The 115,343-nt window shown below is 54.3% G+C and carries 100 protein-coding genes and 1 riboswitch (1 of these 101 running past the window's edge); of the genes, 63 read left to right on the forward strand and 37 right to left on the reverse strand.

What is annotated here, in order from left to right; translation table 11 throughout:
- Positions 1 to 374: 374 nt before the first annotated feature.
- On the reverse strand, positions 375 to 1,130 hold the full coding sequence (gene moeB / locus KXR87_RS05290; protein WP_437431217.1) for a molybdopterin-synthase adenylyltransferase MoeB: 756 nt from the start codon (positions 1,128 to 1,130) through the stop codon (positions 375 to 377).
- Positions 1,127 to 2,359, reverse strand: a complete 1,233-nt coding sequence (moeA, locus tag KXR87_RS05295) for a molybdopterin molybdotransferase MoeA (RefSeq protein ID WP_437431218.1) — start codon at positions 2,357 to 2,359, stop codon at positions 1,127 to 1,129. Before moeA ends, moeB begins: the two co-directional genes overlap by 4 nt.
- Positions 2,360 to 2,561: 202 nt before the next feature.
- Between moeA and iaaA the strand changes: the two genes are divergently transcribed.
- The 5 genes from iaaA to gsiD are packed head-to-tail and all read left to right on the forward strand — an operon-like array spanning position 2,562 to position 8,840.
- Entirely contained in the window at positions 2,562 to 3,503 is a 942-nt protein-coding gene (iaaA, locus tag KXR87_RS05300; RefSeq protein WP_437431219.1) for a beta-aspartyl-peptidase, read from the forward strand.
- Between the two features lie 10 nt (positions 3,504 to 3,513).
- The gene (gene gsiA / locus KXR87_RS05305) at positions 3,514 to 5,385 is read left to right on the forward strand and encodes a glutathione ABC transporter ATP-binding protein GsiA (RefSeq protein ID WP_437431220.1); all 1,872 of its coding nucleotides are present in this window, start codon (positions 3,514 to 3,516) and stop codon (positions 5,383 to 5,385) included.
- Positions 5,386 to 5,417: 32 nt separating this feature from the next.
- Entirely contained in the window at positions 5,418 to 6,956 is a 1,539-nt protein-coding gene (gsiB, locus tag KXR87_RS05310) for a glutathione ABC transporter substrate-binding protein GsiB (protein WP_437431221.1), read from the forward strand.
- A 49-nt stretch (positions 6,957 to 7,005) separates the two neighbouring features.
- Positions 7,006 to 7,926, forward strand: a complete 921-nt coding sequence (gsiC, locus tag KXR87_RS05315; RefSeq protein ID WP_437431222.1) for a glutathione ABC transporter permease GsiC — start codon at positions 7,006 to 7,008, stop codon at positions 7,924 to 7,926.
- Between the two features lie 2 nt (positions 7,927 to 7,928).
- Positions 7,929 to 8,840 carry a glutathione ABC transporter permease GsiD gene (gene gsiD / locus KXR87_RS05320; protein WP_437431223.1) on the forward strand — a complete coding sequence of 304 codons (912 nt, stop codon included), beginning with the start codon at positions 7,929 to 7,931 and terminating at the stop codon, positions 8,838 to 8,840.
- Here the strand turns inward: gsiD and KXR87_RS05325 are convergent.
- Positions 8,830 to 9,717: a LysR family transcriptional regulator gene (locus KXR87_RS05325; protein ID WP_437431224.1), complete on the reverse strand. Its 888-nt coding sequence runs from the start codon at positions 9,715 to 9,717 to the stop codon at positions 8,830 to 8,832. The genes gsiD and KXR87_RS05325 overlap by 11 nt on opposite strands.
- A gap of 96 nt (positions 9,718 to 9,813) precedes the next feature.
- Here KXR87_RS05325 and KXR87_RS05330 point away from each other — a divergent pair, with 96 nt between their 5' ends.
- Positions 9,814 to 10,767 (forward strand): 2-hydroxyacid dehydrogenase, encoded by a 954-nt coding sequence (locus tag KXR87_RS05330; RefSeq protein WP_437431225.1) that lies wholly within the window; start codon positions 9,814 to 9,816, stop codon positions 10,765 to 10,767.
- 53 nt (positions 10,768 to 10,820) lie between these two features.
- On the forward strand, positions 10,821 to 12,155 hold the full coding sequence (locus KXR87_RS05335) for an MFS transporter (protein ID WP_437431226.1): 1,335 nt from the start codon (positions 10,821 to 10,823) through the stop codon (positions 12,153 to 12,155).
- 35 nt (positions 12,156 to 12,190) lie between these two features.
- Here KXR87_RS05335 and rimO read toward each other — a convergent pair whose 3' ends face one another.
- From rimO to KXR87_RS05350, 3 genes are all read right to left on the reverse strand, one after another.
- The gene (rimO, locus tag KXR87_RS05340) at positions 12,191 to 13,516 is read right to left on the reverse strand and encodes a 30S ribosomal protein S12 methylthiotransferase RimO (RefSeq protein WP_437431227.1); all 1,326 of its coding nucleotides are present in this window, start codon (positions 13,514 to 13,516) and stop codon (positions 12,191 to 12,193) included.
- A 156-nt stretch (positions 13,517 to 13,672) separates the two neighbouring features.
- Positions 13,673 to 14,032 carry a hypothetical protein gene (locus KXR87_RS05345; protein WP_437431228.1) on the reverse strand — a complete coding sequence of 120 codons (360 nt, stop codon included), beginning with the start codon at positions 14,030 to 14,032 and terminating at the stop codon, positions 13,673 to 13,675.
- A gap of 454 nt (positions 14,033 to 14,486) precedes the next feature.
- Entirely contained in the window at positions 14,487 to 15,110 is a 624-nt protein-coding gene (locus tag KXR87_RS05350) for a glutathione S-transferase family protein (RefSeq protein ID WP_437431229.1), read from the reverse strand.
- Positions 15,111 to 15,337: 227 nt separating this feature from the next.
- Positions 15,338 to 15,436, forward strand: a riboswitch (guanidine-I (ykkC/yxkD leader).
- Positions 15,437 to 15,491: 55 nt separating this feature from the next.
- On the opposite strand from KXR87_RS05350, the gene KXR87_RS05355 reads away from it, so the two are divergent.
- The 9 genes from KXR87_RS05355 to KXR87_RS05395 all read left to right on the forward strand — a co-directional run bounded on the left by KXR87_RS05355 (position 15,492) and on the right by KXR87_RS05395 (position 27,189).
- Positions 15,492 to 16,550 (forward strand): putative urea ABC transporter substrate-binding protein, encoded by a 1,059-nt coding sequence (locus KXR87_RS05355; RefSeq protein WP_437431373.1) that lies wholly within the window; start codon positions 15,492 to 15,494, stop codon positions 16,548 to 16,550.
- A 26-nt stretch (positions 16,551 to 16,576) separates the two neighbouring features.
- Positions 16,577 to 17,392, forward strand: a complete 816-nt coding sequence (locus tag KXR87_RS05360; RefSeq protein ID WP_437431230.1) for an ABC transporter permease — start codon at positions 16,577 to 16,579, stop codon at positions 17,390 to 17,392.
- The gene (locus tag KXR87_RS05365; protein WP_437431231.1) at positions 17,389 to 18,165 is read left to right on the forward strand and encodes an ABC transporter ATP-binding protein; all 777 of its coding nucleotides are present in this window, start codon (positions 17,389 to 17,391) and stop codon (positions 18,163 to 18,165) included. Before KXR87_RS05360 ends, KXR87_RS05365 begins: the two co-directional genes overlap by 4 nt.
- A 4-nt stretch (positions 18,166 to 18,169) precedes the next feature.
- Entirely contained in the window at positions 18,170 to 18,898 is a 729-nt protein-coding gene (locus KXR87_RS05370) for an urea amidolyase associated protein UAAP1 (RefSeq protein WP_437431232.1), read from the forward strand.
- Between the two features lie 11 nt (positions 18,899 to 18,909).
- A complete protein-coding gene (locus tag KXR87_RS05375) occupies positions 18,910 to 19,542 on the forward strand; it encodes an urea amidolyase associated protein UAAP2 (RefSeq protein WP_437431233.1) in 633 nt (210 codons plus the stop codon).
- 171 nt (positions 19,543 to 19,713) lie between these two features.
- Positions 19,714 to 23,316, forward strand: a complete 3,603-nt coding sequence (gene uca, locus KXR87_RS05380; protein WP_437431234.1) for an urea carboxylase — start codon at positions 19,714 to 19,716, stop codon at positions 23,314 to 23,316.
- Positions 23,313 to 25,112: an allophanate hydrolase gene (atzF, locus tag KXR87_RS05385; RefSeq protein WP_437431235.1), complete on the forward strand. Its 1,800-nt coding sequence runs from the start codon at positions 23,313 to 23,315 to the stop codon at positions 25,110 to 25,112. Before uca ends, atzF begins: the two co-directional genes overlap by 4 nt.
- A gap of 125 nt (positions 25,113 to 25,237) precedes the next feature.
- A complete protein-coding gene (locus KXR87_RS05390) occupies positions 25,238 to 25,621 on the forward strand; it encodes a biofilm formation regulator BssR (protein WP_437431236.1) in 384 nt (127 codons plus the stop codon).
- Positions 25,622 to 26,073: 452 nt separating this feature from the next.
- A complete protein-coding gene (locus KXR87_RS05395; RefSeq protein ID WP_437431237.1) occupies positions 26,074 to 27,189 on the forward strand; it encodes a PQQ-dependent sugar dehydrogenase in 1,116 nt (371 codons plus the stop codon).
- Between the two features lie 18 nt (positions 27,190 to 27,207).
- On the opposite strand, the gene KXR87_RS05400 is transcribed toward KXR87_RS05395, so the two are convergent.
- On the reverse strand, positions 27,208 to 27,834 hold the full coding sequence (locus KXR87_RS05400; RefSeq protein WP_437431238.1) for a glutathione S-transferase family protein: 627 nt from the start codon (positions 27,832 to 27,834) through the stop codon (positions 27,208 to 27,210).
- Between the two features lie 228 nt (positions 27,835 to 28,062).
- Here KXR87_RS05400 and dacC point away from each other — a divergent pair, with 228 nt between their 5' ends.
- Positions 28,063 to 29,265 carry a serine-type D-Ala-D-Ala carboxypeptidase gene (dacC, locus tag KXR87_RS05405; protein ID WP_437431239.1) on the forward strand — a complete coding sequence of 401 codons (1,203 nt, stop codon included), beginning with the start codon at positions 28,063 to 28,065 and terminating at the stop codon, positions 29,263 to 29,265.
- Positions 29,266 to 29,301: 36 nt separating this feature from the next.
- Here dacC and deoR read toward each other — a convergent pair whose 3' ends face one another.
- Positions 29,302 to 30,060, reverse strand: coding sequence for a DNA-binding transcriptional repressor DeoR (deoR, locus tag KXR87_RS05410; protein ID WP_437431240.1), 759 nt, complete (start codon positions 30,058 to 30,060; stop codon positions 29,302 to 29,304).
- Positions 30,061 to 30,126: 66 nt separating this feature from the next.
- Positions 30,127 to 30,735 carry an undecaprenyl-diphosphate phosphatase gene (gene ybjG / locus KXR87_RS05415; protein ID WP_437431241.1) on the reverse strand — a complete coding sequence of 203 codons (609 nt, stop codon included), beginning with the start codon at positions 30,733 to 30,735 and terminating at the stop codon, positions 30,127 to 30,129.
- Between the two features lie 272 nt (positions 30,736 to 31,007).
- Here ybjG and KXR87_RS05420 point away from each other — a divergent pair, with 272 nt between their 5' ends.
- Positions 31,008 to 32,240 carry an MFS transporter gene (locus KXR87_RS05420; RefSeq protein WP_437431242.1) on the forward strand — a complete coding sequence of 411 codons (1,233 nt, stop codon included), beginning with the start codon at positions 31,008 to 31,010 and terminating at the stop codon, positions 32,238 to 32,240.
- Between the two features lie 36 nt (positions 32,241 to 32,276).
- On the opposite strand, the gene KXR87_RS05425 is transcribed toward KXR87_RS05420, so the two are convergent.
- Together KXR87_RS05425 and KXR87_RS05430 are read right to left on the reverse strand one after the other, a co-directional pair.
- On the reverse strand, positions 32,277 to 32,537 hold the full coding sequence (locus KXR87_RS05425; RefSeq protein WP_437431243.1) for a hypothetical protein: 261 nt from the start codon (positions 32,535 to 32,537) through the stop codon (positions 32,277 to 32,279).
- A 123-nt stretch (positions 32,538 to 32,660) separates the two neighbouring features.
- Positions 32,661 to 33,863: an MFS transporter gene (locus KXR87_RS05430; protein ID WP_437431244.1), complete on the reverse strand. Its 1,203-nt coding sequence runs from the start codon at positions 33,861 to 33,863 to the stop codon at positions 32,661 to 32,663.
- A gap of 80 nt (positions 33,864 to 33,943) precedes the next feature.
- Here KXR87_RS05430 and KXR87_RS05435 point away from each other — a divergent pair, with 80 nt between their 5' ends.
- Positions 33,944 to 34,489 (forward strand): TetR/AcrR family transcriptional regulator, encoded by a 546-nt coding sequence (locus tag KXR87_RS05435; protein WP_437431245.1) that lies wholly within the window; start codon positions 33,944 to 33,946, stop codon positions 34,487 to 34,489.
- A gap of 156 nt (positions 34,490 to 34,645) precedes the next feature.
- Here KXR87_RS05435 and KXR87_RS05440 read toward each other — a convergent pair whose 3' ends face one another.
- Complete coding sequence (locus KXR87_RS05440) at positions 34,646 to 36,331, reverse strand: aspartate:alanine antiporter (RefSeq protein ID WP_437431246.1); 1,686 nt, start codon at positions 36,329 to 36,331, stop codon at positions 34,646 to 34,648.
- Positions 36,332 to 36,610: 279 nt separating this feature from the next.
- On the opposite strand from KXR87_RS05440, the gene KXR87_RS05445 reads away from it, so the two are divergent.
- Positions 36,611 to 36,991: an inner membrane protein YbjM gene (locus tag KXR87_RS05445; protein ID WP_437431247.1), complete on the forward strand. Its 381-nt coding sequence runs from the start codon at positions 36,611 to 36,613 to the stop codon at positions 36,989 to 36,991.
- Between the two features lie 33 nt (positions 36,992 to 37,024).
- Here the strand turns inward: KXR87_RS05445 and KXR87_RS05450 are convergent, their stop codons facing one another.
- Positions 37,025 to 37,288 (reverse strand): GrxA family glutaredoxin, encoded by a 264-nt coding sequence (locus KXR87_RS05450; RefSeq protein WP_437431248.1) that lies wholly within the window; start codon positions 37,286 to 37,288, stop codon positions 37,025 to 37,027.
- A 176-nt stretch (positions 37,289 to 37,464) separates the two neighbouring features.
- Between KXR87_RS05450 and nfsA the strand changes: the two genes are divergently transcribed.
- The 11 genes from nfsA to KXR87_RS05505 all read left to right on the forward strand — a co-directional run bounded on the left by nfsA (position 37,465) and on the right by KXR87_RS05505 (position 48,264).
- Positions 37,465 to 38,187, forward strand: a complete 723-nt coding sequence (gene nfsA, locus KXR87_RS05455; RefSeq protein ID WP_437431249.1) for a nitroreductase NfsA — start codon at positions 37,465 to 37,467, stop codon at positions 38,185 to 38,187.
- A gap of 72 nt (positions 38,188 to 38,259) precedes the next feature.
- On the forward strand, positions 38,260 to 39,162 hold the full coding sequence (rimK, locus tag KXR87_RS05460) for a 30S ribosomal protein S6--L-glutamate ligase (RefSeq protein WP_437431250.1): 903 nt from the start codon (positions 38,260 to 38,262) through the stop codon (positions 39,160 to 39,162).
- Positions 39,163 to 39,247: 85 nt separating this feature from the next.
- Positions 39,248 to 39,727, forward strand: a complete 480-nt coding sequence (locus KXR87_RS05465; protein WP_437431251.1) for a YbjN domain-containing protein — start codon at positions 39,248 to 39,250, stop codon at positions 39,725 to 39,727.
- A gap of 347 nt (positions 39,728 to 40,074) precedes the next feature.
- Complete coding sequence (potF, locus tag KXR87_RS05470; RefSeq protein ID WP_437431252.1) at positions 40,075 to 41,184, forward strand: spermidine/putrescine ABC transporter substrate-binding protein PotF; 1,110 nt, start codon at positions 40,075 to 40,077, stop codon at positions 41,182 to 41,184.
- Between the two features lie 137 nt (positions 41,185 to 41,321).
- Positions 41,322 to 42,455 carry a putrescine ABC transporter ATP-binding subunit PotG gene (potG, locus tag KXR87_RS05475; protein ID WP_437431253.1) on the forward strand — a complete coding sequence of 378 codons (1,134 nt, stop codon included), beginning with the start codon at positions 41,322 to 41,324 and terminating at the stop codon, positions 42,453 to 42,455.
- Positions 42,456 to 42,464: 9 nt separating this feature from the next.
- On the forward strand, positions 42,465 to 43,418 hold the full coding sequence (potH, locus tag KXR87_RS05480) for a putrescine ABC transporter permease PotH (RefSeq protein ID WP_437431254.1): 954 nt from the start codon (positions 42,465 to 42,467) through the stop codon (positions 43,416 to 43,418).
- Positions 43,415 to 44,260, forward strand: coding sequence for a putrescine ABC transporter permease PotI (potI, locus tag KXR87_RS05485; RefSeq protein ID WP_437431255.1), 846 nt, complete (start codon positions 43,415 to 43,417; stop codon positions 44,258 to 44,260). Before potH ends, potI begins: the two co-directional genes overlap by 4 nt.
- A 75-nt stretch (positions 44,261 to 44,335) precedes the next feature.
- A complete protein-coding gene (locus tag KXR87_RS05490; RefSeq protein ID WP_437431256.1) occupies positions 44,336 to 44,809 on the forward strand; it encodes a YbjO family protein in 474 nt (157 codons plus the stop codon).
- 42 nt (positions 44,810 to 44,851) lie between these two features.
- The gene (gene rlmC, locus KXR87_RS05495) at positions 44,852 to 45,979 is read left to right on the forward strand and encodes a 23S rRNA (uracil(747)-C(5))-methyltransferase RlmC (protein ID WP_437431257.1); all 1,128 of its coding nucleotides are present in this window, start codon (positions 44,852 to 44,854) and stop codon (positions 45,977 to 45,979) included.
- 90 nt (positions 45,980 to 46,069) lie between these two features.
- On the forward strand, positions 46,070 to 46,798 hold the full coding sequence (locus tag KXR87_RS05500) for a response regulator (protein WP_437431258.1): 729 nt from the start codon (positions 46,070 to 46,072) through the stop codon (positions 46,796 to 46,798).
- Positions 46,786 to 48,264 carry an ATP-binding protein gene (locus KXR87_RS05505; protein WP_437431259.1) on the forward strand — a complete coding sequence of 493 codons (1,479 nt, stop codon included), beginning with the start codon at positions 46,786 to 46,788 and terminating at the stop codon, positions 48,262 to 48,264. Before KXR87_RS05500 ends, KXR87_RS05505 begins: the two co-directional genes overlap by 13 nt.
- 48 nt (positions 48,265 to 48,312) lie before the next feature.
- Here KXR87_RS05505 and artJ read toward each other — a convergent pair whose 3' ends face one another.
- The 6 genes from artJ to KXR87_RS05535 form a co-directional block, all read right to left on the reverse strand.
- Positions 48,313 to 49,044 (reverse strand): arginine ABC transporter substrate-binding protein ArtJ, encoded by a 732-nt coding sequence (gene artJ / locus KXR87_RS05510; protein WP_437431260.1) that lies wholly within the window; start codon positions 49,042 to 49,044, stop codon positions 48,313 to 48,315.
- Positions 49,045 to 49,214: 170 nt separating this feature from the next.
- A complete protein-coding gene (artM, locus tag KXR87_RS05515; protein WP_437431261.1) occupies positions 49,215 to 49,883 on the reverse strand; it encodes an arginine ABC transporter permease ArtM in 669 nt (222 codons plus the stop codon).
- Positions 49,883 to 50,599 (reverse strand): arginine ABC transporter permease ArtQ, encoded by a 717-nt coding sequence (gene artQ / locus KXR87_RS05520; RefSeq protein WP_437431262.1) that lies wholly within the window; start codon positions 50,597 to 50,599, stop codon positions 49,883 to 49,885. The genes artM and artQ overlap by 1 nt, the downstream gene beginning before the upstream one ends.
- A 5-nt stretch (positions 50,600 to 50,604) precedes the next feature.
- Complete coding sequence (artI, locus tag KXR87_RS05525; protein ID WP_437431263.1) at positions 50,605 to 51,336, reverse strand: arginine ABC transporter substrate-binding protein ArtI; 732 nt, start codon at positions 51,334 to 51,336, stop codon at positions 50,605 to 50,607.
- 19 nt (positions 51,337 to 51,355) lie between these two features.
- A complete protein-coding gene (gene artP / locus KXR87_RS05530; protein WP_437431264.1) occupies positions 51,356 to 52,084 on the reverse strand; it encodes an arginine ABC transporter ATP-binding protein ArtP in 729 nt (242 codons plus the stop codon).
- A 221-nt stretch (positions 52,085 to 52,305) separates the two neighbouring features.
- Positions 52,306 to 52,821, reverse strand: a complete 516-nt coding sequence (locus KXR87_RS05535; protein WP_437431265.1) for a lipoprotein — start codon at positions 52,819 to 52,821, stop codon at positions 52,306 to 52,308.
- A gap of 104 nt (positions 52,822 to 52,925) precedes the next feature.
- Here KXR87_RS05535 and KXR87_RS05540 point away from each other — a divergent pair, with 104 nt between their 5' ends.
- The gene (locus KXR87_RS05540) at positions 52,926 to 53,246 is read left to right on the forward strand and encodes a heavy metal-binding domain-containing protein (protein WP_437431266.1); all 321 of its coding nucleotides are present in this window, start codon (positions 52,926 to 52,928) and stop codon (positions 53,244 to 53,246) included.
- Complete coding sequence (locus KXR87_RS05545; RefSeq protein ID WP_437431267.1) at positions 53,246 to 54,076, forward strand: N-acetylmuramoyl-L-alanine amidase; 831 nt, start codon at positions 53,246 to 53,248, stop codon at positions 54,074 to 54,076. The genes KXR87_RS05540 and KXR87_RS05545 overlap by 1 nt, the downstream gene beginning before the upstream one ends.
- 3 nt (positions 54,077 to 54,079) lie before the next feature.
- On the opposite strand, the gene KXR87_RS05550 is transcribed toward KXR87_RS05545, so the two are convergent.
- The 4 genes from KXR87_RS05550 to poxB form a co-directional block, all read right to left on the reverse strand.
- Positions 54,080 to 55,087 carry an NAD-dependent epimerase/dehydratase family protein gene (locus KXR87_RS05550; RefSeq protein ID WP_437431268.1) on the reverse strand — a complete coding sequence of 336 codons (1,008 nt, stop codon included), beginning with the start codon at positions 55,085 to 55,087 and terminating at the stop codon, positions 54,080 to 54,082.
- Between the two features lie 96 nt (positions 55,088 to 55,183).
- Positions 55,184 to 56,620, reverse strand: a complete 1,437-nt coding sequence (locus KXR87_RS05555) for a DUF2867 domain-containing protein (protein WP_437431269.1) — start codon at positions 56,618 to 56,620, stop codon at positions 55,184 to 55,186.
- Between the two features lie 10 nt (positions 56,621 to 56,630).
- Positions 56,631 to 57,632 (reverse strand): low-specificity L-threonine aldolase, encoded by a 1,002-nt coding sequence (gene ltaE / locus KXR87_RS05560; protein ID WP_437431270.1) that lies wholly within the window; start codon positions 57,630 to 57,632, stop codon positions 56,631 to 56,633.
- Positions 57,633 to 57,785: 153 nt separating this feature from the next.
- Positions 57,786 to 59,504 carry a ubiquinone-dependent pyruvate dehydrogenase gene (gene poxB / locus KXR87_RS05565; RefSeq protein WP_437431271.1) on the reverse strand — a complete coding sequence of 573 codons (1,719 nt, stop codon included), beginning with the start codon at positions 59,502 to 59,504 and terminating at the stop codon, positions 57,786 to 57,788.
- 151 nt (positions 59,505 to 59,655) lie between these two features.
- Between poxB and KXR87_RS05570 the strand changes: the two genes are divergently transcribed.
- A complete protein-coding gene (locus KXR87_RS05570) occupies positions 59,656 to 60,084 on the forward strand; it encodes a DoxX family protein (protein ID WP_437431272.1) in 429 nt (142 codons plus the stop codon).
- 46 nt (positions 60,085 to 60,130) lie between these two features.
- Here the strand turns inward: KXR87_RS05570 and hcr are convergent, their stop codons facing one another.
- Together hcr and hcp are read right to left on the reverse strand one after the other, a co-directional pair.
- Positions 60,131 to 61,099, reverse strand: a complete 969-nt coding sequence (gene hcr, locus KXR87_RS05575) for an NADH oxidoreductase (protein WP_437431273.1) — start codon at positions 61,097 to 61,099, stop codon at positions 60,131 to 60,133.
- A 10-nt stretch (positions 61,100 to 61,109) separates the two neighbouring features.
- Complete coding sequence (gene hcp, locus KXR87_RS05580) at positions 61,110 to 62,762, reverse strand: hydroxylamine reductase (protein ID WP_437431274.1); 1,653 nt, start codon at positions 62,760 to 62,762, stop codon at positions 61,110 to 61,112.
- A 235-nt stretch (positions 62,763 to 62,997) separates the two neighbouring features.
- Between hcp and KXR87_RS05585 the strand changes: the two genes are divergently transcribed.
- Positions 62,998 to 64,656: an ATP-dependent endonuclease gene (locus KXR87_RS05585; protein ID WP_437431275.1), complete on the forward strand. Its 1,659-nt coding sequence runs from the start codon at positions 62,998 to 63,000 to the stop codon at positions 64,654 to 64,656.
- On the opposite strand, the gene KXR87_RS05590 is transcribed toward KXR87_RS05585, so the two are convergent.
- Entirely contained in the window at positions 64,653 to 65,609 is a 957-nt protein-coding gene (locus KXR87_RS05590) for a VirK/YbjX family protein (RefSeq protein ID WP_437431276.1), read from the reverse strand. The genes KXR87_RS05585 and KXR87_RS05590 overlap by 4 nt on opposite strands.
- A 159-nt stretch (positions 65,610 to 65,768) precedes the next feature.
- On the opposite strand from KXR87_RS05590, the gene macA reads away from it, so the two are divergent.
- Both macA and macB read left to right on the forward strand, forming a co-directional pair.
- Complete coding sequence (macA, locus tag KXR87_RS05595) at positions 65,769 to 66,884, forward strand: macrolide transporter subunit MacA (protein ID WP_437431277.1); 1,116 nt, start codon at positions 65,769 to 65,771, stop codon at positions 66,882 to 66,884.
- Positions 66,881 to 68,824, forward strand: coding sequence for a macrolide ABC transporter ATP-binding protein/permease MacB (macB, locus tag KXR87_RS05600; RefSeq protein ID WP_437431278.1), 1,944 nt, complete (start codon positions 66,881 to 66,883; stop codon positions 68,822 to 68,824). Before macA ends, macB begins: the two co-directional genes overlap by 4 nt.
- A gap of 76 nt (positions 68,825 to 68,900) precedes the next feature.
- Here the strand turns inward: macB and cspD are convergent, their stop codons facing one another.
- A complete protein-coding gene (gene cspD / locus KXR87_RS05605) occupies positions 68,901 to 69,122 on the reverse strand; it encodes a cold shock-like protein CspD (protein WP_437431279.1) in 222 nt (73 codons plus the stop codon).
- A gap of 327 nt (positions 69,123 to 69,449) precedes the next feature.
- Here cspD and clpS point away from each other — a divergent pair, with 327 nt between their 5' ends.
- Both clpS and clpA read left to right on the forward strand, forming a co-directional pair.
- On the forward strand, positions 69,450 to 69,770 hold the full coding sequence (gene clpS, locus KXR87_RS05610; RefSeq protein ID WP_437431280.1) for an ATP-dependent Clp protease adapter ClpS: 321 nt from the start codon (positions 69,450 to 69,452) through the stop codon (positions 69,768 to 69,770).
- A gap of 29 nt (positions 69,771 to 69,799) precedes the next feature.
- Positions 69,800 to 72,082, forward strand: coding sequence for an ATP-dependent Clp protease ATP-binding subunit ClpA (clpA, locus tag KXR87_RS05615; protein WP_437431281.1), 2,283 nt, complete (start codon positions 69,800 to 69,802; stop codon positions 72,080 to 72,082).
- Positions 72,083 to 72,226: 144 nt separating this feature from the next.
- On the opposite strand, the gene infA is transcribed toward clpA, so the two are convergent.
- From infA to trxB, 5 genes are all read right to left on the reverse strand, one after another.
- Positions 72,227 to 72,445 carry a translation initiation factor IF-1 gene (gene infA, locus KXR87_RS05620; protein ID WP_002211347.1) on the reverse strand — a complete coding sequence of 73 codons (219 nt, stop codon included), beginning with the start codon at positions 72,443 to 72,445 and terminating at the stop codon, positions 72,227 to 72,229.
- 282 nt (positions 72,446 to 72,727) lie between these two features.
- Positions 72,728 to 73,429 carry a leucyl/phenylalanyl-tRNA--protein transferase gene (gene aat / locus KXR87_RS05625; RefSeq protein ID WP_437431282.1) on the reverse strand — a complete coding sequence of 234 codons (702 nt, stop codon included), beginning with the start codon at positions 73,427 to 73,429 and terminating at the stop codon, positions 72,728 to 72,730.
- Positions 73,430 to 73,541: 112 nt separating this feature from the next.
- On the reverse strand, positions 73,542 to 75,263 hold the full coding sequence (cydC, locus tag KXR87_RS05630; protein ID WP_437431283.1) for a heme ABC transporter ATP-binding protein/permease CydC: 1,722 nt from the start codon (positions 75,261 to 75,263) through the stop codon (positions 73,542 to 73,544).
- Entirely contained in the window at positions 75,264 to 77,030 is a 1,767-nt protein-coding gene (gene cydD / locus KXR87_RS05635) for a heme ABC transporter permease/ATP-binding protein CydD (protein WP_437431284.1), read from the reverse strand. It abuts the gene before it with no gap.
- 114 nt (positions 77,031 to 77,144) lie between these two features.
- Positions 77,145 to 78,113 carry a thioredoxin-disulfide reductase gene (gene trxB, locus KXR87_RS05640; protein ID WP_437431285.1) on the reverse strand — a complete coding sequence of 323 codons (969 nt, stop codon included), beginning with the start codon at positions 78,111 to 78,113 and terminating at the stop codon, positions 77,145 to 77,147.
- Positions 78,114 to 78,666: 553 nt separating this feature from the next.
- Here trxB and lrp point away from each other — a divergent pair.
- The 6 genes from lrp (at position 78,667) to KXR87_RS05670 (ending at position 87,869) form a co-directional block, all read left to right on the forward strand.
- On the forward strand, positions 78,667 to 79,161 hold the full coding sequence (lrp, locus tag KXR87_RS05645; RefSeq protein WP_002439523.1) for a leucine-responsive transcriptional regulator Lrp: 495 nt from the start codon (positions 78,667 to 78,669) through the stop codon (positions 79,159 to 79,161).
- Between the two features lie 110 nt (positions 79,162 to 79,271).
- The gene (locus KXR87_RS05650; protein WP_437431286.1) at positions 79,272 to 82,901 is read left to right on the forward strand and encodes a DNA translocase FtsK 4TM domain-containing protein; all 3,630 of its coding nucleotides are present in this window, start codon (positions 79,272 to 79,274) and stop codon (positions 82,899 to 82,901) included.
- 119 nt (positions 82,902 to 83,020) lie between these two features.
- Positions 83,021 to 83,632, forward strand: coding sequence for an outer membrane lipoprotein chaperone LolA (gene lolA, locus KXR87_RS05655; protein ID WP_437431287.1), 612 nt, complete (start codon positions 83,021 to 83,023; stop codon positions 83,630 to 83,632).
- Positions 83,633 to 83,641: 9 nt separating this feature from the next.
- Positions 83,642 to 84,985 (forward strand): replication-associated recombination protein RarA, encoded by a 1,344-nt coding sequence (rarA, locus tag KXR87_RS05660; protein WP_437431288.1) that lies wholly within the window; start codon positions 83,642 to 83,644, stop codon positions 84,983 to 84,985.
- 93 nt (positions 84,986 to 85,078) lie between these two features.
- Complete coding sequence (gene serS / locus KXR87_RS05665; protein WP_437431289.1) at positions 85,079 to 86,371, forward strand: serine--tRNA ligase; 1,293 nt, start codon at positions 85,079 to 85,081, stop codon at positions 86,369 to 86,371.
- A 349-nt stretch (positions 86,372 to 86,720) separates the two neighbouring features.
- A complete protein-coding gene (locus KXR87_RS05670) occupies positions 86,721 to 87,869 on the forward strand; it encodes an MFS transporter (RefSeq protein WP_437431290.1) in 1,149 nt (382 codons plus the stop codon).
- Between the two features lie 55 nt (positions 87,870 to 87,924).
- Here the strand turns inward: KXR87_RS05670 and pflA are convergent, their stop codons facing one another.
- The 4 genes from pflA to ycaO all read right to left on the reverse strand — a co-directional run bounded on the left by pflA (position 87,925) and on the right by ycaO (position 94,347).
- Positions 87,925 to 88,665, reverse strand: a complete 741-nt coding sequence (gene pflA / locus KXR87_RS05675) for a pyruvate formate lyase 1-activating protein (protein WP_437431291.1) — start codon at positions 88,663 to 88,665, stop codon at positions 87,925 to 87,927.
- A gap of 322 nt (positions 88,666 to 88,987) precedes the next feature.
- Positions 88,988 to 91,270: a formate C-acetyltransferase gene (pflB, locus tag KXR87_RS05680; RefSeq protein ID WP_437431292.1), complete on the reverse strand. Its 2,283-nt coding sequence runs from the start codon at positions 91,268 to 91,270 to the stop codon at positions 88,988 to 88,990.
- Between the two features lie 51 nt (positions 91,271 to 91,321).
- Positions 91,322 to 92,179: a formate transporter FocA gene (gene focA, locus KXR87_RS05685; RefSeq protein WP_437431293.1), complete on the reverse strand. Its 858-nt coding sequence runs from the start codon at positions 92,177 to 92,179 to the stop codon at positions 91,322 to 91,324.
- A gap of 407 nt (positions 92,180 to 92,586) precedes the next feature.
- Positions 92,587 to 94,347, reverse strand: coding sequence for a 30S ribosomal protein S12 methylthiotransferase accessory factor YcaO (gene ycaO / locus KXR87_RS05690; RefSeq protein ID WP_437431294.1), 1,761 nt, complete (start codon positions 94,345 to 94,347; stop codon positions 92,587 to 92,589).
- 139 nt (positions 94,348 to 94,486) lie between these two features.
- Here ycaO and KXR87_RS05695 point away from each other — a divergent pair, with 139 nt between their 5' ends.
- The 14 genes from KXR87_RS05695 (at position 94,487) to KXR87_RS05760 (ending at position 110,345) form a co-directional block, all read left to right on the forward strand.
- On the forward strand, positions 94,487 to 95,179 hold the full coding sequence (locus KXR87_RS05695) for a DUF421 domain-containing protein (protein ID WP_437431295.1): 693 nt from the start codon (positions 94,487 to 94,489) through the stop codon (positions 95,177 to 95,179).
- A 162-nt stretch (positions 95,180 to 95,341) separates the two neighbouring features.
- On the forward strand, positions 95,342 to 96,430 hold the full coding sequence (serC, locus tag KXR87_RS05700) for a 3-phosphoserine/phosphohydroxythreonine transaminase (protein WP_437431296.1): 1,089 nt from the start codon (positions 95,342 to 95,344) through the stop codon (positions 96,428 to 96,430).
- A gap of 72 nt (positions 96,431 to 96,502) precedes the next feature.
- A complete protein-coding gene (gene aroA / locus KXR87_RS05705) occupies positions 96,503 to 97,786 on the forward strand; it encodes a 3-phosphoshikimate 1-carboxyvinyltransferase (RefSeq protein ID WP_437431297.1) in 1,284 nt (427 codons plus the stop codon).
- Between the two features lie 136 nt (positions 97,787 to 97,922).
- Positions 97,923 to 98,687, forward strand: a complete 765-nt coding sequence (locus tag KXR87_RS05710; RefSeq protein WP_437431298.1) for a M48 family metallopeptidase — start codon at positions 97,923 to 97,925, stop codon at positions 98,685 to 98,687.
- Positions 98,688 to 98,858: 171 nt separating this feature from the next.
- Complete coding sequence (cmk, locus tag KXR87_RS05715) at positions 98,859 to 99,542, forward strand: (d)CMP kinase (protein ID WP_437431299.1); 684 nt, start codon at positions 98,859 to 98,861, stop codon at positions 99,540 to 99,542.
- A gap of 112 nt (positions 99,543 to 99,654) precedes the next feature.
- Entirely contained in the window at positions 99,655 to 101,328 is a 1,674-nt protein-coding gene (gene rpsA / locus KXR87_RS05720; protein ID WP_437431300.1) for a 30S ribosomal protein S1, read from the forward strand.
- A 215-nt stretch (positions 101,329 to 101,543) separates the two neighbouring features.
- The gene (gene ihfB, locus KXR87_RS05725) at positions 101,544 to 101,828 is read left to right on the forward strand and encodes an integration host factor subunit beta (RefSeq protein ID WP_437431301.1); all 285 of its coding nucleotides are present in this window, start codon (positions 101,544 to 101,546) and stop codon (positions 101,826 to 101,828) included.
- A 214-nt stretch (positions 101,829 to 102,042) separates the two neighbouring features.
- The gene (locus KXR87_RS05730) at positions 102,043 to 104,307 is read left to right on the forward strand and encodes a ComEC family protein (protein ID WP_437431302.1); all 2,265 of its coding nucleotides are present in this window, start codon (positions 102,043 to 102,045) and stop codon (positions 104,305 to 104,307) included.
- Between the two features lie 36 nt (positions 104,308 to 104,343).
- Complete coding sequence (msbA, locus tag KXR87_RS05735) at positions 104,344 to 106,092, forward strand: lipid A ABC transporter ATP-binding protein/permease MsbA (protein WP_437431303.1); 1,749 nt, start codon at positions 104,344 to 104,346, stop codon at positions 106,090 to 106,092.
- Positions 106,089 to 107,066: a tetraacyldisaccharide 4'-kinase gene (gene lpxK / locus KXR87_RS05740; protein ID WP_437431304.1), complete on the forward strand. Its 978-nt coding sequence runs from the start codon at positions 106,089 to 106,091 to the stop codon at positions 107,064 to 107,066. Before msbA ends, lpxK begins: the two co-directional genes overlap by 4 nt.
- 36 nt (positions 107,067 to 107,102) lie before the next feature.
- Complete coding sequence (locus KXR87_RS05745) at positions 107,103 to 108,332, forward strand: winged helix-turn-helix domain-containing protein (RefSeq protein ID WP_437431305.1); 1,230 nt, start codon at positions 107,103 to 107,105, stop codon at positions 108,330 to 108,332.
- Between the two features lie 54 nt (positions 108,333 to 108,386).
- Positions 108,387 to 108,569 carry a protein YcaR gene (gene ycaR / locus KXR87_RS05750; RefSeq protein WP_437431306.1) on the forward strand — a complete coding sequence of 61 codons (183 nt, stop codon included), beginning with the start codon at positions 108,387 to 108,389 and terminating at the stop codon, positions 108,567 to 108,569.
- Positions 108,566 to 109,312, forward strand: coding sequence for a 3-deoxy-manno-octulosonate cytidylyltransferase (gene kdsB, locus KXR87_RS05755; RefSeq protein WP_437431307.1), 747 nt, complete (start codon positions 108,566 to 108,568; stop codon positions 109,310 to 109,312). The genes ycaR and kdsB overlap by 4 nt, the downstream gene beginning before the upstream one ends.
- 139 nt (positions 109,313 to 109,451) lie before the next feature.
- Positions 109,452 to 110,345 (forward strand): YcbJ family phosphotransferase, encoded by an 894-nt coding sequence (locus KXR87_RS05760; protein ID WP_437431308.1) that lies wholly within the window; start codon positions 109,452 to 109,454, stop codon positions 110,343 to 110,345.
- On the opposite strand, the gene elyC is transcribed toward KXR87_RS05760, so the two are convergent.
- The gene (gene elyC, locus KXR87_RS05765; RefSeq protein ID WP_437431309.1) at positions 110,322 to 111,101 is read right to left on the reverse strand and encodes an envelope biogenesis factor ElyC; all 780 of its coding nucleotides are present in this window, start codon (positions 111,099 to 111,101) and stop codon (positions 110,322 to 110,324) included. The two genes, KXR87_RS05760 and elyC, sit on opposite strands and share 24 nt — an antisense overlap.
- A 118-nt stretch (positions 111,102 to 111,219) precedes the next feature.
- Between elyC and cmoM the strand changes: the two genes are divergently transcribed.
- The 4 genes in view from cmoM to mukB are tightly spaced (each overlapping or abutting the next) and all read left to right on the forward strand, a layout consistent with a single transcriptional unit that may run on beyond the window.
- A complete protein-coding gene (gene cmoM / locus KXR87_RS05770; protein WP_437431310.1) occupies positions 111,220 to 112,014 on the forward strand; it encodes a tRNA uridine 5-oxyacetic acid(34) methyltransferase CmoM in 795 nt (264 codons plus the stop codon).
- A complete protein-coding gene (gene mukF, locus KXR87_RS05775) occupies positions 112,007 to 113,329 on the forward strand; it encodes a chromosome partition protein MukF (protein WP_437431311.1) in 1,323 nt (440 codons plus the stop codon). The genes cmoM and mukF overlap by 8 nt, the downstream gene beginning before the upstream one ends.
- The gene (gene mukE, locus KXR87_RS05780) at positions 113,310 to 114,014 is read left to right on the forward strand and encodes a chromosome partition protein MukE (protein WP_437431312.1); all 705 of its coding nucleotides are present in this window, start codon (positions 113,310 to 113,312) and stop codon (positions 114,012 to 114,014) included. Before mukF ends, mukE begins: the two co-directional genes overlap by 20 nt.
- On the forward strand, positions 114,014 to 115,343 hold the 5' portion of the coding sequence (gene mukB, locus KXR87_RS05785) for a chromosome partition protein MukB (RefSeq protein WP_437431313.1). Its footprint extends 3,119 nt past the window's final position; 1,330 of the gene's 4,449 nt are visible here — the first part of the coding sequence; its start codon is at positions 114,014 to 114,016; the stop codon falls past the right edge of the window. The genes mukE and mukB overlap by 1 nt, the downstream gene beginning before the upstream one ends.

Raw genomic sequence — 115,343 nt, forward strand, 5'->3', positions numbered from 1 at the left:
ATCGCCGCTGGCGCGGTCCATGATGCTTATGTCGTCTGACTATCGGGTCGGGGACCAGCCTGCCTCCCTGCAGGCTATCCCCTCCGCCCGCGTCCCTGCGGGCGGCCCCGGTCAGCCGTCAACGCCTCATCGATTTTCAGCCGGACCCACTCATCGCGGTGACTGTTTTATTCTCATTTCGCCGTGGTATCGCTGTAAAACGGCATATTACTGGGGATCCCTCTCCCACGGGGAGAGGGAGAAAGGCAGCCCGTTGCCGTTGCTTCCCCCTCAAGGGAGAGAGAGGATGGCGGCTCGATTTAGTCCCCTCTCCTTTGAGGGAGAGGGTCAGGGTGAGGGGGAAATGTGCGCGCTTACCTTCATCCCCGGTCCTGTTAACCTCCACATACCTCGCAGTTGGAGTGGCGCATCAGCTTCATCTCCCGGAACTGGCAGGTCATCGCATCGTACATCACGATTTTGCCCGAGGCGGGGGTGCCGTAATGCGTCAGCACTTTAATAGCCTCCATCGCCTGAAGAGAGCCGATGATGGCCACCAGCGGTGCCATCACCCCCGCTTCCACGCAGGTCAGGGCATTCTCGCCAAACAGACGACTCAGGCAGCGGTAGCAGGGTTCATCCTCGCCCCAGGTGAAGACGCTGATCTGCCCCTCCATGCGAATAGCCGCCCCGGAAACCAGCGGGACAGTGTGCGCGAAGCAACCGGCGTTGAGCTGGTTGCGGATGGCCACGTTGTCGGTACAGTCCAGCACCAGGTCGTGGGCGGCAATCTGCGCTGACAGGGCCGCGTCGTCCAGCTGCGCGTTGAGGGTATCAAGCTGAACATAAGGGTTAAGCCGGGCAAGTGTCGCCTGGGCGGAGATCACTTTCGGCTGCCCGATTGTGGCATCGCTATGCAAGGTCTGGCGCTGCAGATTGGAGAGCGCGACGGTGTCAAAATCGAGCAGCGTCATCTGACCCACGCCCGCGGCCGCCAGATATTGCGCCGCAGCACAGCCGAGGCCGCCCAATCCCACGACCAGTACCCGAGAAGCTTTCAGCCGCTCCTGCCCGTCAAAATCAAATCCACGCAGAATGATTTGCCGGTTATAACGCAACATCTCTGCATCGCTCAGCGCTTCCACGTTCATCCTCCGAACAGATGGTTAAAGGTCTCAACCTCGACCCACTCGCCCGGCTCAACGTTGCCGCGCTCGCGCTCCAGCACCACAAAGCAGTTACCCTGACTGAATGAACTGAAAATATGCGAGCCCTGCGGCCCGGTGGAGCTCACACTCAGTTCGCCGTTTTCATCGCGGCTGAGAATGCCACGCTGGAAATCCAGACGCCCCGGTGATTTTCTGAGCCGCGTAGCGGCACGGGCGCGCAGACGCATCGGCAGAGGGTTATTTGTTGCGCCGCTCAGTTTCGCCAGTAACGGTTGCACAAGCTGATAAAAGGTGAGGGCCGCTGATACCGGGTTGCCCGGCAGCCCGCAGAACCAGCTGTGTTGCAGACGACCAAAGGCAAAAGGTTTGCCCGGCTTAATGGCCAGTTTCCAGAAGGTGATTTCACCTAACTCATCAAGCATCGCTTTGGTGTAATCCGCTTCGCCGACCGAGACGCCGCCTGAGCTGAGAACCACGTCAGCCTGCTGGTCTGCGGTGATAAAGGTTTCGCGCAGCAGGGCCGGATCGTCACGGATAATGCCAAGGTTAATGACCTCGCACCCCAGTTGCTCAAGCATCAGATGCACCGCAAGACGGTTAGTATCATAGATCTGCCCGTCGCCCAGGGGGTGTCCCGGCAACTGCAACTCATCGCCGGTGGAGAAAAGGGCGACGCGGATTTTGCGCACCACGTTGACGTCTGCAATACCCAGCGAGGCGAGCACCGGCACTTCAGCAGCGGTCAGTCGGGTTCCGGGCGTGAACACGACGGACCCGGCACGAATATCTTCGCCAAGACGACGAACGTTTTGCCCGGCGCGAACGGCCGCGGTAAAGCGTACTCCCGCGTCCGTCACTTCGGTCTCTTCCTGCATGACCACCGCTTCACAACCGGCGGGCACCGGGGCGCCGGTCATGATGCGTACGCAACTGCCGGCTGGCCATTCGCCATGAAAAGGCTGCCCGGCAAAAGCTTTACCGGCAACCCTTAGCGGAATGCCCTGCTCAAGATCGGACATCCGCACGGCGTAGCCATCCATTGCGGCATTATCAAAACCCGGCACATTTATCGGAGAGATAACATCCTGCGCGACAACGCGACCAAAACAGGCCAGAAGTGGCAAGGTTTCACTTTGCTCCAGTGGGGTAATGGCCGACAGCATTTGCGCCAGGGCAGCATCGAGGGGAATAAGGCCCGCAGTATGTTCCATGAGTGGCTCCAGTAAAACGGATCAAAGGAGGCATTATGGCAGAAAAGTGCCCCCCGCTGCATGTACTCCTCCGTGGGCAGAGTGCGAAGCCTGCTTTACATAGTTGTAACGACTTTCTATATTCAAAAATCGTCTGAAGTTGTGACGACGATAATGATATTTATAGTAAAAGCAGCAGAGTACCTGACCGGGCGATGAAAAAATGACCAAAGCAGTGATTGCGATACACGGCGGCGCAGGGGCAATTGCCCGCGCCCGGCTAAGCCCGGAGAACGAGCGGCACTATATTGAAGCCCTGTCGTCCATTGTTGAACAGGGTCAGCGCATGCTGGAGGCGGGCGAAAGCGCGCTGGATGTGGTGACCGAAGCGGTACGCCTTCTGGAAGAGTGCCCGCTATTTAATGCTGGTGTTGGTGCGGTCTTTACCCGCGATGAAACCCATGAACTTGACGCCTGCGTTATGGACGGTGAAACGCTGCTGGCCGGTGCGGTGGCCGGCGTCAGCCGTCTGCGCAACCCCATCCTTGCCGCACGGCTCGTTATGGAACGCAGCCCCCATGTCCTGCTCGTCGGGGAAGGGGCAGAAAAATTTGCTTTTGCTGAAGGCATGGAGCCGGTTGCGCCTGAGATTTTCTCCACCCGGGAACGTTATCAGCAACTGACAGAGGCCAGGGCGGACAATACCCTGCGTCTCGATCACGGCAATGCTCCGCTGGATGAGCGCCAGAAATTTGGCACCGTTGGCGCGGTGGCGCTCGATAAACAGGGCAATCTGGCGGCAGCCACCTCTACCGGCGGGATGACCAACAAGTTGCCCGGGCGCGTCGGTGACTCCCCTTTACCGGGGGCAGGGTGTTACGCGAATAATGCCAGTGTCGCGGTCTCCTGTACTGGCACGGGCGAAGTCTTTATTCGTACCCTGGCCGCTTATGACATCGCCGCACTGATGGATTACGGTGGGCTCAGTCTGCATGAGGCCTGTGAGGCGGTGGTGATGGAAAAACTCCCCGCACTTGGCGGCAGCGGTGGCCTGATTGCGGTCGACAGGGAAGGCAATGTGGCCCTGCCCTTTAACAGTGAAGGCATGTACCGCGCCTGGGGCTATGCGGGTGATGCACCGAGCGTGGGAATTTATCGTGAATAAGGAGAGCGACATGTCGCAACGACCCGCAGAGGATGTACAGAATGTGCTCGATGTCAGCAATCTGAACGTGACCTTTAGCCATGAACAGCAACGCACCGAGGCAGTGCGCGGCCTCTCCTTTACCTTAAAACGTGGTGAAACGCTGGCGATAGTGGGGGAGTCCGGCTCAGGGAAGTCGGTTACGGCGATGTCTCTGCTGCGCCTGCTGGAGCAGTCCGGCGCTGAGGTTAACTGCAACCATATGTTGTTAACCCGCCGCAACGGTAAACGTGTCGATCTCGCTACCCTTAGCCGCTCGGGTCTGCACGGGGTGCGTGGTGCGGATATTGCGATGATATTCCAGGAGCCGATGACCTCGCTGAACCCGGTGTTTCCGGTCGGTGAGCAGATTGCTGAGTCTATTCGTCTGCATCAGGGGGTGAATAAAGAGGCGGCGCTGGTTGAAGCCAGACGCATGCTGGACCTGGTGCGTATCCCCGAATCTCAGGCGATTTTATCGCGTTTTCCTCATCAGCTTTCTGGCGGCATGCGCCAGCGGGTGATGATTGCGATGGCGCTCTCGTGTCGCCCGGCGGTATTGATTGCCGATGAACCCACTACCGCGCTGGACGTCACCATTCAGGCGCAAATTCTGCAGCTCATCAGTGTGCTGCAAAAAGAGATGGCAATGGGGGTGATTTTCATCACCCACGATATGGGCGTGGTGGCGGATATCGCCGATCGGGTTCTGGTCATGTATCAGGGTGAGGCGGTGGAGACCGGCACGGTTTCGCAGATATTCAGCGCGCCTCAGCATCCTTATACCCGTTCCTTGCTGGCGGCCGTCCCACGGCTGGGGGCGATGAACGGTAGCGATCTGCCGCGACGTTTTCGGTTAATGTCATCTCAGCCTGCACACCGTCCTGAAGAGGAGACGGAGCAGGACACGGTGGTGCCAGGTGAACCCATTTTACAGGTACGGGATTTAGTGGCGCGTTTCCCGATTCGCAGCGGCATCCTTAACCGCGTCACCCGCGAAGTTCATGCGGTGGAAGGGGTGAGTTTTGACCTCTGGCCTGGCGAAACCCTGTCGCTGGTGGGGGAGTCCGGCAGCGGAAAATCTACTACCGGCCGAGCGCTGCTGCGTCTGGTGGAGAGCCAGAGCGGAGAAATCACCTTCAACGGTGAGCGCATTGATACCTTACCGTCAAACAAGTTGCAGCCGCTGCGCCGGGATATTCAGTTTATTTTTCAGGATCCCTATGCCTCTCTCGATCCGCGCCAGACCGTGGGCTATTCGATCATGGAACCGCTGCGGGTGCATGGGATCATGAGCGAAGATGAGGCCCAGCGACGCGTCCTGTGGCTGCTGGAGCGGGTGGGGTTAAAACCCGAGCACGCCTGGCGCTATCCACATGAATTTTCCGGTGGACAACGTCAGCGTATCTGCATTGCCAGGGCGCTGGCGCTGAATCCACGGGTGGTGGTAGCCGACGAATCCGTCTCCGCGCTTGACGTGTCGATCAGGGCGCAAATCATCAATCTTTTGTTAGATCTTCAGCGGGAAATGGGCATTGCATTTTTGTTTATTTCCCACGATATGGCGGTGGTGGAGCGGATTAGCCATCGCGTGGCGGTTATGTACCTTGGACAGATTGTCGAAATTGGCCCCCGCCGGGCGGTATTTGAGGATCCGCAACACCCCTATACGCGAAAACTGATGGCCGCCGTGCCGGTCGCGGACCCGACACACCACCGGGCGCAACGGGTGCTGCTGTCGGATGAACTACCCAGCAATATTCATAAGCGCGGCGATGTTATCGAACGCGTGCAGTTACATCACGTCGGCGCGGGGCATTATGTCGCACGCACGACACCAGGCAATACGCAATCCCGTTTTTGACAGATTCAGGCAGGGACACTCAGGAGAACAACATGACACAATTCGTCGCACGAAAATGGCAGCTGGGGGTTGCGATTGCCGCCACCCTGGCCGCCGCGCCGGCACTGGCTGCCAAAGATGTCGTGGTCGCAGTGGCCTCGAACTTCACCACCCTTGATCCCTATGATGCGAACGACACATTATCGCAGGCGGTGGCAAAATCCTTCTATCAGGGGCTGTTTGGGCTTGATAAGGACATGAAATTGCAGAACGTGCTGGCGGAAAGCTACACCGTTTCTGACGATGGCTTGGTCTACACCATTAAGCTTCGTCAGGGGGTAAAGTTCCAGGATGGCACCGATTTTAACGCCGAAGCGGTGAAAGCCAACCTCGATCGCGCCAGCAATGCTGACAATAAACTCAAGCGCTACAACCTCTACAAAAACATCGCCAGCACCGAGGCTGTTGATGCCTCGACGGTAAAGATCACGCTTAAAGAACCCTTCTCGGCGTTTATCAATATTCTTGCCCATCCGGCCACGGCAATGATCTCCCCTAAAGCGCTGGCGCAATATGGCAAAGAGATTGGGTTCCATCCGGTGGGGACCGGCCCGTACACCCTGGAAACCTGGAACCAGACCGACTTTGTTAAAGTGAAAAAGAACCCGGACTACTGGCAGAAAGGGTTGCCGAAACTTGACACCATCACCTGGCGACCGGTGGTCGATAACAATACCCGCGCCGCCATGCTGCAAACGGGTGAAGCACAGTTTGCCTTCCCGATCCCTTACGAGCAGGCCGCTGTACTGCAAAAAAACAGCAAGCTGGAGCTGGTGGCGAGTCCGTCTATCATGCAGCGCTATATCAGCATGAACGTGACGCAAAAACCGTTCGATAACCCGAAAGTGCGCGAAGCCATTAACTATGCCATTAACCGCCAGGCGCTGGTAAAAGTGGCCTTTGCCGGTTACGCCACCCCGGCAGCTGGCGTGGTGCCGCCCTCTCTGGCTTATGCCGCGACCTATCCGCAATGGAAATATGACCCGGCAAAAGCGCGTCAGTTACTCAAAGAAGCGGGCTTCCCCAACGGCTTTAGCACTACGCTTTGGTCTTCGCATAACCACAGTACCGCACAAAAAGTGCTGCAGTTTACCCAGCAGCAGCTGGCGCAGGTGGGTATAAAAGCCCAGCTCACGGCGATGGATGCCGGTCAGCGTGCGGCTGAAGTGGAAGCGAAAGGGCAGAAAGAGAGCGGAGTCAGGATGTTCTATACGGGCTGGTCGGCGTCAACCGGGGAGGCTGACTGGGCGCTGTCACCGCTGTTTGCTACCCAGAACTGGCCGCCTGCGCTCTTTAACACCGCCTTTTACAGTAATCCGAAGGTGGATAAGGATCTGACGGATGCTCTGAAAACCACTAACGACGAAGAAAAAGCCCGTCTGTATAAAGATGCTCAGGATACTATCTGGAAAGAGGCACCCTGGGTGCCGTTGGTTGTCGAAAAACTGGTTTCTGCCCATAACAAGAATCTGACCGGCTTCTACATTATGCCCGATACCGGTTTTAGCTTTGACAACGCCGACCTGAAATAAAAAACTCATGCCCACCGCCCGCGTGGCGGTGGGGTGAGGGAAAACAGACATGCTTAATTATGTTTTAAAACGCCTGCTGGGCCTGATTCCAACGCTACTGATTGTGGCGGTGCTGGTGTTTTTATTTGTCCATCTCTTACCCGGCGATCCGGCGCGGCTGATTGCCGGGCCGGAGGCAGACCAGCAGGTCGTTAACCTGGTGCGTCAACAGCTGGGCCTGGATCAACCGTTATACGTCCAGTTCTGGCACTACATTACCAATGTGGTGCAGGGCGATTTTGGTATCTCGATGGCATCGCGCCGCCCGGTGGTGGATGAAATCGCCAGTCGCTTTTTCCCCACGTTCTGGCTGACTATCGCCAGCATGACCTGGGCGATGCTTTTTGGCCTTGTCGCCGGTATTGCCGCCGCGGTATGGCGCAATCGCTGGCCGGACAGGCTGGGTATGGCGCTGGCCGTTACCGGCATCTCCTTCCCGGCCTTTGCGCTCGGTATGCTGTTAATGCAGATCTTCTCGGTTGAGCTTGGCTGGTTGCCCACCGTCGGTGCAGACAGCTGGCAGCACTATATTTTGCCATCCATGACGCTCGGGGCCGCCGTCGCCGCAGTGATGGCGCGCTTTACCCGTGCCTCGTTTGTGGATGTGCTGAATGAAGATTATATGCGTACCGCCCGTGCCAAAGGGGTGCGAGAACGCTGGGTTATCCTTAAACACGGTCTGCGCAACGCGCTTATCCCGGTGATAACGATGATGGGGCTGCAGTTTGGCTTCTTGCTTGGCGGGTCGATCGTGGTCGAAAAGGTATTCAACTGGCCAGGGCTTGGCCGTTTGCTGGTGGATTCCGTAGAAATGCGCGACTACCCGGTCATCCAGGCGGAAGTGCTGCTCTTCTCTCTTGAATTTATTCTCATCAACTTAGTGGTGGATGTGCTCTACGCTGCCATTAACCCTGCAATCAGGTACAAGTAAGGATGCGACTGTTTAACTGGCGTCGTCAGGCGATTTTAAATGCCCTGCCCGGAGTAAAGCCGGGACAGGTAAGAACCCCGTGGCATGAATTCTGGCGGCGCTTTCGCCGTCAGCCGGTGGCAATGACCGCCGGACTTTTCGTGCTGATTCTGATTGCGCTCGCGGTGATTGCCCCCTGGATTGCCCCTTTTGATGCGGAAAACTATTTTGATTACGACCGCCTGAATGAGGGACCCTCTCTTATTCACTGGTTCGGCGTCGACTCCCTGGGGCGGGACATACTGAGCCGCGTGCTGCTGGGGGCCAGAATTTCGCTGGCCGCCGGCGTGTTTGCCGTACTGATTGGGGCGGCAATCGGCACACTGTTTGGCCTGTTGGCCGGGTATTATGAAGGGTGGTGGGATCGCATCATCATGCGTATCTGCGACGTGTTGTTTGCCTTTCCTGGCATTCTGCTGGCCATCGCGGTGGTCGCGGTCATGGGCAGCGGAATGACCAACGTTATCATCGCGGTGGCGGTTTTCTCAGTCCCTGCCTTTGCACGTCTGGTACGAGGCAATACGCTGGTGCTAAAGCAGCAAACATTTGTCGAGTCGGCTCGCAGTATCGGTGCCAGCGACATGACCATTCTCTTCAGCCACATTTTGCCCGGCACGGTCTCGTCGATCGTGGTCTACTTTACAATGCGGATCGGGACTTCAATCATCTCCGCGGCCAGCCTGTCGTTTCTGGGGCTTGGTGCGCAACCGCCGACGCCCGAATGGGGAGCAATGCTTAATGAAGCGCGGGCCGATATGGTCATTGCGCCGCACGTGGCGCTCTTCCCCTCACTGGCCATTTTTCTCACCGTGCTGGCGTTTAATTTATTGGGTGATGGCTTACGTGATGCCCTTGATCCAAAAATCAAAGGGTAATCAGGGCCTCGCTCATGCTCCTGAGGAAAACGGGCAGCACCGGGTTGGGGTTGGCTTTTGAGTAGACAAGAAAATTGTGCGCCTGAATATTTACGCCTTCAATATTCATGAACGTCACGTTGGGCATCCCCAGCGTGCGTGATGAGGCGGGAACGATGGCGCACCCCAACCCGGCATTCACCAGACCCAGAATAGTGTGGGTCTGGGCGAGCTGGTATTTATAGTCCGGCGTAATGTCATTAAACACAAACAGGTCGGTTATCCGATCGTAAAAATGGCGGGCTTCATCCGGGCTGTAAAGAAAGAAGGGCTCATTGTTAAATGCGCTGAGGGGAATTTTCCGTTTACGTGCCAGCGGATGCTCTGAGTGAAATGCCCCCACAAAGGTTTCACCCTGAAGCGGCTGGTACGCCAGCAGCGGATTTGGTGGGACATGGCGCACAAAACCAATATCAAGACTGTTGTTTTCAATCGCGCTTATTTGTTTATGCGACACCAGTTCCTGTAGCTGAAAGGTGACTCCAGGCAATTTTATGGCGAGTTCTTTTAGTAACTGGGGAATAAAATTCCATGAAAATACCGCAGTAAATCCCAGCGAAAGTGTTCCCGTCTCGCCGGAGGCGCAAAGCTGAACGGAGGATTCCAGCCGGTCCGCTAATTTAAGAATTAATCGGGCTTCGGTCAGTAAATGGTGACCCATATGAGTAAGCTGAACGTGCCGGTTATTCCTGTCAAACAGGGCGCCGCCAAGGCTTTTTTCCAGCAGTTGAATCTGGCGACTCAATGGCGGTTGCGTCATGCTCAGGCGGGCGGCGGCGCGACCAAAGTTTAACTCTTCGGCAACCGCAATAAAGCAGCGAAGCTGATGTAAATCCATAATTCAATTCTTATATTAATGAATACCGGATTTATATTAGACATGAATTATTGCGCTGTCCATCATCGTCTTATTCCCACTTAATGGACAGACGCAATGCTAAATAAAACAGACCAACAAAAAACTCACATTTTATTAACTCAAGCGGTGCCCGGCCCGATTGATGAAATATTACGGCGTGATTATTACGTGCATCGTCTATACGAGGCCCGCGAGCCAGCTCAGATGCTGGCGGAAACGGGGACGAGTATTCAGGGCGTGGTTACCGGGGGAGCAAAGGGACTATCCCGCGACATCATGGAACGCCTGCCTGCACTGAAAATTGTTGCCATCAGCGGTATCGGAACGGATGCGGTGGATTTGGCCTATGCCGCGGAACGCGGGATATTTGTCACCACCACGCCCGGCGTGCTAACGGATGATGTGGCAGACATGGCGCTGGGGCTGATGATCTCAACGCTACGCCAGATGAGTGAGGGGGAGCAGGTGGTGCGCGCCGGACGCTGGCCGCAGACCACCCTGCCACTGGCGCGTAAAGTCAGCGGCACCACCGTTGGGATTATCGGCATGGGACGGGTGGGGCAGGCCATTGCCCGGCGAGTTGCGGCGTTTAATACCACGATCCTTTATACCGATCTCGGGCCGGTTAGCGGACTTGATTACACCTTCGTTGCAGACATCCACACCCTGGCGCATGAGGTTGACGTACTGATCCTGGCCGCTTCTGCCGACGCAGGGCAGCTCATCATCACTGAATCGGTGCTCGACGCGCTGGGGGCTGAGGGGTACTTCATCAATGTCGCGCGCGGCAAGCTGGTGGATGAGCTCGCGCTGCTGTCTGCGCTCAGCGAGAAACGCATTGCCGGCGCAGGGCTGGATGTGTTTGCCAATGAACCGCACGTGCCGGAGGGGTTTTACACCCTTAATAACGTGACGCTTCAGCCTCATCGTGCCAGTGCCACTCTCCAGACCCGTCTGGCGATGGGGGAAATGGTGCTGGAAAATCTGGCGGCCTGCTTTAACGGACAGTTACCGCCACATCGCGTGTAACTCCGCTAACAACGCGACCTCTGTCTTCCCTTTAAAAATACAGCGAGAACATCATGAGCAAACAAATGGAAGTCTCTCTGGAACAGGTCAAACGCGTCGGGCATCACCGTTACTGGGTGCTGGGCCTGATATTTATTATTACCGTCATTAACTACGCTGACCGTGCCACCATGTCCATCGCCGGGACATCGGTGGTGAAAGAGCTGGGCCTCGACCCGATGATGCTGGGGATGATCTTCTCCGCCTTCGCCTGGGCATATGCGCTGGGGCAAATCCCCGGAGGCTGGCTGCTTGACCGTTTTGGTGCCAAAAAAGTCTATGGTATGAGTCTGGTGCTGTGGTCGGTATTCACCATGCTGCAGGGCACCGTCGGCTGGATTGGGCTAACCGGTAGCCTGGCCGCGATGACGCTGTTCCTGATGCGCTTCATGCTGGGCCTTGTGGAGTCGCCCGCGTTTCCGGCGAACTCACGTATCGTCTCCAGCTGGTTCCCGACCCGCGAGCGTGGATTAGCTTCCGCACTGTTTAACTCCGGGCAGTACATGGCGGTGGTGATTTTTACCCCGATGATGGCCTGGCTTACCCACGCCTGGGGCTGGGAACACGTCTTTATCTGGATGGGGGGATTAGGGCTTGTGCTGGCGGCGGTGTGGTTTGGCTGGTACAAAGAGCCGCATAAAGATCCGCGCCTGACGGAAGATGAAAAAAAATTGATGCGCGAGGGCGGGGCGCTGGTGGATCTGGACAGTGGAGTGAAACAGGGTAAAAAAATCGCCTTACGCGACACCAAATGCCTGTTTACTAACCGCAATTTGTGGGCTATCTACCTCGGGCAGTACTGTATTACCGCGTTAACGTACTTCTTCATTACCTGGTTCCCTATCTATCTGATTCAGGGACGTGGCATGACGATCATGCAGGCGGGTTGGGTTGCCGCTTTACCTGCAGTATGCGGTTTTACCGGCGGTCTGCTCGGCGGTTACCTCTCTGATTTACTTATTAGCCGTGGTGTTCACCCTTCCCGCGCCCGTAAAACGCCATTTGTGCTCGGCATGGGACTCTCCACTATGCTGGTCTTTGCAAACGTGGTGGACAGCAATGCCGCGGTAATTTTCCTGATGGCGCTGGCTTTCTTCGGTAAAGGTTTTGCGGCAGTGGGCTGGGCTGTTCTGTCGGACGTGGCACCGAAAACCATGATTGGCCTGTGTGGGGGTGTGTTTAACGGCATCGGTAATATCGCAGGGATCATTACGCCGCTGGTGATTGGCTATGTGGTCACGGTGACCGGTTCGTTTAACAACGCATTATGGTTTGTGGCGGCGCACGGTGTACTGGCAGTGGTGAGCTACGTACTGATCGCAACGCGGTTTGAGCGCGTGGGTGAGTAAATAAAAACGCCGCCTGATAGCAGGCGGCGACAGAGTTAAACGCGGGTGCCCCACAGGTCGTATTCATCCGCGTTTTCCACTTTCACGCGCACGATATCCCCTGGTTTGACCCCGTTTTCACCGTTCAGATAGACCGCACCGTCGATCTCAGGTGCATCCGCCATACTGCGGCCAATAGCGCCTTCTTCATCCACTTCATCAATGATGACCAGAATTTCGCGGCCCACTTTTTCCTGCAGACGCTCAGCAGAAATTTTCTGTTGCAGCTGCATGAAGCGGTTCCAGCGCTCTTCTTTAACCGCTTCCGGCACCTGATCTGCCAGTTCGTTAGCGGTTGCGCCATCAACCGGGCTGTACTTGAAGCAGCCTACGCGATCCAGGCGGGCCTCGGTCAGGAAGTCGAGCAGCATCTGGAAATCTTCTTCGGTTTCACCTGGGAAGCCAACAATAAAGGTAGAGCGCAGGGTCAGTTCCGGGCAGATTTCACGCCACTGCTTAATGCGTGCCAGCTGACGGTCAACCGAGCCGGGGCGTTTCATCAGTTTCAGGATACGCGGGCTGGCGTGCTGCAGCGGGATGTCCAGATAGGGCAGGATTTTACCCTCGGCCATCAACGGGATGACATCATCAACGTGTGGGTAAGGGTAGACGTAGTGCAGACGCGTCCAGATACCAAGCTTCGCCAGTTGTTCGCAGAGACCAACCATACTGGTTTTTACCGGCTCACCGTCATGGAAGCCCATACGGTGCTTCACATCAACGCCGTAGGCAGAGGTGTCCTGCGAGATGACCAGGATCTCTTTTACGCCAGCATCCTTCAGACGTTTTGCTTCGCCCAGCACGTCACCAATCGGGCGGCTGACCAGATCGCCGCGCATGGATGGGATGATGCAGAAGGTGCAGCGGTGGTTACAGCCTTCAGAAATTTTCAGGTAGGCGTAGTGGCGCGGTGTCAGCTTAACGCCTTGCTCTGGGACCAGACTCAGGAACGGGTTGTGCTTCGGCTTTGGTACATAGTGGTGCACATGCTCCAGAACCTGCTCGTAACTATGAGGCCCGGTAATTTCCAGTACCTTCGGGTGGACTTCGCGGATCTGATCGACTTTCGCACCCAGACAGCCGGTTACGATCACTTTGCCGTTTTCATTCAGCGCTTCGCCAATGGCCTCCAGTGACTCCTGAACCGCGCTGTCAATAAAGCCGCAGGTGTTGACGATAACCATATCGGCGTCGTTATAGCTCGGCACAACGTCATAGCCTTCAGTGCGCAGTTCCGTCAGGATGCGCTCAGAGTCGACGAGGTTTTTCGGGCAACCGAGGGAGACAAAGCCGATTTTCGGCTGGTGCGTAACATTGCTCATAGTTCAAAAATTAATCAGTTAAGGGATGCTCAGGGCACGGATTGTACAGTTATCGGCGGGAGATTTATAGCGGATTGTCGGCAGGCAGGATCAAAAATCCGCTGGCCTGGGTGGAGCCTCTGCTACCTGTTTTTGCCAGTAAACGACCCCGGGTCGTCAGAATTCATCCACCGTGTCCCGGTCGTTATTAATCACGTCGAACACTAACTCGCCATCATTAACCGTAAAGGTAATAGAAGTGGCGTAGCTATCCTCAATATTCATATCCTGGCACAGGTTAAAGATGAAATAATGTATTTGATAATAAAGAACATAGGTAGTGTCACGCAGATGTTCAACCCGGTTAATATCAAACGCATTGGTAGAGCGCGCATGGGGGCTGATAAAACCTAAATCCATGTTAAGCGCAGGAATAAGTGCGGGGGAGTGTCGATTGTGCTGCAGGTAGTGCTGAAGCTCACGGGCAGAATCAGCGTGGTTATCGGCAAGGGTAAGGTTCAGCGGAAAAATATGCATAACGCGCCTGATCAAAGTGTCTGTGGCGATAACATACCACGGCGGTTCAGCTTCCTCATAAAACGTTCGCGGGGTATTTCGGGGTATAACATGAGCGTGCTAACCATACCTCTAAAGGATACTTTTGCCGTTGAGTTTGCAGGAATAATCCGGGGCGTGAATATAAGCGAGGTAAAAAAAAGCCGCTCGGACGAACGGCAGATATACAACACAGGGAATTCTTCAGAAACATAATGATTTACGGCAGAAATAATAGCCTGCTAATGAATGGCTGTCACCCGTTATGTAAGAGAAAAGTGTTTTCAATGTTAAATTGTGATGAAGATCGTCTTTGACGAAAAAATGAACCCAGAGGTTCTAATCCGGATGCGCAGGAAAGAGAACAAGGCGTTTGTCCCCTGCGCTTGCCCGGCCCCATCAGTCGATAATGATAGGGCCTTACCAAAGCAGCCGTTCACGGCACGCCATTATTTCCATACTGTAAAAATGCCGGGCGTGAATTTAACCGCGTAAACCAGGCCTCAAGAGCCGGGAACGTCGGATGGTCAAACGGCGTCATCTTCCAGCGATTTACCGACAGTCCCAGTACAATATCGGCGAGAGTAAAATCTTCCCCGGCCACCCAGGCTTGGGTTTTTTCCAGTTGCTGATCCACGATGCCGATACAGTGGTTCCACGCTTTAATACCGGCGTCAATCGCCTTCTGATCGCTGTAGGCGGGATTTTTACGCACCAGCGCAGGGAAGACATAGCGCCAGGCATTGTTGAATTCGGATGCCTGCCAGTCCATCCACTGCTCCACCCTGGCGCAGGCTTGCGCATCATCCGGGAGAAGATCGCGACGCTCAGCTTTACGGGCCAGATAGCGGCAGATGGCGTTCGATTCCCAGAGTACAAAATCGTCGTCAATCAGCACCGGCACCATTTCATTGGGGTTCATGGCCCGAAAGGCGTCCGTTTGCGTGGAGGCAAACCCACTGCCGTAGTCCTCCTGCTGATAGTCAAAGCCTGCTTCCTCGCAGGTCCACAACACTTTTCGCACATTGATTGACGAGGTTTTCCCGAGAATGCTTAACATGATGGCAGGCCGCTCCCTACGGATGTGATGGATTATAGACAATACATCAACGGCATTACCTCCTGCTACAACCCGGCGGGCACCAGCATGGTGCACTGCCTGATCCTGACTCACCAAAACGGGGAGCCATAGTACCCGCTCATAGTTAATAAACTGATAAATAAGTAATTAATTTTCTGGCACACCGCTTGCAATGCATTAAATGCAGTGCAACACAACACAATTTGCAAATAGCTGGCTAGGGTTCCGGTTCGCGTGTGCGGATGACTGGTCCAAGAGCTGGCGACCTCTGAGAGGTTACACGGCGGGACAAAAACCCGGGAGACAGCAGCACCAGTGGGTGTCGCGCTGCCCTTTTTTTGTACCAACCAGAGGTCCATGATGAAGAAAACGCCATTACTCCGCTCCCTCGTGCTGTCGCTGGTCATGCTGACCACTCTCCCCACCTTTGCTGCGGTAAAAAAAGAATTTAACGTCTGCTGGACTATCTACGCGGGCTGGATGCCCTGGGGCTCCATCAGCAATCACAAAATCATCGATAAGTGGGCCGATAAATACGGCATCAAAATTAATGTCGTGCAGCTTAACGATTACATCGAATCCATCAACCAGTACACCGCCGGTCAGTTTGATGGCTGCACCATGACCAATATGGATGCACTGACTATCCCGGCGGCGGGCGGTGTGGATACCACCGCGCTCATTCTCGGCAGCTACTCCGAAGGCAATGATGGGGTAGTAATGAAAGGCAAGGGCAAAACGCTTAAGGATCTGAAAGGGCAGCAGATTTACCTGCCTGAACTCTCTGTTTCCCACTACCTGCTGGTACGTGGCCTGGAGAAAGCCGGGCTGGCGGAAAAAGATGTCACCGTGGTGAACACCTCTGATGCAGACATTGTCTCCGCCTTCGCCACGCCGGACGTCAAGGCCGCCGTGGCATGGAATCCGCAGCTGTCGGTCATCAAAGGCACGCCAGACACCACTGAAGTGTTCAGCTCCTCACAGGTGCCTGGTGAACTCATCGACATGATGGTGGTAAATACCCAGACCCTGAAAGACAACCCGGCGTTGGGAAAAGCCCTGACCGGCGCCTGGTACGAAATGATGGCGCAAATGAAGGCGCAGGATAAAGCCATGCTGAGTGAAATGGCAGCGGCTTCCGGGACCGATCTGACGGGCTATCAGGCGCAGCTGAAAACGACCCACCTTTTTTACACTCCGGCTGACAATCTGGCCTTTGTCACCTCTCCTGATTTGCCTAAAACCATGCAGCGCGTGGCGCAGTTCTCCTTTGATAAAGGGCTGCTTGGCGACGGTGCGCAGAGTGCCGATTTCATTGGCATGGCCTTCCCCGGCAGCGCCACGTCCGGTGATGCCAGTAACCTCAAACTGCGTTTTGACGACAGCTTTGTGAAACTGGCCGCCGACGGCAAGCTTTGATTTATCGAATGACGGGAAACGACGCCATGCGACATATTAATCGCCATCCGACCCGGGGCATGCGCTATACGCTTGTCCTGCTGCCCTTCGTTATTCTGCTGGCAGCCTACTTTCTGGGGTCAGCAGTCCGCCTTGAGGCCAACCCCCAGGACAAACTCCTGCCCGGCTTGCAGAACATGCTGGATGCGGTATCGCGCATGGCCTTCAGCCCGGATAAACGCAGCGGCGATTATCTCTTCTGGATGGACACCCTGGTTAGTCTGGCGCGCCTGCTGACCGGTCTGGCTATCGCCTCGCTGGCAGGGCTTTGCATCGGTATCACTGCCGGGGTCTTCCCGATGTGGCGCGCCTCGCTGTCGCCGCTGATGACGGTGCTGTCAATGATTCCGCCGCTGGCGATTCTGCCGGTGCTGTTTATTGTCTTCGGGCTTGATGAACTCTCAAAGGTGATGCTGATAGTGATTGGCATTACCCCTATGCTGGCCCGTGATCTTGAACACCGCGCCAGGGAAATCCCGCCGGAACTCCTGATTAAAGCCCAGACGCTCGGCGCCTCGAGCTGGACGCTGGTCCTGCGCGTAGTGTTACCGCAGTTGCTGTCGCGCCTGTTGACCTCACTGCGGCTGATGCTCGGCTCGGCGTGGCTGTTTCTTATTTCCGCCGAGGCTATCTCGTCAACGGCAGGCCTCGGCTATCGCATCTTCCTGGTGCGCCGCTACATGGCAATGGACGTCATCATTCCTTATGTGGTGTGGATTACATTACTGGCCTGGCTGATGGATTTGGGTCTGCGTCAGCTTCATAAAACCTGTTTTCCCTGGGCGGAAGGAGGGAAGGCATGAGCTTTATTGAGATCAACAATGTCTGGCAGGAGTACGGGCCGCACGTGGTGCTGGAGCGTCTTAATCTGCAGGTCAATGCCGGGGAGTTTTGCTCGATGGTAGGGGCTTCGGGCTGTGGGAAGTCCACCTTCCTGCGTTTGCTGTTAGGCCAGGAGGCACCAAGTCGCGGCACGCTGTCGCTGGATGGCAAAGCCCTGTCGGCCGAGCCGGACCGCAGCCGTGGCGTGGTGTTTCAGCGCTATTCGGTCTTTCCCCACCTGAGCGTGCTGGGCAACGTGACCCTGGGTCTTGAGTTTCCGCAGGCCCCGGTTCTGGGGCGTCTTTTTGGCGCACGAAAGCGCGAGGCGCGCGAGCGGGCGGTGTGGATGCTGGAAAAAGTGGGGCTGGGGCACGCGCTGGACAAATACCCGGCGCAGCTCTCCGGCGGCATGCAGCAGCGCCTTGCCATTGCGCAGGCTTTCATTATGCAGCCACGCGTGCTGCTGCTGGATGAACCCTTCGGTGCGCTGGACCCCGGCATTCGCAAAGACATGCATGCGCTACTGCTCCAGCTCTGGGGGGAAACCCGCATGACGGTCTTTATGGTCACGCACGACCTCTCAGAAGGGTTCAACCTCGGCACCCGACTGCTGGTGTTCGACAAAGTCCGTATCGACCCGCACGAACCCAATGCTTACGGCGCACGCATCACTTACGACATACCGCTCAACGAAGCGCGGCTGGCCGAAATGACCGGCAGCACGCCTCAAAACGTCTATGCATTAAGGAGTTAACCTGATGACTTCACTGGAAAATATGACACCCGTTCTGCGAGAGGAAACCCTGCCCGGTGGCGGCACGCTCTCCTTTATTCTTAAGCGTGGACAGATCCTGCGCATGACGGACATCGACGGCGGGGACAATGTCAGCCTGATGATGCTCAATCCCCATGAAAAGAGCGAACGTCTGAACCTGCCAGACACCCTAAAAGGCCAGCATACGGCGCGCCTGACCACCGGTCACTGCTTCTACTCCGATATGGGACGCGTACTGGCCGGAATTGTGGCCGACACCTGCGGCTGGCACGACCCTTTTGGCGGCGTGCTTAATGCCGCCGAAGTGAAGGAGAAATATGGTGAGGGTCGCTACCAGCGCCTGCGCAACGGTTTTTACCGTAACGGCACCGATAACCTGCTGGTAGAGATGGGTAAATGGGATTTAAGCCTTGAAGACCTGCTGATGGTGGTGAATTTCTTCAGCAAGGTGACGGTAGCAGAGGACGGCACCTTCGCCTTCCACCCGGGTGCGTCACAACCGGGCCGCTATGTAGAGCTGTTTGCGCCGATGGACGTGCTGCTGGTGATGACGGCACTGCAACACCCGATGGACCCGACAACGGAGTACGCGCCGCGCCCGGTGCAACTGAGCTGGCGTCAGGCTGACGATGAAAATGCCGCTATCGGGACGCTACAGAGCCGCCCGGAAAACGAACGCGCATTTGCTAACACCCGTTTATTTGCCCTCTAAGGAGCCACCAGATGCATGTCACCAGTCAGAAACACCCCGACGACGCACTCTTTCGCCATGTGATCCCGGCGGGCGAACCCTACCTCTTTGAAGTGAAAAAAGGCCAGACCGTACGGTTGCTGGATCTGGAAGGCAACCAGGCCGTGGATACGCTGTTTTACAATGCTGACCAGCCACGGGAGCGCTACGATCCGCAGCGCACATTGCGCCGTCAGGGTAACGCCTATCTCACCACCGGCAGCGTACTCTATTCCAGTCTCGGTAACCCCTTGCTGACCATTGTGGCCGATACCTGTGGCCGTCACGACACCCTCGGCGGGGCCTGCGCGCAGGAGAGTAACACCGTGCGCTATGCGCTGGACAAACGTCAGATGCACAGCTGTCGTGACAACTTTCTCTGCGCCTGCCTGCATGATGGTCGTATGCACAAACGGGATATCGGGGCCAACATCAACTTCTTTATGAACGTACCTGTCACGCCAGAAGGTGGGTTGACCTTTGAAGACGGTATTTCTGCCCCCGGTAAATATGTGGAGCTGCGTGCCGAATGCAACGTGATTGTGCTCATCTCCAACTGCCCGCAACTGAACAACCCCTGTAATGGCTGGAACCCGACACCGGCGGAGGTGCTGATATGGAATTGATCCGCCAGGTGCGCAGCCTGCTTTATCACCTGTTTGCCGTTCGTGCCGCCCGCCTGCCTTTACCTCAGGACAGGCCCACGACACCGCGTCCATAGAGACATCGCCCCTTATGGACGACCATAAGGTGAGCCGATTTTCGGCGGGACGACCCGCCAGCACTGAGTTCTGACTATGTTTACGAAACTCCTTATTGCCAACCGTGGCGCGATTGCCTGCCGGATCCTGCGTACCCTGCGCAGCATGAACGTAAGTGGGGTGGCCGTCTGGTCTGAGGCCGACGCCAGCAGCTTACACATCCGGGATGCTGACGAAGCCATCAGCCTCGGTGATGGCCCGGCGGCACACACCTACCTCGTCACGGAAAAAATTATCGATGCCGCCCGTAAAAGCGGTGCCCAGGCGATTCATCCCGGTTACGGTTTTCTCTCTGAAAACGCCGCTTTCGCCGAGGCCTGCGAAGCCGCGGGGATTGCCTTTGTCGGCCCGACGCCGGAGCAATTACGCGTGTTCGGCTTAAAACATACGGCGCGTGCGCTGGCGAAAAACCACGGTGTCCCGATGCTTGAAGGCACCGGGCTGCTGGCGAACCTTGACGAGGCGCAGCAGGCGGGCGCGCAGGTCGGTTTTCCGGTGATGCTGAAAAGTACTGCCGGCGGCGGTGGCATCGGAATGCGCGTCTGTTATAACGCCAGCGAGCTGGCGGAAGCCTTTGACGCCGTGGTACGGCTGGGTAAAAACAACTTCAGCGACGCCGGCGTGTTTATCGAAAAGTACATCGAGCGCGCACGCCATCTGGAAGTCCAGATTTTTGGTGATGGGAAAGGCGACGTGATTTCCCTGGGGGTTCGCGACTGCTCGGTCCAGCGCCGTAACCAGAAGGTGCTGGAAGAGACCCCGGCCCCGAATCTGCCGGACGGAATAGAAACCGCATTGTGTGAAGCCGCCATTACGCTCGGCAAAGCCATCAACTACCGCAGCGCGGGCACGGTGGAGTTTGTCTATGACAGCCTGGCTCGCCAGTTTTACTTCCTTGAGGTTAACACCCGACTGCAGGTGGAGCATGGCGTCACTGAGCAGGTGTGGGGCGTGGACCTGGTGCGCTGGATGATTGAACTGGCGGCAGGCGAGCTGCCGCCGCTGTCAGCGCTGGCGGCAGGGCTCACGCCACAGGGACATGCGGTGCAGGCGCGTCTGTATGCCGAAGATCCCGGCCGCCAGTTTCAGCCCTCGCCAGGCCTGCTGACCGAGGTCGTTTTCCCACCTGAGGATCGCAGTAAGCTTCGTGTCGACACCTGGGTGGAGGCCGGTTGTGATGTGCCGCCGTTCTTCGATCCGATGCTGGCCAAGATCATCAGTTGGCAGCCGACCCGTGCGCAGGCGATTACTGAGCTTAATGCGGCACTGGATGCCACCCGCCTGTACGGTGTGGAGACCAACCGTCACTACCTGCAACAGATCCTCGCCTTTGCACCTTTTGCTGAAGGTGATCCCTGGACGCGCTGCCTGGAGGGGCTGACCTACCGGGCCACCACCATTGAAGTGCTGAGCGCAGGCACCCAGACCACGGTGCAGGATTATCCCGGTCGGCAGGGCTACTGGGCGGTGGGGGTACCGCCGTCGGGACCAATGGATAGCCGTGCGCTCCGTCTGGGTAACGCGCTGCTGGGTAATGCCGCAACCGATGCTGCGCTGGAGCTTACCCTTAGCGGGCCGACGCTGAAATTTAATACCGATGCCGTTGCGGTGGTGACCGGGGCGGCAATGAGCATTACGCGCGATGGCGAAGAGATCGCCATGAATACTCTCTTTACTCTCCAGGCAGGCAGTACGCTACGTCTGGGAGAGGTGAGCGGGGCGGGCGTGCGCAGCTACCTGTGTCTGCAGGGCGGTATCAATGTACCGGACTATCTGGGCAGTAAAAGTACCTTTACCCTCGGGCAGTTTGGCGGGCATGCCGGGCGCGCGTTACGCACAGGTGACGTCCTGCACATTAATGCGCTGAACGCCGCACCGCGTAGCGTCGCCTTACCCGCGAGCCTGCAGACGACGTTCCCTGGCGTGCGCGAACTGCGGGTTATCTACGGGCCGCACGGCGCGCCGGAATATTTCACCCAACAGTATATCAACACCTTTCTTGCCACCGACTGGGAGGTGCACTTCAACTCCAGCCGTACCGGTATTCGTCTGATTGGGCCAAAGCCTGAGTGGGTGCGTGACAGCGGCGGCGAAGCCGGGCTGCATCCGTCCAACATACATGACAACCCGTATGCCATCGGCGCGGTGGATTTTACCGGTGATATGCCCGTCATCCTTGGGCCGGATGGCCCGAGCCTTGGTGGTTTCGTCTGCCCGGTGACGGTTATCGAAGCGGATCTCTGGCAGCTTGGGCAACTAAAGGCGGGCGATAAGGTGCGCTTTGTGCCGGTAGAGATGGCGACCGCGCGCTTACTGGCGCAGGCGTGTAATCAGGAAGTAGAGACCCTGCAACCCGTCGCCGTGAACTGGCAGCCAGCGGCGCGGGTATCGCCCGTGGTGCTTGATATCGGCGAGACGGACAAACGTCTGGTGGCACGGCTTTCCGGTGATACCCATTTGTTACTGGAAATTGGCGCGCCGGAGCTGGATCTGGTGCTGCGTTTTCGCGCTCACGCGCTGATGCAGGCGCTGGAAGCCCGTGCGCTGGCGGGGGTGATTGATCTGACACCGGGCATTCGTTCTCTACAGGTTCACTATCAGCCGGAGACGCTGCCGCCCGACGCCTTGCTTGAGGCGATCGCAGAACTCTGGCACGAGGTCTGTCAGCGTTCGGATCTTGATGTGCCGTCACGTGTGGTCTGGTTGCCGCTCTCCTGGGACGATCCGGCCTGTCAGAAAGCTATTGAAAAATACATGACCACTGTGCGCCGCGATGCGCCCTGGTGTCCGAGTAATCTTGAGTTTATTCGCCGTATTAACGATCTCGCCAATATCGATGAGGTCTACAAAACCGTCTTTGATGCCCACTATCTGGTGATGGGGCTGGGGGATGTCTATCTCGGCGCACCAGTCGCTACGCCGCTTGACCCCCGTCATCGCCTGGTGACCACCAAATACAATCCGGCCCGCACCTGGACGGCTGAAAACTCGGTAGGCATTGGCGGCGCCTATCTTTGCGTGTACGGCATGGAAGGGCCGGGGGGCTACCAGTTTGTCGGCCGCACGCTGCAGATGTGGAACCGCTATCGCGATGTGGCTGATTTCGGCGGCAAGCCCTGGCTGCTGCGCTTCTTCGACCAGATCCGCTTTTACCCGGTCTCTGCTGAAGAGCTGCTGACTATTCGCCGCGATTTCCCGCTCGGGCGCTATCCGCTGCGTATTGAGCAGACCACCCTGCGGCTGGCGGAGTACCAGCAGTTTCTTGCTGAAGAGGCGGACAGCATCACGGCGAACCGCGCGCATCAGCAGCAGGCCTTTGCTGCCGAGCGCGATCGCTGGATTGCCAGCGGCCAGGCCCATTTCGACAGCACCCTGGTGGTGAGCGACGAAGGGGAAGATGCGCCGCTGATGTCGGGTGAAAGCGGGGTCGACAGCCCGGTCTCCGGCAACCTCTGGCAGGTAAACGTTAAAGAGGGCGATACCGTCAGTGAGGGCCAGACGCTGGTCATCCTTGAATCCATGAAGATGGAAATTCCGTTGACCGCGCCCCATGCCGGTGTGGTCAGTCAGGTTCGGGTGCAGCCGGGCAGTGCCGTGCGCGCCGGGCAATGCGTAGTGGTGATGGAGAAAAGACAATGACAGAGGCTTTTGATTTACGACTTGATACGCTCTCAGCGCACTACAAAAGCGGCACGCTGACGCCGCGCACGCTCATCCGGCAGCTACGTGAACGTGCCATTGCGCTTAACCCGGCATTCTCTCTCTTCATTTATATCCTGAGTGAAGAGGAGCTGGAGCCCTATCTGGCGGCGCTTGATGCACGTAAGCCTGATGAACTGCCGCTCTACGGCGTGCCGTTTGCTATCAAAGACAATATCGATCTGGCGGGGATTGCTACCACCGCAGCCTGCCCGGCCTTTGCCCGCACGGCTAAGCAGGACGCGACAATTGTGCGTCAGCTGATTGCGCTGGGAGCGGTGCCGCTGGGTAAAACCAACCTCGACCAGTTCGCCACCGGGCTGAACGGCACGCGCTCACCTTACGGTGCCTGTCGCAACAGTGTGCATCCGGACTATCCGTCGGGCGGCTCAAGCGCAGGTTCTGCGCTTTCAGTAGCACTGGGCGTTGCCAGTTTTGCGCTGGGCACGGATACCGCGGGCAGCGGGCGTGTGCCGGCCGCGCTTAATAATCTGGTCGGACTTAAAGCGACAAAAGGGCTGGTGTCCACGGCGGGTGTCCTGCCCGCCTGCCGCACGCTGGATTGCGTGACCTTCTTTACGGCGACCGCTGCCGAAGCCAGCCGTTTACTCGCGCTCACTGCAAGGCTGGATCCTGCTGACGATTACAGCCGCCAGAACCCGGCGTGGAACGGGGCACAGGCCTTTGGGAGACCCCGAAAAGGTTTTCGTTTTGGCGTGCCCGATACGCTGGAGTTTCTTGGCTGCAAGGAGAGTGAAGCACTGTTCAACACCGCAAAAGCACAGCTGGTGGCGCTGGGTGGCGTGCCGGTCAGTATCGATTTCACTCCCTTTATGACGGCGGCAAAGTTGCTTTACGACGGGCCGTGGGTCGCGGAGCGATATCATGTAGTGGGGCCCTTAATTGAAGCACAGCCCGATGCCGTGCTGCCGGTTATTCGCGACGTATTGCAAAAAGCGCCCGGCACCGATGCGGTCAGCACCTTTGACGGGCTGTATACCTTGCAGCACCTCAAGGCTCGATGTGATGCCACCCTCGCTGACCTGGAGTGCGTACTGACGCCGACCTACCCGCGTCCGGTAACGCTGGCTGAGCTTCATGATGAGCCGGTAAAACGCAACTCAGATTTGGGTTACTACACCAACTTTATGAATCTGCTGGACTATGCCGCCGTGGCGGTGCCGGTCGGTTTTATGGCAGATGGGTTGCCCTCGGGAGTTACGCTCTTTGGTCGCGCTTTTACGGATCAGTATTTACTCGGGGTGGCGGATGCGCTACAGCGTGCCCGTCCCCTGACCTTACCGGGCGGAGCCATGCTTAATACACCAGCAGTAAGCGGGGAAGGAAGCAACGATCGCGTGCAACTGGTGGTGTGCGGTGCCCATCTTGATGGACTGGCCCTTAATCACCAGTTACGCGAGCGTCAGGGGCGCCTGATTGAGGCTACGCAAAGTGCAGCGGCCTACCGCCTGTATGCGCTGGCGGACGGTAAACGACCGGGGATGGTCCGGGATGTTGAACAGGGTCAGTCTGTAGCGGTGGAGGTGTGGGAGATCCCATCCAGTGAGATGGGTTCCTTCCTGTCGGGGATCCCGGCGCCGCTTGGCCTTGGCAAAGTCGAGCTCATGGACGGACGGTGGTTAACTGGATTCATTTGCGAAAATTATGGTTTACAGGGCGCGACGGAGATCACCGAACGAGGCGGCTGGCGCGCATGGCTTGCGGGGCGGGCATAAAATTAAGCCGCGCTAAAGTGTAAAGATGTGTGTTCGGTGGTCAATAATTGATTGCTTTCATGCTTTTGTTCGAAAGTTGTTCATACTATGAAATGACACAATGGCTGACAAAGGAGGGGAAAGGTATGAACGTTGATGAACTCACACGCTGCCTGCTGGACAAACTGCTCAATGCCCGTGTTGAGCTTGAGACCTATACCCATATGCGTAAAGCAAAAGGCTATATGTCGGTCAGCGAAACCAATCAGTTAAAGGACCATTTTTTTGATCTCGCGAAGGAGATTCGCGACAGGGGTGAGCAACTGAATCAGTTGCTGGATCACGATAGTCGCGGTGCAGTGTATCGCGCTGAAGAAGCGTTATCGTCGGCTGCCATCAGCCTGATGACCGGGCGTCATGACTGTCCGTCCTATATTGCCGTAAATGTTGATAAACTCGAGCGTTCTTTGAACATCCTGCATTTCAGCATCGACTATCTGAGTGAACATTCACGACTTGAAGAGGCGTGAGGCAGGGGGAGGAGACTCCCCCTTTTTACTGTGGTTTTGCCTGAAGGTTGAGTGATCCCAGTAATATTTCGTTTTACTGCGATACCAGCGCGCAATGAGCACACAATAGTTAAAGCGATGGCTGGGGGTAGGGGTCGCCAGGGCGGTGGCGGTGAACCCTTCTGGCACGTTCACGGGTTCTGGAGCGACAGAAAAGCAAGGAATAAAGGTAAACGGAATGCCCATCATAGCCGTATGTTCCCCTCGCCCTAACCCTCTCCCCAAAGAGGAGAGGGGACTTTCCGTGCCCCTGTTATTTTGTGGGGATCCCTCAGCCCAAAGAGAAAGGAAAAGAGCGAACTGATAGCAGGACGCATCGTATTAACCCTCCCTGTTTCAATTTTTGTAAAAGTCACCTCCCGCTTGCGCAGGCTGTCTACCCTTTAGGCTAACAACCGCTCAAGGAGTGTGCCATGCGCCGCCACGCTATTTATTTGATACCTACTTTGCTCCTCTCTGCTTCCGTACTGGCGGCCCCTGCGCCGGTGAAGGTTGAGGTGCTGCAAACCAGACTCGATCACCCCTGGTCACTGGCTTTTTTGCCCGAGAATAAGGGGATGTTGATCACCCTGCGGGGCGGTCAGCTTCGCCACTGGCAGGCCGGTAAAGGTCTTTCCGATCCCATTGTTGGTGTGCCGCGCGTGTGGGCAAACGGACAGGGCGGCCTGCTGGATGTGGTGCTGGCACCGGATTTTGCTCAGTCGCGTCGTGTCTGGCTCAGCTATGCCGAAGCGGGCAGCGACGGCAAAGCTGGCACGGCGGTGGGTTACGGGCGGTTGACGGAGGATCTTTCGCGTCTTGAAGCCTTCCAGGTGGTGTTCCGCCAGCAGCCTAAACTCTCTACCGGCAACCACTTTGGCGGCCGCCTTGTCTTTGATGGCAAAGGCTATCTGTGGATTGCGCTCGGCGAGAACAATCAGCGCCCGACCGCCCAGGACCTGGATAAGCTGCAGGGCAAGCTGGTGCGTCTGACCGATGAAGGAAAAGTGCCGCCCGATAATCCCTTCGCCGGACAGTCGGGTAAGCGGCCTGAAATCTGGGCTTACGGCATACGCAATCCGCAGGGCATGGCGATGAACCCCTGGAGCAATGCGCTATGGCTTAACGAGCATGGTCCGCGCGGTGGCGATGAGATAAATATCCCGGAGAAAGGCAAAAACTACGGCTGGCCGCTGGCGACATGGGGCATTAACTACAGCGGATTCGCCATTCCCGAAGCCAAAGGCGAGAAGGTGGAAGGGACTGAGCAACCCATCTTTTACTGGAAGAAATCTCCTGCGGTGAGCGGTATGGCGTTCTACAACGCCACGACGTTCCCGCAGTGGAAAAACAAACTCTTTATTGGTGCCCTTAAGGAGAAGGATGTGATCGTCATGAGCGTGAACGGCAATACGGTGACGGAAGACGGACGGATACTCGGCGATCGTAAACAGCGTATCCGTGATGTGCGCGTCGGGCCGGATGGCTTCCTCTATGTGCTGACGGACGAATCAGACGGTGAACTGCTGAAAGTCAGCCCGGCGGCGTAACTCGCGCCGGGCGCTGCGTCAGGTGACGGGGATCATGACGACGTCACGGAACGGTGGGCGCTGGGTGAGGCGGTGATACCAGCTTTCCAGATGCGGACGCGGTGTCCAGCTCAGGCCCATATTGTAAAGGTTGTAGATGAAGGGGGCGACGGCGATATCACCGGGGCCAAATGCCTCACCTGACAACCACGGCTGCGTTGCCAGCGCATCGTCCAGCAGCGCGAAGAGTTCTTCGCAGGCATTGATCCCGGCCTCGATAGCGGCAGTATCACGTTTTTCCGCCGGGGTACGCACGAGACCGACCAGCAACACGCCATGTTTTGGCGCCAGCGTGCTGAGCGCCCAGTCCATCCACTTCTCGCCTTTTGCGCGTTCAGCGGGCGACTCTGGCCACAGGCGCGCCTGCCCGTATTGGGCACTGAGATAACGCACGATGGTATTGGACTCCCAGAGCACCACGTCGGTTTCGTCATCACGCAATAACGGAACCAGCCCGTTCGGGTTCATCGCCAGATATTCCGCATCACGGTTCAGGCCAAAGGCGCCCCCCGCCAGAATGTGTTCATAGGGTAACTCCAGCTCTTCCAGCGTCCAGCGTACCTTCTTCACGTTAGAAGAATTATTTCTGCCCCACAGTGTGATCATATGACCCCCTTTATGTTCAGCCTCTTCAGATGATAACCATGGTGGGATAAAGTTAACGTTCTGGCAACGATTTACAAAAAAAGTGGCCTGCGTAAGCGCAACATTATGTTATTGCATAAACTTTACTTTTTGGCGCTTTCATTCATCTACGTTATGCGCTATTACTCTCGGCTTGTTGCGGCACGGTGGTGCGACGTTTATTTCAGAATGGATACCTGGGTGGCCTATATGACGCATTTATCTCTCTTTCCACGCGGCCTTGCGGCGGGAGCCGCGCTGATCGTTCTCTTTTCTTCCTCTCTGCACGCGGCTGAGCAAGCCCCTGCTGCGCCGGCAATCGATGCCCGCGCCTGGATCCTGATGGATTACAACAGCGGAAAAGTGCTCACCGAAGGCCATGCAGATGAGAAACTCGACCCGGCGAGCCTGACCAAACTGATGACCAGTTATGTTGTCGGTCAGGCACTTAAGGCCGGAAAAATTCAGTTAACTGACACCGTTACCGTTGGCAAAGACGCCTGGGCCACAGGAAACCCGGCTCTGCGCGGCTCCTCACTGATGTTCCTCAAGCCTGGCGATCAGGTCTCGGTGGCGGATCTCAACAAAGGGGTCATCATTCAGTCGGGTAACGATGCCAGTATTGCCATTGCCGATCATGTGGCCGGTAGCCAGGACGCCTTTGTCAGCCTGATGAACGGCTACGCGACCAAACTTGGCCTGACTAACACCACCTTTAAGACGGTGCATGGTCTGGACGCGCCAGGGCAGTTCAGTACCGCCCGGGATATGGCGCTGCTCGGCAAAGCGCTTATCCATGACGTCCCGGATGAGTACGCCATCCACAAAGAGAAAGAGTTCACCTTTAACAAGATCCGTCAGCCGAACCGCAACCGCCTGTTGTGGAGCACCAGCATGAACGTCGACGGGATGAAAACCGGCACCACAGAGGGGGCCGGTTACAACCTCGTGGCGTCGGCAACCCAGGGCGACATGCGTTTGATTTCGGTAGTGCTGGGGTCGAAAACCGACCGTATCCGCTTTAACGAATCTGAAAAACTGCTCACCTGGGGTTTCCGTTTCTATGAGACCGTCACACCCATTAAACCGGACGCGACCTTCGTCAGCCAGCGCGTCTGGTTCGGCGATCAGAGTGAGGTGAAGCTGGGTGCCGGAGAGGCAGGGTCGGTGACCATTCCGCGTGGTCAACTGAAAAACCTGAAAGCCAGCTACACCCTCACGGAACCAGAACTGAAAGCGCCGCTGAAAAAGGGGCAGGTGGTGGGCACCATAGACTTCCAGCTCAACGGTAAATCCATTGAACAGCGTCCACTGATAGTGATGGAAGCAGTGGAAGAGGGCGGATTCTTTGGCCGGATGTGGGATATGGTGCTGATGAAGTTCCACCAGTGGTTTGGCGGCTGGTTCTCCTGACAATTACAGACCGTGCCGTGACAGGCACGGTCTGCTTCAGTACATCAGTTTGATCTGCTGCGCGTGGGCAAATTCCGCTAAGGCATCGTCAGGGCGGGCGTCACTGACGATGGCGTCGAAGTGGCCCAGCGCACCCATGCAGGCCGGGCGCACTTTGCCGAACTTGCTGTTGTCCACGACCAGCACGTGATATTGCGCACTGGACATGGCCCACTGCTTAAGCGGCAATTCTTCAAGATTGAAACAGGTTACCCCCTGCTCCTGGTGCACTCCCGCCGCCGAATAGAAGGCGATGTCGGGTCGTAAGCAGTTCAGCGTCTCGTTGAAATTGAGCGGCTGAAAAATGGCGTTACTGGCATGGAATTCACCGCCGCTCAGAATGGCCCGGCAGAGGGGCTTTTCCTGCAGCGCGAGAAACGTATTCAGAGAGTAGCAGACGCCGATGAACGGCACCTCGTCCGGAATGGCTTCAATGATCCAGGGCGTGGTGGTACCACAATCGAAAAACACCATCTGATGAGGCAGCACCAGTTTTGCAGCAAGCGCTGCGGCACGTCGCTTCTCGTCGACCAGGCGCGTTTTTTGATCGCTGAGAAGGTAGTGGCTGGCGGTTCGGGGCTCAAGTACGATATAGCCTCCGAGCAGTACAACAGGCGCGCTGTTGGTACTGAGATCGCGGCGAATGGTCATCTCGGACACCCCCAGCAGGGCGGCGGCTTCTTTCAGATGCAGCTTATCACTGCGTTTAAGCGCGGAGAGTAACTGACCGATACGTTCGTCACGTCTTGTTTCCATAGAACCCCTGAGTATAAAGAAAGCCCTGCGCAGAGCAGGGCGTTCATATTACCTTTGCCGTCGGGCTTAGTCACGTACCCAGCCCCGGCGAATGGGGATCGCAAAACAGAGGCGGTAAAGCTGCTGGGTGAGGCGAAGCAGGGTGTGACCGGGGCCATGCCACAACATCTGCGCGGTCAGGCAGCCGCAGAGCGCCACCATCAGCCCGCCGAGCATATCCAGCGGCCAGTGCACGCCAACGTAGACACGGGACCAGGCAATCGCCAGCGCAATTACCATCAGCACCGCGCCGGACCAGATCCTGTGCCAGGCGATAAAGGCGACGGCGAAGGTGAAAATCACCGTGCCGTGATCGCTTGGGAAGGAGTAGTCGGGCGAATGGTGCAGAAAGTTGTAGCCGATATGGTCGACGAACGGACGATTATGGGGAAAAAGATGGCCCAGCAGCCAGGAGAGGGTCATGCTGACCGCCATTGCCATAGCGACTTTGATCACCAGTTGCCGCTGGGCGCGCACCTGATGCCGTGGCCCCCAGAGCCACAGACACACTGCCAGCACCGGCACGATGCCAATGACATCATTAGCAATCGCCCTGGCGGCGCTGATAAGCCAGGCGGGGGAATCGGGAGTGGCATTAATCCACTCGAACAGCGAGGTGTTGAGAGTTTCTAACATACCGTTGACGACGCTTAGCACACGGGCAGTAATGGGAAAACGTTAACCATAAAAGCATGATTACGCAGGGTAAAGTGCTTTTACTTTTCTGAACGCAGAGTTAGAGAATTCTGACGCCAGAAGGTTCATTATTCTGCAACATTAGGTCATGACGCTTAAGCGAACCTTAAGTGGTAAAAAAGTGCTCCCGGCGAACTCAACGGCACAATTCACTATCCCCGTGCAGAGGCTTTGATTACACTCTGCGCGATTTTTTACGTTAAAGAGAAGACATGCAAAAACACTCCCTTTCCGGTCAACGCCTGGGTCGCCAGGCGCTGTTATTTCCGTTGTGTCTGGTTCTGTACGAATTCTCCACCTATATCGCCAACGATATGATTCAGCCCGGTATGTTGACCGTGGTTGAACAATATCAGGCGGGTATCGAGTGGGTGCCAACCTCCATGACCGCCTATCTGGCTGGCGGTATGTTTTTACAGTGGCTGCTGGGGCCGCTGTCGGATCGTGTGGGTCGCCGCCCGGTGATGCTGGCAGGGGTGGTGTGGTTCATTGTGACCTGCCTTGCCACCCTGCTGGCGCAGAACATTGAACAGTTCACCCTGTTACGGTTTTTACAGGGCATCAGCCTCTGTTTTATCGGCGCTGTGGGTTACGCCGCGATTCAGGAATCTTTCGAAGAGGCGGTGTGTATTAAAATCACCGCCCTGATGGCGAATGTGGCCCTGATTGCGCCACTGCTTGGCCCGCTGGTCGGGGCTGCCTGGGTGCATGTCGCTCCCTGGGAGGGCATGTTTGTGCTCTTTGCCGTGCTGGCGGCCGTCGCCTTTGTCGGCTTACAGCGTGCCATGCCGGAGACGGCCACGCGTCTCGGTGAGTCGCTGTCGATGAAAGCACTCTGGCACGATTATGCGCTGGTGATGAAAAATGTGCGCTTTGTGGCGGGGGCGCTGGCGACCGGGTTTGTCAGCCTGCCGTTACTGGCGTGGATTGCCCAGTCACCCATTATCATCATCAATGGTGAGCAGCTGAGTAGTTATGAATATGGGTTGTTACAGGTGCCCATTTTTGGCGCACTGATTGCGGGTAACCTGGTGCTGGCAAAACTGACCTCACGCCGGACGGTCCGTGCGCTGATTATTCTCGGCGGCTGGCCGATTATCGCCGGGTTGATTGTCGCTGCGGTCGCGACAGTGGCCTCATCGCACGCTTATTTGTGGATGACGGCAGGCTTAAGCCTGTACGCCTTCGGTATCGGGCTCGCCAACGCCGGGCTGGTTCGCCTGACGCTTTTCGCCAGCGAGGTGAGCAAAGGGGCTGTGTCGGCAGCAATGGGCATGCTGCAAATGTTTATTTTCACCGTCGGCATAGAGATCAGTAAACATGCCTGGCTGGTGGGTGGTAATGCGCTGTTCAGCCTCTTTAATTTACTCAATGGTCTCTTCTGGCTCGGACTGATGGTGATTTTTCTGCGGGATAAGCGTGTGGGCAATTCACTGGAGGGTTAAGGCTGTTTACATCGCGATGTGAAACAGCCTTAACCGTTAGTGGTGATGGTCATCAATCTGGTGTTCGATAATCATCCCTTCACCCACGCTTGCCAGATGGCGGGCGCGAGGCGCAACGCGCATCACCGGGGCCGGGGTAACGATCTGCGGAGCGACATAGGCTGTCTGTGGTGCGGGAGTGTTCAGGGGTACCAGTTCAATTTTGTAGCCATCAGGCACGTTTACCGTGATGTTTTGCGCCATCGCGCCGCTGGCGAGTGTGGCAAAAAGTGCAAGTGTGAGCAGGGAGCGTTTCATGTTCGCCTCGACAGAGTGAGGTGGCTGACCGGGTGCCAGCCACAAAACCGGACGAAGTATGGGGAATCGCCAGAAGGAAAGTGTTGCCACGCGTGCGGTACTTGAACCTCACGCGCGGTATTCTCATCGCGGTGCTGACGCCATCGGGGTTGCAGGTTTGGCAACCGCTTTAGCAACCAGTGCGGCGACCATGACAAGGCCCAGCACCACCATCATCGCGCTACGTAAACCGTAGTGCTCCCCCAAAAAGCCCAGCAGCGGCGGCCCTACCAGAAAAGCGAGATAACCTGTTGTGGCGACCACGCTGACGCGCGTTGGCGCATCGGGGCCGGTATCGCTCGCCGCAGAGATGGTCAACGGGAAGCCCAGCGACGCCCCCAGCCCCCAGAAAATAACCGACGCTCCGGCAACCCAGGCGTTATCAACGAAGATGATAAGCCCGATACCAAGAGCACCTATCAGTGCGCTGGCGCGAACGACGGTGACGCGGCTGTAGCGATCGATAAACCAGCCGCCAGTAAAGCGCCCGACGGTCATCCCCAGCGTGAAACCCGCATAAATCAGTGAGCCGGAGGTGGGATCAAAGCCATGTCCGTCAACCATCAACAACGGCAACCAGTCGTTCGCTGAGCCTTCTGCAAAGGCCATTGCCAGGACCACCATGCCAATCAGCAGTAGCTGGCTATCGCGCCAGAAGGGCACACCCTGTTTACTGCGTTGTTTATCTTGCGGCGTGTCTTTGCCGGTGCCCTCGGGAATAGCAGAGATAGCCATGACGATGGGCGTAATGGCCACCCCTGCCGCCAACAGGATGTGCAGCGTAGCCGGGGTTCCAAATGCGGTGAGTGTCATCCCAATGCCCGCACCCGCCAGTGTGCCCAGACTGTAGAACCCATGCATCATCGGCAGCACGGTTTTGTTCATCTCACGTTCAACAGCGGCACCTTCGATGTTAATGGCCACTTCGCCTGCGCCCAGGCTGCCGCCAAAGAACGCCAGCCCGATGGCAAACAGGAGCGGCGATGCCAGCCACAGCGCCAGACTCAGAATTGCCATGCCAGCAACGGCCACCGTCATACTGGCGCGAATCACCTTACGTGTCCCAAAGCGTTTAACCAGCCAGCCGGAGGAGAGGATGCCGCTCATTGAGCCCACGGACAGTCCAAACAGCACGGCACCCATTTGTGCTGTCGACACTGACAAAATATCGCGGATCGCCGGGGTTCGCGTGGCCCATGACGCCATCAATAAACCTGGTATGAAGAAGAAGGTAAACAGCGCCCAGAGGCGATGTTTCAGGGCATTACGAGGAGAGATGACAGCCATTACGTCGCATCCTGCAGGGAAAAGTGAGGACAACACTAGCAAGGGTGTGTACATTTGTACATAACTGATTGAGAGGGTGTATGAACAGACGACCGAACGACCCGCATCGACGTGAAAAAATCATCGAAGCGACGCTGGAAGCCATTGCTGAGCATGGGATTCAGGCCGTAACCCACCGTAAAATCGCCAGCCACGCGGACGTGCCCCTCGGCTCCATGACCTACTATTTCACAGGCATCGACGCGCTGCTTGACGAAGCTTTTACCCGATTCACTCAGCAGATGTCGGAACAGTACCAGGCCTTTTTCGACAAGGTAACAAACCAGGCTGAGGCCTGCGATGCCATCACCCGTCTCATCTACAGCGCACAGGTGACCACCCCGCACAATATGGAACTGATGTATCAGCTCTATGCCTTCATGAGCAAAAAGCCGACCTTTAAAAGCGTAATGCAAAACTGGATGCGCACCAGTCAGACCACCCTCGAACAGTGGTTTGACCCAGTCACCGCGCGTGCGCTGGATGCGTTTATTGAAGGGATGACGCTGCACTTTGTGGTGGACAGGGAACCGCTTAAGCGTGAAGACCTGAGGATAATGATTGGGCGGATTGCGGGGGAAAGATGAGTGGCAGAAAACAAAAAACCCATCAACCTTGAACCGAAGTGGCGGGGTTGATGGGCTCCACAAATTGGGGACATCAAAGAAAAGCAGTGGCACTAGTTATGACTGACGCTCTGATAAAAAGTTCTCTGTCTGTCAAAAATAAATGCTACTTCAGAGTTATCCGAGGACAGGCCAGATGATGATGATGAGTGTCCCTGCCAGCGTCAGCAATACGTTGGCGATGGCGTAGGTGCCAGCATAGCCCAGCGCCGGGATGTTACTGCGCGCGGTGTCGCTGATGATCTCCATCGCTGGCGCGCAGGTACGCGCCCCCATCATGGCGCCGAACAGCAGGGCACGGTTCATCTTCAGGACATAGGCGCCGAAGAGGAAACAGATCATCACCGGCACCAGGCTTACTATCAGCCCGGCAATCAGCATCTGCCCGCCAACTTCGCCCAGACCGTTCCCGATGCCGCTGCCTGCGCTAAGCCCCACGCCTGCCATAAACACCATCAGACCAAACTCTTTCACCATGTTCAACGCGCCCTGGGGGATATAGCCGAAAGTAGGGTGGTTGGCACGCAGGAAGCCAAGCATGATACCCGCGAACAACAGGCCTGCGGCATTACCGATGCCAAAGCTGAACGAGCTGAACTGGAAGGTGATCATGCCAATCATCAGGCCGACGATAAAGAAGGCGCAGAAGGCGAGGAGATCTGTCACCTGGCTGTGGATAGAAATAAAGCCGATACGATCGGCAATGGTCTTCACCCGTTTTGCTTCGCCACTCACCTGGAGCACATCGCCTTTATTGAGCACGATATTGTCGTCTATCGGCATCTCAATCTGGCTGCGGATGACGCGGTTGAGGAAACAGCCGTGATCGGTCAGTTTCAGTTGGGCCAGGCGGCGATTAACCACGTTGTGGTTTTTGACCACCACCTCTTCGGTGACAATACGCATATCCAGCAGATCGCGGTCGAACACCTCTTTACCATTACGAAAGCTTGGATCGAGACGGGCGTGCGCGTCCGGATAGCCCACCAGAGAAATTTCATCACCCACCTGCAGTACCGCATCGCCGTCGGGGTTGGCCAGAATGCCGTTGCGGCGAATGCGTTCGATATAACAGCCCGTCTGACGATAGATACCCAGTTCGCGCAGGTTTTTACCATCCGCCCAGGCCACCAGTTCAGGGCCAACGCGATAGGCGCGGATAACCGGCAAATAGACTTTGCGGTTAGTGTCGGTATCGAGGCCACGCTCGCGGGCAATTTGCTGGGCGCTGGTTTGCAGATCCTGATGTTGCAGTTTGGGCATGTAGCGTGACGCCACAATTAAACTCACCAGCCCGATAAGATAGGTCAGGGCGTAACCGAGACTCAAATGATCGAGGGCGCTGGTAAGCTGACTGTTCTCCATTCCCAGATGACGCAGGGTATCGCCTGCGCCAACCAGAACTGGCGTGGAGGTCATAGAGCCTGCAAGCATCCCCGCCGTTAGCCCAATATCCCAACCGAACAGCTTACCCAGGCCAAGCGCGATCAGCAGAGCACTGCCAACTAATACCAGCGCGAGCATGAGATAATTCTTACCATCACGGAAAAAAATTGAAAAAAAGTTTGGTCCGGCTTCCACGCCAACACAAAAAATAAACAGCATAAAACCCAGGTTAAGGGCGTCGGTGTTAATGCTGAAATGCTGCTGACCTAATAATAAGGAAACCACTAAAACGCCAATGGAATTACCGAGTTGTACCGATCCCAGGCGTAATTTTCCCAAACAAAGTCCGAGCGCCAGAACCACAAATAATAACAGTATGTAATTCCCGTTTAACAAATCTGCGACGTTTATATTCACGGAGTCTAACTTCTTGTTTACTTGTAAGCTATTGAAAGAAATGGTTATTTGGGCTAATGTTTTGAGCTGCGGCGGGTGCTGAAAAAATGCGTGCTTCGCCCCGATTTTTACCTCAAAACAATAACTGGTCGCTAGTTTAATCGTAAAGAATTCCAACGGCTAGTAAGAATCAACTATTCCCCTTTGGGCCATTTAGCAGGGATTGCCTTCACGCTTTATCTGACAGGACGTTCTTTTGAACGAATGCGTGTTTGATAGAGAAAAAATCAGGAGGATGGTTTGAAATATAAACAGAGTTTAGCGGGCATCTTCTGCTGCTTTATACTTTTTATCGTCGTTTGTCTGTCGCTGGTAATGAATGTAGACGGTGCGTTTCGGGCATCCGGACATGCGGAGCTGGGGCTACTTTTCTTTATTATTCCGGGCGTAGTGGCTGGTGTTTTTACCCGTCGGCGCAATGTCATGGTGTCGCTCGTCGGCGCTATTCTCGCCGCGCCACTCTGTTTCGTGCTGATGCGACTCTGCTTCACACCGGTCCGCTCCTTCTGGCAGGAGCTGGCATGGCTGTTCAGTGGGCTGTTCTGGTGCTCGCTGGGGGCCTTATGCTACCTGTTTTTAAGTGGGCTCTTCAGCCGGTTATCTTCCCCGCGGGCGCGTTAAGGAGCCTTTGCCCTGCCATCGTCGGTGGCACAGTCAGGCAAACCAGCCGAAATGTTGGCGAATGTATTTGTTGAACTCGCTGGTGCTACCAATGTGCTGTTTATCAATAAAAATTTGCGGTACGGTGTCGATAGATTTGCCCGCCGCCTCTTCCAGCGCTCTGCGGCTGACCCCCTCGGTATGAATGTCGACATAGCGCCACTCGAACCCTTTTTGCTTTTTAGCGATCCGCTCGGCCACTTCTTTTACGCGAGCGCATTGCGGGCAACCCGCACGACCAAATATCACGGCATACATTTTTTCTCTCCATTATCCAGAGGGTAACTGAGGGCATCATGCGTCTTTTCGCGGCGCAGTGAAAACAGGTTATGCCTGTTGTGTTGATGCCCGGAACCTTTCAGAGCAAGTTACGGATAATTCCCGCGACGCGGTTCATTTATAATGGTCGTTTTGCAACTTTTTCAGGGAAACGCATGACACCCACTATCGACCTCCTTTGTCACCACCGTTCGATTCGCCATTTCACCGACCAGCCGGTTACCGATGCACAGCGCGCAGCGATTATTGCGGCGGCCCAGGGCACCTCCAGCTCCAGCTTTTTTCAATGCAGCTCCATTATTCGCATCACGGACACCGCCCTTCGCGAACAGCTGGTGACCCTCACCGGCGGTCAACAGCATGTGGCACAGGCAGCGGAATTCTGGGTGTTTTGCGCCGATTTTAACCGCCATTTGCAGATTTGCCCGGAGGCACAGTTGGGGCTGGCCGAGCAGTTGCTGCTCGGCGTGGTCGATACGGCGATGATGGCCCAGAACGCCCTGACGGCAGCGGAGTCTTTGGGGCTTGGCGGGGTTTATATCGGTGGACTGCGGAACAATATTGAGGCGGTGACCACGCAGCTTAAGCTGCCAGAACATGTGCTGCCGCTGTTTGGTCTCTGCCTCGGCTGGCCTTCGGATAACCCGGACGTGAAACCGCGTTTACCGGCCTCCCTGGTGGTGCATGAAAATAGCTACCAGCCGGTGGACACGCAGACGCTCGCGCAGTACGACGAGGAACTGGCGGCCTATTATCTCTCGCGTGGTAGTAATAATCGTAAGGATACCTGGAGCGACCATATCCGGCGTACCCTTATCAAAGAGAACCGTCCTTTCATTCTCGATTATTTGCACAAACAGGGATGGGCGGTGCGTTAATTCCTATGCATCCGGCACCTTGCTACGTGTATGATACGCGTGCTTTTCCAGCGCTAATCAGAGAGGTGCAGGGTGAAAATTGCCATATTGTCCCGGGACGGAACGCTCTATTCGTGTAAACGTCTGCGTGAAGCCGCCACGTCCCGTGGCCATCAACTCGATATTCTCGATCCACTGTCATGTTATATGAGCATCGATCCTGCTGCCTCTGCCGTGCATTATAAAGGCCGCCAGTTGCCCCACTATGACGCGGTTATCCCGCGCATCGGCTCTGCAATAACCTACTACGGCACGGCATCACTACGGCAGTTTGAAATGCTCGGCAGCTACCCTTTAAATGAATCCGTGGCCATTACGCGCGCCAGAGATAAACTCCGGTCGTTGCAGCTGCTGGCCCGTCAGGGCATCGCGCTGCCGGTTACCGGTATCGCTCACTCCCCGGATGATACCAGTGACCTGATTGCGATGGTCGGTGGTGCGCCACTGGTGGTGAAGCTGGTGGAGGGTACGCAGGGCATCGGCGTGGTGCTGGCAGAGACCCGGCAGGCAGCGGAGAGCGTCATTGATGCGTTTCGCGGTTTGAACGCCCATATTCTGGTCCAGGAATATATAGAAGAGGCCAGAGGTAAAGATATCCGTTGTCTGGTCGTCGGTGATGAAGTGGTAGCGGCTATCGAACGTCAGGCAAAAGAGGGGGATTTTCGCTCAAATCTGCACCGGGGGGGCGTGGCGAGTGTTGCCACTATTACGCCGCGTGAGCGGGAGCTGGCGCTGGCGGCGGTAAAGACCCTTGGGCTGGATGTCGCCGGAGTGGATATCTTACGGGCGCACCGCGGGCCACTGGTGATGGAGGTCAATGCATCGCCGGGCCTTGAAGGCATTGAAAAAACAACCGGTATCGATATTGCGGGCAAAATGCTTCAGTGGATTGAGCGTCACGCCACCCCAGGCTTTTGCCTGAAAACAGGCGGATAGCCGTTTTCCCTTTCGAATCATGGTACATCGCCGGCTTTTTGCGTAAGCTAGGGCATTATTTTCTAAGCAGAGGTTGTGTCGCACTATGGATTCACTTGTTGTCCCTGGTCTGGACACCCTACGTCAATGGCTCGACGAAGCGGGTATTAATTTCTTTGAATGCGATACCTGCCAGGCGTTGCACCTGCCGCATATGCAGAATTTTGATGGGGTGTTTGACGCTAAAATCGATCTCATTAACGATGTCGTGCTCTTTACGGCAATGGCTGAAGTGAAGCCGTCCGCGCTGCTGGCGCTGGCTGCAGATCTCTCTGCCATTAACGCCAGTTCTTTGACGGTGAAAGCATTTATTGATATTCAGGATGATAACCTGCCAAAACTGGTGGTTTGCCAGACATTATCCGTCGCCGCCGGGGTGACCACTCAGCAGTTTGCCTGGTTTATGCAGCAGAGTGAAGAGCAAATTTCGATGGTGATTCTTGAGGCCCGCGCCCATCAACTGCTCTATGTGCCGGAAGAAGACGATAAGTCAGGCGGCGACGAAACGCTCAATTTTCTTCACTAACACCTTGTAACTTAAGCGCAGCCGCTGCCAGAGCGGCTGCATAACAGATATTATTATTCTGCCCTAATCCCTTCCTTCCAGCGTATTCCACCGCCATTCCCGTCAGTTCGGCTTATCCAATAGACAGAATCTGCATAAAAAATTGATAAAAGGCGTTTTTTAATCTGCCCTATAGCCTCTAACCCTGGCTACAGTTATTCTTGCGGTGCTTTGAAAAGCATGCGGCGTCGACCGAAAGATTTTTTCGCTTCGGTGAGTGCAGACTGACAAAATATGCATGAATCTTGCATATCTTAAATGCATACATTTAGTTCGTGTGGTAACGGACTTTCCAGAAGGAATGAGATATGACCGCTTTGAGCAAAAAATGGTTATCAGGTCTTGTTGCGGGTGCATTACTGGCGGTCTCTGCCAGCACACTCGCCGCAGAGCAAAAGACGCTGCATGTTTATAACTGGTCTGATTATATTGCACCGGATACGGTGGCCAATTTCGAAAAAGAGACCGGTATTAAAGTCGTTTATGACGTATTCGATTCCAACGAAGTGCTGGAAGGAAAACTGATGGCTGGCAGCACCGGTTTCGATCTGGTGGTGCCGTCAGCGAGTTTCCTGGAGCGTCAGCTTACCGCCGGCGTGTTCCAGCCGCTTGATAAAAGCAAGCTGCCGAACTGGAAGAACATGGATCCGGACGTGTTAAAGATGGTTGCCAAACACGACCCGGATAACAAATACGCAGTGCCTTATCTGTGGGCCACTACGGGCATCGGTTATAACGTCGATAAAGTCAAAGCGGCTTTGGGTGATGTACCCGTAAACAGCTGGGATCTGGTGTTAAAACCAGAAAATCTGGAAAAACTCAAAAGCTGCGGCGTCTCCTTCCTGGACGCCCCGGAAGAGATCTTCGCCACCGTGCTGAACTACCTCGGTAAAGATCCCAACAGTTCGAAAGCTGATGATTACTCCGTGGCGGCGACCGATCTGCTGCTAAAGCTGCGCCCGAATATTCGCTACTTCCACTCCTCTCAGTACATTAACGATCTGGCTAACGGCGACATTTGTGTGGCGATTGGCTGGGCAGGTGATGTCTGGCAGGCGGCCAACCGGGCCAAAGAAGCCAAAAACGGGGTGAACGTCTCCTACGTCATCCCGAAAGAAGGCGCCCTGGCGTTCTTCGACGTCTTTGCCATGCCAAATGATGCAAAAAATAAAGAAGAAGCCTATCAGTTCCTGAACTATCTGATGCGTCCGGATGTGATTGCCCATGTCAGCGACCACGTATTCTATGCTAACGGTAATAAGGCATCTGTCCCGCTGATCAGCGCCGAGGTACGTGATAACCCGGCTATTTATCCGCCTGCGGATGTGTTTGCCAAACTCTACACGCTGAAGGTGCAGGATCCTAAAATTGATCGCGTGAGAACGCGTGCGTGGACAAAAGTGAAAAGTGGCAAATAAATCAATCAGCTGAATAGCGATTGACCTGCACCAGGGCGGTGCAATTGCCCCATAATGGACAGAGGTCATTGACCTCTGTCCAGTCATTTTTCATCAACCGAAAAAGGCGGTTGATGTTTTTGCCGGAGAGCACTTGAGTGAATGACGCTATCCCCCGCCCACAGGCGAAAACCCCCAAGGCGCTGACGCCTCTGCTGGAAATCCGCAACCTGACCAAGTCGTTTGACGGTCAGCACGCCGTGGATGATGTCAGCCTGACCATCTATAAAGGCGAAATCTTTGCCCTTCTGGGGCCTTCCGGCTGCGGTAAATCTACGTTGCTTCGCATGCTGGCAGGGTTTGAGCTGCCGACGACCGGGCAGATCATGCTTGATGGCGTGGATCTGGCGCATGTGCCGCCCTACCTGCGGCCCATCAATATGATGTTCCAGTCCTACGCGCTCTTTCCTCATATGACCGTCGAGCAGAATATCGCGTTTGGCCTGAAGCAGGACAAACTGCCCAAGGCGGAAATTACCGCCCGCGTCGCCGAAATGCTGAGCCTGGTGCACATGCAGGAGTTCGCCAAACGTAAGCCCCATCAGCTTTCCGGCGGTCAGCGCCAGCGTGTCGCACTGGCACGTAGCCTGGCAAAACGACCCAAGCTTCTTCTGCTTGATGAACCTATGGGCGCGCTGGATAAAAAGCTGCGTGACCGTATGCAGCTTGAAGTGGTGGATATCCTGGAGCGCGTGGGGGTGACCTGCGTGATGGTGACCCATGACCAGGAAGAGGCAATGACCATGGCCGGACGTATTGCCATTATGAACCGTGGTAAGTTCGTGCAGATTGGTGAACCGGAAGAGATCTATGAGCACCCGACCACCCGCTACAGTGCAGAATTTATCGGCTCGGTTAATGTCTTTGAAGGGCTGCTGAAGGCGCGTGAAGAGGACGGTCTGGTTATCGATTCCCCCGGGCTGGTTCATCCGCTGAAAGTGGATGTGGACGCCTCGGTCGTGGACAACGTGCCGGTTTACGTAGCGCTGCGTCCGGAAAAAATCATGCTCTGTGAGGAGCCGCCTGCTGACGGTTATAACTTTGCGGTAGGCGAAGTGGTGCATATCGCCTACCTGGGCGACTTGTCGATTTACCACGTGCGTCTGCAAAGCGGGCAAATGATCAGCGCGCAGCTGCAGAATGCGTATCGCTATCGTAAAGGCATGCCGACCTGGGGCGACGAAGTACGCCTGTGTTGGGAAGCCGACAGCTGTGTGGTTCTGACGGTTTAAGGAGCGGTAATGAGTACACTTGAACCCCCATCCCGCGTTGACAAGCCTGGCGGTTTTCGCCTCTGGCTGGCGCGTTTGCAAATGAAGCACGGGCGCAAGCTGGTTATTGCGCTGCCCTATATCTGGCTGACGCTTCTGTTTTTACTGCCTTTTTTGATTGTTTTTAAAATCAGTCTGGCAGAGATGGCCCGCGCCATTCCGCCCTATACTGACCTGGTAGAGTGGGCAGATAATCAGCTGACCCTCTCCCTTAACTTCAATAACTTCCTGCAACTGACCGACGATCCGCTCTATTTTGAAGCTTATCTTCAGTCGTTACAGGTTGCCGGGATCTCCACCCTTTGTTGCCTGTTGCTGGGTTACCCGATGGCCTGGGCGGTGGCCCACAGTCGGCCTTCAACACGTAATATTTTACTGTTACTGGTGTTGTTGCCTTCCTGGACGTCGTTCCTTATTCGCGTGTATGCGTGGATGGGGATTTTGAAAAGCAACGGCGTATTGAATAACGTCTTAATATGGCTAGGGGTTATCGATCAGCCGCTGGCGATTTTGCACACTAATCTGGCGGTGTACATCGGCATTGTGTATGCCTATCTGCCGTTTATGGTGTTACCTATTTACACCGCACTGACGCGCATCGATTACTCGCTGGTGGAGGCGTCACTGGATTTAGGCGCGCGTCCGCTGAAAACATTCTTCAGCGTTATTGTTCCACTGACCAAAGGTGGCATTATCGCGGGGTCAATGTTGGTGTTTATTCCGGCGGTAGGGGAGTTTGTTATCCCGGAACTGCTCGGTGGCCCGGACAGCATCATGATTGGCCGCGTGCTCTGGCAGGAATTCTTTAACAACCGTGACTGGCCTGTGGCCTCAGCGGTCGCCATTATCATGCTGCTGCTGCTCATCGTGCCCATTATGTGGTTCCATAAACATCAGCAAAAACAGATGGGAGAGGGGGCATGAACAACTTACCGGTAGTGCGCTCGCCGTGGCGTATCCTGATTCTGGTGCTTGGGTTTACCTTCCTCTATGCCCCTATGCTGATGCTGGTCATCTACTCGTTTAACAGCTCAAGGCTTGTGACCGTCTGGGCAGGATGGTCCACACGCTGGTATGGCGAGCTGTTTCGTGATGACGCGATGATGAGTGCGGTGGGCCTGAGCCTGACGATTGCGGCATGTGCCGCCACGATGGCGGCGGTACTGGGGACCATCGCTGCGGTTGTTATGGTGCGTTTCGGCCGTTTTCGTGGATCGAATGGTTTTGCGTTTATGATAACCGCACCCCTGGTGATGCCAGATGTGATTACCGGGCTGTCACTACTGTTGCTCTTTGTGGCGCTGGCCCATGCCATCGGCTGGCCTGCCGATCGTGGCATGCTCACTATCTGGCTGGCCCATGTCACCTTTTGTACCGCCTATGTGGCGGTGGTTATCTCATCACGTCTTCGCGAGCTTGACCGCTCCATCGAAGAGGCGGCGATGGATCTGGGTGCTACGCCGTTGAAGGTCTTTTTCATTATCACTCTGCCGATGCTGATGCCAGCGATCGTTTCCGGCTGGCTGCTGGCCTTCACGCTGTCGCTGGATGACCTGGTCATTGCCAGTTTTGTTTCCGGCCCTGGCGCCACCACACTGCCGATGCTGGTGTTCTCCAGCGTGCGTATGGGGGTTAACCCGGAAATCAACGCCCTGGCCTCGCTTATCCTCGGTGTGGTTGGCATTGTTGGTTTTATCGCCTGGTGTCTGATGGCACGTGCTGAAAAGCAACGTATCAGAGATATCCAGCGTGCAAGACGGGGATAATGGCTCTAGAATCTTAAAAGTTGTGTCGCAGATGCCGCGCCTGTCGCGGCATCTATTCACAGGGAACAGTACCGATTGGGATTCTTTACTAAAACACGCCACACCCATGCCCGCCCGAATATTCCGGCGTTAGTCCAGGTCGCGGCCATCGCCATCATCTCTATCCGGTGTGTCGACTTCATAATGATTTTTATGACGCTCGGGCCACAGGGGCTGGTTGAATTCGTGCAGCGTAGCGCCCAGACCTGGGCATTAACCCTGATTTTCTTTGGCAGCCTGGTGCTGGTTTTTGTCGAAATACTCTGTGCGTTTTCAGTGGTTAAAGGGAGAAGCTGGGCGCGGTGGGTCTATTTACTGACGCAGATTATCGCCGGCGGCTATTTATGGGCGGCCTCGCTGGGTTACGGCTACCCTGAACTCTTTAGCATTCCCGGTGAGTCGAAGCGCGAGATTTTTCAGACGCTACTCCTGCAAAAGGTGCCTTCTCTGCTCGCGCTGTTTTTGCTCTTTATTCCTTCTCCCAGTCGGCGCTTTTTCCGTCTGCAATAACGATGGTACAATCCCGCCCCCCGCAAAACAGAAGGCTTTACTATGCAGTGCGCACATTATGACGCCGGACGCTGTCGTTCCTGCCAATGGATCGAGCAGCCGGTCTCTGAACAATTAACCACGAGGATGACCGATCTGCGAGCGCTGCTGGCGGGCCTTCCCGTTGCGGAGTGGCGCACGCCTGTCAGCGGTCCTGAAAAAGGCTTTCGTAATAAAGCAAAAATGGTGGTTAGCGGCAGCGTCGAAAAGCCACTGCTGGGTATGCTGCATCGGGATGGCACGCCGGTCGACCTTAGCGATTGCCCGCTCTATCCTGCTGCTTTCTCTCTGGCGTTCGCTGCAATCAAACCCTTTATCGCCCGTGCCGGTTTAACGCCTTACAACGTTGAACGCAGGCGCGGCGAGCTGAAATATCTTCTGCTTACCGAAAGCCAGCACACCGGCGGGATGATGCTGCGCTTTGTGCTGCGTTCTGAATCCAGGCTTGAGCAACTGCGGGCGGCGCTGCCGTGGCTGCAGGCGCAACTGCCACAGCTGCGCGTCATTTCGGTCAATATTCAGCCGGTGCATATGGCCATAATGGAAGGGGAAAAAGAGATTTTTCTCACTGAGGAGCGCACCCTGGCAGAATGTTTTAATGATGTACCCTTATGGATCCGTCCTCAAAGCTTCTTCCAGACTAACCCAACGGTGGCGAGCGCATTATACGCAACGGCCAGAGAGTGGGTCAGGGCGCTGCCGGTCCGGCATATGTGGGATCTTTTCTGCGGTGTGGGCGGGTTTGGTTTGCACTGTGCCACACCGGAAATGACCCTGACCGGCATTGAGATCTCCCAGGAAGCTATTGCCAGCGCGAAACGTTCTGCTGAGCAACTGGGTCTCACTCGTCTGCATTTTCAGGCTCTCGACTCTACGGCATTTGCCACCGATCAGGGTGAAGTACCGGATCTGGTATTGGTGAATCCGCCGCGCCGGGGCATAGGCAAAACTTTATGTGACTACCTGAGCCAGATGCAACCGCCGTTTATTGTCTACTCCAGTTGTAATGCGCAGACCATGGCGAACGATTTTCACCTGCTGCCCGGCTACCGTATTGAGCGGGTACAGCTCTTTGATATGTTCCCCCACACCGCGCATTATGAAGTGCTGACGCTTTTAGTACGTAAATAATCTTCTTTGCGAAATCTATAACGAATTTGTGACAACTTCCTGCCCGGTTATTCGTTAATCTTAGCTATATGGCCTTAACCGGAACGGACGATGGATAGCGCAAAAAAAATACTGCTGGTCGAAGACGATCGGGATATTGCTGAACTGTTGCAACTCAACCTGCGGGATGAGGGCTTTCAGATAGTTCATCAGGAGGATGGCGCACAGGCGCTGCGTGAGCTGGACAGAACCGACTGGGACGCCGTGATCCTGGATCTGATGCTGCCGAACGTGGATGGCCTTGAGATCTGCCGCCGCATCCGGCAGATGACCCGTTATCTTCCGGTGATCATCATCAGCGCCCGATCCAGTGAAACTCACCGCGTACTCGGCCTTGAGATGGGGGCTGACGATTATCTGGCGAAGCCTTTTTCGGTGCTGGAGCTGGTGGCCAGGGTAAAAGCGCTCTTTCGCAGACAGGAAGCGATGGGGCGCAATATTCGCCACGGAATGGGCAGCATAGCCTGCCACGATCTCACTATCGACCCGCTTCCGCGTGAAGTGCGTCTGCGTGGCGAGCTGGTGGATTTAACCCCCCGCGAATTTGATCTCCTCTACTGGTTTGCCCGTCATCCCGGCGAGATCTTCTCCCGGCTGGCGCTGCTGGAGCAGGTATGGGGCTATCAGCACGAAGGCTATGAGCATACGGTCAACACCCACATTAATCGCCTGCGGATGAAAATCGAAAAGGACGCTGCCGCGCCGGAAATCATTCTCACCGTCTGGGGAAAAGGCTATAAGTTTTCGCCAAATCCGGAGGAGAGCGAATGCAACGTCTGAGCCTGAGCCAGCGCCTGACGCTGGTGTTTACCGCTTTGTTGCTGTTATGTGCAGCGGCTGCCTGCTCGCTGCAACTCTACAGCACTACCCGTTATGGCGACGCTATGGTTCAGCGGCTCTCCGCAGGGCTTGCTCAACAAATTGCCAGAAGCGAGTCGCTGCTCGACAGGCAGGGTCAGGTTAATCGTGAGGCGCTGAAATCGCTGTTTGACCGGTTAATGACCCTGAACCCGAGCGTGGAGCTGTATATGGTTTCGCCTGACGGTATTTTACTGGCGGATGCGGCACCCGAAGGGCATATCAAACGTGAACGTATAAACCTCGCGCCGGTGCAGGCATTTCTGGCCGGCGCGGAGTGGCCCGTCTATGGCGACGATCCCCGCAGCAGTGATAAGCAAAAAGTGTTCAGCGTGTCGCCGGTGCGGGTAGAGGGGCAACTGCACGGCTATCTTTATATTATTCTGCAGGGAGAGGCCCTGGACGCGCTTGCCGACAGCGCCTGGCAACATGCGTTATGGCGCGCAATGTTATGGTCGCTGCTGCTGGTTGCGGCGCTCGGCCTGCTTGCAGGGGGGGTAGCCTGGTGGTGGATCACCCGCCCGGTCAGGATGCTGACGCGTGAAGTCAGCGCGCTGGAGCAGGAAAGTATCATTGCCATCAAACGCGTGGCGGAACAGCCACTCGATCCCGCTGCAGGCAACGAAGTGGCCGTGTTACAAAATGCCTTTATTGAGTTGTCCCGCAAGGTCGCCAGTCAGTGGGATGCGCTGGCTGATAACGATCGTCAGCGGCGGGAGTTTGTTGCTAACATCTCGCATGATTTGCGTACGCCGCTGACCGCACTGTTGGGTTATCTGGAAACGCTGTCGGTGAAAGCCGATTATCTGACGCCGGAAGAGTCCAAACACTATCTGAGCATTGCGATGCGTCAGGGCAACAAAGTGCGGCATCTGTCGCAACAGTTATTTGAACTGGCCAGACTCGAACATGGGGGCATAAAACCGCAGCCGGAATCTTTTGTGATGGCCGAGCTGGTGCAGGATGTGGCGCAAAAGTTTGATTTAATGGCCGAAACGCGGGCTATCCGTATCCACCTTGAGCTGCCAGTGGGGCTTGCGCAGGCTTATGCCGACCTCTCGATGATGGAGAGGGTGCTGACCAACCTGCTCGATAACGCCATCCGACATACCCCTGATGGAGGCATTATTACCCTTCGGACCCGGCAGGAAGCAGAACAACTGGTGGTGGAAATCGAAGACAGCGGCGCGGGTATACCGATGGAGCTTCGTGCCAGCCTGTTCCAACGGCCCTCTGTTCTGGATAAACCCAGGGCGGGCGAGTCACGGGGTGGTCTGGGTCTGATGATTGTAAGAAGAATGCTGCAACTGCATGGCGGGGATATTCAACTGGTGGATGTACGAACCGGTGCCTGTTTCCGGTTTTCACTGCCGCTTCCCCGCGGATAACAGGCAAAAAAAAGCCGCATCATGCGGCTTTTTTACTGTTAAATCAGCTTACTGTGGGAACCACTGGTCGCTGATTTTCTGATAGGTACCATCAGCTTTGATTGCCGCCAGCGCGCCGTTCAGTTTTTCCAGCAAGGCTTTGTTGTCCGGACGCACGGCGATCCCAAGACCGGTGCCAAAGTACTGCGGGTCGGTTACTTTCGGCGTCGCGGTGCCCAGCTGCGGGTTGGTTTTCAGCCACTCATTCACCACGGCAGTATCACCAAATACGCCATCGATACGCCCGTTTTTCAGGTCGATAATCGCATTCTGGTAGCTGTCATACGCCACGGTTTTCACTTCAGGATGTTTATCCTGCAAATATTTCTGGTGAGTGGTGCCGTTTTCCATGCCGATACGCTTGCCCTTAAGATCTTCAAAGGATTTGAACGCATCTTTTTTGGCAATAACCAGCGCGGAGTTGGCATAGTAAGGCTCAGTAAAGGAAACCTGCTTGCTACGCTCCGGGGTAATGTCCATACCTGAGATCACCGCATCATATTTTTTGAATTTGAGGGCAGGGATCAGGCTGTCGAAAGCATGATTGGTAAAGGTGCAGTCGGCCTGCATCTGTTTGCAAAGCGCCGTTGCCAGGTCGATATCGAAGCCCACAATCTTGTTGTTCGCATCCATGGATTCAAACGGCGGGTAGGTAGCAGAAACACCAAAGTTAATTTTTTCAGCGGCTGTCGCACCGGCAGCGAAGGTGGCGAGTACTGCGGCCAGAATCAATTTTTTCATCACTGGAACTCCTGTCTGTCAATCTTATTGTGGTTGCCGTGTTGTGGGCATGGGGCTAACAATGCCAGTTAATGAATTAGTATGCAATATATATGCTTAAATATTTTTTATTGTGGATAAAAAAAGCGAGAACTTAATAAGTTACTCGCTTTTTGAATATTATTTATGCATTAATTACGCCGTTCGAACGCTAGTGCTTTACGCTCAATCAGTCGCATCATTAACGTCAGTAGACCATTCACGATAAGGTAAATCACTCCCGCTGCGCCGAACACCATCACATCGTAGGTGCGTCCGTACAGCAACTGCCCGTGACCCATTACCTCCATTAAGGTAATGGTGTAAGCGAGCGAGGTACTTTTGAATACCAGCACCACTTCGTTCGAATAGGACGAGAGGGCGCGCTTGAAGGCGTACGGCAACAGAATGGCCAGGGTATCTTTTTTACTCATGCCCAGAGCGCTACAGGACTGCCATTGACCCTCCGGAATGGCGCGGATTGCACCGTGGAACAACAGGGTCGTGTAAGCCGCACTGTTAAGCGACAGCGCGAGCAGCGCGCAAAGCCAGGGTTCCGACAACAGATGCCAGATGACCGGATACTCCTGCAACACCGGAAACTGACCTGGGCCATAGTAGATGAGAAAGATCTGTACCAGCAGCGGCGTGCCCGTAAACAGGGTGATATAACCGCGCACAATCCAGAACAGAACCGGCGTTTTCAGCGTCAGAATGATAGTAAAGAGCAGCGAGAGGATCAGTGCCACTACCAGAGATGCTGCCGTCAGCGTGAGGCTGGTATGCAGACCCTTGAGTAATTCAGGGAAAAATTCAAGCATCAGCCAGGCCTCCGTTCAAAGCGCGTTGCACGCAGGTCAATGCGTTTGAGTATCCATTGGCTGATAAGGGTAACCACCAGATAAATAGCCGCCGCCACAATGTACCAGGTGAAGGGCTCCTGGGTACGGGTGGCAATACTTTTCGTCTGCAACATCAGGTCATTCACGCTGATAAGTGACACCAGCGCGGTATCTTTCAACAGCACAAGCCACTGGTTACCCAGGCCTGGCAGTGCGTGACGCCACATCTGCGGCATCACCAGGCGGAAGAAGATAGCGCTTTTCGACAGCCCAAGCGCCTGCCCGGACTCCCACTGGCCCTGAGGCACCGCTTTCAGGGCACCTCGCAGCGTCTGAGAGGCATACGCTGAATAGAGCAGCGACAGGGCAATAACGCCGCACAGGAAAGGACTGACATCGAAGTTTTCGATCGCCAGTTGCACCGGGATCTCGACAAACCCGAGATGAATGTTGAAACCGTCAGAGAGAATAAGCAGCAGCTGTGACGAGCCAAAATAGATAAACAGGACAACCAGAATTTCTGGCAGGCCGCGTAAAATGGTCACCAGCGCCGTGCCAGCCCAGGCTACCGGACGCCACTTCGCTGATTCCCATACCGCAAAGATCATCGCCAGCACCAGGCCTATGATCAGGGCGCAAACGGCAAGGCCGACGGTCATCCCGGCGGCGCTTACTAAAGGAAAAAATTCGTTCATTCAGATTACTTCTGGAACCATTTGCTGTAGATGGTTTCGTAAGTGCCATCTTTCTTCACTTTTTCCAGCGCGGCATTGAATTTCTGCTGCAGCTCCGTATTACCCTGACGCACCGCAATGCCCAGACCAGTACCGAAGTAGGCTTTGTCCGTCACTTTGTCGCCCACTGCGGCCAGTTTATCGTTGGCCTTAAGCCATTCGGTCACGACGGCAGTATCACCAAATACGGCGTCAATACGGCCATTTTGCAGATCCAGTTTGGCATTCTGGTAGCTGTCATAGGGGACAGTGGTAATTTCCGGGTGTTTATCGTTGATGAATTTCTGATGCGTGGTGCCGTTCTGTACACCCACTTTCTTGCCTTTAAGGGCATCAATACTGGTGTATTTACCGCTCTGCCCAACGAACAGGGCGGAGTTGTCATAATAAGGCGTCGTAAAGAGCACCTGTTTTTCACGCTCTGGGGTGATATCCATTCCTGCCATCACGGCGTCAAAACGACGGAATTTCAGGCTTGGAATCAGGCTGTCAAATGCCTGGTTAGTGAAGGTACAGGTTGCATCAATCTCTTTACACAAGGCGTTGGCCAGATCGACGTCAAAACCAACAATTTTATTATTAGCATCGGTCGACTCAAACGGAGGGTAGCTGGCTTCAGTGGCGAAACGGATAGTCTGGGCAGCGGAGACGCTCAGGCTGACGCTGGCAAGCAGTGCGGCAATCAGAACTTTTTTCATTGTTATTTCCCCAAATAAATCAGTGAGATAAGTAGTATTTGAACGCGTCGGTTTGCGGCGAGGTAAAGCAGCTCGCATCCCCTTGTTCGACAATATGGCCGTTTTCCATGTAGACCACGCGGCTGGCGGTCTTACGTGCTACTTCAACTTCGTGGGTCACGATAACCTGCGTGATACCCGTTTCCGCCAGCTCACGAATAATGCTGACAATCTGGGCAGTAATTTCCGGATCCAGTGCGGCAGTGGGTTCATCAAATAACAGCACCTGGGGCTCCATCATCAGCGCACGGGCGATCGCCACACGCTGCTGTTGGCCGCCAGAAAGGTGCAGGGGATAACGGTCGCTGTAAGGCTTAAGGCGTAAACGCTCCAGCAGTTTATCGGCCCGCGCGAGCGCCTGATCTTTGCTTAACCCCAGCACACGGCATGGTGCTTCAATCAGGTTTTGCACGACGGTCAGGTGTGGCCAGAGGTTATATTGCTGGAAAACCATACCCACATTCTGACGCAGATCGCGAATCGCCTTATCAGAAGGTGTTTTGGCAAAATCGAAGTGATTGCCTGCAATAGTGAGCTGGCCTGAACGAGGCTGCTCAAGCAGATTCAACACGCGTAGCAGAGAGCTTTTACCTGCGCCGCTGGGACCAAGAAGCACCAGCGTTTCGCCCTGGGGACATTCAAGGGTGATGTCAAAGAGCGCCTGGTGTGCGCCATAGAAGCAGTTAATGCCGTTTAATTTTATACTCATCGAGGCAATCTAATAGCAATTGAGGCCGCAAATAGTAACGTTCGCAGAATAGTTATGCAATATTTGTGCGTTAAAACTTAAATATAAACCGCCGCACTCAATAAAGTTAGCACAAAATACCGGAGCTCGAGGTAAGCAGGAATAAATGTCGGCATTCACGCCGGAATGCCAGACATTTTGCGGGGTTTAAGCGGGATTTATCGTATTTACGCCTCAGCTCGCTATCGGTGCTCAACAGACTGGCGCAAAGTTCCGGCGGGAGCATGAGCAGCGCCGCCAAGGTAGCGAACGTCATCTACTGCCCAGCACTGGCCTTCTCTGATCATCAGCACCTCATCCTGCCACGTCTGGCTGCCCTGGGTCAGGGTTACGCGCAAAGGAATGTTACGTGCATCGGTATTGGGGATGGTGGATGCGCTGGCGACGCTGGCTTTTTCTGGCATGACCGTGCGGCTGGAGAAGGGGTCCGATCGCAGCAGCGCTGTGTTTCGATTATCCCGGCTTGCCGCCGTTAGCATGGCTGCCAAATCGTCGCTCAGGTAAGGTCGCAGTGCCGACAGGTCATTGCTGTGATGCTCAATACGAAAATCGTAAAATTTCTGTGCCACCGTGTCCGGGCCCCCTTCGATGCATGGACCGCTACGGGTGCCGATGTCCTTGTAAGCCGGCGGGACAGTGGTACAGGCGCTGAGCAGCAACGCACAGGGTAAAGCGAGAGTCAGAGCAGAATAGCGCATAATGATTTCCTTATTTTCGCTTCGGATTTAACTTCCTTTCAAGAATAGTGTATTGCTTCGATAATGTGTGAAGTACCGCACTTGAAGCCTAAAAGGAGAACCTGATGCAATTTTCAACTACCCCCACTCTGGAAGGACAACCGATCGTGGAATACTGTGGTGTTGTCACCGGCGAGGCAATTCTGGGTGCCAATATCTTCCGCGATTTCTTTGCCGGTATACGCGACATCGTGGGCGGTCGTTCCGGCGCTTATGAAAAAGAGCTGCGTAAAGCGCGGGAAATCGCTTTTCGTGAACTGGCTGAGCAGGCCAAAGCGCTGGGTGCGAATGCCGTCGTGGGTATTGATATTGATTATGAGACGGTAGGTAAGGACAGCAGCATGCTGATGGTTAGCGTCAGCGGTACGGCGGTGAAAACACGCTAATGAAACGTTTTCTACCGCTGCTGTTACTTGCACTGCTGCTGTCTGGCTGTGCGGGCGAAAAAGGCATTGTTGAGAAGCAGGGGTATCAGCTTGATACCCGCCGTCAGGCGCAGGCCGCCTATCCACGGGTCAAGGTGCTGGTACTGCATTATACGGCAGATGATTTTGACGTCTCGCTGGCCACCTTAACCGACCGGCACGTCAGCGCTCATTATCTTATTCCTGCCCGTCCGCCGCTTTACGACGGTAAACCCCGCATATGGCAGCTTGTGCCGGAACACTCCCTGGCCTGGCATGCCGGTATCAGCTACTGGCGGAACGCGACTCGCCTCAACGATACGTCGATTGGCATTGAGCTTGAGAATCGTGGCTGGCGGAACGTGGCGGGTCGTAAGCAGTTTACCCCCTTCGAACCTGCACAAATTGCCGCGCTCATCCCGCTTGCTAAAGACATCATCAATAGTTACAACATACTTCCTCAGAATGTGGTGGCACACGCTGATGTCGCCCCCCAGCGAAAGGACGATCCCGGGCCACTTTTCCCCTGGCGGGAACTGGCGGCGCAAGGCATTGGCGCATGGCCGGACGCCACACGCGTTGCCTTTTATCTCAATGGGCGGGACCCTTACGACGCGGTGGATACCGCCTCACTACTCGATTTACTGGCGCGCTATGGCTATGAGGTAAAACCTGAGATGACGCCGGGGCAGCAGAAAAGGGTGATCATGGCCTTCCAGATGCATTTTCGCCCGACGCTGTGGAATGGCGTGGCGGATGCAGAAAGTCAGGCTATTGCGCAAGCATTGCTGGAGAAATACGGGCAGAGCTGAGGGTCAGATTTTACCGTGATCTTTTAACCATCGGGCCGTGCGCAGAATACCGTCATCAATAGTGACAACCGGCTGGTACCCCAGCTCTTTCTCCGCGCGGCTGATATCCAGCGTGAAATCGAAGTTGAGCTTGGAGACGCCATAGTGGGTAAAAGCCGGTTCTTTAGCGGCTTTGTTGCCAAAATGCTCCATGCTGCGCGCAACGACATCCAGCATGGCATAGGGGACTGAACGGATGCGGCAGTCCACCTCCAGCTCGTCAATCAACTTTTGCACAATGTTGCGTAATGGGCGCGGTTCGCCATTGGTGATGTTATAGGTACGCCCGGAGGGAAGCGTGTCGCAGGCTTCCTGACTGGCAAGCCACATAGCGTGCACAGCGTTTTCATAGTAGGTCATGTCGACCGTTGCCCGGCCTCCGCGCGGAAGCAACACGCTGCGGTAGTGGTGCATCATCTGCGCCAGTCGCGGGATGAGCACCTTATCATGCGGGCCAAACAAACTTTGCGGGCGCAACACGGTGAAGCGGGTATTGGGGTTAGCCTGCGCCAGCAGCTGAATCACATCCTCACTGGCTGCTTTACTGCGGGCAAATTCGTTGGCAAAGCGCGCCGGACGAAACTCTTCTTTAATAGCGTGATGATGGCGATAGTCAAAATAGAGTGAGGGTGAGGAGATGTGAATGAAATTACGCACACCCCAGGCGACGGCCCACTCGCCGAGGCGACGGGTGGCGCGAACGTTGGCCAGGTCAAACGCCGCCTGAGTGCCCCAGGGTGAGGTGAAGCTGGAACAGTGCCAGAGGGTATCCACACCCGCTAACATTGCTTTGGCCTGAGAGGAGACGAGTTCGGTCAGGTCGGCATGGATAAACTCCGCACCCATTTTTGTCAGCAGGGAGCCCATCGCCTTGTTGCGCCCGGTAGCCCTTACGCTGATGCCTTTTCGGCGTAAATATTCGACGGCATTGCGACCTAACCCGCTGGTTGCGCCTGTGACCAAAACCTTCATAGCAATCCACTATAGTGACCCGCATTCATTGCGTGCGCATTCTTCCGTGAAACAGGCCGGTATGCAATGGGAAACGTGAAAGAATAGGGTCCGGTTTCACTTTTTTTCTGAGTATTGTTCTGCTAAATGGGCAATACGCCGCGCCATCCCCCGAAAGATAAACAGATGAGCCGGGATCATCAGCAGCCAGTAGAGCAGGCCTGGCATGCCGTGCGGGTGCCACCAGGCCCGGACATCCAGCAAGCGGTAGGTTCCCATATCCGTCAGAGTAAAGCAGAGGCGACCCAGCCCCGGCGCTTTCATTCCGAACAGCAGGGCCAGTTGCTCCTGCGGTTCGGCAATGATGACCCGCCAACTATCAACCCGATCATCTACCTGCAGATAGTCGCGAGACGGACGACCTTTATCCAGCCGGTGTCCGATAAGCCTGTCGAGTAGCGCCCGGATCTGCCAGAGCGCGTTGCCATAAAAATACCCTTCCTTGCCGCCTATCTGGTTGATGACGTCCCAGAGCGCACGACATGAGGCCGTTGTTTTAACCCTGTACCCCGCCTGTTTCGGAAAGTAGCCATACTGAGGTCGCCAGCGGGCAAACGCCTGTGGCGAATAACCCCAGTCGCCGGAGTGAGCCAGACGTGCTTCATCCTGTAATGTTCGCGTTACCGCCTCACGAAAGGGGATGAGCACCTGTGGGATCAGCGCACGCAGGGCCCTGTCATCGGCAAGCAAATCGTGTTTAAGCCCCTGAATAAGGCTGCGGGCGATGGTGGGCGGGACGGAGGTGATGACCTGTAAAAACCAGACGGAGATAAGGCGGGTGGGCAGCGGGATCGCCACAAGCGGGCAATGCACGCCGCTTGCCGCCATAAACTGTTCAAACTGCTGCTGATAACTGAGCACTTCAGGCCCGGCCGCCTCATAGACCTGGTGATGAGTGAACCTGTGGTGACGCAGCTCCAGCAAGTAGTGGAGCAGGTTCTCCAGCGCGACAGGAGTGGTGCGGGAGCGAACCCAGCGCGGTGGGGTGAGTATGGGAAGGTTGTAAACCATATCCCGCATGACCTCAAACGCCGCCGAGCCCGCGCCGACAATAATTCCGGCACGTAGTTCGATGACGGGTACGCCCGCATCACGAAGCAGGTCGCCTGTGAGCTGACGGGCCCTGAGATGGTGAGATTCACTGGTTTCCTTTGCCTGCAGCGAGCTCAGGAAGATGACCTGGCCTACGGGCACCTCCCGCAAAGCGTCACGTACATTAAGGGCGATTTGCCTCTCCTGGGCGACCAGATCGCCGGTTTCACCCATGCTGTGAACCAGGTAATAGAGCGTGCCGACATCCCTGAGCAGGGAGGGGAGATCGTCCGGCCAGCTGAGATCAATCTCGTGGCAGCTTACCCCCGGCAACGGCTGTTTTCGCAGTCGAGAGAGCTGGCGGGCCGCTGCCCGTACCTCATGACCCTGCTGGCTCAGTGCCTGAATCAGATGCTGACCAATGTAGCCGCTGGCCCCGAGCACCAGGATAGGTTGTGGCACGCCCGGCTCCTTAGCGCTGCAGGAACGCCTGCCAGTGACGAACGACTCCGGCAAGCTGCTCACGGTTGACGTCAAGGTGTATGACCAGGCGGACAACTGGCGAGGCGTTGATGAGCACACCACGCTCATGCATAAACGCGCCCAGCCCGGCAGCATGCTCCTCTCCCACGCGCACAAACAACATGTTGGTATCGTGGCGCATAACATCGGCACCACTCTCCCGCAACTGAGCGGCCATCCAGGCGGCATTGTCGTGATCGTCTTTCAGACGCTGAACGTTATTCCTGAGGGCATAGAGGCCAGCCGCGGCAAGGATACCGGCCTGGCGCATACCGCCACCGGTCATTTTACGCCAGCGAGTGGCGCGTTTAATGTAGTCGCTACTGCCCACCAGCAGTGAGCCCACCGGCGCGCCTAACCCTTTGGAGAGACAAATGGTGAACGAGTCACAGAATTGGGTGATCTCACGCAGTTCACAGCCATACTCGACCACGGCATTAAAAATGCGTGCGCCGTCTACATGTAAAGCCAGACCCTTCGCTCGGGTAAACTCCCACGCCTGCTGAAGATAGTCACGGGGCAGGACTTTGCCATTATGGGTGTTTTCAAGACTCAATAATCTGGTGCGGGCAAAGTGGATATCGTCGGCTTTGATTTTAGCGGCGACCTTGTCCAGCGGCAGACTGCCGTCTGCGGCAGCGTCAATCGGCTGCGGCTGAATACTGCCGAGCACCGCTGCACCGCCAGCTTCATACAGATAATTATGGGCACCCTGACCAACGATATACTCGTCGCCACGTTCGCAGTGGCTCAGCAACGCCACCAGGTTCGCCTGGGTGCCTGTCGGCAGGAAGAGAGCGGCCTCTTTACCGCTGAGTTCGGCGGCAAAGCGCTGCAGTTCGTTAACGGTCGGATCATCCCCATAGACGTCATCTCCGACCGGGGCCGTCAGCATCTGGTCAAGCATGGCACGGCTGGGGCGGGTGACGGTATCGCTGCGTAAATCAATCATGGCATTTCCTTATATACACTCCATCCTTCACGCTGTCGGGGCAACGGGCACGCCCCGCCCCCCGTCGCACAGGTCTCTGTGCTGCCGGGGGGGGCGGGCTTGCTGCCTTGATGCAACACGATTGATGTTGTGTATGAACTGAAAAGGCTATTTTTACCTGAGCCAGTTCGTTTTTGCCAGTTCGACAACTTCGTCGCCGCGCCCGCTGATGATGGCGCGCAGCATATACAAACTGAATCCCTTCGCCTGTTCCAGTTTGATTTGCGGCGGGATCGCCAGTTCATCTTTCGCCACCACCACGTCAACCAGTACCGGCCCGTCAATGGAGAAGGCCTGCTGCAACGCGGCGTCCACATCGGCAGATTTTTCCACACGAATCCCGGTAATACCGCAGGCTTCGGCGATGCGGGCGAAGTTCGTGTCATTCAGGTCTGTTCCATCGGTGAGATAGCCGCCAGCCTTCATCTCCATCGCAACGAACCCCAATACACTGTTGTTAAAGACGATGATTTTCACCGGCAGCTTCATTTGCACCACGGAGAGAAAATCACCCATCAGCATACTGAATCCGCCATCGCCACACATTGCCACGACCTGGCGGTCGGGGGCCGTCGCTTTTGCGCCCAGCGCCTGCGGCATGGCGTTTGCCATTGAGCCGTGGTTAAAGGAGCCCAGCAGACGTCGTTTGCCGTTCATCTTAAGATAGCGTGCGGCCCAGACGGTCGGCGTTCCTACGTCGCAGGTAAAAATGGCATCGTCACTGGCATAGTGGCTGATTTGCTGAGCCAGATATTGCGGATGCACGGCCTTGTCGCTGGGTTTGGCCAGATCGTCCAGCCCTTTACGGGCATCGCGATAATGCTCCAGTGCTTTGTCGAGAAAACGACGGTCGGTTTTCTCCTCCAGCAAAGGTAACAGAGCCGTTAATGTCGCATTGATATCTCCCACCAGCGCCATGTCCACCTTGCTATGTGCGCCAATGCTGGCTGGGTTGATATCTATCTGAATGATTTTGGCATCCGTCGGGTAGAAAGCGCGGTAGGGGAACTGCGTGCCCAGCAGGATGAGGGTGTCGGCGTTCATCATGGTATGGAACCCTGACGAGAACCCAATAAGCCCGGTCATGCCCACATCATAGGGGTTATCATATTCCACATGCTCTTTGCCGCGCATGGCATGGACTATCGGCGCTTTCAGTTTAGCGGCGAATTCAATCAGGGCGCTATGCGCTCCGGCGCAGCCGCTGCCGCACATCAGGGCAATATTGCTGGAGTAGCGCAGCAGTTGCGCCAGTTTTTTTAACTCTTCCGCGGCAGGTGTTACCACGGGCTGAGGAGCAGGATACCAGTGACTGCTGGCGGTTTCAGGAGCCGGTTTCAGTGCCACGTCGCCGGGCAGAACAATCACTGCCACGCCACGCTTGAGGATAGCGGTACGCAGGGCGATTGCCAGCACTTGTGGGATCTGTTCAGGCGAAGAGACGAGCTCGCAGTAGTGGCTACATTCACGGAACAGCTCCTGCGGGTGAGTTTCCTGGAAATAACCGCTGCCAATCTCGCTGGAGGGGATATGAGCGGCAATGGCCAGCACCGGGACGTGATTACGGTGGCAATCAAAGAGACCATTGATCAAATGCAGATTGCCCGGACCGCAGGAACCGGCACACACCGCCAGCTCACCAGTGAGTTGAGCCTCCGCCCCTGCGGCAAAGGCGGCAACTTCTTCGTGACGCGTTGGCATCCAGTCGATGGTTCCCATACGGTTAAGACTATCACTTAAGCCATTCAGAGAATCCCCGGTTACACCCCAGATGCGTTTGATTCCAACCTGTTCCAGTGTCTTAGCAATATAAGCGGCCACTGTCTGTTTCATCGTATGACTCCATATAAGTATGTCGTCTACAAGCGTAGTCCATGAAATGTCATTAATTTTGCGTAAATTGCCCCTGATTACATAGGGCTTTATTTCTGTTGAGATTAGGCATAATCTGCATAAAGTTGAATAAAAATAGGAATCATTTCAAATGGTTAAATCATTGTTAGATTCAGTTAATAAGATGTTAGCTCATGAGGATTTTGGTCGTTTACTGCTGCGGCTCGCGGTGGGCGGACTAATGTTTTTTCACGGTTTCCATAAGCTGATGGACGGCACCGATGGCATCGCGGGTATGCTGGTGGCAAAAGGGTTACCGGGGTTTATCGCTTACGGCGTGCTGGTCGGTGAAGTGGTTGCCCCTATCCTGATTGTCATTGGCGTCTTTACCCGTCCGGCGGCACTGGTGCTGGCCTTTACGATGGTCGTTGCCTGGTTGATGGTCGGTATCGGAAAAACCGGCGCGCTGGATGCAACCGGGGCATGGGCTATCGAAAGCCTGGTCTACTTCTTTATTGGTGGGCTGGCCGTCGCGTTTCTCGGGGCAGGTCGTTACTCACTTATCCCCGCGTTGAGGTAAAAAAAAGCCTTCCCGCAAGGGAAGGCTTTGCGTTATTCAGTTCCGTTTACGCCAGGACTAAATCACTTTGTGGATGGCATGAGCAGGCCAGCACATAACCTTCACTTATCTCCTGCGGAGTCAGCGTCATCGTGCTGTTGACGCTGTATTTCCCGGAAATAACCTGCGTTTTGCAGGAGCCGCAGACGCCCGCACGGCAGGCTGCATTCACCGGCACCTGGTTGCTTTCAAAGGCCTCAAGCAGTGTAGTCCCCACCGGTGCAAAGAACGCTTTTGCCGGCTGGAGTTTGGTAAACTTCAACCCGCTGGTGGCTGCTTCGGCAACAGGCGTAAAGAATTTCTCATGAAAGAACCGGGTAACGCCCAGTGCCTTCACATCTTTTTCCACCTGGTCCATATAAGGGGCGGGGCCACAGGTCATGACGGTTCGCGAGGCGATATCGGGAACCCGGCGCAAAATATCCTGCGTTAAGCGTCCTGCGAGGAAACCGTCGGTGGCGTTATGTTCCGCTACCAGCGTGACCGGATAATTCTTCCACTCGTCGGCAAAAATTACATCCTGCGGCGATCGGACGCTAAAAATAACCTGCACATCCGCCTGCGGGCGATAGGCTGCCAGCCAGCGGCGCATTGACATGACCGGTGTCACCCCACAGCCTGCCGCCAGCAACAGCAGCTTGTCGTTGGCCTCATTATCACAGGTAAAATCACCCTGTGCGTCAGAGAGCCACAGATAGTCGCCGCGTTTCACATCGCGCGTCAGCCAGGAGGAGCCGGTACCGTTATCCAGACGACGGATGGTCAGCGTAATGTATTCGCTCACCCCCGGCGTCGAGGAGAGGGTATAAGCACGTAGCTGCTCTGCACTGTTGCGGATACTGACCAACGCATACTGACCGGCGCGGTAAGGGTAATAATCATGGCATAACAGCGACAGCGTCCAGACATCCGGCGTCTCCTGCTGGATGTGGTGAACCTGCATACGCCACGGGCACTGCGGGGTTGGCATTGTCATGGGTTACTCCTTACGCACCTAACATCTGCTGTAAATCCTGCTCGACGGTGGTGATGGCACGCAGACCGAATTTTTCGTTCAGTACCGCCAACAGGTCAGGCGTCAGGAAGCCTGGCGCAGTCGGGCCGGTGACGATGTTGGTAACACCCAGCGACAGCAGCGTCAGCAGGATAACGATAGCTTTCTGCTCGAACCAGGAGAGCACCAGTGAGAGCGGCAGGTCATTCACGCCACAACCGAGTTTTTCGGCCAGCGTCACCGCCAGGATAATGGCAGAGTAAGCATCGTTACACTGACCGGCATCGACCAGACGCGGCAGCCCTTCAATGTTGCCGAAGTCCAGTTTATTAAAGCGATATTTGCCACACGCCAGGGTCAGAATCAGACAGTCGTCCGGCACGCTGGTGGCAAAATCAGTAAAATAGTTACGTTCACCGCGGGCCCCGTCGCAGCCGCCCACGAGGAAGATGTGACGCAGTTTTTCGCGGCTGACGAGATCAATCAGCGTATCAGCGGCCCCCAGCAGTGTCTGACGCCCGAAACCAACGGTAATCAGATGCTCAATTTCACTGTACGGGAAGCCAGCCAGCTGCTGCGCCTGCTCAATCACGCGGGTGAAGTCGTCACCTTCCAGGTGGTTAACGCCTGGCCAGCCGACAATGCTGCGAGTCCAGATGCGTTCATCATAAGCGCCGACGGTCGGGTCGATGATGCAGTTCGAGGTCATCACAATGGGACCCGGGAAGCGGGCAAATTCAACCTGCTGGTTCTGCCAGCCGCTGCCGTAGTTACCCACCAGATGTTTGTATTTACGCAGTTCCGGATAACCGTGCGCAGGCAGCATCTCACCGTGGGTATAGACGTTAACGCCGGTACCTTCGGTTTGTTGCAGCAGATTATGCAGATCTTTCAGATCATGGCCGGAAATCAGAATGCATTTACCAGCAACGGCCTTCACGTTGACCTGTGTTGGGGTCGGATGCCCGTAGGCGGTCGTTTCGCCCGCATCCAGAATGCTCATGACCCTGAAGTTCATCTGACCAATTTCCATTGAGCAGTCGAGCAGCGCATTCATATCCGCAGGCCAGGTACCCAGCCACGCCATAATCTTGTGGTACTGAGCGTAGATCTCATTGTCGTACTGACCGAGCACGTGCGCGTGCTCCATATAGGCGGCAGCCCCTTTCAGGCCATAGAGGCAGAGAAGTCGCAGGCCGAGAATGTTTTCACCAATAACCGCTTTATCAATATTCGGCGTAAACGCAGCGGCCTGGCGCTGAAGATCGCCAAGGTCGTCGCTCAGCAGTTGCAGGTCTGCCATTGGATTTTCGACGGTAGCGGCAGGATCAATGCTCAGGCACTGCGCTTTTAAGGCTTCACGGTAGGCAATGGCTTCACGCGCGTAACCGACAATTCGCACGGAGTCGAAGTTGACGTTGGTCAGGGTAGAGAAGAAGGCGCGAGGTGCGAAATTATCGATCTCATGAACGATAATGCCGTATTCACGCGCTTTGCTGGCCCAGGCAGACAGCCCCTGAAGTGCGGCGATCAGCAGATCCTGCAGGTCCGATGTTTCGGCCGTTTTGCCGCACATACCCTGCGCGTAAGCGCAGCCATCGCCCGCCGGGGTACGGATGGTTTGTTCACATTGCACACAAAACATAGTCACACCTTATAAGTTTTAAAGTTATATTTAAAATACATGTTTAAGATTAAGCGGGTGTGGTGAGGCTTAAAAGGGGTTTTTTACGCAATATGCACATAGATTGATTTAGCGCAATTTTGACAGCGTCAGCTGGTTTTGCCCCTTCGCAGGGGGAAATGCTGTTTTTACTCAGAGATCTCGCCGCTATACTCAGGGTAACGTTATGGAAAATGGAATGTTTCCCGGAGGGGTTATGATCCTTGAACGCGTCGAAATTGCAGGGTTTCGTGGCATTAATCGGCTCTCGTTGATGCTTGAGCAAAACAATGTGCTTATCGGTGAGAATGCGTGGGGTAAATCGAGTTTGCTGGATGCGTTAACCTTACTGCTGGCCCCGGCTCCCGAGCTTTACCATTTTGTTCGCGACGATTTTTGGTTTCCCCCTGGCGATATTCATGGTAGGGAGCATCATCTGCACATTATTCTCACCTTCCGTGAATCGGTGCCCGGTCGCCATCGGGTTCGACGTTATCGCCCTCTGGAAGCATGTTGGATGGCGAGTAGCGACGGATACCATCGTCTGTTTTACCGACTGGAGGGGGAGCTCGCAGAAGAGGGCAGCGTCATGACGCTCCGCACTTTTCTTGACGCCGAGGGAAATCCATTGCCCCTCACGGATATTGACGCTCTGGCCCATCATCTGATCCGCCTCATGCCCGTTTTGCGGCTGCGGGATGCGCGCTTTATGCGCCGCCTTCACGCTGGAGAAGAGGCCGGGGTGCCGGAAACTGACGCCACCGCGCGTCAGCTTGACCTTCTCTCACATGAGCTGCTCTCCCAACCGCAAAATCTTTCTGATGCGCAAATTCGTCATGGTTTATCTGCGATGGTCCAACTGCTTGAACACTACTTTGCTGAACAGGGAAGCGGGCCCACGGCCCAGCGGCTGATGCGTCGGCGCTCTCATGATGAACAGCGCAGCTGGCGTTATCTTGATGTCATAAACCGGGTCATCGACAGACCCGGTGGCCGAATGTATCGCGTCATTTTACTGGGCTTTTTTGCCACCCTGTTGCGGGCTAAAGGGAATGTCCGCCTGGACAGGGACGCCCGACCACTGCTGCTGGTGGAAGATCCTGAGACCCGGTTGCATCCGATTATGCTCTCTGTCGCCTGGCATCTCCTCAATTTACTGCCCCTGCAGAAAATCACGACCACCAACTCAGGTGAACTGCTTTCCCTTACGCCGGTCGAGCAGGTATGCAGGCTGGTTCGGGAATCATCACGCGTCGCGGCCTGGCGATTAGGGCCGGGAGGGATGAATGCCGAAGAAGGGAGGCGCATTGCTTTCCATATTCGTTTTAATCGAGCTTCCTCCCTGTTTGCCCGCTGCTGGCTGCTGGTTGAAGGGGAGACGGAAACCTGGGTCATCAATGAATTTGCGCGTCAGTGTGGTCATCATTTCGATGCTGAAGGGGTAAAGGTCATTGAATTTGCGCAGTCAGGTCTGAAGCCGCTCATCAAGTTTGCCCGCAGAATGGGCATCCAGTGGCATGTGCTGGTCGACGGTGATGAGGCGGGTAAAAAATACGCCGCCACGGTTCGTGGCCTGCTGAATGAGGATCGTGACCCACTGCGCGATCACCTCACCCAACTTCCGGCGCTGGACATGGAACACTTCATGTACCGGGAAGGCTTTGCTGATGTCTATCACCGCGTTGCGCAGTTGCCTGATAACGTGCCAATGAACATGCGGCGCATTATCACCAAAGCTATCCACCGCTCTTCAAAACCGGAACTGGCTATTGAGGTGGCGATGGAAGCAGGCCGGCGAGGGGTAGAGGCGGTGCCGTACCTGCTGCGTAAAATGTTTTCGCGCGTGCTGTGGCTGGCGCGAGGGCGGGCTGATTAAGTGCGTAGCGTCCGGGTCACCTGGGCCTGCAGAGCATCCAGCAGTTCGTAACGACGGCGATACTCGGAACGTTTTTTACTGGCTATCTCTTCCATTGGTTTGCGAACAATGGTGGATGGCAGCAGAAAAGCGCCGTCAGCATGTTGCTCGCCTGCAAGCGACAGCCAGAAGCTGTCGTAGTCGGCAAACAGTTTCCCCTGTTTTTTCTTGCGATAACGCAAACTCTTATAAATATGGGTGGTATTGCTCACCGCGACGATTTGCTCCATCTCCATAAAGGCGGCAATCCCGGTGCAGGCCTCCAGCAGCAAACGTTTAGGAAACAGGCCGTGGCACGCTTTGGTGGCAAACTGAATCGCATCGTGCGCAACATTGGCTTTTGCCCCTTGTAACCCGCCAATAAACAGTGTGCGTTTACCCTGATATTCACAAAGCGCGAAGGTCATCTCCGCAAGGGTGGTCTGCTGCGCGTCGCAGAAGACAAGCGTTGCCTCGCCTTCTTTATCCAGATTCGCGTCGGCCACAAGTCGGATGGTATAACGCTCTTCGTTTTTTCCGCTAAGCTCAGCCAGGGTAATGCCCTGCGATGTAAAATAGTTCATGCGCACCGGCGCTGAGAGATGCGCGGAAAAGGCCTGATAATGAAAGGATAAGGCCTCCAGCGTGCGCTTTTTGTCCATGACAAGTGAGAGCCACGGGCGATGAAGACGGCAGGGGAGTCCGGGTTGAGCATGCAGCATAGGCAGTAGATCCGGGTGTTTTGCCAGACCGGACAGCAATGACGCAGTGCTGACCGGCATGAGCAGGGATCGCAGCACAAATTTTCGCCGGTAGGCCGGGTTTTGCCAGGCTCGTCCGGGTCTCAGTTCACCGGTCGCGAGCGCACGGAAGAGCTGCCAGCCTGTCCGGATAACAGGCGCGTCAGAGGAAGGAATATCAGCAAGAATGGACATGAAATAACCTGGTCTTAGGGATGATGAGGGTATTGGAACAAGCACACCTTCAACGCCAGATAAATGAGAGCGGGCAGAAATGAAAAGATTACGTTTCGTTAAGACAGCGTTTAGTTATTATTGGCACAAATAGCGTTAATAAAGACATTAGGAATTTTTATGAATTTGAAGGGAAAACGCAAAAAGCGCTGGCTGGTGTTGGGGCTGGTGGTGGTGGTGGCGGCATTCTGGCTGTGGGGTCAGCTCAACACGCCAGTACCTGAGTACCAGACACTGATTGTCCGCCCTGGTGAGCTGTCACAAAGCGTGCTGGCGACAGGCAAACTTGATGCGGTGCGGAAGGTGGATGTCGGGGCGCAGGTCAGTGGGCAGTTAAAAACCTTGTCCGTCAGCATCGGTGATAAGGTGAAAAAAGATCAACTGCTCGGCGTGATTGATCCCGAACAGGCGCAAAACCAGATTAAGGAAGTGAACGCGACGCTCATGGAGCTGCGTGCCCAGCGTCGTCAGGCAGAGGCTGAACGTAAGCTGGCGAGCGTGACCCTGGGGCGCCAGCAGCAGCTGGTGAAAAATAATCTCGTGTCACGTCAGGACCTCGACAGTGCTGTTACCGAGCTTGCGGTAAAAGAGGCGCAGATTGGCACTATCGATGCGCAAATTCAGCGAAATCAGGCCACCCTCGATACGGCGAAAGCCAATCTTGAATATACCCGCATCGTTGCTCCGATGGCGGGTGAAGTAACAGAGATAACCACCCTTCAGGGCCAGACGGTGATTGCCGCCCAGCAGGCGCCCAATATCCTGACGCTGGCGGATATGTCTACCATGCTTGTGAAGGCCCAGGTCTCAGAAGCTGACATTATCCACCTTAAACCTGGCCAGAAGGCATGGTTTACGGTATTAGGCGACCCGCAAACGCGCTATGAAGGTAAGTTGAAAGATATTCTGCCAACCCCTACCAAAGTGAATGACGCCATTTTCTACCATGCCCGCTTTGAAGTGCCCAACCCTCAGGGCGTGCTGCGTCTGGAGATGACGGCACAGGTGCATATCCAGCTTAACGGCGTGAAGAATGTACTGACGGTTCCGCTTGCGTCGCTGGGCGAGCCGGTAGGGGATAACCGTTACAAAGTGAAGCTGCTGCGTAACGGCGAAGTAAAAGAGCGTGAAATTACACTCGGCATGCGTAATGACACTGATGCTGAGGTGACGAAAGGTCTGGAGGCGGGTGATGAAGTGATCATCACGACGACCACCCCCGGAGCGCCTCAATGACGGTACTGCTGGAACTGAATAATATTCGCCGCAGTTATCCTTCCGGTGACGGGCAGGTTGAGGTACTTAAGGGCATTTCGTTAGCCATTCATGCAGGTGAGATGGTTGCGATTGTCGGGGCGTCAGGCTCAGGCAAATCAACGCTGATGAATATACTCGGTTGCCTTGATAAGCCCACCAGTGGCACCTATCGTGTGGCGGGCACGGACGTGTCGACGCTGGACAGTGATGCGCTGGCGCGCCTGCGCCGTGAGCACTTCGGTTTTATTTTTCAACGCTATCATCTGCTGTCGCATCTGACGGCGGCCCAGAACGTCGAGGTTCCTGCGGTCTATGCAGGCGTTGAGCGCAAAGCACGCCTCGCCCGCGCCAGAGAACTTCTGGGGCGGCTTGGCTTAAGTGAGCGGGAAGGCTACTCACCCTCTCAGCTATCCGGTGGACAACAACAGCGTGTCAGTATCGCCCGGGCGCTGATGAACGGAGGGCAGGTTATTCTTGCCGATGAGCCCACCGGCGCGCTGGACAGCCATTCCGGCGAAGAGGTGATGGCTATCCTTCATCAACTGCGCGAACGCGGGCATACGGTCATTATCGTCACGCACGATCCTGAAGTCGCGGCCCAGGCACAGCGGGTTATTGAAATTCGTGACGGCGAAATTCTGACGAACCCGCCCTCTGTGGTGCCTTCTTCCACGGGGCAACCCATCGCGACGGCGGAAACGCCTGCTGGTGTACGGCACTTCTCCGGTCGTTTTCAGGAAGCGCTGATGATGGCGTGGCGCGCGATGGCGGCCAATAAAATGCGCACGCTGTTGACCATGCTTGGGATAATCATCGGCATCGCGTCGGTGGTTTCTATTGTGGTGGTAGGCGATGCGGCCAAACAGCTGGTACTGGCGGATATCCGCGCCATCGGCACTAATACGATAGATATCTACCCTGGCAAAGATTTTGGCGACGACGATCCGCAGTATCAGCAGGCGCTGAAATATGACGATCTGCTGGCCATTCAAAAGCAGCCGTGGGTACGCTCGGCAACCCCTGCCATCTCGCAGAATCTGCGACTTCGTAATGGCAATATCGATGTTGCGGCAAGTGCAAACGGGGTGAGCAGCCAGTATTTCAATGTCTATGGCATGACCTTCAGTGAGGGCAGTACATTCAATGAGGAGCAGCAAAACGGGAGAGCACAGGTGGTGGTGCTCGATAACAATACCCGGCGTCAGCTGTTTCCGAATAAAGCGAAGGTGACGGGTGAAATTATTCTGGTAGGCAATATGCCTGCCACCGTCATCGGCGTGGCGCAGGAGAAGCAGTCGATGTTTGGCAGCAGTAAGATCCTCCGGGTGTGGATGCCGTACTCTACGCTTTCAGCCCGCGTGCTGGGTCAGTCCTGGCTTAATTCCATTACCGTTCGCGTCAATGAGGGTTATGGCAGTGGTCAGGCCGAACAACAGCTGGAGCGCTTACTGACCTTACGCCACGGGAAGAAAGATTTCTTTACCTGGAATATGGATGGGGTGTTGAAAACGGCAGAAAAGACCACACGTACTCTTCAGCTCTTTTTAACGCTGGTTGCGGTTATCTCCCTGCTGGTCGGGGGCATTGGCGTAATGAATATTATGCTGGTGTCAGTGACTGAACGAACAAGGGAGATAGGCATCCGAATGGCCGTTGGCGCGCGGGCAAGCGATGTACTGGCGCAATTCCTTATCGAAGCCGTACTGGTCTGCCTGGTGGGCGGTGCATTGGGTGTGGCTTTGTCGATGGCAATTGCCTTTACGCTGCAACTTTTCCTGCCCGGCTGGGAAATTGGTTTTTCTCCCGTTGCGCTGATTACCGCTTTTCTCTGCTCAACATTTACCGGTGTGCTGTTTGGCTGGTTGCCGGCTCGCAGCGCGGCACGTCTCGATCCTGTTGATGCCCTGGCGAGGGAGTGAATAAAAAGTTAATAAAAATGCCAGTCAACGGGACTGGCATTTTAACTGCAGGATGTACACAATGAAGGAAGTGGCGTCAGGCGACGGCTTCCATCTCCAGAGGCACGATAAGGCTGGCATGATTGCCTTTAGGGCCCTGATGCACATCAAACCGGACGGTTTGCCCGGCTTTTAGCGTTCTGTAACCATCCATCTGGATGGTGGAATAATGCGCGAAGATATCTTCGCCGCCGCCTTCGGGGCAAATGAAACCAAACCCTTTGGCATTGTTGAACCACTTAACAGTACCCGTTTCCATGCTTCGACATCCTTCGTAAATCTTATTTAAGTAAGATGGAATGAACCGGTGGCAGAGCGTGGGGTTGTTCAAAACCTCGCCAACTCTCGACTGTACAATTTAGAGAAATCAGGCATCGCGTCAAGCGTTTGGCAGGGGTTCTTAGAGGTCTATCAGTCAAAAATTTGAAGCAGTTAACGCTATTGGAAAGGTTTGTGACAGCCGTCGCGGATAGCAATGATAGATGATAGTTATCTAACACCTGATGTAGATTTAAGATACATCTTGAATCATGTAATCGGTCGATTGAACGTCGCCGGAACCTGTAACCTAAGATGAAAACTGACGATGGGCAAAAGCAATAGTTGGCTGGATTTTGACCACCTGGCGGATGAGAAACTGCGTGACGCGCTAAAACCGCCATCAATGTATAAAGTTATGTTAATGAACGATGATTACACGCCGATGGAATTTGTTATTGACGTGCTACAAAAGTTCTTTTCTTATGATGTTGAACGTGCAACGCAACTGATGCTCACTGTGCACTATCGTGGAAAGGCCATTTGTGGGATTTTCACCGCCGAAGTCGCAGAAACCAAAGTGTCTATGGTGAACGATTACGCCCGGGAGAACGAGCATCCGTTGCTTTGTACGCTGGAAAAAGCCTGAATGCAGGCGTGAAATTGGGGGAGGTGCCAATGCTCAATCAAGAACTGGAACTCAGTTTAAACATGGCTTTCGCCAGAGCGCGTGAGCACCGACATGAGTTTATGACCGTCGAACATCTGTTACTGGCATTGCTCAGTAACCCCTCGGCCCGCGAAGCGCTGGAAGCGTGTTCTGTGGATCTGGTGGCGTTGCGACAGGAACTCGAAGCCTTCATCGAACAAACCACACCCGTCCTGCCGATGAGTGAAGAGGAGCGCGACACTCAGCCGACGCTCAGCTTCCAGCGTGTTCTTCAGCGCGCGGTGTTTCACGTTCAGTCCTCCGGACGTAGCGAAGTCTCCGGGGCGAACGTGCTGGTTGCAATATTCAGCGAGCAGGAGTCGCAAGCGGCTTATCTGCTACGCAAACATGAAGTGAGCCGCCTTGATGTGGTGAACTTTATCTCCCACGGCACCCGTAAAGACGAGCCGGGACAGTCTTCTCCCGATTCTGGCAATCAGGCCAATAACAATGAAGAGCAAGCAGGCGGGGAGGAACGTATGGAAAACTTCACCACCAACCTTAATCAGCTTGCTCGCGTCGGCGGTATTGATCCGCTTATTGGTCGCGGTAAAGAGCTTGAGCGCGCTGTACAGGTGCTTTGCCGTCGTCGCAAAAACAACCCGCTGCTGGTGGGTGAGTCCGGCGTAGGTAAAACAGCTATCGCCGAAGGACTCGCCTGGCGAATTGTGCAGGGCGATGTGCCGGAAATTATGGCCGACTGCACTATTTACTCCCTGGACATTGGTTCACTGCTGGCCGGAACAAAATACCGTGGTGATTTTGAAAAACGCTTTAAAGCGCTTTTGAAACAGCTGGAGCAGGATACTAATAGCATTCTGTTCATTGATGAGATCCACACCATTATCGGTGCGGGTGCTGCGTCAGGCGGGCAGGTTGATGCTGCCAATCTGATTAAGCCATTGCTGTCGAGTGGCAAGATCCGCGTGATGGGTTCAACGACCTATCAGGAGTTCAGCAATATCTTCGAGAAGGATCGTGCGCTGGCGCGTCGTTTCCAGAAAATTGATATCACCGAGCCTTCTGTTGAAGAGACCGTACAGATTATCAATGGCCTGAAACCGAAGTACGAAGCTCACCATGACGTGCGTTATACCGCGAAAGCGGTGCGTGCAGCAGTGGAGCTGGCGGTGAAATACATCAACGATCGTCATTTGCCGGATAAAGCCATTGATGTGATTGATGAGGCAGGTGCGCGCGCGCGTTTAATGCCGGTCAGTAAACGCAAGAAAACCATCAACGTGGCGGATATCGAATCGGTTGTTGCACGTATTGCGCGTATTCCTGAGAAGAGCGTGTCGCAAAGCGATCGCGACACCCTGAAAAGTCTTGGCGAGCGTCTGAAAATGCTGGTCTTCGGCCAGGACAAAGCCATTGAGGCGTTAACCGAAGCCATTAAGATGAGCCGCGCTGGCCTTGGACAGGATCATAAACCGGTGGGGTCTTTCCTGTTTGCAGGGCCGACGGGTGTCGGTAAGACCGAAGTGACGGTACAGCTCTCTAAAGCATTAGGCATTGAGCTGCTGCGTTTTGATATGTCCGAGTATATGGAACGTCATACCGTTAGCCGCTTAATCGGTGCGCCTCCGGGATATGTTGGTTTCGATCAGGGCGGTTTACTGACCGACGCGGTGATAAAACACCCGCACGCAGTACTGCTGCTGGACGAAATTGAAAAAGCGCACCCGGATGTCTTCAACCTCTTACTGCAGGTGATGGACAACGGCACCCTGACCGATAACAACGGGCGTAAAGCGGACTTCCGCAACGTGGTGCTGGTGATGACCACCAATGCTGGCGTGCGTGAAACCGAGCGTAAATCTATTGGTCTTATCCATCAGGACAACAGTACCGATGCGATGGAAGAGATCAAAAAAATCTTTACGCCGGAGTTCCGCAACCGTCTGGATAACATTATCTGGTTTGATCACCTCTCCACCGAGGTTATTCATCAGGTAGTCGACAAGTTTATTGTCGAACTCCAGGTGCAACTGGATCAAAAAGGTGTCTCGCTGGAAGTGAGTCAGGACGCGCGTGACTGGCTGGCAGAAAAAGGCTATGACCGTGCGATGGGGGCTCGTCCGATGACCCGCGTTATTCAGGACAACCTGAAAAAACCACTGGCCAACGAACTGCTGTTCGGTTCGTTAGTTGATGGTGGACAGGTAACGGTAACCCTGGATAAAGAGAAAAATGAGCTGCAGTATGGTTTCCAGAGTGCGCAGAAGCACAAACCGGAAACCGCGCATTAAGCGCGCCTTTAATAACAAAAACCGGACAGTGGTCCGGTTTTTTTATGCCTGACTAGCGCGGTCAGCACCCCGATGCAGAACGACAAAAGCCGGACAAAAGTCCGGCTTTCAGAATTTCGCACGCGGCGTTGTGGCTAACTGTGATTAACGGCTACGGAAGACAATGCGGCCTTTGCTCAGGTCGTACGGGGTCAGCTCAACAGTCACTTTATCGCCCGTCAGAATGCGGATGTAGTTTTTACGCATTTTACCGGAGATATGCGCAGTGACCACGTGACCGTTTTCAAGTTCTACGCGGAACATAGTATTAGGCAACGTATCCAGAACGGTGCCTTGCATTTCGATATTGTCTTCTTTGGCCATCTAATCCTCGGGGGTATCACTACCATATTTTTTTGAACCGGCAAGATAATGCCCAAGTTCGTCTGTTAAGTAAAGATTTGTGCTGATAAAACGCAGCAAACGGCTTTTGCGCATTACCCTCATGCCACAATCAGGACGCGCGTCACGCGCATCATAAAGGGGAGCGATAAAGAAGAAGGAGGGCGTCCCTGATACGTGCTTCCCTGAATGGCGGGTAACAGGCAGAAGCTGCTCTGAGCGACCATTATAACACCCTGATAAAAAATGTGCCGAAAACATTCATCAGGTTGCTAAAAACAGTTCCCTTGGTACCCAAAAATGGGAAGGTAAGCGCTGTTGCCGTGTCTGACCAAGACGTTCAAGATACTCGCGGCGCGGAATTTCAACGGCGCCCAACGAGGCGGTGTGAGAGTTCAGAACCTGACAGTCAATCAGCTGCCCACCAGCCTCGGCAAAAGCATGGCAAAAAAGCATTAACGCGGTTTTTGAAGCATTTATGCGACGGCTGAACATGGACTCGCCGCAAAACAGCGCCCCCTGCGAAACCCCATACATGCCACCCACGAGCGCACCCTCTTCCCAGACTTCAATGGAATGCGCGTGCCCAAGTTCATGTAAACGATGATAGGCGAGCACGATGTCAGGGGTTATCCAGGTGCCCTCATTACGATCTTCTGCACATCCATCAAGCACCTGCCCGAAAGCATGATTGAGCGTGACGCGATAGGGGGTCGTTTTATGGAAGCGTTTCATACTGCGGCTGACATGAAAGTTTTCTGGCCAAAGCACCGCGCGTGGGTCCGGAGACCACCAGAGAATAGGATCCCCTGGTGAAAACCAGGGGAAGATGCCACGCTGATAGGCCATTAAAAGCCGGGCCGGACTGAGGTCGCCACCTAAAGCCAGCAACCCGTTTGGTTCACGCAACGCCGCCTCCGGCGAGGGAAAAGCAATGGTGTGACGAGAAAGCTGAACCAGGCGCATGACTGCAATGCTCCACAACGCAACAAAGAGTAATTCCTTATGTATATCGTCAACTTTACTCCGCACTTTAACGTTAGCGCAAAATCCGAAGGAAGATGTCGATACCCATCGATTACAGACGCTGCTTAAACTGGTAGTAACGACCCTGTTTCGCCATTAACGCTGCGTGATTACCTTGCTCAATTATTTCACCGTTGTCCATCACAATTATCTGATCAAACCGCGACAGCCCGCGAAGGCGATGTGTCACCATTAATAAGGTCTTATCCTTCATAACCTCATCAAGTAAATCAAGTATTTGCGTTTCGGTCGCGGCGTCAAGACCCTCGGTGGGTTCGTCAAGCAGGACCAGTGGCGCATCGTGCAATAAAGCGCGCGCTATAGCCAGCCTGCGGAGCTCACCGCCGGAGAGCTGGCGGCCCCCTTCACCCAGCCAGGCGTTCAACCCGCTGTCATCCAGCAACTTTTCCAGGCCAACCCGACAGAGTACGGTTGCCAGGGTCTCATCACTGGCCTGCGGAGCGGCCAGAAGTAAATTGTCACGTAAGGTGGCGCTAAACAAATGGACGCGCTGCGGAACCATACTGATGCTTTCGCGTAAGGTGGCTTCGCTAAGTGCTGTAACCGGCAGATCATTAAAGAGAATACGGCCATGCTGCGGATCCCATGCGCGGGTCAGCAGTTGCAGCAGCGTTGATTTTCCGCAGCCGGTACGGCCCAGTACCGCGACGTGCTCCCCACTGGCAATGGATAATGACAGGGCATTCAGCGCATTAAGCGGTTGACCCGGGTAGGCAAAACTTACGTTTTCCAGACGCAGGTTAACCTGCGAGGGGGCCGCATCGCTATTTTCAGCAAACTGCACGTCCACCGGCGAGTCGGTAATTTCCGTAATGCGCACCGCGGAGGCGATCACCTGGCCCAGATGCTGGAAAGCTCCCGTTACCGGGGCCAGTGCCTCAAAAGCGGCCAGCGCACAAAAGACAAAGAGGGCAATAAGCGCGCCGGGCTGCGTATTACCGCCGACCCCACCAGCAGCCAGCCACAGCATGGCAATCACTGCAAAGGCGCTGATAATCAGCATGAGCGCCTGTGAGGCTGCCGTAAGATCGGACTGGCGTCGCTGGGCATCGTGCCAGCTCAGTTCTGTATTCTCCATCTGCTCACGGTAACGTTGGCTGGCGCCAAAAATTGTCAGCTCCGCCTGACCCTGCAGCCAGCTCGTTAACTGCTGGCGATATTGTCCGCGTAAATGTGTCAGGCTCTCTCCGGTGGGCTTTCCGGCGCGATAAAAGAGCGGCGGAAGAATAAACAGTGTGGCAAGCATGATCCCGCCAAGCGTCAGGGCGAGGGGCATATCCAGAAGACTTAGCCCCAGCGTCACGACAAAGATAACGACCAGTGCTCCCACCAGCGGGGAGATAACGCGCAGATAGAGGTGATCAAGCGTATCAACATCTGCCACCACCCGGTTGAGCAACTCCCCCTGACGGAAGCGGGCCAGTCCAGCCGGTGAAAGGGGAAGCAGTTTACTGAACGTGCTGACCCGTAAATGCTGCAATACTCTGAAGGTCGCATCATGGCTGACCAGCCTTTCAAAATAGCGCCCGGCAGTACGTATAATTGCTGCGGCACGCACGCCAGCAGCGGGAAGCATGTAGTTAAAGCTGTAAATTCCGGCGACCCCTACCAGCGCTGAGGCGGATAAGAACCAGCCGGAAAGGGTCAGCAGGCCTATACTGGCCAGCAAGGTCACAATCGCGAGAATCACCCCGAGACTGAGTAACCCGATATGGCGTTTATAAAGGGCGAGATAAGGGAGAAGGGCGCGCATTTAAATCTCCTCCTGACGGTGAGCGAGCAGGGCGGCAAAGGCTCCCCCGGCTTGTGAGAGTTCGGCGAAGGTGCCTTGTTCGATTATCTGTCCATTTTCCATCACCCAAATGGCGTCCCAGTCAGTGAGCCCTTCGAGCTGATGCGTTACCATTATTGTCGTCTGGAGCAAAGAGGCATCGTTCAGCGCCTGCATAACACGCCGCTCACTATGGCTGTCCAGACTGGCGGCGGGCTCATCAAGCAGTAGTAGCTTGCTGGCATCCAGCAGGGCGCGTGCTACCGCAACGCGCTGGGCTTGTCCGACGGAAAGGCGTGCGCCCTGATCGCCGGTTGGCGTATCAAGACCTTGCGGCAACAGCGGCAGGAACTCGCTCACCCAGGCTTTATCGATAACAGCCTGCAGTTCGGTCGCGCTGGCATCCGGCCTGCCCAGCAGAATATTCTGTCGCAAGGTAGAGGCCGGGAGTTGAGGGTTCTGTCCCACCCAGCTAATCATGCGCCGCCAGGCATCAGGGTCGAGACTGCCGGATTCCACGCCATTAATGCGTAAAGATCCTTCATAGGGAAGAAACCCGGAAAGCGCATTAATCAGAGAGCTTTTTCCTGAGCCACTTCGCCCTACCAGCACAACGCGTTGGCCCGCAGGCAAAGTGAAATTAAGCGGCCCGGCAAGCACGGCACCCTCTGGCGATTTGAGAATCAGATCCTGTGCGGTGATGGTCAGGGCTTCATCCGTTTTCAGGGTGAGGTCTCCCCGCTGAGGGTGAGCGAGCGGTGCTTCCATAAAGGTTTTCAGGCTGTCGGCGGCACCAATGGCCTGCGCCTTTGCATGGTAAAAGGTGCCTAAATCACGCAGCGGCTGGAAAAACTCCGGTGCCAGCACCAGTGCCAGGAAGCCAGCGAACAGGGTAACGCCAGCGGCATAGTGGCCAAAATTAAGTTCGCCAAGATAAGAGAAGCCGAAATAGACCGCCACCAGCGCAATCGACAATGAGGTGAAGAACTCAAGCACACCGGAAGACAAAAAGGCCAGCCGCAGTACTTCCATTGTACGACTGCGAAAATCCTGCGACGCCAGGCGGATATTTTCTGTCTCGGCCTCGCCCCGGTGGAAAATGCGCAGGGTTTCCATGCCACGCAGACGGTCGAGGAAGTGGCCGCTCAGGCGCGCCAGGGCTTTAAAGTTACGGCGGTTAGCATCGGCTGCCCCCATGCCCACCATCGCCATAAACAAAGGAATAAGCGGCGCGGTGCATAACAGAATTAATGCTGCAGCCCAGTTAATCGGCAACAGCGTTACCACGATCAACAAAGGCACCGTTGCCGCCAGCGTCATCTGCGGCAGATAACGAGCGTAAAAATCATGCATATCGTCGATTTGTTCAAGAATAAGGGTGGCCCAGCTACCGGCAGGTTTACCCTGTATCCAGGCAGGCCCGGCCTGCTGAAGCCTGTCCAGAACCCGACGGCGAATTTCAAAACGGATATGTGCGCCAGCATGAAAACCCACGCGCTCGCGAAGCCACGTCACCCAGCTACGCAGAATAAACACCAGCACCAGCAATGCAAAGGGGAGGAGCAAAGCCTCGCGTGGAATATTCTCCATAATCAGATGATTAAGGATTTTCGCCAGCATCCAGGCCTGTGCGACGATGAGTACGCCGCTCAACACACCCAAAAGTCGGGACATCATGAGCCAGCGACGTGAGATGACACTTTGCTGTTTTAGCCAGCGGGTTAATTCTTGTTGACGGGTTTTATTCATTGCGCGCTTTGCAGGTAAAGTTATCGGATTTTTTAGCTTCGCAATGTTACATCGGCACAAAAATAAAGGCGACTTATAGTCGCCTTTTTTACCTTTATTACTGACTTGTAAAGATTATTTACTTTCCTGAGCCAGCCCGTCCAGATAGCGCTCTGCGTCGAGAGCCGCCATGCAGCCAGTCCCAGCGGAGGTGATCGCCTGGCGATAGATGTGATCCATTACATCGCCTGCAGCAAAGACGCCCGGGATGCTGGTTTGTGTAGCATTGCCATGAATACCGGATTGTACTTTGATATAGCCATTTTCCAGCGCAAGCTGGCCGGCAAAAATCGCCGTGTTTGGGCTATGACCGATGGCGACAAACAGACCTGCCACGTCGAGAGATTCAACAGTATCGGTATTCTGCGTATCACGCAGACGCAGCCCGCTGACCCCCATCTGATCGCCAGTGACCTCTTCCAGCGTCCGGTTGGTATGCAGAACGATATTTCCGCTTGCTACCTTTTCCATTAAACGCTTGATAAGGATTTTCTCCGCGCGGAACGTGTCGCGGCGATGAATCAGATGCACTTCAGAGGCGATATTCGCCAGATAAAGAGCTTCTTCAACGGCTGTGTTACCACCACCAATGACGGCAACTTTCTGGTTACGGTAGAAGAAACCATCGCAGGTTGCGCAGGCGGAGACGCCACGGCCTTTATAGGCTTCTTCAGAAGGCAGGCCCAGATAGCGTGCAGAGGCGCCCGTAGCGATGATTAATGCATCACAGGTGTACTCGCCACTGTCGCCGGTCAGACGGAAGGGGCGGTTCTGAAGATCAACGCTATTGATGTGGTCGAACAGAATCTGAGTATCGAATTTTTCGGCATGCTCGTGCATGCGCTCCATCAGCAACGGCCCGGTCAGATGATTGGGATCGCCAGGCCAGTTTTCCACTTCGGTCGTGGTGGTGAGCTGACCGCCTTTCTCCATACCTGTAATTAATACCGGCTCCAGGTTTGCGCGTGCAGCATAGACCGCAGCGGTATAACCCGCGGGGCCTGAACCCAGGATAAGCAGCTTGCTGTGTTTGGCCGTACCCATGAAATCCTCATTTTTATTTGCATACATTGAGTCGGATTGTAGGGAATTTGTAAGCGTAAAAAAAGAGTGCAGCGGTTTTGTTAACGATATGTGTAATAGACAAAGCCGATGGCAAAGTTCAAGGGAAGATTTCAAATATAATAATTTCTACTGAAAATCGGTCGCTTATAAGGGGATAAAATGAGTATTACGGGACCCCGATGATGAATATCTGGCATGTTGTACTAAAAAAAGATGTTTTGCTTTGACAATCCCCTGCGCATTTGCGAAAACATCAAAGGAAGAAAAAAAGCAGTGTTTCGCGCGTGATGCAAAATCATGCATGTAAATGCCATTTTTACCGGGCTAGCGAAATCTACGCATGGTGTGGACAGATGCCATCCGTGATGTCGATAGTGGCCTTCAGGCACCGGCTTCTTAATACAGACCCTGGGATTATGTGGTGTTGGCGTTACACAACACGTTACACATAAAGCGACGGGCAAAGACTCTGAACAGTGAAGTGCACAGGGTCAAGACAGGAGTAGGGAAGGAATACAGAGAGACAATAATAATGGTAGATAGCAAGAAGCGCCCTGGCAAAGATCTCGACCGCATCGATCGTAATATCCTGAACGAATTGCAAAAAGATGGGCGTATTTCCAACGTCGAGCTTTCTAAACGAGTGGGACTTTCTCCCACGCCGTGCCTTGAGCGCGTGCGCAGGCTGGAAAGACAGGGATTCATTCAGGGCTATACAGCACTGCTGAACCCACATTATCTGGATGCATCACTTCTGGTTTTTGTTGAGATTACTCTGAATCGTGGCGCGCCGGATGTGTTTGAGCAATTTAACTCCGCTGTACAAAAACTTGAAGAAATTCAAGAGTGTCATCTTGTTTCTGGCGATTTCGACTACTTGTTGAAAACACGTGTGCCAGATATGTCGGCCTATCGTAAGCTTTTAGGGGAAACCCTGTTGCGACTGCCAGGCGTCAATGACACCCGTACCTATGTGGTGATGGAAGAAGTCAAACAAAGCAATCGTCTGGTTATCAAGACGCGCTAATACGGAACAGGTGCAAAATCAGCTTTTTTTGATTACACTCCTGTTAATCCATACAGCAACAGTGCCGGGGCTTCCCGGCGCTGTTGTCCGTTTTAGCTGGAGAGCCTTACTTGAGCCAGGAATACACAGAAGACAAAGAAGTCACACTTACCAAGCTAAGCAGCGGGCGTCGACTCCTTGAGGCGTTGCTGATCCTCGTTTCTCTGTTTGCCATCTGGCTGATGGCGGCACTTATAAGTTTTAACCCGTCCGATCCCAGTTGGTCTCAGACTGCATGGCATGAACCCATCCATAACTTAGGTGGGCAACCCGGTGCGTGGCTTGCAGACACCCTGTTCTTCATTTTCGGCATTATGGCTTACACCATCCCGGTCATTATTATCGGTGGATGTTGGTTCGCTTACCGCCACCGTGCTAATGAAGATTACATCGATTATTTCGCGGTTTCGCTGCGGTTAATTGGCGCGCTGGCGCTGATCCTTACCTCATGCGGCCTTGCAGCAATAAATGCCGATGATATCTGGTACTTTGCCTCTGGCGGCGTGATTGGCAGTCTGCTCAGCACCACACTGCAGCCACTGTTACGTAGCAGCGGCGGAACCATTGCGTTGCTGTGCGTTTGGGCCGCAGGCCTTACGCTCTTTACGGGCTGGTCTTGGGTGACTATCGCAGAAAAAATCGGCAGCGTGATCCTCAGCATCCTGACCTTCGCCAGCAATCGTACGCGACGTGACGACACCTGGGTTGATGAAGATGAGTATGAAGAGGATGAAGACGATGACGTCCCATCCCGTGCGCCCCGAGAGTCGCGTCGTGCTCGCATCATGCGAGGGGCACTGGCTCGTCGCAAGAGCGTGGCGGAAAAATTCAGTAATCCGATGGGACGTAAAACCGATGAAGCGCTCTTCTCCGGTAAACGCATGGATGACGATGGCGCTGAAGAGATTGAATACTCCGCACGCGGTGTTCCGGCGGATGCTGACGATGTACTGTTCTCGGGTAATCGGGCGACGCACGCAGAAGAGGCCTACGACCCGCTGTTGAGTGGATATCGGGCGACCGAACCCCTTAACGCGGCAGCTACGGAAATGACCGCTGCTCAGGCTTATGCGGCTCCAGCAGCCCCGGCAGATTATGCTCCGGAGCAGCCCCCCGCGTGGCAGCAGTCGATCCCTGAGCCTTATGCTTCTCAGGCGTCAGCCGAGCCTGGTCCGGTGTCCGCGCAAGTGGTGCCAGCGCAGGAGAGCGACTGGCAGCCTACGGCCCCGGTTGTCACCGAGCCTATGGAGTATCAGACCTCTCTGCCTGAGCCAGCCTACGCTGCCCCTGAACCTACTCGTGAGCCGGAACCAGAGCCTGAACCTGAAGAGGTTAAGCATTCCCGTCCACCGCTTTATTATTTTGAAGAAGTTGAAGAGAAGCGGGCCCGTGAGCGCGAGCAGCTTGCGGCCTGGTATCAACCGGTTCCCGAAACCGTTCAGGAGCCACCGCGTCCTGTCACTCCCGCTCCGACAGTTGCACCTGCGGCTGCGCCCGTGACCGCAGCGGCCGTCTCCGCCGTCTCGGGCGTATCACATGCCTCTGCTCCGGAGGCGGTTAACCCGCTCTTCAGTCTTGCTGAAGGCGGGGCGCCGCGACAGCAGGTGAAGGAAGGAATTGGTCCACAGCTGCCCCGTCCGAACCGCGTACGTGTACCGACCCGCCGTGAACTGGCGTCCTACGGTATTAAGCTACCTTCGCAGCGTATGGCTGAAGAGCGCGCGCGTGCAGAACAACATCCTCAGCATGATGCGGTAAGTGATGATGAAGCCGATATCCTGCAACAGCAGGAGCTGGCTCAGCAGTTTGCTGCCAGCCAGCACAGCCGATATGGCGATGAGTATATCGATGACTCGCCATCACTGCCTGCGGCGGCTGAACGTAATGAGGATGAAGAGGCGGAAGCGGAGCTGGCACGGCAGTTTGCCAGCAGCCAACAGCAGCGCTATTCCGGCGATCGCGCTGTCAAGCCTGGCATGTTTTCACTGGATGATTTCGAATTTTCACCGACGAAAACGCTGGTGGATGACGGCCCGAGTGAGCCACTGTTCACGCCAGGCGTTATGCCCGAAGCAGAAACGGCCCGTCCGCAGGTTGTGCCAACCCCTGCCGCAGTGCCTCAGCAGCCTGTTGCCCGGCCAGTGGCTCCCGCACCACAGGAAAGCCTTATCCATCCGCTGCTGATGCGAAATGGTGACAGCCGGCCATTGCAGAAACCTACTACACCGCTGCCGTCTCTGGATCTGCTGACACCACCACCGTCAGAAGTCGAACCGGTGGACACTTTTGCCTTGCAGCAGATGGCACGCCTGGTAGAAGCACGTCTGGCGGATTTCCGCATCAAAGCGGATGTAGTCAATTATTCTCCGGGGCCGGTCATTACTCGGTTTGAATTAAATCTCGCGCCTGGCGTGAAAGCGGCACGTATTTCCAATTTGTCTCGCGATTTAGCCCGCTCGCTCTCTACCGCTGCGGTGCGTGTCGTAGAGGTTATCCCTGGTAAGCCATATGTTGGACTTGAGCTGCCCAATAAAAAGCGTCAGACGGTTTACCTGCGCGAAGTTCTGGATTGCGCCAGTTTCCGCGATAACCCTTCGCCCTTGACCGTTGTCCTGGGTAAAGATATCGCAGGGGAGCCGGTGACGGCCGATCTTGCGAGGATGCCGCATTTACTGGTTGCGGGTACCACGGGTTCAGGTAAATCCGTTGGCGTAAACGCGATGATCCTCAGCATGCTCTATAAAGCGCGTCCTGAAGACGTCAAGTTCATCATGATTGACCCTAAAATGCTTGAACTGTCGGTGTACGAAGGTATCCCGCATCTGCTAACTGAAGTAGTCACCGACATGAAGGATGCCGCGAATGCGCTACGCTGGAGCGTCAACGAGATGGAGCGTCGCTATAAGCTGATGTCGGCGTTGGGTGTGCGTAATCTGGCGGGGTACAACGATAAAATTGCCGAGGCGGCGAAGATGGGCCGTCCGATCCCCGATCCTTACTGGAAACCGGGAGACAGCATGGCCGTTGAGCATCCCGTACTGGAAAAATTGCCTTATATCGTGGTTCTGGTCGATGAATTTGCTGACCTGATGATGACGGTGGGTAAGAAGGTCGAAGAGCTCATCGCACGCCTGGCACAGAAGGCCCGTGCAGCGGGGATTCACCTTGTGCTCGCCACTCAGCGACCGTCAGTCGATGTCATTACCGGGCTTATTAAGGCGAATATTCCCACCCGTATCGCCTTTACGGTATCCAGTAAAATTGACTCCCGTACCATCCTGGACCAGGGCGGCGCGGAATCGCTGCTGGGGATGGGTGATATGCTCTATTCCGGGCCGAACTCGACCATTCCGGTTCGCGTTCATGGCGCCTTCGTACGCGATGAAGAAGTCCATGCCGTTGTTCAGGACTGGAAAGCCCGTGGCCGACCACAGTATATCGATGGCATTACCTCTGACAGCGAAAGCGACAGCGGCGGCGGTGGTTTCGACAGCGGCGAAGAGCTGGATCCATTATTCGATCAGGCCGTCAATTTTGTTACCGAGAAGCGTAAAGCCTCCATTTCTGGCGTACAGCGTCAATTCCGTATCGGCTACAACCGTGCTGCTCGTATTATTGAGCAAATGGAAGCGCAGGGCATCGTGAGCGAGCAGGGGCACAATGGCAACCGTGAAGTGTTAGCCCCTCCACCGTTTGAATAAATGCTAAAATAGGTAAATCAGTAAAATTTAAGTCTTTTCTCCTGTCGCTCACTGCAATCTGCTTTTAGAGTGACAGGAGTGTTCCCCAGACCGGGGGCGATGAATTTTAAGGAACCACAATGAAAAAAATCGCGATGGCATGTGTGTTAATGGGTAGCTTTATGGCCAGCAACGTATGGGCTGATGCCTCCAGCGATCTGAAAAGTCGCCTTGATAAGGTGAACAGTTTCCATGCCAGCTTTACGCAGAAGGTCACGGATGGCAGCGGTGCTGCTGTTCAGGAAGGACAGGGAGATTTGTGGGTTAAACGCCCCAGCCTTTTTAACTGGCATATGACCCAGCCCGATGAAAGCGTTCTGGTCTCTGACGGGAAAACGCTCTGGTTCTATAACCCGTTCGTTGAACAAGCTACCGCCACATCCCTGACCGATGCCACCAGCAATACGCCCTTCATGCTTATTGCCCGCAATCAGAGCAGTGACTGGCAGAAATATAATATTGTCCAGAACGGAGATGATTTTGTTCTGACGCCAAAAACAGCCAGCGGTAACCTGAAGCAATTCACCATTAACGTGGGTCGTGACGGTACTATTCATCAGTTCAGCGCTATTGAGCAGGACGATCAGAAGAGCAGCTATCAGCTCAAATCTCAGCAAAACGGCAGCATCGATCCCTCTAAATTCACCTTTACCCCGCCAAAGGGCGTAACGGTCGACGATCAGCGTAAGTAAGAGGCATGTGTGGGCAACCTGTCGCTCGATTTTTCCGATAATGCATTCCAGCCTCTGGCCGCCCGTATGCGGCCAGAAAATCTAGCGCAATATATTGGTCAGCAACATTTGCTGGCTGCGGGAAACCCGTTGCCCCGTGCGATAGAGGCCGGACATCTGCACTCTATGATCCTGTGGGGACCGCCGGGAACAGGCAAAACTACCCTGGCGGAAGTGATCGCTCGCTACGCCAGCGCAGATGTTGAGCGGATCTCCGCGGTGACATCAGGCGTAAAAGAGATTCGCGAAGCCATTGAGCGTGCGCGGCAGAACCGCAATGCGGGCCGACGAACCATCCTCTTTGTGGATGAAGTCCATCGTTTCAATAAAAGCCAGCAAGACGCCTTCTTGCCGCATATTGAGGACGGCACCATTACCTTTATTGGTGCGACCACCGAAAACCCGTCGTTTGAACTCAACTCTGCTTTACTTTCGCGCGCTCGTGTTTATCTGCTGAAATCACTCACCACCGAAGATATTGAACTTGTCCTGACCCAGGCGATGGAAGACAAAACGCGTGGCTATGGTGGTCAGGATATCGTGTTGCCTGCCGAAACGCGCAAAGCCATTGCGGAGCTGGTCAACGGGGATGCCCGCAGGGCGCTTAATACGCTTGAAATGATGGCGGACATGGCCGAGCTGGATGATGCTGGCAAGCGTGTACTGCAACCCGCATTGTTGACGGAAATTGCCGGTGAGCGCAGCGCGCGTTTCGACAACAAAGGTGACCGGTTTTACGATTTGATTTCCGCCCTGCACAAATCCGTACGCGGTAGTGCTCCCGATGCGGCACTCTACTGGTATGCGAGAATTATCACCGCGGGCGGCGATCCGCTCTATGTGGCTCGACGTTGTCTGGCAATTGCCTCTGAGGATGTTGGCAACGCCGATCCTCGTGCTATGCAGGTGGCAATTTCAGCATGGGATTGCTTTACCCGTGTCGGGCCGGCAGAAGGGGAGCGCGCTATCGCGCAGGCTATTGTTTACCTTGCATGTGCACCAAAAAGTAACGCCGTTTATACCGCATTTAAAGCGGCAATGGCGGATGCCCGTGAACGTCCGGATTATGACGTGCCAGTCCATTTGCGTAATGCGCCGACAAAGCTGATGAAAGAGATGGGCTATGGGCAGGAGTATCGCTATGCGCACAATGAACCTAATGCCTACGCGGCTGGCGAAGTTTTCTTCCCTGAAGAGCTAGCACAAACACGCTATTACTTTCCTACAAATCGGGGTCTTGAGGGTAAGATTGGCGAAAAGCTCGCCTGGCTTGCTGAACAGGATCATAAAAGCCCCATAAAACGCTACCGTTGAGAGTGACCTTGCGGTAATGTTGTCGCTGTATCTCTGTGGCCGCAGGCTGCGGTCACTTTCCCATTATTTCAATTCGATAAGCACAGGATAAGCATGCTCGATCCCAATCTGCTGCGTACCGAGCCAGACGCAGTCGCAGAAAAACTGGCACGCCGGGGCTTTAAGCTGGATGTAGATAAATTACGCGCTCTTGAAGAGCGTCGTAAGGTTTTGCAGGTCAATACTGAAAATCTGCAGGCAGAGCGTAACGCGCGATCGAAATCCATCGGCCAGGCGAAAGCACGCGGGGAAGACATCGAGCCTTTACGCCTGGAAGTGAACAAACTGGGTGAAGAACTGGATGCCGCGAAGGCAGAGCTGGACACCCTGCTGGCGGAAATCCGCGAAATCGCGCTGGCCATTCCGAATACCCCGGACGATAGCGTTCCGGTTGGCAAAGACGAAAACGACAACGTTGAAGTCAAACGCTGGGGCACGCCTCGTCAGTTCGACTTTGAGGTTCGCGACCATGTGACCCTGGGTGAAATGCATGGCGGATTAGACTTTGCCGCTGCGGTTAAACTTACCGGCTCTCGCTTTGTGGTGATGAAAGGTCAGATTGCGCATCTGCACCGTGCGCTGGCGCAGTTCATGATTGATCTGCACACCGAGCAGCATGGCTACAGCGAAACCTACGTTCCTTATCTGGTGAACCATGACACGCTCTACGGAACCGGTCAGTTACCAAAATTTGCGGGTGATCTGTTCCATACGCGTCCACTGGATGAAGAGGCCGACAGCAGCAACTATGCGTTGATTCCGACTGCGGAAGTGCCGCTGACTAACCTGGTGCGCGATGAGATCATCGACGAAGACGATCTGCCAATTAAACTGACGGCGCACTCCCCGTGCTTCCGTTCAGAGGCGGGCTCTTACGGTCGTGATACCCGTGGCCTGATCCGTATGCACCAGTTCGATAAAGTTGAAATGGTGCAGATTGTTCGCCCTGAAGAGTCGATGGCGGCGCTTGAGGAGATGACCGGTCACGCTGAAAAAGTGCTTGAGCTGCTGGGTCTGCCGTATCGTCGTGTTGCGCTTTGCACCGGAGATATGGGCTTTGGCGCATGCAAAACCTACGATCTTGAAGTATGGGTGCCGGCGCAAAATACCTATCGTGAAATTTCCTCCTGCTCCAACGTCTGGGACTTCCAGGCACGCCGTATGCAGGCGCGTTGTCGCAGCAAATCCGATAAGAAAACCCGTTTGGTCCATACCCTGAACGGCTCAGGCCTGGCGGTTGGTCGCACTCTGGTGGCGGTGCTGGAAAACTATCAGCAAGCTGATGGTCGTATCGAGATCCCGGCGGTGTTGCGCCCCTATATGCGTGGCGTCGAGTTTATCGGCTAACGTTAATAATATTAAAAGCGCCTGCGGGCGCTTTTTTTTTCACTTCTCCCGCCCCATTACTGTCTGCTTCCGAACCCATGACCTCTGATTAGCGTAAGGGGGCTCAGGTGAATCTTTGGGTGCTAAATTCTCCATGAATTATTTCAACTGAATTTAAAGCACCAGAATGAAAAATTAATATTTAAATTCAATAAATTAAATTAAATTCAGGTGCAGATTTATCCTCTAAGGATTAGTTTTATATATCGTCCTTCAACAAAATGTGTCGGTGCCTGAATCCGTGGATTGACAATGTTTTTGCCAGTGGCATGATGCGCACGAATCCTGAACTTCCTCACGGTTTTAATCCATGACCACCTATACCCGGCCAGTGCTTTTATTGCTCTGTGGCCTGCTTCTGTTGACCCTGGCAATCGCGGTGCTTAATACGCTTGTCCCGCTTTGGCTCGCCCACGAAAACATGCCGACCTGGCAGGTTGGAATGGTCGGTTCATCCTATTTTACCGGTAATTTGCTCGGCACCATGATGACCGGCTGGCTCATCCGGCGTTACGGGTTTAACCGCAGTTATTACATTGCCTCGCTGATTTTTGCCGTAGGCTGCGCGGGACTGGGCTTTAATATCGGTTTCTGGAGCTGGCTTATCTGGCGCTTTGTCGCAGGTATTGGCTGCGCCATGATCTGGGTGGTCGTAGAGAGCGCCTTGATGCAGAGCGGCACCTCTCATAATCGGGGGCGTTTGCTGGCTGCCTATATGATGATTTATTACGTCGGTACGGTGCTGGGTCAGCTTATGGTCAGTAAAATGCCAACAGCGTTGATGAGCGTTTTACCCTGGGCCGTTGGCCTCGTACTGGCCGCTATTCTGCCGTTACTCTTTGCCCGGATTACCCGTGAGGGTGACGAGGCGCAGACCTCCACCTCGGTCTGGCCGATGTTTCGTTTGCGTCAGGCCCGTCTTGGGGTGAACGGCTGCATTATTTCAGGCATCATCCTTGGTTCGCTGTATGGTTTAATGCCGCTGTATCTCAACCACAAAGGCGTGAACGATTCAGGGATTGGGTTCTGGATGGCGTTGATGGTCAGTGCAGGTATCGTAGGGCAGTGGCCGATAGGGCGTCTTGCTGACCGCTTTGGCCGTTTGCTGGTACTGCGTGTGCAGGTTTTCGTTGTGATTCTGGGATGTGTGGCAATGCTTAGCAATGCTGCGATGGCTCCGGCACTGTTTGTACTGGGCACCGCCGGGTTTACGCTTTATCCGGTTGCGATGGCATGGGCCTGCGAGAAAGTGGAGCACCATCAACTGGTGTCGATGAACCAGGCGCTGTTACTGAGTTACACAATTGGTAGTCTGTTAGGTCCTACGCTAACGGCGATGCTGATGCAAAGCTATTCTGACAGCTTGTTGTTTATCATGATTGCCAGCGTGTCGCTCATTTACCTGATGATGCTGATGCGCAAAGCCGGTCATCATCCGACACCTGTCGCCCATGCCTGAAAAAAAGCCCGCTGGATAATTCCGCGGGCTTTTTACTCCGTGTCTGGTTGGAAACTTAGTACATCACCTTATGACCGTACTGCTCCAGAATACCCTTCACGCGGTCCATGGTCTCTTTTTTCGGCGGGTGAATACCATCGAGTTTGTACTCTTCACCCATCGCCACCCATTTATGCTTACCCAGCTCATGGTAAGGCAGAAGTTCTATCTTTTCGACGTTCCCCATATCACGGGTAAACTCGCCCAAACGGTGCGCGGAGTCATCGTCGTCTGACCAGCCTGGAACCACCACATAGCGGATCCAGACGGTAATATTTTTATTGGAAAGATACTGCGCGAACTCCAGTGTACGGTGGTTGGAGACGCCAACCAGATTCTGGTGGATCTCATCGTTCATCTGTTTGAGATCAAGCATCACCAGATCGGTCACTTCTAGTAACTCATCGACAACCGGATCGTAGCGGCGCACAAAGCCGTTAGTATCTAGGCAGGTATGAATGCCCTCTTTTTTGCAGGCACGAAACCAGTCACGAACGAATTCAGCCTGCAGCATGGCTTCACCGCCTGACGCCGTGACGCCGCCGCCGGAGGCATTCATAAAGTGGCGGTAGGTGACGACATCTTTCATTAACTCGTCAACGGTTATCTCTTTGCCGCTATGGGTGTCCCAGGTGTCACGGTTGTGACAATAGAGGCAGCGCATCAGGCAGCCCTGGAAGAAGGTGATAAAGCGGATACCCGGGCCATCAACGGTGCCACAGGATTCAAAGGAGTGGATGCGACCTATCACTGACATTGCGGTGTTTTCTCCAGATATGGCCCATCCGGGGCCTGTATTGATGCACAGCTCAATCCGGCTGTGTTAATACCCTTCACTCTTCGTCCTGCACATACGTTAGCTTCCTCGCTCACCTCAGTCATTTACTTGCGTAAACGCCTGAGGATTTTCTGCGCGGCTCCCTTCTCGCAGCACGAATTATTTTGGGTAACAATCTGTTTTGGCAGATATCCATAGTATAGATAACCGACGAAGCAGACTGGAGAGGGGTGTTAAAAAGGCCCCACTGATGTGGAGCCTTTATTGTACGCGTTTTACTTCACCATTTCAGTAAGAGGACTTACATGGTCTGAGTGAAAGTACGGGTAATAACGTCCTGCTGCTGTTCTTTAGTCAGGGAGTTAAAACGCACTGCATAACCAGATACACGGATGGTCAACTGCGGATATTTTTCCGGGTTTTCCATCGCATCCAGCAGCATTTCGCGGTTCATGACGTTCACGTTGAGGTGCTGACCACCTTCAATGGAAGACTCATGATGGAAGTAACCATCCATGAGGCCTGCCAGGTTAGTTTTACGCACTTCATCGTCTTTACCGAGTGCATTCGGAACGATAGAGAAGGTGTAAGAGATACCATCTTTCGCGTAGGCAAACGGCAGTTTAGCAACGGAAGTCAGAGAGGCAACCGCACCTTTCTGATCGCGACCGTGCATTGGGTTAGCACCTGGTCCGAACGGCGCGCCAGCACGACGACCATCCGGGGTGTTACCAGTTTTCTTACCATACACAACGTTAGAGGTGATGGTCAGAACGGACTGCGTCGGGATAGCGTTACGGTAGGTAGTCAGTTTCTGAATTTTCTTCATGAAACGTTCAACCAGATCGACCGCCATGTCATCAACGCGAGAGTCGTTGTTACCAAACTGCGGGTATTCACCTTCGATTTCGAAGTCGATAGCCAGGCCATCTTCGTCACGAATAGGTTTCACTTTTGCATGTTTAATTGCAGACAGGGAGTCAGCAGCAACAGACAGGCCAGCGATACCACATGCCATGGTGCGGATAACATCACGATCGTGCAGCGCCATCAGTGAAGCTTCGTAGCTGTACTTGTCGTGCATGTAGTGGATGACGTTCAGCGCAGTGACATACTGTTTAGCCAGCCAGTCCATGAAGTGGTCCATACGATCCATGACTTCGTCATAGTTCAGTACGTCGCCTTTAATCGGTTCAGATTTCGGGCCAACCTGAATTTTCAGTTTTTCATCGACGCCGCCGTTGATTGCGTACAGCATGGTTTTCGCAAGGTTAGCGCGAGCACCAAAGAACTGCATTTGTTTACCAACGATCATCGGGCTTACGCAGCAGGCGATAGCGTAATCATCGTTGTTAAAGTCAGGACGCATCAGATCGTCGTTCTCATACTGCAGAGAAGAGGTATCGATGGAGACTTTAGCCGCGTATTTTTTGAAGTTCAGTGGCAGTTTTTCTGACCACAGAATGGTGATGTTCGGCTCCGGAGACGGCCCCATGGTGTACAGGGTGTTCAGGAAGCGGAAGCTGTTTTTGGTAACCAGCGTACGACCATCCACGCCCATACCTGCGATGGATTCTGTTGCCCAAATCGGGTCGCCAGAGAACAGTTCATCATACTCAGGGGTACGCAGGAAGCGAACCATACGCAGTTTCATGACCAGGTGGTCAACCATTTCCTGCGCTTCTTGTTCGGTGATTTTGCCGGCTTTCAGGTCGCGCTCAATGAACACGTCAAGGAAGGTAGCGGTACGACCGAAGGACATTGCTGCGCCGTTCTGGGATTTAACAGCGGCCAGGTAGCCAAAGTAAGTCCACTGAATTGCTTCCTGTGCAGTCGTTGCCGGACCAGAAATGTCGTAACCGTATTTAGCGGCCATTTCTTTGATCTGACCCAGAGCACGGTGCTGTTCAGAGATTTCTTCACGCAGACGGATAGTGGCTTCCAGATTAACGCCATTTTCCATGTCAGATTGCAGGGACAGGAACTGGGCATATTTGTCTTTCATCAGGAAGTCGATGCCGTACAGGGCAACACGACGGTAGTCACCGATGATACGGCCACGACCATACGCATCCGGCAGACCGGTCAATACGCCAGATTTACGGCAGTTCAGGATGTCTTTGGTGTAAACGTCAAACACGCCCTGGTTATGCGTTTTACGGTATTCGGTAAAGATTTTTTTCAGTGCCGGGTCCAGCTCGCGGTTGTACGCTTTGCAGGAACCTTCGACCATTTTAATGCCACCGAACGGAATAATTGCACGTTTCAGCGGTGCTTCAGTCTGCAGACCAACGATTTTCTCAAGGCTTTTGTTGATGTAACCAGCATCGTGAGAAGTAATAGTAGAGGCAACAGAGGTGTCAAAATCTACAGGCGCGTGAGTGCGGTTTTCCTGTTTAACACCTTCCATAACTTTATCCCACAGCGCGGTGGTAGCTTCGGTAGCGCCGGCCAGGAAGGATTCGTCACCCTCGTAAGGGGTATAGTTTTTCTGGATGAAGTCACGTACGTTTACTTCGTTCTGCCAGTCACCTTTCGTAAAACCTTCCCAGGCTGTGGCTAATTTTTCATTAAGCTCGGACATGTAACACCTACCTTCTTAAGTGGATTTTTTATTTACTGCCTGAGACAACCGTTAGTGATGATCGTCGCCACGCAGGTAAATGACCCAGTATGTCAACCCGACTAATAATCCTCCACCAATGATATTCCCAATTGTTACAGGAATCAGATTATCGGTGATGAAATTTGCAATTGTCAGGTGAGAAAAGTTATCCGGGTTAGAACCGATAGCAGTCCAGAACTCCGGGGCCGCAAAGTGACGAATTAAGATACCCATAGGGATCATAAACATATTTGCGATGCTGTGCTCAAAGCCGCTGGCAACAAACATGCCTACCGGCAGCACCATAATCAGTGCTTTATCTGTCAGGCTACGGCCGGAATAACTCATCCACACCGCCAGACAGACCATCAGGTTCGCCAGAATGCCCAAGGCAACGGCTTCAATAAAAGTATGGTGCAATTTATGGTCAGCGGTTTGCAGGACGTTGAGACCCCATCCGCCGTTCGCCACCATATATTCACCTGAAAGCCATATCAGTAAGACAAAGAGCAGTGCGCCAATCAGGTTACCGATATAGACGTTTGCCCAGTTGCGAGCCAACTGACCCCAGGTGATACGTCCGCTGGCTTTAGCCACGACGATCAGTACTGTTGATGTAAAGAGGTCAGCGCCGCAGATGACGCAAAGGATTAGCCCTAATGAGAAGCAGATGCCACCAATCAGTTTAGCAATGCCATAGGGCATCGAGGCAGTACCTGTCGTGGCTGTAATATAGAAAACAAAAGCGATGGAGATAAAGACACCGGCAGTAATCGCCAAAAAGAATGTGGTCAGCGGTTTCTTCGTTGCTTTATAGACGCCTGCTTCTTCGGCAACTTTTGCCATCGCAGCGGGAAGTATTAGATCAAAAGGGTTGTCAGCTTTCACACTAACTCTCTCTTTGTTTAAGTCGGCGAGAAGATACTAACAAAGCATTATAGAAGAGAATTTGATATGGATCATATCTCGCCTGGCTAATAGGACCGCAAAGCGCAGGGTTATACTGCGAATGCGAACTAAAGTGTTGATTATCAAAGTAAAAATAAAGTTTAAAATTTACAAGAAGTGTTGAATTTTTTTATGCTCGCTCCCAATTAACAGTTAATTAAAATGGAGTAATTGCCATAAAAAGTAACAATAAGCCCTGAGTATCTATATATATATTTACCCATAATTAACTTTATTATTACAATTGGCTTTCATTGCCGAAATATAAATAAAAAGGGGCAATGAAATTGCCCCGTAATATAGCCTGAACTTGCGATTAAGCCTACAGAATGTCGTACTACTTGTTGCTATTTCGCCCAGAAAGCACGTTTAGCACGTTGTAATTTTTCGTAAGCGGCTAACAACGCCTGATGGGCCGGGAAAGCTTCAAGCGTCCCATCCGCAGGCTGTAAGCCGTAGAAAGGTTCTTCACCGCTCAAGGCTGCGCTTGCGGCTTCAACCGCTTCTGCGCCATACATCCGCACAAAAGCATTCAGATACTGCAAAGGTTGACGCTCTTCTTCCTGAGCCAGCAACAACAGGGTCTGGAGGCAGCGGTAGAAATTGGCGCGTTCAGCACTGAAAACAGAACCATTGAACTCTATCGTCCATTCAACCCATGACAGTGCCTGCTCAGTGTCGCCACCGGCGAGGGCGAGCATAGCTTTCAGCTCACCAATGCGCAGGGTAAACCAGCCGTTATCTTTGCCGGTTGCGATACCGAGCAGTTCGCGAACGCGGGTGAAGTCATCATGGCCTTCTTCATCAAGCTGCTCAATCAGATTCAGATAATCCTCTTTTTCCCACTCGCTACCTGGCAATGAGAGGATCGTTTCGCGCAGATGACTGCCCATCGCATTGTTTGCAAGCCACAGATCTTCAGCAGGATAAATATCGGACATACCCGGCACCAGAATGCGGCAAGCGTAAACCCCCAGATGCTCGTAGTCAGCGATGTACACTTCTTTATCTTCCGCGCGGAAGATAGCCATCAGCGTAGCGAACTCTTCTTCCGTGGTGCCCGCAAAGCTCCAGTCTGCAAAGGGATAATCCGCGTCCTGTTTAAACAGATCCCAGGAGATCGAACCGCTGGAATCGATAAAGTGTGTTTCGAGATTGGTATGTTCCGCCACTTCTTCATCATCAAAGGTGGGTGGGGTAAAGACGTCCAGATCCTTCAGGCCCCGGCCCTGCAACAGTTCGGTCACGGTGCGCTCCAGCGCCACGCCGAAGTCCGGATGGGCACCAAAGGACGCAAAGCAGGTGCCATTTGCCGGGTTAAACAGCACCACACAAATGACCGGATACTGGCCACCAAGGGAACCGTCATAGGCGAAGATAGGGAAACCTTCTGCTTCCAGCTTCTCAATGGAGGCCACCACACCCGGATAACGTGCCAGTACCTCGGCCGGGATTTCCGGCAGGCTGATGCGTTCACTGATGATGCGATTTTTAATATGGCGTTCGAACACTTCGGACAGACCCTGAACACGCGCTTCGTTAGCCGTGTTACCGGCAGACATGCCGTTAGAGACGTAGAGGTTGCCAACAATGTTCATAGGGATGTAGACGGTTTGCGCGTCAGACTGACGAGTAAACGGCAGAGCACAGATGCCGCGAGCTTCGTTGCCGGATTGCAAATCCACCAGCATACCGGCGGTCAGTTCGTTTTCCGGATCGTAAAAGGCGCGCAGACGGGCATCAAGTATTCCGTCCGGCAGTTGGTCATTTTCCGGCAGCGGGAACCATTTTTCGTTCGGGTAGTGAACGAAAGGGCCATTAGCGACGGTATCACCCAGCCAGAAATCGGCAAAGAAGTAGTTAGTGGAAAGACGCTCAAAATATTCACCCAGCGCGGAAGCCAGAGCGGCCTTTTTGGTGGCGCCTTTACCATTGGTGAAGCACAGCGCGCTGTCTTTATCACGAATATGCACGGACCAGACGTTGGGTACCGGGTTCAGCCAGGAGGCCTCTTCAATATTAAAGCCAAGATCGAGGAGTTTTTGCTGGAAGCGAGTGATGGAATCTTCCAGAGCGGCGTCTTTGCCGGGGATATAGGTTTGCGTCATAGCAGCAGTCACTTTTTTGTACGTAAAGCGGGCGATCATACGGGTTTTATGTGACTGACGCTATCTTCACCGGACGGTCGGCGAAAATAAAACTTTTGGCTATGCTTACTAAACATAACTCGCTGATAAGGCGTTAAAAATGAAAGCGTTTGATTTGCACCGAATGGCACTTGATAAGGTTCCGCTGGAGTTTCTGGGAGAAGTCGCGCTACGCAGTCTTTATACCTTCATTCTGGTTTTCTTGTTTCTCAAAATTACCGGTCGCCGCGGTGTCCGGCAGATGTCGTTATTTGAAGTGTTGATCATTCTGACCTTAGGGTCGGCGGCAGGCGATGTCGCCTTCTATGATGATGTCCCCATGCTACCGGTGCTGGTGGTGTTTATTACCCTTGCCGGGTTATATCGACTCGTCATGTGGCTGATGTCTCATAGTGAAAAGCTTGAGGATCTGCTGGAAGGCAAGCCCGCCATCATTATTGAAGAAGGGGAGTTCGCCTGGGAGAAACTGAGCAAGGAGAATATGACCGAATTCGAATTTTTTATGGAGCTTCGCATTAGCGGTGTCGATCACCTTGGTCAGGTTCGCCTCGCTATTCTGGAAACGAACGGCCAGCTCAGTGTCTTTTATTATGCAGATGAGGACATTAAACCTGGACTGTGTATTTTACCCGCCGAGTACTCTCCACGTTATACAACGGTACCGGAACAGGGAGATTATGCCTGTGTGCAATGTAGCCGGGTAATAACCATGCGGGCAGGGGAGCATCAATTATGTCCGCGCTGCGCAAATCCAGAATGGTCGAAGGCGAGCCGGGGAATTAGGATAACCTGACAGCGATTATGTCGGTTTTATGATGGTTACCCGGAAGAATGTTTTGTGTGAAGCACAGCACGTTTACCGGGTCATAAGTTTTAGACATTGCGGCGCGTGTCACTGAATGATAAAACCGATATCCACTGTTATAACTTATTGCTTTTAGCGTGGTGAGGGGAAATGGCTCAGGTCTTTAATTTCAGTTCAGGTCCGGCAATGTTACCGGCGGATGTGCTTAAACAAGCTCAACAAGAGTTGTGTGACTGGCAGGGTCTTGGTACATCGGTGATGGAGATCAGCCACCGTGGTAAAGAATTTATTCAGGTGGCGGAAGAAGCAGAAAAGGATTTTCGTGATTTACTGAATATCCCCTCGAACTACAAAGTATTGTTCTGTCACGGCGGCGGTCGCGGTCAGTTTGCAGGTATCCCGCTGAACATTCTCGGTGATAAAACCACGGCAGACTACGTTGATGCGGGCTATTGGGCAGCAAGCGCTGTCAAAGAAGCCAAAAAATACTGCACGCCAAACGTGATTGACGCCAAAATCACTGTGGATGGTCTGCGTGGCGTGAAGCCGATGCGCGAATGGCAGCTCAGCGACAATAGCGCTTACCTGCACTACTGCCCGAACGAAACCATTGATGGCATCGCCATCGATGAAACGCCTGACTTTGGCAGCGATGTTATCGTCACCGCTGACTACTCCTCCACAATCCTTTCTCGTCCGCTGGACGTCAGCCGTTATGGCGTGATTTATGCCGGAGCGCAGAAAAACATCGGTCCTGCGGGTTTGACGCTGGTGATTGTGCGTGACGATCTGCTGGGCAAAGCGCATCAGAGCTGCCCGTCCATTCTGGACTACAGCATTCTGGCTGAACACGACTCCATGTTTAACACGCCGCCGACGTTTGCCTGGTATCTGGCCGGCCTGGTCTTCAAATGGCTGAAGAACAACGGTGGCGTAGCGGCGATGGATAAAGTTAACCAGCAAAAAGCAGACCTGCTTTATGGCGTCATTGATAACAGTGATTTCTATCGTAACGATGTCGCGAAAGCGAACCGTTCTCGTATGAACATCCCTTTCCAGCTGGCGGATAGCTCGCTTGATAAACGCTTCCTTGAAGAGTCGCTGGCGGCGGGACTGCATGCCCTCAAAGGCCACCGTGTGGTGGGTGGTATGCGTGCCTCAATTTATAACGCCATGCCGCTCGAAGGTGTGAAAGCCCTGACCGAATTTATGACTGACTTCGAACGTCGTCGCGGTTAACCCTGCCTGTCATCTTACCCCCGTCATCTGCTGCGGGGGTTTTTATTGTGTATTTGTTGAGAGTTAAGTTTCATGGAATCCCTGACGTTACAACCCATCGCGCGGGTGGATGGCACCATCAATCTGCCTGGTTCTAAAAGTGTTTCTAACCGTGCCTTGTTGCTGGCGGCATTCGCTGAGGGTACCACCGTACTGACCAATCTGCTGGACAGTGACGATGTGCGCCATATGCTCAATGCACTGCGTGCGTTGGGTGTCTCGTTTACGCTTTCAGACGATCGTACACGCTGCGAGGTCACGGGTGTCGGCGGTCCACTGATTTGTGATAAACCGCTGGAGTTATTCCTGGGAAATGCCGGTACGGCGATGCGGCCTCTGGCTGCTGCGCTTTGTCTGGGCGTTAACGATCTGGTGCTGACCGGTGAACCGCGAATGAAAGAACGCCCGATTGGTCACCTGGTCGATGCGCTACGTCAGGGTGGCGCGCAAATTGATTATCTTGAGCAGGAAAATTACCCTCCGCTGCGTTTACGCGGTGGGTTTGTAGGAGGGCGGGTTGAGGTTGATGGCAGCGTTTCCAGCCAGTTCCTCACCGCATTGTTGATGATGGCGCCGGTTGCGCCGCAGGATACGACCATCACTATTAAAGGCGACCTGGTCTCCAAACCCTATATCGACATTACTCTTCATCTGATGAAAACCTTCGGGATAGAAGTAGATAACCAGGATTATCAACAGTTTGTTGTGCGTGGAAACCAGCGTTACCACTCACCGGGGCACTATCTGGTGGAAGGGGATGCCTCCTCCGCCTCCTATTTCCTTGCTGCAGGTGCCATCAAAGGCGGCACGGTAAAAGTGACCGGTATCGGGCGTAACAGCGTGCAGGGCGATATCCGCTTTGCGGATGTGCTGGAGAAAATGGGCGCGACAGTGGTCTGGGGGGATGATTTTATCTCCTGTACCCACGGTGAGCTGAAGGCAATCGATATGGACATGAACCATATCCCGGATGCGGCGATGACCATCGCCACGGCAGCACTCTTCGCGCGTGGTACTACTACCATGCGTAATATTTATAACTGGCGGGTGAAAGAGACCGATCGTCTCTTTGCAATGGCAACCGAGCTGCGCAAAGTTGGTGCTGAGGTGGAAGAGCGCGAAGATTTTATTCGTATCACGCCGCCTGCTCACATACAGTACGCGGAAATCGGTACCTATAACGATCATCGTATGGCGATGTGTTTCTCACTGGTAGCATTGTCAGACACGCCGGTTACGATCCTTGATCCGAAATGTACGGCGAAAACCTTCCCGGACTATTTTGAGCAATTAGCACGTATCAGTACCCTCGCTTGATATGCCGGGCTACCCTTAACATATTGCAGGGTAGCCCGCACCTGTCATTTTTTGGTTGTAACATCATAACCTTATAGTGTTAATCTTTTTGCGGATTTATCCCAATGGTGTTAATGATTAATACAAGGATGATGTAATGAAAAATAAAAAAGTACTCTTAAGCTGCCTGGTAGCGGCAACACTGATCTCAGGCTGTAAAACAATGAGTCTCGATCCTGATTCGCTGGCGAAATCAGGCATGTCTGCATATAAAGCCGCGACATTAAGCGACGCAGACGTTAAAACGCTGTCAAATGAAGCGTGTGCGGAGATGGATAAACAGAACACCGTTGCTCCGGCCTCGAGTTCTTATACCAAACGACTGGCAAAAATCTCCAAAGCACTGGGCAGTTCCATCGACGGTACCCCGGTTAATTACAAAGTCTATGCCACTAAAGATGTGAACGCGTGGGCAATGGCCAACGGCTGTATTCGCGTTTATAGCGGCCTGATGGACATGATGACCGATAATGAAGTTGAAGCGGTTCTCGGCCATGAACTGGGTCACGTAGCGCTGGGACATTCGCGTAAAGCGATGCAAACCGCCTATGCGACGCTGGCAGCGCGCGATGCCATTTCTGCGAGCAGCGCCGTCGGTGCCCAGCTGTCAAATTCTCAGCTCGGCGAACTGGGGGAGAAAATGATTAACTCCGCCTTCTCCCGTAGCCAGGAATCGGATGCTGATGACTTCTCCTACGATCTGCTTAAAAAGCGTAAGATCAGCACTCAGGGCTTAGTCACCAGCTTCGAGAAACTGGCTAAGCTGGATGCCGGCTCAGAAAAATCGATGTTCGACTCCCATCCGCCTTCAGCTGAGCGAGCGCAGCATATTCGCGATCGCATCGCGGCTGACAAAAAGTAAATCATTGTCACTTCCGGGCTGGCGTTCTGCCAGCCCACTATAATTGCGCAAACCTTCTTCACTCAATCCGATTCAACAGGTTATTTGCACGCAGGAGTAACGGTCATTCACGTTGCAGCGTATAATGCGCGGCGTTCACGTAAACGGTATGCCTTAATGAAGGAGAAAAAGATGACAGCGATTGCCCCGGTAATCACCATTGATGGGCCAAGCGGTGCGGGGAAAGGCACCCTGTGCAAAGCAATGGCGGAAGCGTTGCAATGGCATCTTCTGGACTCAGGCGCAATCTATCGTGTGCTGGCGCTGGCTGCATTGCACCATCACGTCGATGTCACCTCTGAAGAGGTTCTGGTTCCGCTGGCAGCGCATCTGGATGTGCGTTTTATTTCGACTAACGGCAACCTCGAAGTGATTCTGGAAGGGGAGGATGTCAGTGGTGAGATCCGCACACAGGACGTGGCCAATGCCGCTTCCCAGGTTGCCGCCTTCCCCCGTGTCCGAGAAGCGCTGTTGCGCCGTCAACGCGCCTTCCGTGAAGCACCTGGTCTGATTGCCGATGGTCGTGATATGGGAACCGTGGTGTTTCCTGATGCGCCAGTAAAAATTTTCCTTGACGCCTCATCAGAGGAGCGTGCGCACCGGCGTATGCTTCAGTTGCAGGAAAAGGGCTTTAGTGTTAACTTTGATCGCCTTTTGGCCGAGATCAAAGAACGTGACGACCGCGATCGTAATCGTCCCGTTGCGCCGCTTATCCCCGCTGCTGATGCTTTAGTTCTGGATTCTACCAGTTTAAGTATTGAGCAAGTGATTGAAAAAGCGTTACAATATGCGCGCCAAAAATTGGCTCTCGCGTAAAGCGACCGAATTTGCAGTACCCCCGCAGCAATGGAGTGTTAGCGGGTATGTTAAACAACCCCATCCGGCACGGAGCCAGGTGGACGTTAAATATGAAACCTGAAGATTAAACATGACTGAATCTTTTGCTCAACTATTTGAAGAATCCTTAAAAGAAATCGAAACCCGTCCGGGTTCCATCGTCCGTGGTGTTGTTGTTGCTATCGACAAAGATATCGTACTGGTTGACGCTGGTCTGAAATCTGAGTCTGCCATTCCGGCAGAGCAGTTCAAAAACGCCCAGGGCGAGCTGGAAATCCAGGTTGGTGACGAAGTTGACGTTGCTCTGGATGCAGTGGAAGACGGCTTCGGTGAAACCCTGCTGTCCCGTGAAAAAGCTAAACGTCACGAAGCTTGGATCACGCTGGAAAAAGCTTACGAAGACGCTGAAACTGTGGTTGGTGTTATCAACGGCAAAGTTAAAGGTGGCTTCACTGTTGAGCTGAATGGTATTCGCGCGTTCCTGCCAGGTTCCCTGGTTGACGTTCGTCCAGTTCGCGACACGCTGCAACTGGAAGGCAAAGAGCTTGAGTTCAAAGTTATCAAGCTGGACCAGAAGCGTAACAACGTTGTTGTATCCCGTCGTGCCGTTATCGAATCCGAAAACAGCGCAGAACGCGATCAGCTGCTGGAAAACCTGCAGGAAGGCATGGAAGTCAAAGGTATCGTTAAGAACCTCACTGACTACGGCGCATTCGTTGATCTGGGCGGCGTTGATGGCCTGCTGCACATCACCGACATGGCGTGGAAACGCGTTAAGCACCCGAGCGAAATCGTAAACGTTGGCGACGAAATCACTGTTAAAGTGCTGAAATTCGACCGCGAACGTACTCGTGTTTCCCTGGGCCTGAAACAGCTGGGCGAAGATCCGTGGGTCGCTATCGCTAAGCGTTATCCGGAAGGTACCAAACTGACTGGTCGCGTGACCAACCTGACCGACTACGGCTGCTTCGTTGAAATCGAAGAAGGCGTTGAAGGCCTGGTTCACGTTTCCGAAATGGATTGGACCAACAAAAACATCCACCCGTCCAAAGTTGTTAACGTTGGCGATGTAGTGGAAGTTATGGTTCTGGATATCGACGAAGAACGTCGTCGTATCTCCCTGGGTCTGAAGCAGTGCAAAAACAACCCATGGCAGCAGTTCGCGGAAACCCACAACAAGGGCGACCGTGTTGAAGGTAAAATCAAGTCTATCACTGACTTCGGTATCTTCATCGGCCTGGACGGCGGCATCGACGGCCTGGTTCACCTGTCTGACATCTCCTGGAACGTTACAGGCGAAGAAGCAGTTCGTGAATACAAGAAAGGCGACGAAATCGCAGCCGTTGTTCTGCAGGTTGACGCAGAGCGTGAGCGTATCTCCCTGGGCGTTAAACAGCTCGCAGAAGATCCGTTCAACAACTGGGTTGCAGTGAACAAGAAAGGCGCAATCGTAAACGGTAAAGTCACTGCAGTTGACGCTAAAGGCGCAACCGTAGAACTGGCTGACGGCGTTGAAGGTTACCTGCGCGCTTCTGAAGCTTCCCGTGACCGTGTTGAAGATGCAACGCTGGTTCTGAACGTTGGTGATGACGTAGAAGCGAAATTCACCGGTGTGGATCGTAAGAACCGCGCAATCAGCCTGTCTGTTCGTGCTAAAGACGAAGCTGACGAGAAAGATGCTATCGCGACTGTTAACAACAAACAGGAAGACGGTAACTTCTCTAACGCTATGGCTGAAGCCTTCAAAGCAGCTAAAGGCGAGTAATTTCTCAACATCATTCAGATAATGACGGATTGTTGAATGCAAACCCCGATTAATTTCGGGGTGAGCAGTCAAAGCAGATCTTCATTCAGTCTGAAGAATGATGAGGATACTTGACAGATTACAGATTTCGTCCTGTAATCAAGCACAAAGGGCGGCTACGGCCGCCCTTGTTCAAGCTGTTAAGCTAATTTGCCATGAAGGAAACCGGAGGAATCATGACCAAGTCAGAATTGATTGAAAGACTTGCCAGCCAGCACTCGCACATTCCGGCAAAAGCCGTAGAAGATGCAGTAAAAGAGATGCTGGAGCATATGGCCTCTACTCTTGCCCAGGGTGAGCGTATTGAGATCCGCGGTTTCGGTAGTTTTTCTCTGCACTATCGTGCACCTCGCACCGGACGTAACCCGAAAACGGGCGATAAAGTGGATCTGGAAGGAAAATACGTTCCGCACTTTAAGCCGGGTAAAGAGTTGCGTGACCGCGCCAATATTTATGAATAAGTTTCAGTTTACTGAGGCTTAACCAGTGAAAAGCACCGATAAGGTGCTTTTTTCGTTTCAGGCCCTGCGTGGGCAAAACCTGAACCGCTCCCGCAGATTTCTTGTTGGCCGATGCAAAACCTGAACTCGATTTCGGGGCTCGCCGTAAATCTTCTCTTTCTGCGCAGACACTGCTGATAGCGCCATTCACACTCACCACAACAAGGAGGTGTGAATGACATTACCTGCCCTGGCGATGTGTCTCAATCTGGGATTAATACCGCTCTTATTTCTACCGAAACTACCCGGCCTGCACTTCCTCTGGTGGATGATTGCAGCGGCATGTGTGCTGGCGGGGCAGCGTAGACGTATCCTACGATACGCAGGATTTGCGCTGTTGTTTTTTGCGTGGGGAGTGTTGGCTGCACGGCAACAGATATGGCCTATGGCGTTTATTCCGGGAAGCAGCCAGAAAGTGAAGGTGGTTATTACCGATACGGATCGTGCGACGACCCATTTTGCCACTATTACCCATCTGAACGGTAAACGCCTTTACCCTGCGCCTGGCATTGTATTCTATGGTCAATATTTGCCTGAAGCTGTATGTGCAGGTCAGCAATGGGAAATGGTGATTCGGGCGAGGGCAATACACGGGCAACTTAACGCGGGTGGTTTCGACACACAGCGGCACGCGTTATCCATTCATCAGCCACTCACAGGACGATTCATCACCGCCAGAGCCATCAGCAGTGAGTGCAGCAGACGGGGCCTGTTCGTTAATTCACTGACAAAGAGGCTCGAGCCCTTTCACTGGCAAGCCGTCATACTGGCCCTGGGGCTGGGAGAACGCACCTCGCTGGATGCAGAAACTAAAGACATCATGCGCGAGACAGGTACCGCGCATTTAATGGCGATATCCGGACTGCATATTGCCTTAACGGCTGTACTCGGCGGGCTGTTCGCCCGAGGCATACAGTTCTTCTTCCCGGCACACTGGATAAACTGGCGTCTGCCGCTGTATGTCGGCGTCATTTTCGCGATTTATTATGCGTGGCTTACCGGGATGCAACCCCCGGCGTTCAGAACGGCAATTTCTCTCGGCGTATGGGCAGGGTTACGCCTTTCTGGTCGACAATGGAGTCCCTGGCAAGTCTGGGGGTGCTGTGTTGCTGGTATCTTATTTGTTGATCCTGTCGCGATATTGTCGCAAAGCCTGTGGCTTTCCGCCTTTGCTGTCGCCGCCCTTATTTTTTGGTATCAGTGGCTGCCACTCAGGACGAAAAGCATGGCCTGGTGGTATCGCGGACTGGTTAATCTGATCTACCTTCAGGTGGGGATGACGCTGTTACTGTTACCCCTGCAAATCCTCTCCTTTCATGGCGTAAGCGTGAGTTCCCTGGTGGCAAATCTGCTGGCAGTTCCGCTCGTGACCCTGATAACGGTTCCGCTCATCCTGATGGGCATGTTGCTTCATCTGACCGGGCCTCACGCAATTGAGACCCTCCTCTGGTTGCTTGCTGACGGTTCGTTAGATTTTCTCTTCTGGTTTTTACATGCTCTGCCCCCGGGGTGGCTGAATGTCGACGCGCGCTGGCTGGCAATGGGGGGAGTACCCTGGGTTGTTTTGATTCTCCTGCGTTTGCAACTTTTTCGTTCGGTGCCAGGCCTGTGTCTGGTCGCGTTGAGCGCGATGCTGATACCGCTATTTCGTTATCCGACCCCCGATACCTGGCGTGTGCATATGCTGGATGTGGGGCAGGGACTTGCGATGGTGATTGAGCGCAACGGTAAAGCCATTCTCTATGACACAGGGTTGGCCTGGCCGGGCGGCGACAGTGCAAAACAGTTGATAATTCCCTGGCTCCGCTGGCACCACTTAGAGCCTGAAGGCATTATTCTTAGCCATGATCATCTCGATCATCGCGGCGGGCTAGATACGCTTATGCGTCTCTGGCCGGCACTCTGGGTCCGAAGTCCGGTTAATTCTAAAAACTACCAACCTTGCTGGCGCGGGGAGAAATGGCAGTGGCAGGGTTTAACCTTTACGGCACACTGGCCGCTAAGGGATTCGCGAATGGGAGGGAATAATCTTTCCTGCGTGGTGAAAGTTGAAGAGGGCAAACACAGCATTCTGCTCACCGGAGATATTGAAACTTCCGCAGAGCTCGCGATGTTGCGTCACTACTGGCAGCATCTGGCAGCAAGCGTCATTCAGGTTCCACATCATGGCAGTAATACGTCTTCAACGTTGCCCTTTATTCAAAGAGTAAATGGAGCTGCGGCTCTGGTATCAGCATCACGCTATAACGCATGGCGTCTGCCGTCGGAAAAAGTAAAAAACCGTTATCTTCAGGAGGGATACAAATGGTATGACACACCGCATCATGGGCAAATTACCGTGCAATTTTCACCTGATACCTGGACCATAGTCAGCCTGCGCGAGCATATTTTCCCACGCTGGTATCATCAGTGGTTTGGCGTCCCTGGCGATAACGGGTAGAATATGCGGCTCTTTCAACAAGTGCTGGTTTTTTGAATGCATAACGACAAAGATCTCTCAACATGGCAAACATTTCGCCGCCTCTGGCCCATGATTGCGCCGTTTAAAGCGGGGTTGTTCGTCTCGGGAGTAGCGTTAATCCTCAACGCCGCCAGCGATACCTTCATGCTATCGCTTCTTAAACCGTTACTGGATGATGGTTTTGGCAAAACGGACCGTTCAGTGCTGCTGTGGATGCCACTGGTGGTTATCGGGCTGATGATTTTACGCGGCATCACCAGCTATATTTCAAGTTACTGTATATCCTGGGTGTCCGGCAAAGTGGTAATGACCATGCGCCGTCGGCTTTTCAGCCATATGATGGGTATGCCTGTCTCTTACTTCGATAAGCAGTCGACAGGCACCTTGTTGTCGCGCATTACCTATGATTCTGAACAGGTTGCCTCTTCCTCTTCCAGTGCCCTGATCACCGTGGTGCGTGAAGGTGCATCTATCATCGGCCTTTTTGTCATGATGTTTTATTACAGCTGGCAGCTGTCGGTGATTTTGATTGTGCTGGCCCCGGTCGTCTCCTTCGCCATCCGTGTGGTCTCAAAGCGCTTTCGTAACATCAGCAAAAATATGCAAAACACGATGGGTCAGGTCACCACCAGCGCCGAGCAGATGCTAAAAGGGCATAAAGAAGTACTGATGTTTGGTGGGCAGCAGGTTGAAACCAGCCGTTTTGACAAAGTCAGTAACAAAATGCGTCTGCAGGGTATGAAAATGGTCTCTGCCTCTTCAATTTCAGATCCCATTATTCAATTGATTGCCTCCCTTGCCCTGGCGTTCGTGCTTTACGCTGCCAGTTTTCCGAGTGTGATGGAGACACTGACCGCAGGTACCATTACCGTGGTCTTTTCATCCATGATAGCCCTGATGCGCCCACTGAAATCGCTGACGAACGTTAATGCGCAGTTCCAGCGTGGTATGGCAGCCTGTCAGACGTTATTTGCCATCCTCGACAGTGAGCAGGAAAAAGACGAAGGTCAACGGGTCATCGAGCGTGCGCAAGGTGATATTGAGTTTCGCAATGTGACCTTCACCTACCCTGGTCGTGAAACGCCAGCGTTACGTAATATCAACCTGAAAATCCCGGCGGGCAAAACCGTGGCGCTGGTGGGGCGGTCAGGTTCGGGTAAGTCGACAATGGCAAGCCTGATCACGCGCTTTTACGATATTGATGAAGGCGAAATCCTGATGGACGGTCACGATTTGCGCGAGTACAAACTGACCTCACTGCGTAATCAGGTTGCTCTGGTTTCGCAGAATGTCCATCTGTTCAACGACACGGTAGCCAATAATATTGCTTACGCCCGCACTGAAGCGTTTAGTCGCGAGCAGATAGAGCAGGCGGCGAAAATGGCCTATGCCATGGACTTTATCAGCAAGATGGACAACGGCCTTGACACCATTATTGGTGAAAACGGGGTGTTGCTTTCAGGGGGGCAACGTCAGCGTATCGCTATCGCGCGTGCCCTGCTCCGTGACAGTCCAGTTTTGATCCTTGATGAAGCGACATCGGCATTAGATACGGAATCTGAACGTGCCATTCAGTCTGCCCTCAATGAGTTGCAAAAAAACCGCACCTCGCTGGTTATTGCGCACCGCCTGTCTACCATTGAACAGGCTGATGAGATAGTCGTGGTGGAAGAGGGGCGTATTGTTGAGCGTGGAAGTCATACCGAGCTGCTGGCACAACGCGGTGTCTACGCCCAGTTACATAAAATGCAGTTTGGCGAATGATAGCCCGCATCTGGTCTGGTGAGTCACCTTTATGGCTGCTTTTGCTGCCCTTCTCCTGGCTTTATGGCCTGGTGAGCAGCATCATTCGGTTAAGCTGGCGTATCGGATTGCGTAAACCCTGGCGTGCGCCCGTCCCGGTGGTGGTGGTCGGTAATCTGACGGCGGGAGGGAACGGCAAAACCCCGGTTGTCATCTGGCTGGTAGAACAGTTACAGCAACAGGGAGTACGCGTGGGTGTGGTGTCTCGCGGATATGGCGGAAAGGCGGCGCACTATCCCCTGGTGCTCACAGTGGACACGACAACGGCAGAGGCGGGTGATGAACCCGTACTTATTTATCAACGAACGGGCGCAACGGTGGCCGTTTCCCCCTCCCGGGTTGATGCAGTGAAAGCGCTGCTGGCACACGACCCGGTTCAGCTTATCGTGACGGACGATGGTTTACAGCATTATCGTCTTCATCGTGATAAAGAGATCGTGGTCATTGATGGTGTCCGCCGTTTTGGCAACGGCTGGTGGTTGCCGGCAGGGCCAATGCGCGAACGAGCCTCGCGCCTGAAGACCGTGGACGCCATCATTACGAATGGGGGCGTTGCGTCTGCGGATGAAATTGCGATGCACCTGAAACCGGGCACCGCAGTGAATGTGCGCACCGGGGAGCATCGCGACGTCCGGGAACTTAACCATCTTGTCGCAATGGCTGGTATCGGGCATCCACCGCGTTTTTTTGCCACCCTCGCACAATGTGGCGTGACGCTTGAAGGGGAGGTTGCCCTTGCCGACCACCAGGCGCTCTTTGAAGCGGATGTGGTTAAGTTACTGAGCAGCGGGCAGAGCCTTATCATGACGGAAAAGGACGCGGTAAAATGCCGCGCCTTCGCCCATGAGAACTGGTGGTATCTCCCTGTTGATGCGCATCTTGACGGGGATAAGGCTGCCACACTGTTAAAGGATCTATTAACCCTGGTGCGCTAGCGATTTGTCGGGTGCACACTGTCTACCGGGAAGCTTATGTCAGCGCCGCTTATTTCATTGCAACTTGCCCGACAACTCCACCTTGCCGCTCAGGGATTGCTGCAAAAACCAACCCGAAGCGCGAAACCTGAGGATATTCTTTCTACCGTCCAGCGCATGTCACTGCTGCAAATCGATACGATCAATATTGTGGCACGCAGCCCCTATATCGTGCTCTTCAGTCGGCTTGGCAGTTATCCTCCCGTCTGGCTGGACGAGGCGCTACGTCGTGGAGAGCTCATGGAATATTGGGCTCACGAAGCCTGTTTCTTACCCCGTACTGATTTCAGGTTGATCCGCCACCGTATGCTCGCGCCAGAAAAGATGGGCTGGAAATATCGTCCAGAATGGATGCAGGAGCATGCCGTGGAAATCGAGGCGCTGGTGGCCCATATCGGGCAGCATGGCCCGGTGCGCTCAGCGGATTTTGAACACCCCCATAAAGGAAGCAGTGGCTGGTGGGACTGGAAGCCCCATAAACGTCATCTGGAGGGATTATTCACCTCGGGCAGGGTGATGGTGACAGAACGGCGTAATTTCCAGCGTGTCTATGATCTCACCGCACGCGTCATGCCAGAGTGGGATGATGAACGCGATAGCCTTTCACAAACGCAGGCTGAAATTCTGATGCTGGAAAACAGCGCCCGCAGCCTCGGTATCTTCCGGGCATCATGGCTGGCTGACTACTATCGTCTGCGAAAACTCTCTCTGCCGGTTTTACTGGAAAGATTACAGGCAGAAAACGTTATTGTTCCGGTCAACATCGAGACCCTTGGTCCCGCGTGGCTGCACACCAGTTTGCTCCCTCTGTTGGAAAAGGGGATGGCAGGAAAACTCAACGCCACGCACAGTGCCGTACTTTCTCCTTTTGACCCGGTTGTCTGGGACAGAAAGCGCGCCGAACAGCTTTTTAATTTCAGCTATCGGCTGGAATGTTACACGCCTGCGCCCAAACGGCAGTTTGGATACTTCGTATTGCCGCTACTGCATCGGGGGCGTCTGGTAGGCAGAATGGATGCCAAAATGCACCGTAAAACGAATGTGCTGGAGATTATCGCGCTCTTTCTTGAGGCCGGAGTGAAACCGAATAAGCGCCTTAATAACGAGCTGAAAAGTGCCATTACCGATTTTGCCCGTTGGCAGGGAGCGGTGCGTATTACCTTTGGCCGCCTTCCCGATGGTCTCTTTACAGATATTCATCAGGGGCTGGAAATAGACGCGGTCTGATAAATGAATATGTTAATATTTAACAATCTCACGTCCGGTCCATCAGGAGGAAACATGGATCATCGGTTGCTGGAAATCATTGCCTGCCCGGTTTGCAACGGCAAACTGTATTACAGTCAGGATAAGCAAGAATTAATCTGCAAGCTGGATAGCCTCGCCTATCCGGTCCGCGAGGGAATTCCGGTTCTTTTAGAAACAGAAGCCCGCCCATTGACAGAAGATGAGAGTCGACCATGAGTTTCGTAGTCATTATTCCCGCCCGCTATGCGTCAACCCGGTTGCCCGGAAAACCGTTAGTGGATATCAACGGTAAACCAATGGTTGTGCATGTGCTGGAGCGTGCACGAGAATCTGGTGCCGATCGTATTATCGTTGCTACGGATCATGAAGAAGTGGCAAAGGCGGTCGAAGCGGCGGGCGGTGAAGTGTGTATGACACGCGCCGACCATCAGTCTGGAACCGAGCGTCTGGCAGAAGTGGTAGAAAAATGCGGGTTCAGCGATGACACGGTTATCGTTAACGTGCAGGGTGACGAACCCATGATCCCGCCGGTTATAATCCGTCAGGTTGCAGAGAATCTGGCGGCACGCGAGGTTGGTATGGCGACCCTGGCGGCGCCTGTCCATGATGCCGAAGAAGCATTCAACCCGAACGCGGTAAAAGTGGTACTGGACGCTGAGGGTTATGCATTGTATTTCTCCCGTGCGACCATTCCGTGGGACCGTGACCGTTTTGCCGTATCGAAAGAAACCATTGGCAATAGCGTACTGCGTCATCTTGGTATCTATGGCTACCGGGCCGGTTTTATTCGTCGCTACGTTAACTGGGAAGCCAGTCCGTTAGAAAATATTGAGATGCTGGAGCAACTGCGGGTGCTTTGGTACGGCGAAAAAATTCATGTTGCAGTCGCAACTCAAATTCCCGGTACCGGCGTCGATACCCCGGACGATCTGGAACGTGTCCGCGCCCAAATGCGCTAAGTTACCCTCTCATCCTCTCCGTCCGGAGGGGATTTGTTTTTTTACGCATATTCTCATCCTGATTTGATCTCGTCAGGGTGACTTCCCCGTGGCAGGCGCTCATTATAAAAAGCAGTGGTCTTCATGAGGGTAATCTTGTATGGAACAACTGCGTGCTGAACTGAGCCATCTGTTGGGTGAAAAGCTAAGCCGTATGGAATGTGTGAGCGAACGTCCTGATACGGCACTATGGTCGCTTTATGACAGCCAGGGTAATGCGATGCCCTTGCTGGCAAGAAGCTTCACCACGCCTGGGCTGGCGCGGCAACTGGCATGGAAAATCTCAATGCTGGCGCGCAGCGGTACGGTGCGTATGCCCGTGGTCTATGGAGTCATGACGCATGAAGAGCACCCGGGCCCGGATGTTCTGCTTATCGAACGCTTACGTGGGGTGTCGGTGGAAGCACCAGCGCGCACGCCGGAACGCTGGGAACAGCTTAAAGATCAGATTGTTGAAGGTTTACTGGCCTGGCACCGGCAGGACAGCCGTGGATGTGTCGGCACGGTAGACAGCACCCAGGAAAATATCTGGCCGTCCTGGTATCGCCAGCGAGTGGAAGTACTCTGGACCACGCTTAATCAGTATCAGAATACCGGGTTAACGATGCAGGATAAGCGTATTTTGTTTCGCACGCGCGAATGTCTGCCTGCACTGTTTGACGGATTTAACGATAACTGCGTACTGGTCCACGGAAATTTTAACCTGCGAAGCATGCTGAAAGATGCGCGTAGCGACCAACTGCTGGCGATGGTGGGGCCTGGAATAATGCTCTGGGCTCCGCGTGAATATGAGCTGTTCCGCCTCGCGGAGGGGGCGCTGTCAGAAGGGCTGCTTTGGCACTATCTCCAGCGCGCACCCGTTTCTGAAGCCTTTATGTGGCGGCGCTGGTTGTATCTGCTCTGGGATGAAGTGGCGCAGTTAGTCAACACCGGCCACTTCAATCGCGACAATTTCAATTTAGCCTCGAAATCACTCCTGCCCTGGCTTGCCTGACTCCCCTTTCAGCCACTGCCAGACCCGCCCAAGCGTTTCGTACCCAACCCGGTCACTGTGCATCAGCCAGACCGGGGAGGGGATTGCGCTTTCCCAGGGATTAAGCGGTGAATGAATGGCCAACTGATTGGCAGGGGCGGGAAGGGGATGCAGACCAGCCTGACGGAAAAAGATGACCGCTCTCGGCATATGGGATGCTGAAGTAACAAGCAGAAAAGGAGCATCACCGATCGCGGCTTTGACCGCTGCGGCCTCTTCTTCCGTATCTTTTGGACTATCGAGGGTGAGGATATCGCTGCGTGGAACGCCAAGGCTCTCTGCGACACGAGCGCCGGCTTCAGCGGTGCTGACCGGATTGGTTCGTGCGGCCGCCCCGGTAAAAATCATTCTGGCGCCAGGATTTTCCCGCCACAGGCGGATGCCTTCAGTGAGGCGAGGCAGGCTGTTATTGATTAGGTTTGAGCTGGGTGCCCACTCATCATTCCAGGTGTAACCACCGCCCAGGACCACGATATAATTAACCCGCTGTTCGCCCCGCCAGGTGGGGTAGCTGTTTTCAATCGGCCCAAGCAGGCCGTCAGCGACGGGCTGTAAGCTAATCATGAATAAGACCATCCAGCTTACGGTAATGATACTTTTCCCCGTTCTCTGCCACCGACTAAACCAGACCAGTGCTATCCCTGTTCCAATCAGTAGCAACAAAAAGGGCAAAGGCAACATCAGGCCGCCAATGTATTTTTTGAGGGTGAAAAGCATCGCTTCCGTCTCCTTTTTGACCATACAGCGCGTGTTTCTGGGCGATCTTACACCAGGTGGGTTCATTCTCGGCACGGCTGTGACAAAATAGCGGTTTTGTCAGGATCGTGGAGCGGTCATGCAGGATCGTAATTTCGACGGCATCGCAGAGAAATTCTCGCGAAACATTTATGGCACCACCAAGGGCCAACTGCGTCAGGCGATCCTCTGGCAAGATCTCGACGCGTTGCTGGCAGAAGCTGGAGAGCGGCCGCTTCGGGTGCTGGATGCAGGAGGCGGTGAGGGCCAGACGGCAATCCAGATGGCGCTGCGGGGGCATCATGTCACGCTGTGTGATGTCTCAAAAGAGATGATTGAGCGGGCCCGCGTTGCGGCGCAGGAGAAAGGTGTGAGCGGAAATATGCATTTTATACAGTGCGCCGCTCAGGATATTGCGCAGCATTTGGATTCGCCGGTCGATCTGATATTGTTCCATGCGGTGCTGGAGTGGGTCGCTGAGCCCACGGGCGTGCTGCAGGCCTTATGGTCAGTACTCAGCAGAGGCGGTGCGCTGTCATTGATGTTCTACAATGCGCACGGGCTGTTAATGCGCAATATGGTCGTCGGCAATTTCGACTACGTGCTGGCGGGTATGCCGAAAAAGAAAAAGCGTACGTTGTCCCCGGATTATCCGCGCCATCCGGATGAAGTCTATGGCTGGCTGAATGAGATAGGCTGGCATATTACCGGAAAAACTGGCGTCCGCGTTTTTCATGATTATCTGCGAGATAAGCATCAGCAGCAGGAGTGCTATAACGCCTTGCTTGAACTTGAAACACAATATTGTCGGCAGGAGCCCTACGTCAGCCTGGGTCGTTATATTCACGTGACCGCGATCAAGCCGCAGAGAGATGAAAGGATGAACGATGAGTGAATTTTCCCAGACAGTGCCCGAACTGGTTGCCTGGGCCCGAAAAAATGATTTTTCTATCGCCCTGCCGGTGGACAGGCTCTCATTTTTACTGGCCATCGCCACGTTAAACGGTGAGCGGCTGGATGGCGAAATGAGCGAAGGAGAGCTGGTGGACGCGTTCCGCCACGTCAGTGACGCGTTTGAACAGAGTAGCGACACCATCACTCAGCGCGCCAACAACGCCATCAATGATATGGTGCGTCAGCGTTTATTAAACCGTTTCACCAGTGAACTTGCTGAAGGCAATGCCATTTATCGCCTGACGCCGCTGGGAATGGGGATTACCGATTATTATATTCGCCAGCGTGAATTCTCCACGCTGCGACTCTCCATGCAGCTCTCAATTGTGGCGGCAGAATTAAAACGAGCCGCCGATGCTGCCCAGGAAGGGGGAGATGAATTCCACTGGCACCGCAATGTATATGCGCCGCTCAAATACTCCGTGGCCGAGATTTTCGACAGTATCGATTTGACCCAGCGTGTGATGGATGAACAGCAGCAACTGGTGAAAGATGATATTGCCCAGTTGCTGAATAAAGACTGGCGGGCGGCGATATCCAGCTGCGAACTGTTATTGTCGGAAACCTCCGGCACATTGCGTGAATTACAGGACACCCTGGATGCCGCAGGCGATAAGCTGCAGGCCAATCTCCTGCAGATCCAGGATGCGACCCTGGCACACAACGACCTTGAATTCGTAGACCGGCTTGTATTCGATTTGCAAAGCAAACTGGATCGCATCGTCAGTTGGGGGCAACAGGCGATAGATTTATGGATTGGTTACGACCGCCACGTGCACAAATTTATCCGTACCGCTATTGATATGGATAAGAACCGTGTCTTCGCCCAGCGGCTTCGTCAGTCCGTGCAGTCTTACTTTGATGCGCCCTGGACGCTCACGCATGCCAGCGCCGACAGGCTGCTGGATATGCGCGATGAAGAGATGGCGCTGCGGGACGAAGAGGTAACGGGTGAACTTCCACCGGATCTGGAATACGAAGAGTTCAACGAAATTCGCGAACAACTTGCGGCGATGATCGAAGAACAGCTCGCTATCTATAAGACAAAAGAGACGCCGCTGGATCTTGGTCTGGTTGTGCGCGAATATCTGCTGCGCTATCCACGTGCGCGGCATTTTGATGTTGCAAGGATCGTCATCGATCAGGCGGTACGCCTTGGCGTGGCGCAAGCAGATTTCACCGGACTGCCTCCTGAATGGCAGCCGATTAATGATTACGGAGCCAAGGTACAGGCGCATGTCATTGACAAATATTGAACAAATGATGCCGGTTAAACTGGCCCAGGCACTTTCTAACCCGCTTTTCCCGGCTCTGGACAGCGCCCTGCGTTCAGGTCGACATATCGGTCTTGATGAGCTGGACAACCATGCGTTCCTGATGGATTTTCAGGAATATATGGAAGAATTTTATGCCCGATACAATGTGGAATTAATCCGCGCTCCTGAAGGGTTCTTCTATTTACGTCCGCGGTCGACCACCCTTATCCCGCGTTCGGTGCTCTCTGAGCTGGATATGATGGTGGGTAAAATTCTCTGTTACCTCTATCTCAGCCCGGAACGCCTGGCGAATGAAGGTATTTTTACCCAGCAGGAGCTTTACGATGAGCTTCTGTCATTAGCGGATGAAACTCGTTTACTAAAACTGGTGAATAACCGTTCAACCGGTTCAGATCTGGACCGCCAGAAATTGCAGGAGAAGGTGCGTTCTTCACTGAACCGTCTGCGTCGTCTTGGCATGGTCTGGTTTATGGGTAATGACAGCAGCAAATTCCGGATAACAGAATCCGTATTCCGCTTTGGTGCCGACGTACGCTCCGGGGATGATGCGCGTGAAGCGCAGCGCCGGTTGATTCGTGACGGCGAAGCGATGCCCGTCGAAAATCATCTACAGCTTAATGACGATCCAGAAGAAAACCAGCCGGAAAGCGGAGAGGAAGAATAATGATTGATCGCGGTAAATTTCGCTCACTAACGCTGATTAACTGGAACGGTTTCTTTGCCCGTACGTTCGATCTGGATGAACTGGTCACAACCTTGTCCGGGGGCAACGGTGCGGGTAAGTCCACAACGATGGCTGCTTTTGTAACAGCACTTATTCCGGATCTCACCCTTCTGCACTTTCGCAATACCACCGAAGCGGGCGCGACCTCCGGTTCGCGCGACAAAGGTCTGCACGGAAAGCTGAGGGCGGGGGTCTGCTATGCCGTACTTGACGTCATCAACTCTCGTCACCAGCGCGTACTGGTGGGGGTACGTTTACAGCAGGTTGCGGGTCGCGACCGCAAAGTAGATATCAAGCCTTTTGCCATCCAGGGACTGCCGACCGCATTTTTACCAACGCAGCTTCTGACGGAGACAGTAAACGAACGTCAGGCCCGCGTACTGCCGCTGCAGGAAGTGAAAGACAAGCTCGACGAGATGGAAGGGGTGCAGTTTAAGCAGTTCAACTCCATCACCGACTACCATGCCCTGATGTTTGATTTGGGCATCGTGGCGCGTCGGTTGCGAACGGCGTCCGATCGCAGCAAATTCTACCGTCTGATTGAAGCGTCCCTTTATGGCGGCATCTCCAGCGCCATTACCCGTTCTCTGCGTGATTATCTGTTACCTGAAAACAGCGGCGTCCGTAAGGCGTTTCAGGATATGGAAGCTGCCCTGAGGGAGAACCGGATGACGCTGGAAGCCATCCGCGTCACCCAGTCTGACCGCGACCTGTTTAAGCATTTGATCAGCGAAGCCACCAACTATGTGGCAGCGGACTATATGCGTCACGCTAATGAACGTCGCGTTCATCTGGACAAAGCGCTGACCGACCGTCGCGATCTGTTCTCCTCACGCCAGCAGCTGGCGGCAGAGCAGTATAAACATGTCGATATGGCACGAGAGCTGGCTGAACAGAATGGCGCGGAAGGCGATCTTGAGGCTGATTATCAGGCTGCCAGCGATCACCTTAACCTGGTGCAGACCGCGTTGCGCCAGCAGGAGAAAATCGAGCGCTATGAGGCCGATCTGGAGGAGTTGCAGATTCGCCTCGAAGAGCAGACTGAAGTCGTGGCTGAAGCAACAGATCGTCAGGAAGAGAATGAAGCCCGGGCGGAAGCCGCAGAGCTTGAAGTTGACGAGCTTAAAAACCAGCTTGCCGATTACCAGCAGGCGCTGGATGTCCAACAGACCCGTGCCATTCAGTACAACCAGGCTTTGCAGGCGCTGCAACGAGCAAAAGAACTTTGCCAGTTACCTGATTTGACGTCAGACACCGCGGATGAGTGGC

Source organism: Yokenella regensburgei, assembly GCF_051486985.1.
Classification (GTDB): Bacteria; Pseudomonadota; Gammaproteobacteria; order Enterobacterales; family Enterobacteriaceae; genus CBFFRJ01.

What these genes read in the sequence shown, in the direction of transcription:
- moeB (WP_437431217.1), bottom strand. Translation starts at nt 1,130, where the DNA reads ATGAACGTGGAAGCGCTGAGCGATGCAGAGATGTTGCGTTATAACCGG.
- moeA (WP_437431218.1), bottom strand. Translation starts at nt 2,359, where the DNA reads ATGGAACATACTGCGGGCCTTATTCCCCTCGATGCTGCCCTGGCGCAA.
- iaaA (WP_437431219.1), top strand. Translation starts at nt 2,562, where the DNA reads ATGACCAAAGCAGTGATTGCGATACACGGCGGCGCAGGGGCAATTGCC.
- gsiA (WP_437431220.1), top strand. Translation starts at nt 3,514, where the DNA reads ATGTCGCAACGACCCGCAGAGGATGTACAGAATGTGCTCGATGTCAGC.
- gsiB (WP_437431221.1), top strand. Translation starts at nt 5,418, where the DNA reads ATGACACAATTCGTCGCACGAAAATGGCAGCTGGGGGTTGCGATTGCC.
- gsiC (WP_437431222.1), top strand. Translation starts at nt 7,006, where the DNA reads ATGCTTAATTATGTTTTAAAACGCCTGCTGGGCCTGATTCCAACGCTA.
- gsiD (WP_437431223.1), top strand. Translation starts at nt 7,929, where the DNA reads ATGCGACTGTTTAACTGGCGTCGTCAGGCGATTTTAAATGCCCTGCCC.
- KXR87_RS05325 (WP_437431224.1), bottom strand. Translation starts at nt 9,717, where the DNA reads ATGGATTTACATCAGCTTCGCTGCTTTATTGCGGTTGCCGAAGAGTTA.
- KXR87_RS05330 (WP_437431225.1), top strand. Translation starts at nt 9,814, where the DNA reads ATGCTAAATAAAACAGACCAACAAAAAACTCACATTTTATTAACTCAA.
- KXR87_RS05335 (WP_437431226.1), top strand. Translation starts at nt 10,821, where the DNA reads ATGAGCAAACAAATGGAAGTCTCTCTGGAACAGGTCAAACGCGTCGGG.
- rimO (WP_437431227.1), bottom strand. Translation starts at nt 13,516, where the DNA reads ATGAGCAATGTTACGCACCAGCCGAAAATCGGCTTTGTCTCCCTCGGT.
- KXR87_RS05345 (WP_437431228.1), bottom strand. Translation starts at nt 14,032, where the DNA reads ATGCATATTTTTCCGCTGAACCTTACCCTTGCCGATAACCACGCTGAT.
- KXR87_RS05350 (WP_437431229.1), bottom strand. Translation starts at nt 15,110, where the DNA reads ATGTTAAGCATTCTCGGGAAAACCTCGTCAATCAATGTGCGAAAAGTG.
- KXR87_RS05355 (WP_437431373.1), top strand. Translation starts at nt 15,492, where the DNA reads ATGAAGAAAACGCCATTACTCCGCTCCCTCGTGCTGTCGCTGGTCATG.
- KXR87_RS05360 (WP_437431230.1), top strand. Translation starts at nt 16,577, where the DNA reads ATGCGACATATTAATCGCCATCCGACCCGGGGCATGCGCTATACGCTT.
- KXR87_RS05365 (WP_437431231.1), top strand. Translation starts at nt 17,389, where the DNA reads ATGAGCTTTATTGAGATCAACAATGTCTGGCAGGAGTACGGGCCGCAC.
- KXR87_RS05370 (WP_437431232.1), top strand. Translation starts at nt 18,170, where the DNA reads ATGACTTCACTGGAAAATATGACACCCGTTCTGCGAGAGGAAACCCTG.
- KXR87_RS05375 (WP_437431233.1), top strand. Translation starts at nt 18,910, where the DNA reads ATGCATGTCACCAGTCAGAAACACCCCGACGACGCACTCTTTCGCCAT.
- uca (WP_437431234.1), top strand. Translation starts at nt 19,714, where the DNA reads ATGTTTACGAAACTCCTTATTGCCAACCGTGGCGCGATTGCCTGCCGG.
- atzF (WP_437431235.1), top strand. Translation starts at nt 23,313, where the DNA reads ATGACAGAGGCTTTTGATTTACGACTTGATACGCTCTCAGCGCACTAC.
- KXR87_RS05390 (WP_437431236.1), top strand. Translation starts at nt 25,238, where the DNA reads ATGAACGTTGATGAACTCACACGCTGCCTGCTGGACAAACTGCTCAAT.
- KXR87_RS05395 (WP_437431237.1), top strand. Translation starts at nt 26,074, where the DNA reads ATGCGCCGCCACGCTATTTATTTGATACCTACTTTGCTCCTCTCTGCT.
- KXR87_RS05400 (WP_437431238.1), bottom strand. Translation starts at nt 27,834, where the DNA reads ATGATCACACTGTGGGGCAGAAATAATTCTTCTAACGTGAAGAAGGTA.
- dacC (WP_437431239.1), top strand. Translation starts at nt 28,063, where the DNA reads ATGACGCATTTATCTCTCTTTCCACGCGGCCTTGCGGCGGGAGCCGCG.
- deoR (WP_437431240.1), bottom strand. Translation starts at nt 30,060, where the DNA reads ATGGAAACAAGACGTGACGAACGTATCGGTCAGTTACTCTCCGCGCTT.
- ybjG (WP_437431241.1), bottom strand. Translation starts at nt 30,735, where the DNA reads ATGTTAGAAACTCTCAACACCTCGCTGTTCGAGTGGATTAATGCCACT.
- KXR87_RS05420 (WP_437431242.1), top strand. Translation starts at nt 31,008, where the DNA reads ATGCAAAAACACTCCCTTTCCGGTCAACGCCTGGGTCGCCAGGCGCTG.
- KXR87_RS05425 (WP_437431243.1), bottom strand. Translation starts at nt 32,537, where the DNA reads ATGAAACGCTCCCTGCTCACACTTGCACTTTTTGCCACACTCGCCAGC.
- KXR87_RS05430 (WP_437431244.1), bottom strand. Translation starts at nt 33,863, where the DNA reads ATGGCTGTCATCTCTCCTCGTAATGCCCTGAAACATCGCCTCTGGGCG.
- KXR87_RS05435 (WP_437431245.1), top strand. Translation starts at nt 33,944, where the DNA reads ATGAACAGACGACCGAACGACCCGCATCGACGTGAAAAAATCATCGAA.
- KXR87_RS05450 (WP_437431248.1), bottom strand. Translation starts at nt 37,288, where the DNA reads ATGTATGCCGTGATATTTGGTCGTGCGGGTTGCCCGCAATGCGCTCGC.
- nfsA (WP_437431249.1), top strand. Translation starts at nt 37,465, where the DNA reads ATGACACCCACTATCGACCTCCTTTGTCACCACCGTTCGATTCGCCAT.
- KXR87_RS05465 (WP_437431251.1), top strand. Translation starts at nt 39,248, where the DNA reads ATGGATTCACTTGTTGTCCCTGGTCTGGACACCCTACGTCAATGGCTC.
- potF (WP_437431252.1), top strand. Translation starts at nt 40,075, where the DNA reads ATGACCGCTTTGAGCAAAAAATGGTTATCAGGTCTTGTTGCGGGTGCA.
- potH (WP_437431254.1), top strand. Translation starts at nt 42,465, where the DNA reads ATGAGTACACTTGAACCCCCATCCCGCGTTGACAAGCCTGGCGGTTTT.
- potI (WP_437431255.1), top strand. Translation starts at nt 43,415, where the DNA reads ATGAACAACTTACCGGTAGTGCGCTCGCCGTGGCGTATCCTGATTCTG.
- rlmC (WP_437431257.1), top strand. Translation starts at nt 44,852, where the DNA reads ATGCAGTGCGCACATTATGACGCCGGACGCTGTCGTTCCTGCCAATGG.
- KXR87_RS05500 (WP_437431258.1), top strand. Translation starts at nt 46,070, where the DNA reads ATGGATAGCGCAAAAAAAATACTGCTGGTCGAAGACGATCGGGATATT.
- KXR87_RS05505 (WP_437431259.1), top strand. Translation starts at nt 46,786, where the DNA reads ATGCAACGTCTGAGCCTGAGCCAGCGCCTGACGCTGGTGTTTACCGCT.
- artJ (WP_437431260.1), bottom strand. Translation starts at nt 49,044, where the DNA reads ATGAAAAAATTGATTCTGGCCGCAGTACTCGCCACCTTCGCTGCCGGT.
- artM (WP_437431261.1), bottom strand. Translation starts at nt 49,883, where the DNA reads ATGCTTGAATTTTTCCCTGAATTACTCAAGGGTCTGCATACCAGCCTC.
- artQ (WP_437431262.1), bottom strand. Translation starts at nt 50,599, where the DNA reads ATGAACGAATTTTTTCCTTTAGTAAGCGCCGCCGGGATGACCGTCGGC.
- artI (WP_437431263.1), bottom strand. Translation starts at nt 51,336, where the DNA reads ATGAAAAAAGTTCTGATTGCCGCACTGCTTGCCAGCGTCAGCCTGAGC.
- artP (WP_437431264.1), bottom strand. Translation starts at nt 52,084, where the DNA reads ATGAGTATAAAATTAAACGGCATTAACTGCTTCTATGGCGCACACCAG.
- KXR87_RS05535 (WP_437431265.1), bottom strand. Translation starts at nt 52,821, where the DNA reads ATGCGCTATTCTGCTCTGACTCTCGCTTTACCCTGTGCGTTGCTGCTC.
- KXR87_RS05540 (WP_437431266.1), top strand. Translation starts at nt 52,926, where the DNA reads ATGCAATTTTCAACTACCCCCACTCTGGAAGGACAACCGATCGTGGAA.
- KXR87_RS05545 (WP_437431267.1), top strand. Translation starts at nt 53,246, where the DNA reads ATGAAACGTTTTCTACCGCTGCTGTTACTTGCACTGCTGCTGTCTGGC.
- KXR87_RS05550 (WP_437431268.1), bottom strand. Translation starts at nt 55,087, where the DNA reads ATGAAGGTTTTGGTCACAGGCGCAACCAGCGGGTTAGGTCGCAATGCC.
- ltaE (WP_437431270.1), bottom strand. Translation starts at nt 57,632, where the DNA reads ATGATTGATTTACGCAGCGATACCGTCACCCGCCCCAGCCGTGCCATG.
- poxB (WP_437431271.1), bottom strand. Translation starts at nt 59,504, where the DNA reads ATGAAACAGACAGTGGCCGCTTATATTGCTAAGACACTGGAACAGGTT.
- KXR87_RS05570 (WP_437431272.1), top strand. Translation starts at nt 59,656, where the DNA reads ATGGTTAAATCATTGTTAGATTCAGTTAATAAGATGTTAGCTCATGAG.
- hcr (WP_437431273.1), bottom strand. Translation starts at nt 61,099, where the DNA reads ATGACAATGCCAACCCCGCAGTGCCCGTGGCGTATGCAGGTTCACCAC.
- hcp (WP_437431274.1), bottom strand. Translation starts at nt 62,762, where the DNA reads ATGTTTTGTGTGCAATGTGAACAAACCATCCGTACCCCGGCGGGCGAT.
- KXR87_RS05585 (WP_437431275.1), top strand. Translation starts at nt 62,998, where the DNA reads ATGATCCTTGAACGCGTCGAAATTGCAGGGTTTCGTGGCATTAATCGG.
- KXR87_RS05590 (WP_437431276.1), bottom strand. Translation starts at nt 65,609, where the DNA reads ATGTCCATTCTTGCTGATATTCCTTCCTCTGACGCGCCTGTTATCCGG.
- macA (WP_437431277.1), top strand. Translation starts at nt 65,769, where the DNA reads ATGAATTTGAAGGGAAAACGCAAAAAGCGCTGGCTGGTGTTGGGGCTG.
- macB (WP_437431278.1), top strand. Translation starts at nt 66,881, where the DNA reads ATGACGGTACTGCTGGAACTGAATAATATTCGCCGCAGTTATCCTTCC.
- cspD (WP_437431279.1), bottom strand. Translation starts at nt 69,122, where the DNA reads ATGGAAACGGGTACTGTTAAGTGGTTCAACAATGCCAAAGGGTTTGGT.
- clpS (WP_437431280.1), top strand. Translation starts at nt 69,450, where the DNA reads ATGGGCAAAAGCAATAGTTGGCTGGATTTTGACCACCTGGCGGATGAG.
- clpA (WP_437431281.1), top strand. Translation starts at nt 69,800, where the DNA reads ATGCTCAATCAAGAACTGGAACTCAGTTTAAACATGGCTTTCGCCAGA.
- infA (WP_002211347.1), bottom strand. Translation starts at nt 72,445, where the DNA reads ATGGCCAAAGAAGACAATATCGAAATGCAAGGCACCGTTCTGGATACG.
- aat (WP_437431282.1), bottom strand. Translation starts at nt 73,429, where the DNA reads ATGCGCCTGGTTCAGCTTTCTCGTCACACCATTGCTTTTCCCTCGCCG.
- cydC (WP_437431283.1), bottom strand. Translation starts at nt 75,263, where the DNA reads ATGCGCGCCCTTCTCCCTTATCTCGCCCTTTATAAACGCCATATCGGG.
- cydD (WP_437431284.1), bottom strand. Translation starts at nt 77,030, where the DNA reads ATGAATAAAACCCGTCAACAAGAATTAACCCGCTGGCTAAAACAGCAA.
- trxB (WP_437431285.1), bottom strand. Translation starts at nt 78,113, where the DNA reads ATGGGTACGGCCAAACACAGCAAGCTGCTTATCCTGGGTTCAGGCCCC.
- lrp (WP_002439523.1), top strand. Translation starts at nt 78,667, where the DNA reads ATGGTAGATAGCAAGAAGCGCCCTGGCAAAGATCTCGACCGCATCGAT.
- lolA (WP_437431287.1), top strand. Translation starts at nt 83,021, where the DNA reads ATGAAAAAAATCGCGATGGCATGTGTGTTAATGGGTAGCTTTATGGCC.
- serS (WP_437431289.1), top strand. Translation starts at nt 85,079, where the DNA reads ATGCTCGATCCCAATCTGCTGCGTACCGAGCCAGACGCAGTCGCAGAA.
- KXR87_RS05670 (WP_437431290.1), top strand. Translation starts at nt 86,721, where the DNA reads ATGACCACCTATACCCGGCCAGTGCTTTTATTGCTCTGTGGCCTGCTT.
- pflA (WP_437431291.1), bottom strand. Translation starts at nt 88,665, where the DNA reads ATGTCAGTGATAGGTCGCATCCACTCCTTTGAATCCTGTGGCACCGTT.
- pflB (WP_437431292.1), bottom strand. Translation starts at nt 91,270, where the DNA reads ATGTCCGAGCTTAATGAAAAATTAGCCACAGCCTGGGAAGGTTTTACG.
- ycaO (WP_437431294.1), bottom strand. Translation starts at nt 94,347, where the DNA reads ATGACGCAAACCTATATCCCCGGCAAAGACGCCGCTCTGGAAGATTCC.
- KXR87_RS05695 (WP_437431295.1), top strand. Translation starts at nt 94,487, where the DNA reads ATGAAAGCGTTTGATTTGCACCGAATGGCACTTGATAAGGTTCCGCTG.
- serC (WP_437431296.1), top strand. Translation starts at nt 95,342, where the DNA reads ATGGCTCAGGTCTTTAATTTCAGTTCAGGTCCGGCAATGTTACCGGCG.
- aroA (WP_437431297.1), top strand. Translation starts at nt 96,503, where the DNA reads ATGGAATCCCTGACGTTACAACCCATCGCGCGGGTGGATGGCACCATC.
- KXR87_RS05710 (WP_437431298.1), top strand. Translation starts at nt 97,923, where the DNA reads ATGAAAAATAAAAAAGTACTCTTAAGCTGCCTGGTAGCGGCAACACTG.
- cmk (WP_437431299.1), top strand. Translation starts at nt 98,859, where the DNA reads ATGACAGCGATTGCCCCGGTAATCACCATTGATGGGCCAAGCGGTGCG.
- rpsA (WP_437431300.1), top strand. Translation starts at nt 99,655, where the DNA reads ATGACTGAATCTTTTGCTCAACTATTTGAAGAATCCTTAAAAGAAATC.
- ihfB (WP_437431301.1), top strand. Translation starts at nt 101,544, where the DNA reads ATGACCAAGTCAGAATTGATTGAAAGACTTGCCAGCCAGCACTCGCAC.
- KXR87_RS05730 (WP_437431302.1), top strand. Translation starts at nt 102,043, where the DNA reads ATGACATTACCTGCCCTGGCGATGTGTCTCAATCTGGGATTAATACCG.
- msbA (WP_437431303.1), top strand. Translation starts at nt 104,344, where the DNA reads ATGCATAACGACAAAGATCTCTCAACATGGCAAACATTTCGCCGCCTC.
- lpxK (WP_437431304.1), top strand. Translation starts at nt 106,089, where the DNA reads ATGATAGCCCGCATCTGGTCTGGTGAGTCACCTTTATGGCTGCTTTTG.
- KXR87_RS05745 (WP_437431305.1), top strand. Translation starts at nt 107,103, where the DNA reads ATGTCAGCGCCGCTTATTTCATTGCAACTTGCCCGACAACTCCACCTT.
- ycaR (WP_437431306.1), top strand. Translation starts at nt 108,387, where the DNA reads ATGGATCATCGGTTGCTGGAAATCATTGCCTGCCCGGTTTGCAACGGC.
- kdsB (WP_437431307.1), top strand. Translation starts at nt 108,566, where the DNA reads ATGAGTTTCGTAGTCATTATTCCCGCCCGCTATGCGTCAACCCGGTTG.
- KXR87_RS05760 (WP_437431308.1), top strand. Translation starts at nt 109,452, where the DNA reads ATGGAACAACTGCGTGCTGAACTGAGCCATCTGTTGGGTGAAAAGCTA.
- elyC (WP_437431309.1), bottom strand. Translation starts at nt 111,101, where the DNA reads ATGCTTTTCACCCTCAAAAAATACATTGGCGGCCTGATGTTGCCTTTG.
- cmoM (WP_437431310.1), top strand. Translation starts at nt 111,220, where the DNA reads ATGCAGGATCGTAATTTCGACGGCATCGCAGAGAAATTCTCGCGAAAC.
- mukF (WP_437431311.1), top strand. Translation starts at nt 112,007, where the DNA reads ATGAGTGAATTTTCCCAGACAGTGCCCGAACTGGTTGCCTGGGCCCGA.
- mukE (WP_437431312.1), top strand. Translation starts at nt 113,310, where the DNA reads ATGTCATTGACAAATATTGAACAAATGATGCCGGTTAAACTGGCCCAG.